The sequence below is a fragment of the Pseudoalteromonas sp. NSLLW218 genome (assembly GCF_015864775.1).
Lineage (GTDB): Bacteria > Pseudomonadota > Gammaproteobacteria > Enterobacterales > Alteromonadaceae > Pseudoalteromonas.
In genome coordinates, this window is sequence record NZ_JADYWO010000004.1 from 230,686 (window position 1) to 346,028 (window position 115,343).

The following is a 115,343-nucleotide window of genomic DNA, read 5'->3' on the forward strand; positions in this document are numbered from 1 at the left end:
TAATGTCGTTTTTGTACATGCAAAGTGCATCATGGGTGAGCCAATGGTTTGAACACCAAGGGTTAGAGTACTCACAAATAGGGCTATGTATCGCTATATTTATTGCTGTATTGGTATTTGCACTAAAGCAAATATCAGCGGCATTTTATATCGCAGTTATCAGTACAGTAGCATTGTATTTAAGCCACTATATTATTTACCTCACCAGTTTTTGGCAAAATAATGATGCAGGGCAAAGCTTATTTATTGGCACTTTATTAGGTGTTGGAATTTGTTTAAGTTTTAGCGTATTGCTGTACTTTTTAATAAATGCAATTAAGCACCGTTTTGGTATGTATCCGCTTTTTACTTTGCTTGCTTTTAACAGCGCGGCTAAGTTATTAGTTGCACTGGATTTGGCAAGTCAAATAGATTTAATTACAAACACCTCAACAGTGTGGGATTTACGTGATTTGCTAAACGAAAACTCTGAGCTAGGCCGCGTATTGCGTGCTCTTGTTGGTTACGAGGCCACTCCTGATTTAATGAGTGTACTTATATATAGTACAAGCAGCGTATTATTTTTATTACTTTGTTACGTAATTCCAGCTTCAATAACTAAGGAACGTGTATGAAAGCACTCAACCTATATTTAGCGCTTAGTTTTACCGCTCTTTGTTTGTTGGTATTCTCAATCCAAGCAAAGGCCGATGGTATTGTTGTTGATAAGGTATATCACCCCTATGTTTTGCCTTTTGAGCGTGAGTTTGAGTGGCGATTAGTGTCGCACCAAACAGATAGTGGCAACATACTAGCGCAGCGTTTGGGTGGTGGTGGAGCTATTAACGATACAATGGCACTGGAAGGCTATTTAGTTGGTGAGCGAGACGATAACGGCGACTTTGGTTTAGAAGCTTATGAGCTTGAGCTACGCTGGCAATTGATTGAGCAAGGTAAATTATGGGCCGATTGGGGGGCATTATTTGAGCTTGAAAAAAAACATAATGAAGATGTGTATGAAGCAACTTCGGGTTTTGTGATCGAAAAAGAATTTGGAAAAACGAGCCTTACACTAAACGCTTTTTTGGTTTATGAGTGGGGGCAAGACATTAAAAATGAATGGGAAAGTGAGTTTAGAGCACAATATCGCTATCGCTATCGTTCTGCTTTTCAGCCTTCTATAGAGGTGTACGTAGGAGAGGACTTTGTTGGTATAGGGCCTGGCTTTATAGGTTTACAGCGCTTTGATGGGCAAAAGCAATTAAAGTGGGAAGCAGGTTTCATCACTGAGATAAGCCAATCAGAAAAAAACCATAGTTTTAGGCTCGCATTAGAATTTGAATTTTAATAATAAATAAAAGCTGTTTTGGTTGTTATCATTCTGATTATAGATAGGTACTTGACATATTATTTAAACTCTATATAGTGGGCCGCAGCTAGAAAGAAAGCATGTAAGCTATAAATCTCCATTTCGATATAAGTAATACTTGTAGTTCCGTCCTGAAGTTTTTAAAGTACCATCTCATTTTTTGCTACACCCGCTCTTATGAGCATATTTTTATTTTTATTTCAGGATATTACAATGTCTAACATCGTATCAGGTACAGTTAAGTGGTTTAACGAGTCTAAAGGTTTTGGTTTCATCGAGCAAGAAAATGGCCCAGACGTTTTCGCACATTTCTCAGCAATCAAAAGCGAAGGTTTCAAAACTTTAGCTGAAGGCCAACGTGTAGAGTTTACTCTTTCACAAGGTCAAAAAGGTCCACAAGCTGATAACATCACAGCTGTATAATTTTACTTTTTAAGTAAAATGAAAAAAAGCGCTTAAGGCGCTTTTTTTGTGTCTGGAATTTGACTCAAACCAAACAACGCCCATTATCAATGTAAATTAGCTAAATGATATTGCTATTATTAAGCCCCACCTAATATTTGTTTTCTATTCTTCTGAGTCATTCTTCTAAGCCATTGCGCTAATGCAAGTGAGTTTAAGCTTGTAATTTATACCGAACATTTCTCCCTTATAATTTTAAAACGACAAAGATCAGCTTGTTGGTATTACTCTCGCTATTGTAAAAGATATTTGCACAGCTATTGCTATAACCAGCGTGTTTAAATTGCTTCTTTGGGAGCATGCTTATAATTTATACCAACCTGCATAAATCTTTGATCAATTTAACGAATTAAATTGCACTATAACGTCGTTAAAAATTTTTTATTGAGAACAACTAGATACAAAAATTTTTGCCTAGTTCTAGCGTAATTTCCTTAACGTTAAATAGACCCCATACATAAGCAGATTGGTATTAGTTCAAAAAGACCCTCACTTAGGTCTTGTTCTAATTGCTAAAAACACCGAACGTGAACCTCTATTTATTGGTATTAGTATAAATAATCCAAAATATGCAAAGCAGTTTTTTTTAAAATTGTAAGAGGTGATACATATGAGTTATTAGTAAATAAAATTGGCTTTAAAACGGATGAAAATTTACTGATTTTTGGAGACGAAAAACAATTTATGGATTTGTTTTCAAAAAGAAAGATAGATCTAATTTCAAGTTCAAAAGTTACAATAAAGTATAGCTAGAGCTCTTTGGATATAAAGCAACTGACGTAGTGAAGTGCAAAAATCACTCCATCCTGAGTTTGCTGGTAATTACATAGCATTTAATAATCGGTACCTAAACCTATTATAAAGCGATTTAACAATGAGTATAAAAAGTTAAAAACGAAAGGTGACTTTGCTGCTTATAAATACCCCACTATTATTAATTTACCTTTCGTAAGGTAGCCCTTTATCTTTTTTTACTTTTAAAAATGCAGCTTGTAGTGCTTCAACTAAACGCATATCTGTTTTTTTATTCGCAGCTAAATAAGCATCAATTGTTAGCTCATCTATTTTATAAATAAACCTTAAGTGTGCTGGTTTGAGCTTTAGATAGTCGCTCATCTGCTGCATATATAATGGATCGTCTACAATTAAATCTACTTTTTTAGCTAATAGTAAAGAGTATGATTTTTGAATGTCAGAGGTTAAAACAGCTTCAAATCCAAGTTTCGTGAGGGTTTGTGTTGAAAAGTCATTGCGTTGCATTGCAATTTTATACACTTTTGCTTGTTCAGTATTATTTATAATAAGATCATTTCGCTCTGATAGGCCGATAAAGCCCAGCTCAAACCGTCCAACTGGTCCAATCCAATAAAATTTATTTTCTCGCTCTACAGTGCGAGCAAGGCTGTATATAAAGGTATTTTTTAATTCATCTGCAATTTTATAAGCACGTGCCCAAGGATACATTTGAATGTTAGGTGTGAGATCAGCCTCAGCAAATATATCCCTAATAAATTGAGTACCTTCACCTGCAACTTCGCCATTAATTAATACTTGGTTTGGTGGCGCTAACTCAGTCACAACAAGCAGAGTTTCCTTTGCTTGAATATACACGGAACAAGTAAAAAGAAGGGAATAAAGAATATATTTCACAATAGCGAATCGTCATTCGGTTAGCTTAAGTAATATAAGTGTGGCTGAAAATATGAAAAATACAAAAATTATTTATGTGAACTTGTTACTAAGATATTGGTTTATTTGAGTTATGTACAACTATAAAGGAGGCTAGATAGGTAAACGGCTTGAGGTCTGAAGTAATTGAAGCTAAAAAACTATGCTCTAAAACGATAAAAGGGCCTTGCGGCCCTTGGTGAAGTATCGTTCAAGTCAGATAGAGCTTTAACCCCTTAAAGCGCTATCCTCTTGTTTTGCAACACCGGTGTTCATCTCAATAAGTTTCTAAGCTAGCGAGAGGAAAAACCCAGCAATTGCTGCGCTCATAAGGTTAGCCATAGATCCTGCTAACACTGCTCTGAGCCCTAAGCGTGCGATATCCTTCCGCCTGCTAGGCGCCATACCGCCTAACCCACCTAGTAAAATGGCTATCGATGATAAGTTAGCAAAGCCACATAAAGCAAAAGTAACAATTGCTTGTGTGTGCGCACTTAACGTATCGCGATAATTTATAAAGTCTAAGTAAGCAACAAACTCGTTTACTACTATCTTTTGACCAATAAAGCTGCCGGCTATAATCGCTTCGTCCCATGGCACACCTAGTAACCATGCAACTGGAGCAAATACATAACCTAATATTTCTTGAAGCGTTAATGTCGGGTAATCAAACCACCCGCCAATACCGCCTAATAAACCGTTTAATAGTGCAATTAGCGCTACAAAAGCAAGTAACATTGCACCTACATTAAGTGCTAAATGCATACCGTTTGCTGCACCTGATGCTGCTGCATCAATTACATTTACAGGTTTATCTTCGTCATCTAAATCTAAATCAGCTAAGTTATCTTTAGGAGTTTCAGTTTCTGGCACAATCATCTTGGCCATTAAAAAACCACCTGGTGCAGCCATAAAGCTCGCCGCAATAAGATACTTAAGATCTACGCCAATAATTACGTAACCAGCCATTACAGAGCCTGCTACAGTGGCTAAGCCACCTACCATCACTGCAAACAATTCTGATTTTGTCATCGTTGCTATAAATGGCTTAACTATTAACGGAGCTTCAGTTTGGCCTACAAAAATATTTGCCGTTGCTGAAAGCGATTCTGTGCGAGAGGTTTTCAATAATTTTTGTAAACCGCCGCCTAAAATCCTAATTATCCAATCCATAATGCCAAGGTGATATAACACAGCAACAAGTGCTGAGAAAAACACGATAACGGGCAAAACTTGAATTGCAAAAATAAAACCTAATGTGTCTTGTGAGGCAAGTGGACCAAATAAAAACCCAATACCATCATTAGCATAACCAATAACCGACGAAACGGCTGATGACATACTCGTTAACACATTTTTTCCTGCTTCGAAAAACAGAACAAAACCGCCAATAACAACTTGCATCGCAAACGCTATACCAACGGTTCTTAAATTAATTGCCTTGCGATTAGTTGACGCAGCAAAGGCAATGCTTAGTAGCACACACATGCCCACTAAGCTCATAAATGTTGTCATACAAATGTTTCCCGTTGTTATTCTTGTAGTAAATATTTAATTTTACTTTTTATTATATCAATCGCAACGCGGTTCATGCCGCCTCGAGTCACAACTAAATCAGCGTTATGCTTCGAAGGCTCAATAAATTGATAAAACATCGGTCTAACAGTTGCTTGATACTGCTCAACAACAGATTGTAATGTTCTGCCTCGTTGCTCCATATCACGTTGCATACGACGCATTAAACAAATATCTAAAGGTGTATCTATAAACACCTTAATATCAAATTCTTTATTAAGCGCTTTGTCACTCAATAGTAAAATACCTTCAACAATCAGTATTTTAGCAGCAGGAACTCGGCGTGTGGTTGCACTACGCGTATGCTGTGCATAATCATACGTTGGTACTTCTACTGAGTTACCACAACGAAGTTGTGTTAAATGCTCAAGCATCAACGCGTGTTCAAATGCATCTGGATGGTCGTAATTTGTTTGCGTACGATGAGCCATAGGCAAATGCGACTGATCCTTGTAATAAGCATCTTCTTCAATAATGGCGATAGCGCCTGGTTCAAGCTCATTAACCAATTCATTGTATATAGTTTGGCTAAAAAGAGATTTGCCCGACGCAGACGCGCCTGCAATAGCTATAATAGTAGTTCGTGTCACTAAAGTTCTCATCCACACAGAAAGATATATTGTTGGTAGATCACAATAGCAAAAAAGACACGATTAATCTCTTTTGCTTCGCTCAAGAGTGCAAATTTATAATGTTTAGGTTTTATGAAACAGGACTTTTGTCCTGTACGGAAAATTCGATCAGCGGATAAAGTAACCACCTAGAATCAAAGTGAGGTCAAAATGGCAAGAGCAATTATTTTAATGGCAGATAGCCTAGGAATCGGTGCAGCACCAGATGCAGATAAATTCGGCGATCTTGGGGCTAATACATTCGCTCACTTACTAAAAGCATATTACGACGAAACAGGCAGTGCACTGTCGCTTCCTAATTTATCTAAATTAGGATTAGTAGACGCATGTGAAGCTGCCGGTGGCGAACCGTGTTTAATTTCAAACCGCCAAGCACCAGAAGGTGCATGGGGTTACGCTAAAGAAATCTCTAGCGGAAAAGACACGCCATCTGGTCATTGGGAAATGGCAGGCGTACCAGTGTTATTTGATTGGGGATATTTCCCAAAAACACAGCCAAGTTTCCCACAAGAATTTATAGACGAGTTTATAGCTCGTACAGGTATTCCTGGCATTTTAGGCAATTGCCATGCATCAGGAACTACCATTTTAGAACAGCTAGGTGAAGAGCACGTAAAAACAGGTAAACCAATCTGTTACACCTCAGCTGATAGCGTGTTTCAAATAGCCGCGCATGAAGAGTCATTCGGCCTAGAGAAGCTTTATCAAGTTTGCGAAATCGCACGGGCGCTACTTGATGAAATGAATATAGGACGAGTGATTGCGCGGCCATTTTTGGGTTCAAATAGCCAAGACTTTGCCCGAACGGGTAATCGTCGTGACTATTCAGTACTTCCGCCAGCACCAACATTGCTAGATGTGCTAGCAAAAGACGGCGGCGAAGTAATTAGTATTGGTAAAATTTCAGATATTTACGCGCATCAGGGCATAACCCAAAAGCACAAAGCACCTGGGCTTATGAACTTGCTAGAAAAAACCAGCGAAGTAATGGAAAGCGCGCCAGATCGTAGCTTAATCTTTACTAACCTAGTTGATTTTGATGAAAAATTTGGTCATCGTCGTAATCCGGTAGGATACGCAAAAGCATTAAAAGAATTTGATGACTATTTACCAACTATACTAAATCAGTTAAAAGCAGATGACGTATTAATGATCACTGCAGATCATGGCTGTGACCCAACCTTTCCAGGTTCTGAGCACACTCGTGAATACGTACCTGTTATTGCATACCAAGCAGGTATGAGTAACACACCATTAGGTGAACGCAATAGCTTTGCAGATATAGGCCAAACACTGGCACAGTGGTTTAGCTTATCTGCGCTTGATTACGGCGACAGCTTTTTAAATGAGCTAAAAACGCCAAATAAAAAGGAAAACAATTAATGAGTACTCCGCATATCAGTGCAAACGTTGGTGATTTCGCCGAAACAGTATTAATGCCAGGCGATCCGCTACGTGCGCAATATATTGCTGAAAACTTTTTAGATGATGCAGTACAAGTTACCGGCGTTCGTAACATGTACGGTTTCACTGGCACTTACAAAGGTAAGCCAGTAAGTATCATGGGTTCAGGCATGGGCATTCCATCAATGTCTATTTATGCACGTGAGCTAATTGTAAGCTTTGGCGTTAAAAATATTATACGTATTGGTACGTGTGGCGGTATTGGCACAGATATCAAAATTCGTGACGTAATTTTTGCACAAGGTGCAAGCACAGATTCAAACGTAAACCGTGCACGCGTACGTGGCTACGATTTTGCTGCTATTGCTAACTTTGACCTACTTTTAAACGGCGTAAACGCTGCTAAAGAGCTAGGCATTAAAGCAAAAGTAGGTAACGTATTTACAACCGACACATTCTATCAAGCAGATGACTCGTTCTATAAAGACTTAGACAAGTTAGGCATGCTAGCAGTAGATATGGAAACAGCCGGTTTATATGGCGTTGCAGCTGAATACGGCGCAAACGCAATGGCATTATTTACAGTAAGTGACCACGTAATCACTGGCGAAGCAACACCTGCTGATGAGCGTCAAAGTACGTTTAATGAAATGGTTAAAATTGCATTAGAGTCTATCTAATCAATAAAACAGTTCCTTGGTAACGTATTCACTAAGTTTTGGAGACACGCCCAAAGTGAAGTGAGACTAAACCTCCAAAGCCGCATTTTATGCGGCTTTTTTTATGCCTGAAGAAAATGAGCAGCAGCTTCTAATTACTTAATCCAGCCATCTAAAACTATGTTTTTAAACGCCTGCAAGCAGCGCGTCTACAAGTGAATTTTAACCACCGCGTTAAGTTTTCCACGTAGGCGCAGAGCTTGCTCGCGCGAGAAGCGAAGCTTCTAATTGCTTAATCACCCATCCTAAAAACTATGTTTTTAAACGCCTGCAAGCAGCGCGTCTACAAGTAAATTCTAACTACAGTGTTAAGTTTTCCACGTAGGCGCAGAGCTTGCTCGCATGAGAAGCGCAGTTTCTAATTACTTAATCCCCATCCTAAAAACTACGTTTTTAAACGCCTGCAAGCAGCGCGTCTACAAGTAAATTCTAACCACAGTGTCAAACTTGGCAGATAGGCGCAGAGCTTGCTCGCGCGCGAAGCGAAGCTTCTAATTACTTAATCACCCATCCTAAAAACTACGTTTTTAAACGCCTGCAAGCAGCGCGTCTACAAGTAAATTTTAACCAGAGTGTCAAATTTTGCAGGTAGGCGCAGAGCTTGCTCGCGCGAGAAGCGCAGCTTCTAATTACTTAATTACACAACAAACTTAACCTTTAAAAACAAAAAAAGGGCCAAAGCCCTTTTTTATGGTGTTGCGCCTAATCATACAGGCCAAATACTGAGTGCTTAAACAATCTCACCAGCTACTATCGTATTAAAGCTGTCGTTGTCATGTAGGCTTGCAAATGCGCTCTCATGTAATAGCTCATTACGTAAGTTTGGAGAGTATTCAAGTGCCATTTTAATGTCGGCTAAGGCATCAGCATGCTTATGTGTTAGTGCATAAGCACATGCGCGTTGCCAATAGGCATAACCGTAATCGCTATCTATATCAATAGCTTGATTACACAGCTCAATGGCTTGTGCTGTTTCATTAATTTCTAGTAATGCATCGGCTTTATAAGCAATGGCTTCAACATCTTCTGGTTTGCGATTAAGTATTTCGTCAAAAATTTCAATCTTATTAGCAAAATCACTTTCTAGGTTGGCGCGCATCCACAGCGAATGAACTTCGTTAGTCACCGATATGCGCTCTTGGTTGCTGAGTATTTCTTCTGAGCGTACACGTAGTTTTTCTTCAAGAATTTTTAATCGGTCTTCATACTCGTCTGTAATTACACTCACACGTGTATTTACAATGTCTTCTACTTTGTTTTTAACATCGCGCAACGAGTTCCAACCCACTAAGACCAAAATAGAAGCCGTAGCGGTAATTATAAAAAATACATTATTAATAGTATCGGTAGTGTACGTTAATGCGCGGTCAGCAGTATCAAGCTGCGCATGGGTTACCTGTTTAGTTACATCTTCACGGAGTTTTTGTTGATCTTGCCTAACCGCTTTTAGCTCGTCGAGTATGTAGCGCTCCATTAGCGGTTTATACATAGGCTCTTTAAGTTGTTGAAGGGCTTGTTGCTCTTGTTGTGCTGTAGGTGAGGCAGGTTGTTTTTCAGCAGAATTTACTATGCCCGAAAAAAAAGTTAAACAAACAAAAAGTGTAGATAGGTAATAACGCATCGATACGCCTAATTAAATTAATTACTGTAATAACTTTAACATGCAGGGCTGAATGGCACTAGGGCGCGTTGACTTTTCAGGATTAAAATTAACCTAATTTAGATAGGAACAGTAGTTGTAAGAATTTTTTAGCCTAGTGAGCCTAGGAATAACAGGGTAAAGCTTGAGCATTTTGCTAATACTTAGGTGGTTTTAGGAAAAATAGGCAAAAAAAAGCCAGCTCAATATGAGCTGGCAAAAACTGCTTAAAACAACAATATGTCGTAGGGATTCACAGGAGAACAACTTCATACTAACTGAACCTTTCTGAACAAATACTTAATTCAATTCAATTAGTTAAAAATATAAGAATACTTTAAGTATTCGGTTTATAAAGTAAAGGTGCATTGGGCTTAAGTAATGCACCTTTATAATTATAACTATATAACTACAATTTCATGGTGAAGGGGGGTATTCCAATGTGCGCTTTAAATAAATTAAAGCCACTTTCAAACCCTTCACATACCATTACGCCGAAATTTTTCAATTCGATCACAGGTCTAGTAAAAAGATTAAGGTTAGTTTACTAATTTTGTATTTTACCCTGCAATACTTTACACGAGTGTCATCAGATTTATTTTTACTATTATTTAAAACGTAATTACAAAGCTATTGTTAAATACATCATTAGCAAAAGACCAATCAAAAATATAAATTGGAGCAATCGTTTTAAATAGTATGTTGAGGCTGGCGTAGCATAATTTATGCGCCTATATTAAGGATACGTAAGTGTTTAGGCAGGCACACTAAATAATAAGTAAGCCGATTAAATAAAAATAACCGTTACTTTTTAAAAAGTTATAAATACATAAGCAACAATACTGATTGATTAAGTATTTTACTTTTCCATTATAAGGATTCCAGAATGAGCAACCCTAAAGCAGGCCAATGTCCGGTCATGCACGGCAGTAATACTAAAACGTCTAATCCCAATACTGATTGGTGGCCAAATGCCCTAAACTTAGACATTCTTCATCAGCACGACACCAAATCAAACCCATACAATAGCGACTTTAATTATGCTGAAGCATTTAAGTCAATCGATCTTGACGCGCTAAAAACAGATGTAAAAAGCTTAATGACCGATAGCCAAGATTGGTGGCCAGCCGATTGGGGACATTATGGCGGTTTAATGATTCGCCTAGCATGGCATTCAGCGGGTTCTTACCGTTTAGCCGATGGCCGAGGAGGCGGTGGTACAGGTAATCAACGTTTTGCACCACTTAACTCATGGCCAGATAACGGTAACCTCGACAAAGCGCGCCGTTTACTGTGGCCAATAAAGAAAAAATACGGTAACAAGCTTTCATGGGCCGACTTAATTATTTTAGCGGGCAACATGGCATACGAATCAATGGGTTTAAAAACCTTTGGTTTTGCAGGCGGCCGAGAAGATATTTGGCACCCTGAAAAAGACGTTTACTGGGGAGCTGAAAAAGAATGGTTAGCGCCAAGTGACGGTCGTTACGAAAGTGTAGATAAACCAGACACGATGGAAAACCCATTAGCAGCAGTACAAATGGGCTTAATTTATGTAAACCCAGAAGGTGTTAACGGTATACCCGATCCGCTTAAAACAGCGGCTCAAGTTCGCGAAACCTTTGCCCGCATGGCAATGGATGACGAAGAGACCGCTGCATTAACTGTGGGCGGCCATACTGTAGGTAAAACACATGGTAACGGTAAAGCTGAAAACTTAGGCCCAGAACCAGAAGCTGCAGACGTACACGAGCAAGGTCTTGGCTGGAATAATACAACAACACGCGGAATTGGCCGCGATACTGTTACTTCAGGCCTTGAAGGTGCGTGGACTACACACCCAACGACATGGGATAACGGTTACTGTTACTTACTTCTAAACTACGAATGGGAACTGACTAAAAGCCCAGCAGGCGCTCATCAGTGGGAGCCTATTAATATTAAAGAAGAAGACAAACCTGTTGATGTAGAAGATCCATCAATTCGCTTAAAGCCAATGATGACTGATGCTGATATGGCCATGAAAGTGGACCCTGAATATCGCAAAATCATTGAACGTTTTAATAACGACTTTGAATACTTTTCAGATGTGTTTGCGCGAGCATGGTTTAAACTGACTCACCGCGACTTAGGCCCTAAATCATGTTACTTAGGCGCCGACGTACCAAGTGAAGACTTAATTTGGCAAGATCCAATTCCAGCCGTTGATTACACATTAACAGACGACGAAATTAGCGATCTTAAAACGACATTATTAAATTGTGGTGTTAGTGCCGCTGATTTAATAAATACAGCTTGGGATAGCGCACGTACTTATCGTGGTTCTGATAAGCGTGGCGGCGCAAATGGTGCACGCATTCGTTTAGCACCGCAAAAAGATTGGCAAGGTAATGAGCCAGAACGTTTAGTATCAGTACTTAGTGCGCTTGAAAAAGTGCAGGCTGGCTTGAATAAACCAGTTAGCATCGCCGACTTAATTGTTTTAGGTGGTACAGCAGCCGTAGAACAAGCTGCAAAACAAGCGGGTGTTGATGTAAACGTACCGTTTGCACCAGGTCGAGGAGATGCAACAGACGAAATGACTGATGCAGAATCGTTTGATGTATTAGAACCAATTCATGATGGTTTTAGAAATTGGTTGAAAAAAGATTACACAGTATCAGCTGAAGAGTTATTACTAGAACGTAGCCAGTTAATGGGATTAAGTGCACCAGAAATGTCGGTACTTATTGGTGGTATGCGAGTACTAGGTACTAACTATGCTGGCAGCGAACATGGCGTATTTACAAATAGCGTAGGCTCATTAACCAACGATTTCTTTGTAAACTTAACTGACATGTCAAACCGTTGGGAGCCGGTGCAAAAAGGCTTATACAATATAGTTGACCGTCAAAGTGGTACGACTAAATGGACGGCAACACGCGTTGATTTAGTATTTGGATCAAACTCTATATTGCGCGCACTTGCTGAGTTTTATGCACAAGACGACAACAAAGAGCGTTTTGTACATGACTTTGTAAATGCATGGGTAAAAGTAATGAACGCAGACAGGTTCGATCTTAAATAATCTGTACGCTAAATAAAAACGGGGGAGTAATAATTTACTCCCCCGTTTTTTAATATTTGCCATACCGTTACACAAAGCTGCCTTTTTATAAAAATTGACAACTTACGACCCATACCCCAGATTAAATAAGCGACGATAGAAAGCTATTTTTGCATTAAATTTTGCACACAGCACTACTTAGTATTGCTCACAAAAATATCGTAATCTATCTAAGTCATATAAAAGTTAGGCATTAAAAAAGGCGGCAAAAGCCACCTTTTTGTATAAAACAATAAAACTTATAGAAGTGCAAAAAGCTTTTGTAGTTGTGGCATGTATTCGCTCACAAGTTCAAGGTTGCTTTCGCTTACTAAAGAATCCGTAGACTCCGCAGCTGCGCTTGAAGATTTACCAAACGAACCCATTAACGAGCTAGCGCCACTATCTTTAGCACTTTTAAGGCTTTGCAGGCCGCCCATTACTTTAGTTGCCGTTTCTTGGTTATCAGCAGAAAGGCCCGATTTAAGATTTTCGATATAAGCCATTGATACTTCAGAACCTACAGTTACTAGCTGCTCTGGTGTAAAACCGTAACGGTTTGTAACACCCGCGAAGCTTTTGTACAGGTCTTGCTCTTTAATCATGCTTAGTGCGCTATTAGCTAAAGAGCTTTGTTCGCCAACGCTTTGCTCTGCAGAACCACCTAACATACTTGCTAAATCTAAGTCTTTTAACGACTCTTGGCTGCTTGCCCAGCTAGTTACAGCAGGTAATGCTTTCATGTAGCTTTGTAATTGGCCTTCGCTAATGTCTTCTGCAAGGCTTGAAAAACTCATTGCTAATAAGCTAAGTGATAAAAGTATTTTTTTCATTGGGCATTTCCTGTTGTTTAATTAACGCTATTTAAAACTAAATGTAAGCGCTTGCCAATACAAAACTAAAGTATTAGGGGGATTTAGGCTATAAAGTAGTATAAATACTTTAAAGTCCTATAACTTAAGCTGATTCAGCACAAATATAGTTACAAATGATATAATGCATTTTTGACAAATAGAGCTGAACACAATGTTAACAATTTCAAATACTGTCACTATCGATGAATGGGAACTAGAGCTCACGGCTATTCGTTCGCAAGGTGCCGGTGGTCAAAATGTTAACAAAGTGGCAAGTGCAATTCATTTACGCTTTGATATTAACCGCTCTAAATTACCTGACTTCTACAAAGAACGCTTGCTTGCCTTAAATGATTCAAGAATCACCAAAGAGGGCGTTTTAATAATTAAAGCGCAAAGCCACCGTACACAAGAGCTAAACCGAGAAGATGCCCTTAAACGTTTAAAAGATTTAATACTCAGTGCTACCGTTGTCAATAAGGCGCGTCGTGCCACCAAGCCTAGCCGTAATTCACAGCGCAAACGTATGGATAAAAAAACTAAACATGGGCAAAACAAAGCGCTACGCGGCAACATTAAGTTTTAGTTTTAAACGGTATAAATAAAATAGAGAGGGGACTTGATGCCTAAATGTAGGCGCTATTTTTACATCCTACAGCGTGCATAAAAGTATAAGTGAGGGGTCTCCTCACTTATACTTAATAGCTATTAATGTCTACTTAGCCATTTCTAAATCAGATTCTGCATCCGCCAGCATTGCAAATTCTTCGTCCGCGCTTTTAGCAACTAAGTGTTTTGAGCTATAGCCAAAGTAATAAGCTGCACCCACAATAAACAGCACCATAGTGTATAAAAATGCACGAGGGTCAAATGCATACACACCCGTTAATGCTATAAGCGAAAGCACTAAAGCAATACTTGAAGTAACTACACCACCAGGAGTTTTGTACGGGCGAGGTAAATCAGGTTGTTTAACGCGTAGCAAAATATGACTCAGCGCCATTAATGCATACGATACCGTTGCTCCCACTACAGCCATTGCGAGTATTAAGTCACCCTCGCCACTGAGTGATACTAAAAAACCAAATACTGCCGGTACAATTAACGCACGTGCTGGCACTTTGCGATTAGTAGTAATAGACAACGAACGCGGTAAATAACCGGCTCTAGATAAAGCAAACACTAAGCGACTATAACCATAAATTATAGAAAAGAATGAAGCGACTAACCCCGCAAGCCCTAATATATTTACAACGGTTGCTAAGCCCTCACTACCCGATGCGTTTAATGCATCAACCAAAGGCACTGCACTTGCGCCCATTGCAGCCGCACCGCCAGCACCTGGTACTAAAACTACCACTAAAAATGCAGTAAATAACAAAAAGATCATTGCACCAATTATGCCTTTAGGCACATCTTTAGCGGGATCTTTTGCTTCCTCTGCAGCAAGCGGTACACCTTCAACCGCTAAAAACAACCACATGGCAAACGGTAATGCAGCCCAAACCCCGTACCAACCTAAAGGTAAGAATTCACTGGCTCCCACTGCATCGGTTACGGGGACGTCAAATAAGCGTGATGCATCAAAATTTGTGATTAATACAAATGCGGTCGCAATAATAGCTAATACCGCTAAACCACTTATTACCATCATTACTTTAAGTGCTTCTCCTACGCCTGCTAAATGAATGCCCACAAATAGTAAGTAAAATAATGCATATACCCATGGGCCATTAAATCCGGTAAGGGCTTCAACTGCAGATCCTATAAAAATAACAATAGCAGCGGGCGCTAAGGCATATTCAATTAATACGGCAAGCCCGGTTAAATAGCCTCCCGCGGGCCCGATAGCTTGACGCGCAAAACTATAACCACCGCCTGCAGCAGGTATTGCAGCTGACATTTCAGCAAGCGATAATACTAGCGCTAAATACATAACTGCCATTAATACTGCTGCAATGGCAAAGCCACCCCAACCGGCTTCGGCAATACCAAAGTTCCAGCCTGCAAAGTCACCCGATATTACATACGACACCCCCAAACCTGCGAGTAATAACCATCCCGCAGTACCCCGTTTTAACTGTCTTTTAGCAAGGTACTCTGTATTATTAGTAGACATAACCCTTCTCCGTTGATGTTTAGTTTTTATTGTTTTATTTCACGTGTTTTTAATTAAAATTACTCAGCAATTAAAAAGTTAGTGGTTGGAACCTGATGCTCAATGACATCGTCTTGTGTGCGGTCTTTTAAATTAACCCCAGTTAGTTTTAGTTTTTTAGCTTCACGTAATAAGTACAGTGCACGCCTAGCCGCTTCAGCATAAGGCAGGCCTGCAGGGCGAATATTCGATATGCAATTACGACATGCATCGTTAAGTCCTGTTTTGGGCTCCCACGTTAAATACAAGCCAAGGCTATCTGGCGAACTAAGTCCTGGGCGCTCTCCTATTAACACCATAACCACCTGCGCATTTAGCAGCTCACCTATATCGTCGCCAATCGCTACTCGCCCTTGCTCAACCAAAGTAATGGGAGCAATTTTAAATTGCTTGTCTGTTGTGAGGTGCGTTAATAGCTCTGTTATAAATGGGTATGCATTTTTTTGTACCGCCAACGACGAGAGTCCATCAACCACGACAATCGCTAAATCGTATTTAGCCTGCGTAGTGTGTTTTTGTTTATTCATATAGCTGAGAAGTATTTGCCTACCATTGTCATTAAGCTTGCGGCCTAAATCGGGTCGCTGAAGGTAAGTAACCCTGTCAGTAGCTTGGCTGTGTAAATGAAGGGGAGGAGCAACCTCTTTTAGATCACTAATACTACCCAGTTGCTCAGTCATTTCGTTAATATCTAGCGGAAAGCTCACCGCATCGCGCGCTTGTGCATGAGATAGCTGAAAAGCCAGCATTTCTGAGGTTGGCAAACTTATACCGGCGCGGCCAAGACCAATACGCGCATCGGTAAAACGGCGTAAATCACTCCAAGGGTTGTGCACTACATTACCGTTATTTTTATGCTCGTTTACTGAGTTATCTAAAGGAGTGCTCTGTTTTGAACTTGATTTCATGAGCCACCTCCAGTAATTGCACCCAGAGGTTTGGCAAAAGCGGGAGGCAAAGTATCTGAAAGTGTGATATCGGAAGTGCTTTGCATAATTTTCATTTTGCTCAGCCATGCCTCAAACTCAGGGGCGGGTCTAGAGCCAAGAACACGACGAACATATAATGCATCATGAAACGACGTAGTTTGGTAATTAAGCATAATGTCGTCAGAGCCAGGTATTCCCATTACAAACGAGCAACCTGCAACGCCTAATAGCGTTAGCAAGTTATCCATATCGTTTTGATCGGCCTCTGCATGATTGGTGTAACACACGTCGCACCCCATCGGTATACCTAGTAACTTAGCGCAAAAATGATCCTCAAGTCCTGCCCGAGTAATTTCTTTACCATCAAACAAATATTCAGGGCCAATAAACCCCACCACGGTATTTACTAGTAACGGGTTAAACTTACGAGCAACGGCATAAGCGCGAGCTTCACACGTTTGCTGATCAAGCCCATGATGCGCATTTGCTGAAAGCGAACTGCCTTGCCCGGTTTCAAAATACATCACGTTATTGCCAACAGTACCGCGCTTTAAACTCAAGGCCGCATCTTGCGCTTCGGCTAAGGTATTTAAATTAAAGCCAAAACTTGAATTAGTAGCCTCTGTGCCGCCAATCGACTGAAACACTAAATCAACCGGTGCACCTGCTTCTATGCATTCAATCGTGTTAGTAACATGAGTGAGTACACAGCTTTGGGTTGGTATTTCATATTTTTGAATAACATCATCCATTAGCATCATTAATTTAATGGCTTGAGCAACATTATCGGTTGCAGGGTTGATACCTATTACTGCATCGCCATTACCGTATAGCAGACCATCGAGCATGCATGCAGCAATACCGTTAATATCATCAGTAGGGTGGTTTGGTTGTAAACGTGTAGATAAATGCCCAGGAAGGCCAATGGTATTTTTAAAAGCACTCGTAACATGGCACTTTTTAGCAATTAATATGAGATCTTGATTGCGCATTATTTTGCTAACAGCTGCAGCCATTTCGGGTGTAATACCCTGCCTTATACTTGCAAGCACAGCGGGTGTTGCAAAGTCGCTTAAAAGCCAATTACGAAAGTCACCTACGGTTAAATGTGCAATAGCCATAAAAGCATTCGCATCATGCTCGTCAATAATTAAACGTGTAATTTCGTCATCTTCATAGGGAATAAGTACCTCATTTAAAAATGTTTTAAGAGGTACATCGGCCAATGCCATTTGTGCTACAGCGCGCTCTTGCGCCGATTGTGCAATTATACCCGCTAAGCGATCACCCGAACGCTGCGGCGTTGCTTTAGCCATTAACTGGGCTAAGTTATCGAATTTATAAGTATGTGTACCTAAAGTGTAACTGTACGCTTGCCCCATGATTTACTCCACATAACTAACATGACAAACCTTGGTATAGGTTTTGCTTTATTTTAGCTATAAATCAATTTTGAATAGTTACAAGACAGCTTATTTTGTACCAAGTAACTATCGAATTTTGGCAAAAGATTATTTATTAATCCAATTCAATTGGTTGCATACGCAAAGCGGTGTTAACTTAAGCATAATAAAAGTGTAACGAAAAAGAGCATCCCCTATATGGCGCAGCAAAATAGGTACGGCGCACCACTTAAGAGCAAGGTGCAAACACATGACATAGACGAGCAAGCGCATAGCCTTACTCAATGGCAGCAAAAATACGATCAAATGAGCGACGGCAGCTTTTATGGTTTTATTGAAGAAACGGATTACGCCAATATTCACGTGTTTAAAGAATACACCGAGCGAGCGCTTCGTCAGCAATGTAACATAGCCCCTAATTCTGTTTGGCTTGGCATCCCTTATCAGTCGCAGCAAAGTAGAATTAATGGCCTAAATGTGGCAAGTAATCAATTTATGTGCCGTACAAGTGATAATGACTTTGAACTGATAACCCCTGAGCAATTTAATATTTATGGTTTGGTAATCGATTGGAACTCAATTGAATATATGGCGCAGCTACAAGGTGTAACATTGAAAAACCTGTCATCTGCGCAATCAGCTCGCTTATCGGTGAGCAACTCATCATTGCAAACGGCAAGGCAAATAATTAATAGCATGGTTGTAGGCAAGGGCTTTGGACTTAAAACCGAATCACAACAAGATATGCTAAACATGTTGGCACTACACTTATTACAAGCGGATAATCCACAGCAAAATATTGCGCCAAGTTATACACGTCGAAAAGCCGTGGTAGATAAAGTAAAAGAGTATGTGACCACAAATCCACAAAAAACAATAACCATAACCGAGCTGTGCGAGCTTGCCTTTGTAAGTAGGCGCACACTTCAATATAGCTTTGAGAGTATTTTAGGAATTAACCCTTTGCGGTTTTTACGTTTAACACGTTTAAATAATGTAAGGCGGGAACTGAAAAAATTAAACCAAGATAAACCAATTTCAGTAATAGCAGCTAATTGGGGATTTTGGCACGCGGGACAATTTGCTAAAGATTACACGCAACTTTTTGGTGAAAACCCATCACAAACAGTTAAAAGTAATAGTTTTAAAGGTTAGAAACTACACTTCTAACGTGAGCACGTTTCTTCTACAGACCATACTCTAACTTGAGTTAAACACCTGTGGACGCGCAGCTTGCTGGCGTTTAAAATCACCGCTTTTACATTTAGTCGGGTGCATTAGTAAGCAAGTAATTAAATCACCACCGAGAAGTGAAGGAGAAAACAAGGAGCAGTGACTAACCATTACTCGTGTTTTCTCTGTGTAGCGCACAGCGCCTCGGTGAGCTCGGTGGTGAAATATCATATAACTTAAACAAATGGACTTTGTCTTCTCATTTACTCCTCTTTTTCTTCTCTTTGTGCATTCATATTTTTAAGGGCAGTTATTCACAAAGAGGTTTAGAGGCGCTTCGCTTTTAGAGGACAGCTTGGAGTTAAAATAATAAAGAACTAAAAGTGAAAGCGAGGTATAAAACCTCACCTACAACAACACCGAACCCGTAGGTGCTAATTTATTTCGCGCTCATGTAACGTGGCTTTAATGCTTTAATGCTTTAATGCTTTAAAAGTAAAAGCGAGGTATAAAACCTCGCTTACTATATTCAAAAGCCCTATTTGATCGGTGCTATTTAAGCCGCGATTAAATAGGACTCTTGTCCTGAATGTTTGTTGCTGCGTTTAAACGAACCTTTGCCTTTTTTAGCTTTAACCACTTGTGGCTTAAATAATTTAGAGGTGACCATCGCCGCCAGCGCATTATGATTAATAACGCCTCGTCCTGTATCTACCGCGCTGTTGCTTGCGGTTTTTGCTTTAGATTTTTTAGTCATATATTTCCTATCAACTAATGGTTATTTTAAATTAAATTATAAAGAGGCTTTTATATTAGCCTATTTAATAGATGGCGATTGTAGGCTTAATTTTCAACCGCGCAAGTATTTTTAACATTCTTTTGGTTGTATTTTAATAATAAAAAAGCATAAAAAAAGCGCAGTTAATAACCGCGCTTAATGTGGTTTAATTTGCTTTAAAAATTAAAAGCTAAAGCTTACTTTTGCGTAATACGTTCTGCCGTCAAAGCCGTATGGCAATGCGCGTACAGGGTATTTAAATGCACCATTGGTGATAAAGTTAAGTACTTCGTCGTCACCTAGCTCGTCTGGCGTTTCGTCAAACACGTTATCGGCACCCACCGAAAGCGCAAACATGTCGTTAATTTGGTAACTAACATTTAAATCAACTAACACAGCAGATTCAACCGTACTTGTTGGTTTAAACGAACCAGTAGGCGAAAGCTCACCTGGTAATGAAATATGATCGTTACCAAAGTATTTTACGTCTGTTTCGCCAAAGTAGTTAAAGCGAATAGTTGATGTGTATGCATCGCGCTCGTAATCAAAGGTAAGCGTTGCACGCTCACTTGGTTGTCCGTCTGTAAAAAAGCTACGTTGTAGGTCGTCAAATGCAACTGCTTCAGGAATACCGTCTTCTGCATTCACGCCGTCAATTTTAGTATCGTTTAGGTTACCCGCAAAGGTTACACCAAAATTACCGCCTTCAACGTCTGTACGGTACGATGCAATAATATCAACGCCCTGCGTAGTAGAATCAACCGAGTTTGAAAAGTAGTTAGCTTGTACTGCACCCGTTGCTTGTAGCGCTGCAACTGCTTCACTGCTAAACGATACATCGTCAGCGCTAAGTAAGCTGCCAAGTGTAATACGGTCTTTAATTTCTACGCGATAAAAATCAACCGTTAACGAAAGCTCACTTGTTACATCGTAAACAAAACCAGCACTGTAGTTTGTTGATGTTTCAAGCTTTAGGCTATCTACACCTAACGCACTTGGAAAAGCTGTACCTGTGTTTGCCGTAAACGACTGCGTTAGTGTACCGTCTGAGCCTAAGTTAGTTGTAAAGGCTGTATAACCACTTTGTTGAAGCGATGGCGCTCTAAAACCAGTAGATACCGCACCACGTACTGCAAAGTCATCTGAAAATTCATAGCGTGTTGCTAATTTACCAATTAAATCGTCGCCAGCATCTGAGAAATCTTCATAACGTAGCGCACCACTTACGTTCCATGCGTCTGTGATCATAGTTTCTACATCTACATAAACTGCGTAGCTGTTACGATCGCTGTCGTTAGTTGCCTCTGGGCGCAGGCCGTTATAAGCCTGAAAACCACACTCAGCAAATTGATCCGGGTCGTTTACTGATGGGTAAGAGGTATCTGTATTTGCTAACCCACACGCGTATGACGCTTCATCGCCTGCAACTATTTCGTAGTTTTCTTTACGGTACTCGGCGCCCACAGTTACATATAAAGGCTCACTGCGGCCAATATCTACAATACCGTTTACATCAAGGTTAACGGTTGTTTGATCAAACCTAAAACCACCTGAGTAACCGCCACTAGGGCCTGAGTTTGCAGCAATGTCGGCATCACTTGCACTCGGGTTATTAAATAAATACTCAGCAGCATAAGAGGCGTTAATTGTATTACGTGATGTAAAATCGTATTGGTTTTCGCCATAAACAGCCGATACATCGTAATTCCAATCTGGGTTAATATCGCCTTTAAAACCAACCGCTACAGAAATATCTTGTGCTTCGTTATATATGCGCGGTAAAAAACCATCGCTGTATACTTGTGTTACGTTTTTAGAGGCTTCGTTAAAGTTACGGTAAAAACCATTACCTAGGGCCGTACGCTCTGAGTAGCCACCAAACGAGTAAAGCTCGCCGTCGCCCAATGGTAAGGCCATATTATAAAATAATGACGTAAACTCACTTTCTGAATTACCTTGGCTCCAGCGCACATCGTCACTTAGCGTGCCAGGCTCAACATCAAGCGAGCCACCCGTATCTCGCTCTGCGCGGTTTGTGCCATCAGCATCTCGGTATTCAAGTGATAAATTAATAAAGCCGCCTTCGTTACCTATATCAAAACCACGATTTAAACCTGCTGAAATTGTATCGCCGTCACCTTCGCTAGTGCCACCATATTGCACAAAGCCAGTAGTAATACCTGTTGAGTTATTAAGAGATAAGTTAATTACGCCTGCAATAGCGTCAGAGCCATACTGAGCCGCTGCGCCATCGCGTAATACTTCAACGCCTTTAAGTGCGGTTAGTGGAATAGCATTCATATCGGTACCCGCAGCACCCGCGCCTACCGTACCGTTAAGGCCAAAAATTGATTGGTTATGACGACGTTTACCATTTACTAATACAAGGGTTTGATCTGGCTGTAAGCCGCGAAGTGTTGCGGGTCTAAATAAGTCAGAACCGTCAGATACTTGTGTACGCGAAAAGTTAAATGAAGGCGCTGTCGCTTGCAGGCTTTGGCCTAATTCGGTAAAACCACCTTTAGTTAAATCATCAGCGTCAATTAAATCAATAGGAGAAGAAGACTCAGTAGAGGTACGGTTAGATACACGCGATCCTAATACAGAAATTTGCTCAATGTTTTTAGCAGCTTGCACGGGTGCTTCTTCTGCGTTAACAATGCTTGGTGCGCTAAACGCGAAAGCAACGGCTACAGCAAGTGTGTTTAAACGGTATGTTGGCATAGTGACGACCCTGTTTTTTTGTGTTCTTATAATATGTGTGTGGTTATGATACTCACAACCTGTTGCAAACATCCTAGCAACATATGCAAACAAAAAGAAATGAAAAAAACTAAATTTTTGGTCTAAGTATGCAAATAAATTTCAAGATGAGAAAAAACCACATCAAATAGATTAAAATACACGCTAAAAGAGCATTAAACTTCAAAAGCTAGTCGGTTAACTTTTTATTTACAATGTGGTTTTGCTCGTTTGTTTATACTTTTAGAGGTAATAGGCAGCGGATGGTCGTACCTGTCCCTAATGTGCTGTTAACTTCTATTTTTCCACCATGATCGTTCACCATAGCGTATACAAGTGTCATACCCATGCCGGTACCTTTTCCGACTTCTTTTGTCGTGTAAAAAGGGTCAAACATATGTGCTATTGTGTCTTCACTCATTCCACAGCCATTATCTTTTACCTCAATACATATATTTGTGCCTTGTTCAAAAATACTCACCTCAATAATGCAGCCTTTTTCTAAATCAAGCTCGCATGCTTGCCAAGCGTTCATTAATAAATTTACAAAAATCTGATTAATAGATGATAAATTGCACCAAATAAGTGGTAGTGGTTCAAAGCGTGTTTTTATTTCGCATAACTTAAGTTTGTTACTCAATAATCTTAAAGCGTTATTAGCGCCAGTCGTTATATCGGTGAGTTGTTTATCTTGCGAAGAGGTGGGGTGAGCAAAGTTTAATAAGTCATGCACAATTTGTTTTATTCGTTTGAGTCCTTCAACGCTGTCGTTAACTTGTCCCTGTAAGTTGTTATAAAGCCACGCATACGGATACTGTAAATTGAGTATGTCGATTTCGTGTTTAAAACGGCTCTCTTTAATTTCGTTATTTAAGTATTGCTCGTTAAGTTTTAGCAGCGTGATGAGCAAAGGGGTAGAGTTTTGTAAGCTTTCTATATTACTCATAGCATAGGCAAGCGGGGTATTTATTTCGTGGGCTACGCCTGCACAAAGCGTTCCTAAGGTCGCCATTTTTTCAGTTTGCACAAACAGCATTTGTTGATGTTCTAAATCGGCTACTTTTTTTTGTAATTCATTATTTATGGCAACTAAAACGGTGCTTTTATCTTTAAGTAATTGCTCTGCGGCCAAGCGCAGCTTTTGTTCGTTTAAAAAGGCACGTTCAAAATTACCATCTGATCCATTCATTCCTTTCATCCATATAGATAACTTTATACTTAATGTTTAGTTGGTTACACGCAAATTTGCAACTTTAGTGTTAGCAATTATCTACTTATGGGTAATAACTACATTACTTAGATTCAGCTATAAATAAAGGCAGGACAAACTCACCATAGAATATTTTTTTAAGCTATTATTTAGCCAGAAGTAATTTAAGGGCGGCGCAATGACTCAAGCAACACCAAACACACCGATGAATCAGGTTGATGTACTTTGCATTGATGATGATGAAATAGTACTACGCACGTTAACCCGTTTACTTGAAGTAAATGGCCTGTCGGTTATTGTTTGCGATAATCCGCAAAACGCATTAACACTTTTTAAAAATCATGAGTTTGGTTTAATTATTAGCGACATGCGTATGCCAGTAATGAACGGTGCCGAGTTTTTAGAAAAAGCGCGCGCGCTGGCACCCGACACCCAACGTATTTTGTTAACCGGTTACGCCGATATACAAACAACTCTAGCGGCTGTTAACCAAGGTCAAATAAATGGCTATATTCAAAAGCCTTGGCAAAACGACTTATTACTTCGAAGCATTAAAGATAGCCTTGAAAAATTTGCGCTAAAAAAACAAAACCAAAAGTTAGAAGCACAAGTTAAGGCGCAAAACCTAGAGCTGCTAGAGCTAAACAACACGTTAGAGCAGCGAGTAGATAAACGTACTTTACAAATAAAACAAGTTTTAAAAAAGCTTGAAGACGCCAACGAGCGTGAAAAACAAGAGCACAAATCAACTGTAGAATTACTATATAATTTTATTAACGCAAACCCCTACCTTGACGGCAATAAAGCACAAAACATTGCAAATACCTGCACACAAATAGCGCTTTATTTAAACCTGTCGCAAAAAAGCATTGATCTTGCTCCAATGGCTGGCTATTTAGCGCAAATAGGTTTGCTTGCTATGGACCCTGAGCTTTATAAAAAACCGCTAAACAGGTTAAATGAGCAACAACGTAAGACCTTTTATACTCACCCAAGTACTGCACAATTAATGCTAATGCCAGCAATACATTTACACGATTTATCAGATGCTATTTATTATCAGTTTGAACGTTTTAACGGTAATGGAATGCCCAAAGGTCTTGCCGGAAACGACATACCAATAGGAGCTATGGTATTGGGGTTAGCGCGCGATTACTGGGATGCATTTGAGCAGAGCAATGCAAGCGATGAAAAGCAGCGCCACGATGACGCACTTGAAGGTGTAAAGCTTTACAGTGGTTCGTTTTATCACCCCAAAATTGTACGTGCGCTTGAAGCAAGCCATGCAAAACTACACGAACAAAAAAGTTCAGCAGGATCAGTGCTAATTTGTAATGCCCATGAACTAAAAGATCAAATGACACTTGGCCATGCTCTGCACAGCCATGCAGGTATAATGTTGCTGCCAAAAGGCCACGTATTTAGCCGCAAATCGATAGAAAAACTCCAACAGTTAGAATCTAAAAAGCCAACCCCGTTTAGAATAATGGTTAAAACTGCTAAATGATTGATCTAAACGGCAGTTTTTTTCGTTACAATGTGCATAAAATACATAATTGAATTTGCTTGAAGGAGCTCTCTGTGTCGCGATTTTCTGCGGTTACTGACAATCCCCATGATGGGCGTTTTAACCAAAAAACGGGAATACTGCTTACTAACCTAGGTAGCCCCGATGCACCAACAGCGGCTGCGCTTCGTACATATTTACGTGAGTTTTTATCAGATCCACGCATTGTAGAAATACCACGCCTAGTATGGATGATAATATTACATGGCATTATTTTGCGTGTGCGCCCTAAGCGTTCGGCTAAATTATACGAAAGTATATGGACCGAAAATGGTTCACCGCTTACTCACATCACTCGCCAACAAAGCGTAAAGCTAAATGCCTTATTAAAAGAGCAAGGGTATACAAATACTGAAGTGGTAATGGCTATGCGTTATGGCAATCCTTCAATAGAGGCTGGCCTTGAAGAGCTACGAGATAAAGGCTTAACGCGTATTATTATACTGCCAATGTATCCGCAATATTCTAGCCCAACTACAGGCTCAACCTTTGATGCCGTATCGAGCGTACTGCGTAAATGGCGCTGGGTGCCAGAGCTGCATTTTGTTAATGGCTATCACAAAAACACCCGTTACATTGAATCCCTTGCTAATAGTATTAGTGAGGATTTAGAAGCGAATGGTATGCCACAAAAAATTGTTTTTTCGTATCACGGTATGCCTAAATTGTTTTTAGAGCGAGGCGACCCGTACCATTGCTTATGTTTACAAACCACACGCTTAGTTGTCGAAAAACTAGGCCTTGATAAAGACAAAGTAATAAGTACTTTTCAAAGTCGATTTGGTAAAGCCGAGTGGTTAAAGCCCTACACCGACGCAACTCTTGCAGCCTTACCTGATGAAGGTATTACCGATGTAGCTATTATCAGCCCTGCTTTTAGCGCCGACTGCCTAGAAACTCTTGAAGAGCTGGAAGGCGAAAACCGTGAAATATTCGAAAACGCAGGCGGCGATAAATACCGTTACATAGCGGCACTAAACGACAGAGACGACCATATAGAAGCCGTGTTTGATGTTATAAAACCTATGTTGTAACCAGGTTTACTAAAGCACATAGCTAAATATATTTCGCATTAAGCGGTGTTAAAATTAACACCGCTTTTTGTTTTTAGGGCTTTTAAAATATTTAGTTAATTAATTCACAAAGAGGTTAAGAGGCGCTGCGCTTTTAGAGTAGTGATAAAACATAAAAATACTGTTTTTTGTTTTCGGCTTTTCTCATTTACTCCTCATTTACTCCTCTTTTACTTCTCATTGTGCAAATAAAAGCTTTTAAAGGGCTAATTATCCACAAAGAGGTTAAGAGGCGCTGCGCTTTTAGAGTAAGTGATACATATTGGCCGATCTGGTTTTTCTCAGTTATTACTGATTACCTTATCTTTGTGAAAGAAATTACTTATACTTTTAATAATAATTAAAGTGTACTTTTGAGGGGAGACAATACCTAAGCAACAGCAATTCAATGCTATCGTTTAAAATATAAATCAATCGCTTTGGTGAGAAGCTCGTCGAGCTGTTCTTCAAATTCTTCAATATTAATATCAAAGTGTTTTAAATAAGCCCGAGCCTGAGCAAGTGATAAATTACGGCTGTTAACGCTATATTGTCTCTCGTCTATGGTTTTATCGTAACGAGGTAAAAATACAAATTGGCCATAAAATGGTGACTTAATATGCTTATTTGCAAAACGACAAAAATCTTCAACATGCTCAGCCCCCTTAGGGCCGAGGCAACCGGGCTCAATGCGATACATTAAGCGGATTTTTTTGTCGTCATTTATTTGCATTGAAAACCTTTATCTAAAAAACAGTACGCGTACTATTTTCCCATCTTTAATTTGGTAGCTCGAAATAAGTTCTGAGCGTTTATCAATCACGTTTTCGTCAGTTGAACAGGTTTCTGATAGTTCGTGATCAATCACTATATCACCGTGCACTATGCGCTTAATGGGTGATGAGTGAATACACTTTAACTTTTTAAACATTAGTCCATAACGTTCTATTAGTTTTTCTTTACCTTTAAATAATAGCTCATTAGGGAAAATATAAAACTCAACATCTTCGGCATATACACGAAGAAATTCTTCAATGTTACGTGCGTTATAGGCTTTAACTAACTGCTCTACTACCGCAAGTGATTCGCGCGATTGCTTAGCTTTAGTTTGCTGCTTAACTGTTAGCGCTTCTTTTGCTTGCGTAACTGCTTTTTCAGCTTCGGCTACTGCCACTGCTTTTTCTATTTTATTTTTAGGCTTTTCAGTGGGTTTAATCTGCTCGTTACCCAATACTTTTGAATCGTCTGGTTTAGTCGCATCAATTGTTGGCTTTTTAAGCTCAGGTGCTTTGTATTCAAGCGTATTTACTTTGTCGTCAGCTTTAGCCTGAGTTGTTGATTGCTCATCTTCAACCTTCGGTTTTTCAACGTTTGCTTGAGCTTCAACTTGCTGCTCTTTTTGCTCAGGCTCGCTTTGTTCTGCGGCGTAAGTAATAAGCGCAACGGTAGTAATTAACGAGGCAAAAATAATAGATAACGGTTTCATAACTTTCCTAAAATAAACACTAAATACGTGTAATACCAATTGCATTAAATAAGTAACCTATTATAGCGTTAAGAAAATAGCACTATAACAAGGCAAAAATTATGACATATAGTTGTTCTATATGAATAATTTTTAACGCAGTTAGTGAGTTATTTAATGCGATAGAATGATCATATTTTTGATGAAATTGGTATAAGGGTGCAACATAGCAAATTTTAACGTTATCGGGTAGTTAATACCACCACTGTAGCTTACCAGTACTGCTCTACTGTAATGTTACCGGGTGCTTTGCGGCGGTTACGCGTAAAGTTTTTATCGATAAGTAGCGCGGTTGTGTCTTTTACCATTTGTGGGTTTCCGCAAATCATAAATTGCGCGTTACTAGGCTCTGGGTTTAATTTTACATGTTCAAACAAGCGGTTGCTCTCAATAGCGCTAGTAATTCGCCCACTTAAGCCTTGTAATGGCTCTTCTCTACTTACAACAGGAATATAGTTAAGTTGTGCTGGGTACACTCGTAATAGCTCGTTAATAAGTGCCTGATAGCTCAAATCGTTATTAAAACGTACGCCATGTACTAAGTTTATGCTTTTGTATTTTTTCCACACATCAGGCTGTTGTAATATCGATAAAAAAGGCCCTATGGCAGTGCCAGTACCTAACATCCAAAGCTGATCGCTTTGTGGTATTTCATCAAGGGTAAAAAAGCCAGTTGCGCGTTGCTCTATAAGTACGGTTTCGCCTGGCTGTAATTTAGCTAAACAGGGCGATAATAAACCATCAATAACGTTAATAAGGTAAAACTCGAGGTCGGGGTTTTCAGGGGCATTCACATATGAGTAAGCCCGAGCAATGCGCTTGTCGCCATCCATTATAGAAAGCTTTGTAAATTGCCCTGCTTTAAACGGTTCTACATTAGCATTAACGGTTAAGCTAAAGAGCGTTTCGCTCCACCATGTTACGCTTTTTACTGTTGCTTCAACCCAATTAGACATAGTTACCTCTTGGTTTAGCCATTAAAGTTTTAAATAACTCACTCCATAAATATTAGCATTAAGTGACAAAGACTTACAGGAGAATATGACTAGATTTAAAGCAGTGATGTATGCAGTATTTACCAATAAAATAATGTGAATAATTAGCTCTGCGAAAAAAGCCATTAACTGCATAAGGAAAAGTGAAGTAGCAGTAATCCAGAAGAACCAAACCAAAAAACGAGTATTTTGTCACTCACTTTAAAAGCGCTGCGTCTCTCAACCTCTAGTGAATTATTTACTTAAAAAACTATTGCACTAGGAGAAGTGAAAGAGGAGTAAATGAGAAGAACCAAGCCAGTAAACGAGTATTTTGTCACTGACTCTAAAAGCGTAGCGTCTCTTAACCTCTTAGTGAGTTATTTATTTAAGCCATTATTAATTAATTTTATAGTTAAACTCAAATTTTACACATAAAAAAACGGCGCTAAATTTAGCACCGTTTTTATAAGCAATTAGAAAAAAGTTTACGCTTTTTTCTCTTCACAACTTGCTAGGTATTCGTCAAACGTACCTTGGAAGTCGATTACTTTTTTATCTTTAATATCAATGATACGCGTAGCTAATGACGATACAAACTCACGGTCATGGCTTACAAAAATAAGCGTACCTTCAAAGTCTTTAAGCGCATTGTTAAGCGCTTCAATAGCTTCCATATCCATGTGGTTAGTTGGTTCGTCCATTACAAGCACGTTAACGTCTTGCATCATTAATTTACCAAATAACAGGCGATTTTTTTCACCACCAGAACAGTTACGCGCTTTTTTGTTTGAATCGTCTGCTGTAAACAACAAACGGCCTAACATGCCACGAACCATTAAATCGTTATGCTTAGCTGTACGCCATTGCGACATCCAATCAAACAACGTTAAATCGTTATCAAAATCTTTTGTGCTGTCTTGCGGGCAGTAACCAAAGGTCGCATTTTCAGACCATTTAATTTCGCCTTCATTACTTTTAAGTTCGTCTACTAAACAGCGTAAAAATGTTGTTTTACCCACACCATTTTCGCCAATTACAGCAAGCTTAGCGCCAGCTTCTAGTAGTAAGTCGCCACCAGTAAATAATGTTTCGCCATCAAAACCATGGCCAAGCTTATTAACTTCAAGCGCTTGACGATACATTTTTTTACCTTCGTCAAAGCTAAGTGATGGGCTCATACGGCTTGAAGATTTAACTTCATCAAGCTTAATTTTATCCATTTTTTTAGCGCGCGAACTTGCTTGTTTAGCTTTAGAAGCGTTAGCACCAAAACGGTTAACAAAGTCTTGTAGCTCGTCAATTTCAGCGCTCTTTTTAGCGTTTTCAGCTAAAAGTTGCTCGCGTTGTAAGCCCGCAGCTTCTAAAAACTTCTCATAGTTACCAGGGTAAATACGTAATTCGCCGTAATCAATATCGGCCATATGCGTACATACCGAGTTTAAAAAGTGACGGTCATGCGAAATAATAATCATCGTACATTTACGTTTGTTAAGCTCGTTAGCAAGCCACGTAATTGTATGAATGTCCAAGTTATTGGTAGGCTCATCCAGTAGCAAAATATCAGGATTTGCAAATAACGCTTGTGCTAAAAGTACGCGTAGTTTCCAACCTGGAGCAACGTTTGCCATTAAGCCGTAATGAAATTCTTTATCGATACCCGCTTCAAGCAAAATTTCTTCAGCGCGGCTTTCTGCCGTGTAACCGTCCATTTCAGCAAATACGCTTTCAAGATCGGCTACTTTCATGCCGTCGTCTTCGCTCATTTCTGGTAATGAGTAAATACGTTCGCGCTCTTGCTTTACTTTCCAAAGCTCCACGTCGCCCATAATTACCGCGTCTACAACGCTGTATTGCTCAAAAGCAAACTGGTCTTGGCTTAGGTTACCTACTTTTAACCCTGGAGTAATAGATACATTACCCGCACTTGGAACAAGCGCACCGCTTAAAATTTTCATGAAAGTCGACTTGCCGCAGCCGTTAGCGCCAATTAAACCGTAACGGTTACCGTTACCAAATTTAGCTGAAATGTTTTCAAACAACGGCTCTGCGCCAAACTGCATCGTAATATTTGCGGTGGAGATCAAAAAGGGTAATCCTAGATTAGTACTGACAGGAGTACGCTGCAGCAAAACGCCACAAACAAGAACCAGACAATAGGGTAAATTAGCTGGCGAATTATACAGATCAGCCACAACGAATGAAAGCTAAAAGGTAGCTAATTTATAACCAAGCGAAAATAACGGCAATTCTCAATTTTAAGTCACTATTTTTAGCATAAGTGGCGTTAGATTTACCTATAACGGGAATATAAATAACCACTACCGCTAATAACATTAAATAAGTGTTGTAGCCAAATAACCACGTTATTGCCCATGCTTTAATGCACAGGCTGATAAATTAACTTTATAGCGGCCGCATTTTTGATAATTAGTTGATTAACCGTCGCTACGTCATCAAGAGTTAGCGACTCTTTACTTAGCATAAAATGTACGTTGTTAACGTTAATCGGTGTAATAGACTTTACCTGCGTAATTGAGGGGTGTTTTTTTACAAAGTACTGCGCAACAGCAGAGTCTTCAATAACATAGTCAATTCGTTTTTTATCTAACATACTAAATCGATTATTTGCTTGAGCAGTAAGCACCACCTGTGTTGGATACTTAGTTTTTAACTGTTCAAGCTCGTTACCAAAAAAGCTCCCCCGGTTAATACCAGCTGTAAACTTTTTACTAAAAAGCTCAGGTAAGCTTGTTACATCAGGCGAATCTTTATGTTTATAAAGCCGCATAACCTCGTCGCGGTAAGGCAAACTAAAATGCGCATATTGAGCGCGTTGTTCTGTATAACTTGCCGCGTAGGTTATATCTACTCGGCCATTTTTAAGCTCAGCTTGAACACGTGAAAAACTCGGGAAATAAGTCCATTTAATACAAAATTTTGAATCTTTAAAAATAGCGTCTGCAGCATCCACTTCTGCGCCTAAAAATGTATCACCTTGTTTAACAAGATAAGGCGGCCAATTGGTTTCGTTAGTGCCCATCACCAATGTTTTTGTACATGCTAAGGCATTAAATTGAGTAAATAACAGTGTAGTAAACGCTAAAAATAAAGTTTTCATTACACTCCTTAAATTAGTGTTCAAACAACACTTTAAGTGCTGTTTTATTTTTGTTTATATATTCATTAATTACCGCAAGCTCAGTAACCGACACCGTATTTTTGCTAAACATTAAGTAAATGTCGTCCTTGTTTACATACTCAATACTGGTTACTAATTTTATGTTAGTGCTTTTTTCACCAAAGTGAGCACCTACTAACTCGTCTTCAATAGCAAAATCAATACGTTGTTTATTAAGCATTTCAAAGCGCTTACTAGTTGCACTAGTGTATTCAATTTGTTTTTTATATTTAGTTTTATATTGCTCAAACTCTTCGCCGTAGTAGCTCCCAAAGTTAGCGCCCACGGTAAGGCCTTGTTTAAAAATATCTTCGAGGTTTTTAACGTTATGCTGATTGTTTGTATTTTCGTACAAACGCATAACTTCAGTTCGGTAGGTATCACTAAAGTGCACATATTTAGCGCGTTTATCGGTATAACTTGCAGCCCATCCTAAATCAATACGGCCGTATTTAAGTTCAATAAAAGCCCGCTTAGAATTTGGTAGTAACTTAACTTCAAAACAAAAAGGGGAGTCAGCAAATATAATGTTGAGCGCATCAACCTCCGAGCCTTGCAGTTTACCGTTAATTCCCATTACATAAGGTGGCCAAAAAGCATCGTGCGATGCCACGCTAAAGGTTCTCTCACAAGCAAATACATTAAACGGAGCCGTAAACAGCAAACATAAAAATACGGTAATTAATTTATTCATTGCGCCTCATAGTTATTATTTTTGCTTATTATTACAACAGTATAAACCAGCTTTTACATTTTAGCGGCGCGGGATTGTTTAAATATGTAAATAGTTGGTTAAAACTCATTTAAGGATAAAACAACCAAACTAGCGTTGTTGGTAACTTTATCTATGGGTACACTAACAATAAATTTATACATAGCAGAGCACATTATGTCGCCAACTAAAATTCGCAACAATGTTATAAAGCTCAGTGAATTAAGCACTAAACAACCAAACTACTATTTTATACAAGGTTATTTAATGGGGTTAGGTGCATTACCTCAACTGCTTCCCCCGAGTGAGTGGCAACCTGATTTATTTGGAGATATTAACCTTCAAAAAGAGAGCGAGCTAAAATACCTCGAAAGCTTAATGGCTCTGTATAACCAAAGCATGGATAAAGTAATTCAAAACGAATTAAAAATGCCAGCAAAATGCAGCCTATCCAAGCAAGACTATAGGGATTCACTAAAGCCGAACATGCCCCTACCAAGTTACTGTAAAGGGGTTTTACAGGCGCTTAAAAATATAGATAAACGTATGCTTGATGCAGGGCAAAAACAGTCTCTTAATAACCTAAGCAGCGTTTTAAAAGCATTTTCTAGTGAAAAAGCCGCCGCAAAAGAGTTTGGTGAATTTGCCCAATACAACGCCCAAGAATACAAACGTAATTATGTGTATTTTATGGCCGACGCTATTTTTGAACTTCGATTTAGTAACGATCTAACTTTAAGTGATGACGATGAAGCCGAATTTAACAGCACCTTTTTAGACGAAGAATCAAATGAATTAGATGAATTTGATGAACTACTTGAGCTAGTACTTGCCAATACAGAGCTAAAAGCACTTGAGCCAATACAAATGTTGCTAGACATAATGGAAAGTGGGCTCATAACAAAGCAATTTATTAAAGACAACACTGGGCACTTTTGGGGCTTGCACGAAACCCGACCTTATATGATGCTTCGCGCGCATCGAGCAAAAATACACGCACTGCATGGTTATACCCAAAAAGCACAGTCAGAACTAGAAGACTTATTAAAGCTAAACCCAAACGACAATCAAGCAAACCGCTTTTTATTAATGAACTGCCTAATCATTGAAAAACAATGGGACAAGTTAGATGCTCTATTGGCCGACTTTGATTTTCAAGAACTACACGCAACCGCTAGTCGGGCGCTCAGTGCTTTTGTAATGCATGGTGATTCAAAACCCGCTAACGAATACAAAAAAATGCTCCAGCAGCAAAATAAACACTTTACCAAAATTCTTACAGGCCAAGAAAAACTAAAAGAACAACAGCCACCATATTTCAGCCCAGGCAGTAAAGAAGAGGTAGGTGTTTACCTTGATTCGTTAGGTAAACAAGCGTGGATTTCGGTTCCCGCGAGTCTTTTTTGGCTAAGAAAAAAGTAACAAAAAACGTTTAGCGTGATTTATATCGCGCTAAACATAACGCAGATTCAATTTTGAAGTGCATAACCGCTTTTTGAGTTTTTTATTCAATAGTAGAAATCACGCTTGTTAAGCGTGCAGCATCAGTGTCGCTTGTGTTCGTAAAGCGCCATACTTGAAATAATAAATTTCAAACCCGTCAATAAACACATAACATTCAGAAGTCATCGTTAATAACCTGCGCTTTATTAGTTTTACGTTGCCGTGCATTGTAGCCACCTACATCGGCGGCTAATTCATTAATTTCATCAAGGAGAGATCCTTGTAATTGCAGCACGACTAAAGCTTCAAATAAAATATCACTTTTAACTGTCTCGCCTTGCTCAAGTTTTTGCACAGTAGAGCGCGACACTCCAATCATTTTTGCAAAGGTGCTTTGCGTGTAATGCAAAGTGCGGTGCTGGCGTATTAAATCCCCTAATCGCTGCGCCATTTTTAAAGCTTGTTTTGATCTCATTAATGAGTACCTACTCGGTCATTAAGGTGTTAATGATTACTTTAGCGGTATTTGGCTTGTTTGCAAATAAAAGTGATGATTTAAAAGTTATTGGTAATTTGTTTGTTGGTGTTTTAAATTTTATACCGCGTGTGTCACTCAGCATCAGTGCTTAATAACAACGGCGTATTAATTTAAAAATTTCTACTTATTAAGCCTATATTTAATGCGCTTGTTCCTGTAGATTAAACAAATAATGAATGCAGCATTAACAGTGTCTTAGCTGTTAAACGATTAGCCAAGGAGCGGTGAGTCTCGTGTCAAACACCACACTTACTTATTACAACCAAAATGCCAAAGCTTTTAGCGACTCAACACTTAACGTTGATATGTCGGCGCTTTATGCTGAGTTTTTACCGCACGTTGCACAACACGGTAGTATTTTAGATGCCGGTTGTGGCAGTGCGCGCGATGCCGCATTTTTTAAAGCGCAGGGTTTTACTGTAAGTGCGTTTGATGCAAGCCCTGAGCTGGCAGAGTTGGCAAGCAGTTACTTACAACAGCCTGTAGCGGTTAAAACATTCCAAGAGCTAAATAGTGTAAATAAATATGACGGTATTTGGTGCTGTGCTAGTTTATTGCACGTTCCAAAAGCTGAATTACCGCAGGTGTTTTTAAACCTACAAAATGCGCTTAAACCGAATGGTGTTTTGTATGTATCGTTTAAATATGGCGATACAGAGCGTGTGCATAATGGTCGTGAATTTACCGATTTAAACGAAAATGCTTTAACGCATTTACTTAGCCATACGCAGTTAAAAGCCATTAAACAATGGCAAAGTGTTGACAAGCGACCAGAGCGCGAAAGTGAAGTGTGGCTAAATGCGCTTATTAAAGTAGTGCACGTTTTATGATTGGAGCAATGCAGCAACAGCTCGACTTCATAGCATACATACAGCGCATGCTGGTTGAGGGCGAATTCACCGCAACTTATAAATATGCACTATTACATGCTATTGCTGATATTTGCGTAGAACAGCAAAATGAAGATCAGAGTGCTCCAATGGAAATAAAAATCAACACGTTAGTCGATAAATTTATTCAACTTTATTGGAACCACTCAATGCCTTACGCTGCGCACTCTACCGATATTATTACTAATACTGAAGATATGCTGTTAAAGCAAAATAGCCAAGGACAGGCAAAGTTCATCACCGAAATTTTTAAACTACAAAATGCAGGTGTGAAAAGTTACAACGCATTCAAAAACTACCAACAATATAGCCAAGTAATTAGTTCTCTTAGGCGAACATTTATCGATGGCCCTCTTTGGCGGTTACAGTTACTTTCGGGTAAAGAAGAATGTTTTTTATATCCCCATATACTTTTAGGTGAAGGCAGAGAGCCCAAGCGAATTATTTTAAATACTGGTATAGCTCAGTGTTTTAGGCGTTTTTACGATTTGGTTGTGCATCTTAGTGTTACTGAATGGATAGAAAAAGTACAAACTATAAAAGCGAATCAAACATTATTAGGATCGCAAAGCCAGCTACAAGAGTTCTTGTTTGGCAGTAATAGAGCTGCGTTAAAAGTGGTAACTCCACTATTGATAGATATTCAAAATGGGCTTTGCTTTTACTGCCAAAAGCCAATGAATCTAAAAAACGAAAAAGAAACTAAAAAAACGCCAGAGATCGATCACTTTATTCCTTTTAAGCGCTACCCAAACGACTTAGCACATAACTTTGTTGCTGCGCATGCTGATTGTAATAACAATAAGAGAGACCACCTCGCAGCTTTTGCTCACCGCGACCGCTGGCTAGAACAAAACCTCGATACGCATAAAGCCGAAATCGCCAATAAACTCCAACCTTACTTTTATTGTGATTCAGATAAGTCACTTGCAGTCAGTAATTGGGCATATCAGGTTGCGCAGGTTAACAGTGCAAAGTTGTGGGTAAAGAAAGGTTATTTTGAAGAGGCGGCTGGTTTTAAATATCAGCAACCAAGTACAGGGCTGGATTTAGTAGCGGAAGAAAAGCCAAGGTATGACGTGTAATTCAGAGTCTGTAGTTTGTGCTGTAGGCATGAGTTTATCTCGCGCTTTAACTTGTAGGCGCAGAGCTTGCTCGCGCGAAAAGCGAAGCTTTTAAATTTCGGTGTAATTAATGTGTAGGTGCGATTTTATATCGTGCTCATAAATTGGTGTTTTGATGTGGGTTTAGAGGATTCAAAACCTCTATTCGAGGTTATATCGCGTTGACGATGGCAACCAAAGGGCGGCTGCCGCCGACCGCCCTTTGGAATCCCACGGCGCACCCGAGGATCACACTTTACCTTCAACTTACGTGAATGATGTGAACGTAACCAGCGTAGATAGGCCATCCATGGCCAAGCTACGCTTTGTACAGCATCCATGCTGTAAATTACTCATCATTAACTCAGTTTCAGGTGTGATCACGGGGAATTGGCGTGTGTTGGTAGATTGGTGTTAATAAGTGCAGGCGGGAGTTTATCTCGCGCTTTTGGGTTGTAGGCGCAAAGCTTGCTCGCGCGAAAAGCGAAGCTTTTAAACTTCGGTGTAATTAATGTGTAGGTGCGATTTTACATCGCGCTCATAAGTTGCTGTTTTGTTGTGGGTTTAAAGGATTAAAAAACCTCTATTCGAGGTTATATCGCGTTGGCGATGGCAACCAAAGGGCGGCTGCCGCCGACCGTCCTTTGGAATCCCACGGTGTTCCTAAGACCACACTCATTCTTCAAACTAAAAATTAATGTTAATAGTCATACTTAATAAGGAGTTTGTGTATGCTAAATATAAAATATACCAGTGAAGATTCGAGTGTTGACTTACCATCATGGTGGTCATTTTTGAATGAAATTGGTCAATGGGGATATGAAAATAAAGGATGCTATGTTTGCGTTATAGCTCCTGACGAGATTTATTCTTCTTTAGCATTGTTATCATCTCTTATCCAACTGGAGAAAACGCCTGATATATCAATTTTAAAACACCTTGAAGTACAACCATTTTGTTACTTCAAGCAAGGGGATAAATGGTTTAAATCTAAATTTATCCATCAAGGCAATGATGGCTTTAATACATTTGAGATTCATTCAAATGGACGACAAATTATTAAAAGTACCGATTTGGCTTCAAGAGTACGTTGTGTGAAAAGAGAAATAATCGATATGCATTCGCAGCCATGGGTAACAAATATTCGCAGAGGGCACAAAGTTGAATATATGCAAACGGTATCAAGTAAGATTCTAATTTATGGGAATAAAGTTAAGTTATACGATGCAATTAATCAATGTCGATTTAGCGTTACGATTAAAGAAAAAGAGTACCCTTTCTCTATGGGGAACTTATTAGGTGTAGTTGGCAGTAAAAACGAGAGTGTAGGTAATGAAAATGTCTTTATTCATAGTCATATAAATCCAAAAAAAGAAGATTCTGACTTAGAAATATGGGCTGGTTTTATACCAAAAATATTACCAGAAGAAAGCCGTTCAGTAATTATAACATTGAGAGCAAACGACCCAGATCTAGAAGAGAAAATAGATGAATTCTTAAGTATAAGAAGACAGCTATTGGGACGGAAATGGAAAAGTTTAATCAAAAATGAAATCATCCAGTGTGACAAACTAAAAGGAATTATCATAAAAAAACCAAATAATATTGGAATTACTGCTTACAAGTATATAAAGGAATAAATATGTTAGTTCCATTTTCAATATGGGGGACAGATGAACTCGCAAAGATAGCTGTTTTCGGTGGTTCCTCCGGATTGCATAAAAATCTAGAATATTTGTATATTAAAATTAGAAATAATATTGAGGGTGAAAATAGTGAGGCTGTTAGTAACTTTCTAAGAAACGCGTATAGAGCGCTGACTTGTTCGTACACGATGCCTACTAATGATATCTCTAAATTTTATGATAGCTTTGTGTTAAATACAGCATGTTCAACACTAAAGGAAAATTTCCCTAGTATTAAAGTTGAATTAGAAAAATTTACTTATCTTATTAATAGTATGGAAAGTAAACCTAGCTTTGCATTAATGATGTTAGAAAAGCTAACTTTAGAAAATGATCAGTTCACAAATGAAAAAACGGCTTTACTAGTACCAAAGTCAAATATCGACCAAATAAATAATGAACTCAATGACGCAGGCTTTGCTGATTATTTTCAGCTATTAGAGAAAAAAAGTTATTTCGATACTGGCTTTAATGGGGAATTAATTTTTTTAGGTCCGGTTAATTGGTTTAAACAATATCTAAAATTACCTTGCTGTAAAAACATAAGTGTTATTCAGCCTATTTGGTATCAAAATAAATTACAGCTGCCTAATTTATTTGAAGAAAGCGAAAATCATATTGTAGGGATAGATCTTTCGATTTCGGAAGTCGAATTTACGACTGTTTTTTTAAATGAAGATTTACCGACTGACTTTTTTTACGAAGTTGATCAGAGGTTACTTACCCAAGAGCCAGAGTTAAATTCCCCCTATACAAATTTTAAAAGTCAAAAAGATAATAGACTGTTACATTATATTTTAGAGTTATCTACTGGTTTTTTTAATTTAGATAATACTAAAAATCAATATTTTATATCCAATTCAGAGGCTCATGAGTTAAACCTTAGTAGTATCGATAAAGTTAGAGATAATGATTATGTAATTCAACTAATAGCAACAGGGGAACTTGATAAATTTATCACTTCTGAAAAAATTAGTTGGGAAGAAGAAATGGAAGAGTGGAAAGCCCCACTTAGAGCCTATTCTCAATTTAATATATTGGAGAGGAAGCTTAAAAGTCTAGGGGCGGATTCTGAAGCTATTGAATGCAATATAAAAACATGGATGAAACCCGCGAAAAGCACACTTAATGCACCACGCTCTGATTCGAATTTAAAAGCTGTATTAACTCTAGCTGGTATAGATATTGTATTTCATGATTATTATATTGATCTAGTTTCAGAGATAAGAGTGTGTAATAGACTTCAAGGCCGTGTGAACAGCCGAACTAGAAAAAGTTATGTGCTAAATACAATTACAAAATGGTTTAATGAAAATACGATAACTAATGAAACAACTGAAATCGAAGCAGAGTTTGGCCTACTTAAAATTGATAAAGTAAAAGTAGTTCATATTGAACCCTATTAAATGGAATTAAAAATATGAAGAAAGACAGTATTAATCACTACAACCGCGATGAAATTATTCTTAAACAGCTTCAAGAAGAATTAGTTGGGCCTGCACCTTATGGAAAGCCTTTATCTGTCAAACCTGATCTAAAATTAGAAAATGATGAGCAATACCAAAACTGGGTTTGTAAAAAAAGTGGTGAAGAAATTTTAAAAATACCACCATTAACACGTTATGGTGCAGGTGTACTTTATTCAAAAGAGGTGAGTCCAGAGCTTATTGAGCCTGAAAATATAATTGTTGCTGAGAGTTCTCATGAAATTTCAACTGATGATACAGATAATCTTATGGGTGAGGAAAATACGGCTTCGCTAGTTGATTCCGAAGAGCTTGATATTAGTAGCACCAACTTAAGGCTTCCGGAATCATATGGCTTAAGTTTTTACTGTAATTTAGATGAAACAGAAGTTTTGAAAGTTACTATCAAAGGTGGTTTTTACAATCCCTTACAAGTAGGTACTAATAAAGATTTTTGGGTACGCGTTCCATTTGAGCAAACTGTAATTTTAGATCAGCGATTCTGGGCTGATAAACAATGTGTTTTAGATCTAGCAAGTATGAACACTCAATATAGTCGTGGCCTTATATTAAAGGGAATTAATAGAAAAAAAATAGGTAACAATCTAATTACATTAGCTGTTGTGAATGCTGCGGAAACAAATGATGGCACTTCATACAAAGATAAAAATGCACTCGCTTTATTTCAGTTTTCTATGGTTATAACAACAGAAGGTAAAAATGGTAAGAGTACTATATTGCCGTATCCAGGAAAGAAAAATTCTCTGGCGAATGACTGTAATGATAATGAAACATTAAGCAATGCACTACTTTATAAAAGTACACCTAATTACGCAATAGGACATGGTTGTGCAGCACAATGGGATTGTGTGAATAATGAGGTTGTTAATATATACACAGCTATTTTGCCAACTTATGAAGTGCCTAGTATTACGCCAGATATTAGTTTGTCTGATGGCACTGCACTGAAAGTGAGCATGCGAGATCTTTTATATTTAGATTTCGATGAAAAAGATAATATAGGCTCTAATAATTTAAATACAGTTATTAGTGCTTATAGTGATTGGATAGCTAAAAAAAATAAAGAAAGCCAGAATTTAGAAACCCACTACCAGAAGCAAGCTTTAATAAATTTAGGTGAATGTGAAAAAGCGTGTCGTAGAATGAAACAAGGATTAGATATTCTAAAAAGCAATCAAAATGCTTTAAGAGCCTTCCAATTAATGAATAAGGCTATGTGGTTACAACAGCAGCATGCACCAAGAGATAAATTACGGAACTACAGAATAGAAGATGGAGAAGTTGAAGTTGAAAAAGTAGATTTCACAGTCGATGCTAACGATAAAAAACGAGCATTAAATAAAATAGATAGCCAATGGCGTGCTTTTCAAATTGGCTTTGTGCTAATGAGTTTGGCATCAGTGGTTAATGAAAATGATGATTATAATCAGAATGTCGAACTGATATGGTTTCCAACAGGTGGTGGTAAAACAGAAGCTTATTTAGGATTAGCCGCTTTTAATATGCTCTACCAAAGGCTATCAGAGAAAAATGAAGTTGGTGTACAGGTTTTAATGCGTTATACATTACGTTTATTAACGGCGCAGCAGTTACAAAGAGCTGCAACACTTGTTTGTGCATTGGAATCATTCAGAGAAAGCGAAGAGATTCCGGGTGGTGAATTTTCTATCGGTCTCTGGGTCGGTAGTAGCACTTCGCCTAATAATAATTGTGATGCTGTTAAAGCTTTAAAAGAACTCAATAAAAATAATGACAAGCTAAAAAACAACCCTTTTCTGATAGATCGTTGCCCATGGTGTGCAGCTGAAATGGGGCCAAAAAAAATTAACAATAATTGTTATAGTGAAGGTTATGTAGAAATTAATAAAAGCGTTATTTTTAAATGTACAGATCATGAGTGTGATTATAATGACCACTTACCACTTTATATTATCGATCAAGAAATCTATAAAAAAAAGCCAAGCTTAGTGATCGGAACTGTTGATAAGTTTGCAATGTTGGCATGGAATGAAAACATAAGAAGCTTATTTGGTTTTAATGACAGAGGCGAGCGAGAACTCTCACCTCCTAAATTAATAATTCAAGATGAGTTACATTTAATATCAGGACCTTTGGGTTCAATGGTTGGATTATATGAACCAGTTGTCGAAGAACTATGCACAGATCGAAGGTTTGATAAAGTTAAACTACCAAAAATTGTTTGTGCAACAGCTACCACACGTAATTATAACCAACAGGTTAGTACGCTGTACGGCAGAGATACTGCAAGCTTATTTCCACCACCAGGGATCAGTGCTGACGATTCATTTTTTGCGGTCTACGAAAAGTTTAATGATGGTAAGTTAAAGCCTGGGCGAAAATATATTGGTATTAATGCGCCCGGTTTAGGATCATTAATGTCTGTTCAGGTGAGAGCATTCTCTGCTTTATTAGATGCTGTTACTCGAGTGTTTCCAAATGATCGAGACCCGTGGCAAACATTATTAACTTTTTATAACTCGATTAGAGAGTTAGGTGGAGGAATGACGTTATTTTCTAGTGATATACCAGAATATTTAAAGTCAGTCAGAAAAAGACAACCACATCACAAGGGACATAATAATTATTTACAGCCTACTGAATTGACTAGCCGTATTAAGTCGGATCAAGTTCCTAAAAAAATTGCAGTACTACAAAAAGAATTAGAGACTATAACTAACGAAGAACTTAATATAATAGTCACGTTTTTTGAAGGTTTAATAAATGATCCCGCTATCTTGAGCAAGCTGAATGAATTAAAAAATAAGTCATTTAAAGTTACAACCGCAGCTTTATTGAACCTGTTTAGTGAATTATCGTCGTTTAAAAAAGAGGTTGGCTTTACAGCACCAAAAGAGTTTGAATTAATCAAGAATAAGCTTTTTGCTAAAGGTATAGTCGATGTTTGTTTAGCGTCAAGTATTATCGAAGTTGGAGTTGATATTGATAGGCTTGCGCTAATGGCTATTGTTGGTCAGCCTAAAACTACGGCTCAATATATTCAAGTTTCTGGACGTGTTGGGCGAAAAAGTGATCGTAGGGGATTAGTAGTAACCTTGTACTCATCGGCAAAGCCGAGGGATAGATCGCATTATGAACAATTTATTTCTTATCACCAAAGTCTGTATGCTCAAGTTGAGCCTTCTAGTATCACCCCTTGGTCTTTGCCCGCTATTGAAAGAGCATTGGGTGCAAGCTGTGTTGCTTACATAAGGCAAACTTTACCTAAGGGAACAATGCCTAATGCAGATATCGCACAAAACCAACTAAGACACTATTGTAAGCTGCTTTTACAAAAAAGAGGAACATTTATGGGTGGTAATAATGCATTGGTATCAAAGTATTTGGAGAAGCTTGAAAATCAGTGGAGTAGTCGGCGAAGCCAATTCTCTGATTGGGGTGAAATGTTTAAGCTTTCAAAAAATCCTGTTTTATATGTACCTAGCGATAGCAATAGTAATTTAAAAAATAGCGCATGGATGGGGCCTACATCAATGAGAAATGTTGATGGTGAAACATTAGTAGGAATTAGTGAAAACCCTTATGCTAGGGAGTGTGAGTAATGAGTAAAATTAGAAAAACACAGCTAATCACGACTTTTGGGCCGGGCGCTATATATGTTGATGAGAAAGGTGTTTCACAAATAACAAGCGGTATTGACCACTGGTACGGCAGTGAATTATCTGTTCATGAATTCAAAATTGACGATAGTAGATTAGCAAATAAATTAGGCGTTGATCATTTTCGTATACCTCCCCCTTATCAAAACGAGCGAAAAGAATATAATAATAAAACAAAAAGAGAAATCACTAAAAAAGAGTATTTACATACATTTAGATTTCCTACTTGGCATGTTTGTAATCGATGTTCGACCTTAACAAAAACGGGACCATTAGCTAAACCAACAAGGGATGATAAGGGGGTGTTACGATGCTCATGTAATGGAGGCTTAACACAAGTTCGTTTCGTCTCCGCTTGTCAAAACGGGCACTTACATGAGTTCCCATGGCGTGAATGGGTTCACTCAGATCTTAGCACGCAATGTACAAAGCCTCTAAAACTTAATGGTCATGGAGGAGGCTTAAGTTCAGTTGTTGTTAGTTGCGATTGTGGAAAAAGTAGAAATTTAGAAGGAATAACGAGTAAAGAAATAGGTAAGACCTTATCTGATAAGTTAGGTAACTATGAATGCACTGGAGCAATGCCGTGGCTAGGCGATGACTATCGACAAGAGCCAAAATGCCAAGCTCCAGTTGTTGGTATGTTAAGGCAAGCAAGTAATTTATATTTTTCCAAAATACAAAGTTCTTTGAAAATACCTGATCAGAATGATCAAAAAGTTTCACCCATATATGAGTTAATACAAAGTAGTGCAAATATTAAAATACTAAAAAATATACCAGCTGAGTTGCAATTAGAATATTTATTTGACCAATGTAATGAACTAAATGCGTATAGCCCGCAAGACATTACAGATGTGGTACAGATCTTATTAAAAACAGTAGAAAACTTAAAATTAGATGGTTTTACGAATGAAATTGACTATCGATTTCAAGAACGTTCTTACTTAATAGCAGATTTTAGAAATTCCGATTTGGTGTGTAATGAAGTTAATTTTAGCAATACTAGTAATAAAGTGGCTGAATATATTTCTACTTTAACTAAAGTGACAAAGTTAACAGAAACGAGAGCATTAGAGGGGATACAAAGGATTGAAAGTAAATCTCAAAATCTGGATTTTCCTCTACAAGATACTTTAAGACGAAAAAGTTTAGATGTGTTAGGTGAAAAATGGTTGCCTGCAATTAGAAATTATGGAGAGGGTATTTATTTTGAGCTGAACTATAAAAAACTAACTCAATGGATAACTAGTAATAAAGATTGGTTAGAGTGCCGGATATCAAAAATGGTTGGAAAGAACCCACCTAAAAATATGGTGCTAACACCAACTTATGTTTTGGTGCATACGTTATCTCATATTCTAATAAATCAATTTATATTTCATTGTGGTTATGGAAGTGCGGCGCTGAGAGAGCGCATATATGTTTCAGATACTGAAGGCCAAGAAATGGCTGGAGTATTAATTTATACAGCTGCTGGAGATACTGAAGGTTCATTAGGAGGATTAGCAGCATTATCTGAATCAGAACAGTTTTTTGATGTTTTTTTTCAAGCATTAAATAATGCTGTTTGGTGTTCTGCTGATCCTATTTGTAGTGAAGCCGGAGAAAGAGGAGGACAAGGCCCAAATTCAAGTAATCTTGCTGCATGTCACAATTGCAGCTTATTACCTGAAACATCTTGTGAAACTATGAACAGCTTTTTAGATAGGCGTATGTTAATTTCAGAGTGCTTAGATGAAAATAGCCATGGTTTTTTTGATGAATTAATTTTATAAAAATTAAAATATTCTGAGAATTACCTCACCAATCTGCTGTGCCAAGTACGGAGGCACAGCATTTCCCACCTGCACATACTGGTTAGTTCTCGTCCCTTCAAAAATATAATTATCAGGAAACGTTTGTAAGCGAGCGGCTTCACGTACGCTTAAACTTCTGCACTGCTGTAGGTCATAATGAACAAAGTAATGCCCATCTTTTGAGATATGGCTTGTAACTGTCGTAGCATATTTACTGGCAACTTGTACCCTAAATCGATCTGAATGTGTTCCAGTATCCCAATTAGCGTGGGCCGGGGCTAGTTCTTGTGGGAAATGACGAGACTTAGGTGATAAACCTTGAATTTGTGCGTATGCAGCACAGTATGAGTAACGTAGTAAATCATCAACCATATGTCCTCTGGTTTCATGATTTAGAACGACTTTAAGGCTTGGATCGATATACCAAGATTTTAAAGGCTCTGGCATGATTGGATCTTTGTTACTTAAAGCTTTTTCTTTTCTTGTTAAGCCTATTTTTGGTAAAAGATTCAAGCTGTTTGCTGATTCTTCATTAAATTGCTTTGTCAGAATTACTTTTAATTTAGCTGCATTTTTAGTAACAGCTATTTCCCAATCTTTTGCGTTATCTTTTTGTTTTGAAAAGCCGCTGCGTAAATTTGGTAAGTCACTAATAGCTTGTTCTACGCTTACTTGGTGATCGCATAGTTTTAGCGTTTCTGGAATAGCAGCTATATCTTCTCGAATACCTAATAGAATAACTCGGTGTCTTGCTTGAGGTATCCCGTACTGTTCACAACGAATTAAAAAATCGGTAGGATTTTTGTATTGTGGATCTTCTGGGTTTTTTGCATCAGCTACTAATGAGTAGATTTTATATTTTGGAATCTTTTTATGCTTTGTTACTGAGCCAGGGCTGCGCAAATCTTCTAATATTTGTGGAAACATGACTTGGCCGTTAACTTTTGCTGTAAGTATTCCTCTTACATTTTCCATCACAAAAATATCAGGCTTCGCTAGGCAAATTACTTCTAAGTATTCTTTATATAAAAAGTGGCGAGTATCCTCTTCTGCAATGTAACTTTTATTCCCAGCATTTCGAGAACGTCCTGCAAGAGAATAAGCTTGGCATGGAGGCCCACCAATTAGTACTTTTGGCCCTTTATGCTCTTTTACAAGATCTTTAATACGCTTATGAATAAGCTTATTATCTTTGCCAAGTTCTTTAGCACCATTGAGAGTTTCTTGATTGGCTTCTGTTGCAATATCGGGGTGAAGTTCAAACAACTCATCACGTGTAATTTTTCCATGCAGATAATTATAGTAATTATCTAATGGCTGAGACTTTGTTTTGAGTGAGCGAAAGAAAGCACGAGTAGTAAGAGTTTTATGGGCATGAAAATCTTTCTCGACAGAAATACCTATTTGAAAAGGTGATTTACCATTTTCTGTTTTAGCTGCGGAAATCCCTTCGCCAAGTCCACCTGGGCCTGCAAATAAATCGATAACAAGAATTTCACCGTTTTCCATAACTAACTTAACTACTTCAAAATAAAAAGACGGTGAATCATACCAGGCCTCATATGGCCTATAAAGTTTTAAATAGCCAAAATTAAACAACCGGCCAAAATAACAGCTAATAATTGGAGATTAAAGACTGCTGCTAAGAAAACCTCCCCGTGATCACATCCAAAATTTAATTAATGATGAGTAATTAACAGCATGGATGCTGTTAAAAGCGTAGCTTGGCCATGGATGGCCTATCTACGCTAGTTACGTTCATATTATTAATTTAAATTGAGGAGGTAGTGTGATCCTCGGGGCGCCGTGGGGTTCCAAGGGGCGGTCGGCGGTATCCGCCCCTTGGTTGCCATCGCCAATGCGATATTTGTAAATTATTTTAAAAGCTACGCTTTTCGCGCGAGTAAGCTGGTCGCCTACAGGTGTTTAGGTGGGCTTTGTAGTGTGGGTTTGAATGATGCGACATGTACCTGTTTTTAAGGTATAAAGTAAACATTGTGATTATAGGAACTCATCATGGATGATTTATTAAACCAAGGTTTAAGCCTTTTATTTGTTATTGGTAGTGTTTATTCATTACTGGGTGTTTTGTTTGTCAAAATATGGCTTCATCAGAAAAATGCAAAACTACCTGTTGATCGCAAAAAGCTTAAACGTGTTGCAGCGCAGACACTTAATGAACAAGTTAATGATAAAGTTTTAGATGTAATAGGCTTAGTCTTTTTGTCTGCTTTGATAGTCACAATGCCTTTTGCTATTAAAGGAATTGCTGAAATGTTTGCCAGCGGCAAGCTTAATTACTTCTTCATTATTATGATTGCATTGGGACTAACGTATGTGGCACGAAAGCTTTGGGTTAAATCTAACGACTTAATAAAGCTAAAACTAGGACGTGATGCAGAGTTAGCAGTTGCTTCAGAGCTTATAGAATTACAGTCACACGGTTATCAGGTATTTCATGATATACAAGCAGATGGTTTTAATATTGACCATTTAGTTGTTGGGCCAAATGGAATATTTGCTATTGAAACCAAAGGCAGACATAAACGAATAAAAGACGATACAAATTACAAAGTTAAATTTGAGAATAACCATTTAGCATTTCCTTCTTGGTTTGAAAGTAAGCCGTTAGAGCAAGCTCAAAATCAAGCTAATTGGGTGAATAAATGGCTGCAAGAGGCAACGGGTTTTAATACTCCGGTTTTACCTGTTTTATGCTTCCCTGGTTGGTTTGTGGAACTAAAGCAGAGACCAATCTTTCCAATCGTTTCTCATAAACAAATAGTTAAAACGATCCTTTCAATGCGACAAGTTAGCTTAAATCAAGAGCAGCAGCGTGCTATTTGCTATCAAGTGGTGCAGCGAGCCTTAAACGATAGTAAGGCAATTTAAAGCTTCGCTTTTCGCGCGAGCAAGCTCAGCGCCTACAGGTGTTGAGCTTGGCTATTAAGCTCAAAATGTCATTAACTTCCCATAAGTAACTTAAGTTTTACTTATGGGGCTGGGTTTTATTTTACTGCCTATAAGTAAGTTACGGTTTACTTATAGGCAGTAAATATACGTTCAAACTTAAAAGTAAGTTATATTTGACTTTTGGGTAGGCTACCCTAAAATAAATTGTATAAGTAAACTATAGTTGACCTTTAATGAGTGAATTACCAGCAAAAAAAACACTTGGAAGAGTTGTTAAACGCACTGAAATGCCTGATCTATCAAAGCCGTTTTCGTCGGTGCGACTCGCTAAAGCGATTACTTCAAAGCGAACAGGCATGAAGCTTACATTGGTTGATGTATCGCAAGCACTTAATATTTCAAAGCCTACGCTGATAAAAATAGAAAAAGGTGATGTGAATGTGCAGTTTTTTAATGTACTCAAAGTGATGGAATACTTGGGGTTGTCGTTTAGCCTTGTCAGTGATGACGAGTCGCACCACAATAACAACGAAGAGGTGAGCGATGAGCAGTGGTATTAAAAAAAACAGCTTGGATGTATTTATTGGGCATACGCAGAAGATAGGTGCGATAGCCCTTGATATAGGCTCTGAAAATGATATTGCATTTACCTATGAGCCTGAGTGGATTAATAAGGGGTTTGCTATTTCACCACACTTACCGCTCAATGGTGATTTTGACTCACGTGATGTGCGTAATTATTTACAAAACTTATTACCCGAGGGCAAAGGTCTTGATGAGATTATAAGTAGTACTACTATCTCTAAAAATAATACGTTTGGTTTGATTAAAGTAATTGGCGAGGAAACGTCAGGCGCTTTGTCGTTTAGAGCAAGTAACAGTACTTTAAAGCAAACATCTTTTCGTGAAGTAACTAATGATGAGCTAAGCCAAAAACTTAAACGCTTTGTACAAGTTGGCGAGCCAATTACTCATTGGGATGGCCGAACTCGGCTCTCTGTTGCTGGCGTTCAAGACAAACTAAACCTACTCGAAATCGATAGTAAATTAGGATTTGGTGAAGGGGAGCTATGTTCTAATAAAATTTTTAAATTCGAAACAGGTACCGCTCCTTTCATTGCAGTAAATGAACTTTTTACCATGCTTTTGGCAAAAGAGTCGGGGCTCAATGTTCCCCATGTTGAGTTGCGTACTTACGCAGATGTAAGAGTATTTGTAATAGATCGCTTTGATAGGCGCGTTACACAAGATCAAAACCGTGTATTACGTCGTCATATTATTGATGGTTGCCAAGCCACTAATTTACCTCCTTCTTATAAATATGAGCGTCAGCATGGTGATGATGGGGATGGTATTTATATTCGAGATGGCGTTTCTTTTGCAAAACTCTTTAGTGTTAAAACAACGAATGTACAAGCGTATGAGGCTCAGCTTATTCGTTGGATGACATTTAATATTTTAGTACGTAATTACGATGCTCATGGCAAAAACATTAGTTTTTTTGTTGGTAAAAATGGTTTAGAGCTTACGCCGTTTTACGACTTGGTAAATATAGAGGCTATTATTGAGCAGGGAAGCATTGACCGTGATATGGGCTATTTACAGCCTAAAATATCAAGGTGTTATGCTATGTCAGTGGGGGAGCATAATTCGCAAAGTGCGGGCAATTTTACTAATGAGATTACAGCTTACATGTTAGCTGATTTTGCTGATGAATTTGCTATTTCACTACCACGGATGCAACTACTTATGAGTCAAACCGTTGATTCTGTATTAGCCGCAATTGATACGGCTAAAGTTTCTGCTGTTAAAAATAACTTATCTTCTGCTGAATTAGCACACATTGATTTGTGCATAAAAATAATTAATAAAGCTGCAAATAAGCTGAGTGAGCAAATAATACAACTACCAAATATGGATGCATTTATTTAAATATTAGAAAATAAATACACGCATTTTGAGTGATAAATTCATATATTGGTTGCCAGCATCAACGCGATATTTGTAAATTAAAATTAAAAGCGCGAGATAAAATCACACCTACGCTTTTGTTAAGAGTGATGTTTACATTAATGTAGGTGAGGTTTTATACCTCGCTTATAAATACATTTTTTACCACAGAAAAGTGAATTATTGTTCTATGTAGCGCTTAAAAGTAATGAGGCAATTAACTCTGCTATTCGCCTCATTAAGTGAGGCGAATAGGTGTTTAGGTGAGCTTTGTAGAGTTGATTGGGGTAATGATCTAGTTACTAGAGGGCAAAGCGCGATGTAAAATCGCGCCTACAATTTAAAAGCTTCGGGTACCTATTACTCCAACCGCGTTACTTTTAATTTTATTTTACCTGCATTAGCGCCATAAAAGCGGCTTAAGTCGTTTGCAAATGGGCAAAACTCGCCTGATTTATCCATTTTAATGTCGGCGCCATTGGCTATCTCAAAAAGGTGGTCGTCGTTTTTATTAATAGCACCAATGAGTGAAAACCATTGTGCGCGAGGAAATCGTCTAAATGGTTCAAGCACGGCCATGGGTATTTCTTTTACGCCAAGTTGAACGTTATCGCGGTTCCAGCCTAATGGCGTGCACTTTATGCCATCGTCAAACCAATATTGATTTGGGTATGGGGTAAAGCGGTACGTAGCGCCTTGCTCTAGCATGAGGCCGGTTGCGTTGTATTGCTCAGAGGCAAATACCATTACATCTTGGCTTTGGTTAATGCCCAGCACACTCATGTTTTGATTAGCGAGTTCTATATGTTGGCTTAAACCAATAAAGCTAAGTGTGGTGTTGTCGTTGTAGCTAATTTTGTAATGCAGTTTTTTAAGCGATTCTGGGCGGTAACTGGTTAGCTTATTAATACGTTCGGCTACGCTGTAGTGCACTAAAGGCTCAAGGTTGCTGGCTTCGTCATCAATTAATATATAGCACTGCCTATCTACTAATTTAAAAAACGGGTTAAACCAAAAGTAATTTTGTTGATGACTTAATGCGAGCGGGTCGGGCGTTACTGTTACGTCATCTTGTGCTACTAAGTTGCTATCGGGGAGTAGGGTTTCGTAATCTATGTCGTGGCTAGTGAGTAACGATATATTAAGCGGTTGTTCTATTAGCCATTCAAGTGCATAGCGCAAGCTAATATCGGCTAGGCCATCGCGGTAGTAACCGCCGCCAATGTCTGAATGCGCACCTGCAAACCATAGCTCGGTAATGTTGCTTTGATGGTTCATGAGTGTGGGTTCAAATGCGCGGCGTTTTTCGTCAAGGGCTACGCAGTGCAGCGCGTGAGTAATGTTGTTGGCAATGGTGTGGTTTTCAAAAATAACGTGCTCTGCGCCGCGTGTGGCTTTACTTACTTTTGACAAGCCAATTGAGGCGACGGTATCAAACACACATACGTAAACATTATCAGCAATTAAAGGCTCTAGGATTTTGGCAAAACGCCTAGCAAGTGCACCGCCTCTGCTAAAACCCGTTAGCAGTATGGTATCGCCTATTAGGTAGTGAGCTTTAAAGTCGCTTAACGCTTGATTTAAAATACTGGCTACGTCGTCACCACGAGGTGCAAGGGTTTGGTTTAAAATGCGTTTAAGGCGGCTGCCTTTGGTACCAATACCTTGATAATAAAAACTGAGTTGGTTAGCAAATGGAGTAATTGGGGAGTCTTCTAATTTACCGCCAAGTAGTAAATGCAGTTTTAGAATGTTGGTAATATTAGAGTCTTCTTTAAAATGATCAGAGCTAAATTGCTCTGCATCACGGGGTTCGTTTCCTGTGCCGTCAAAGTTAAAAATTAGCGTTTTACCCGTCATAACCCAATTTCCTTAGTTGTTTTAAATACTCTACACAGACAATGTTAAAAATTAAAGACAATATTCATCAAGTAATGGCTCGCCTGTTATGTAGATCAGTGATTATTAAAAATATAGTGATTTAGTTCTGTGCCCTCTGCGGGTTTTAGTGCAGGGTTAAGTTGTACTAACTGCTGATAAACTTCAGGATAAAATGTTTTTAATCGGGCAACGCGAGAAAAGTGGTTTGGTTCAAATTTTTCTACAAGCTGCAACGCTAAAGGGACCATTGGGCTTAACTCACCTTGGGTGTAGCTTTGTTCTAGCGCTAAGTCGAGTATATCTACTCCAAGTTTACTGGGAACAGTCGGTATTTTATTATCAATTAGAAATTGGACTACTTCGACAGAAGATGATGCAGCTTGTATATAAACGTCGCGTCCACGTATATCGGTAATCGAAAAATCAAAACCAAGTTGTGCAAGTTCTTGCCATTTTTTTAGTGGAAACCAGCTTAGTCTAACCAAATCCTTTGGAGGAACGGGTAGTGTTCGGCTATTCCAAATAGGAACTAAGTCATATGGATTTTCAAGTAACCTAATAAATAGCACGTTTGTTTCTGTTTGGTTTAGTGGAGTTGTTTGGCTGTATTCAAGTGCTTTTTTAAATTCTTTTTTAGCTAAATACTCACGAAATACATTATCGCTTCTATCTGAAGAAGTACGACCGGCAAGGGTGTTCCACCAATAATTAACTAAAACAGGGTCTATATCTTGTAATACGTCTTCAAAGTTGCTGCCATATTCTTTTTCAATTTCGCGAACTTTTGCGTAAGCGTCTCTATCTTGTATGAGCTTTTGGGCTGCAAATAGCTTCTTTGGTAGTTGACTACAATTGCTTGAGTATGAATTTAGTTCTTCTTTTTTAAGTTGTATTTCTTGTAAAAATTGAGATATTTCAGAATCATCGGGCTCACTCACTTGTGGCAATGTGGCGTTGTCTATTTTACCAATAGGGCTAAAGTAAGCATATTGCTCAGGGTTTTCCTGCCCATTAATATAGGCGCCTTGCTGGTAAATAAAATCACTTACAAAAGAAACGCCTTTGCCATTTAGGTCGTCATTAGCATTGCCGCTATGAGCTTTATAGCCCTGCTCTGTGAGGTAGTCCAACATTTGAGTATGCTTTGCATCTAAAGGGGCTGGCGTTAAGTTACCACTTCTAGGCAGGTTTACTATTGCAACATCTAAACCAGTAAATAAGCCAGGCCGATTGGTTGGTGTTACGCCTAGTTGTTGTAGTGCTTTTACAAGCGGTAAATTAAACTGGCTTACGGCAATATCAGCCATGTTATACAAAACAGAATTTTCTTCGTACAACGGCAGAGCATCCAGTGCCGGCACCTGCTTCATAAGTGCAAAAATATATTCATTAGGAATGTTGTTTTTAATTGCAGTAGCTAACTCATTAACTGTAAATTGGTTAGATGAAATTGCCTGCTCAAACTCTTTTGGCGTAAATTTATTTGCATTAAGCACAAACAATGTCGCCGGGGAAATAACTTCACTGCCCTCAAGTTTAATAAACGTTTTAGAGTAAGTGGTAAATGTATCAGTGTTGTTTAATAAAGCATAAAGGGTTTCTTTTTGTACATTTTCATCAAGGGGTACACTCAGAGTAAGTCCTGAAGGGCTATGTTTATTACCACCAAGCTGTTGAATCATTTCTTTTACTTTTTCATTGGTGAAGCCTTTAATTGCCTCAATGCCTTGCCAATTAGCTAATTCGTCTAAAGAGCTAGTAATATTAAGCTGCTGCTTTTGCTCAGCAACTATGGCATCTCTTAAAAAGGCAATATATTGACGCTTATAGATTCCTGATAGGGTTGCATACTTTAAAAGCGTGGGGACCGACGTCCCTTTTTTAAGCTCACTCACAAAAAATGAAACAAACGATTGGTTTAAATTATTTATTTTTATATGTTGTTGCTGTGATTGATCTCTACAAAGGCGAATATCTTTTTTTAGATCTGTGACTATTCTTAGCGGTGTGCCTTCTACGGGCTGCTTTTTATTAACTAAATTAGGCTCAGTGGCATTTGGTGCAGCCACGTTGGTCTGCTCTACAGCGGCTGTGTTAGGCTGGGTTTTAAATAGATATACTGCCAAAGCCGCTATAATTATAAGTCCGAGAAGTCGCTTTTTCATAACCGCCAATCCTTTGATGTTATTAAAATATTCTCACATCGTACTACTTTAGGTACGCAAAGTGCAAAAAGCCTTAAGAGATAATACTTATTAACTTTTAAAGCTTTTTAGTGGTTTGCTGAGCGTACTTAATTTATTAGTGCAATTTCATTTTTGGGCGCACTACACGCAGCACTTTTTCGCTTATCCATAATGCAAAGGTTTTTGCGCTGCCGTGTATGGCGCGTTGGTGCATACGGTATAAAGATATATACATAAAGCGGGCAATTTTACCTTCAATAAAAAAGGTATTGCTGGTTAGGTTACCCATTAAGTTACCCACGGTGCTATAGCTCGATAAGTTAACCAGCGAGCCATGGTCGCTGTATTTAAAGCCGCGTAGTGGTTGCTGCTTTAATGTTGCGATAAGATTTTTTTCGACGCACTGCGCCATTTGATGCGCCGATTGTGCGCGTGGCGGTACTTGCTTGCCATCCGCTTGGGTAAATGCGCAGCAATCGCCTAATACAAAAATGCTTTCGTCTACGGTGCTTTGTAAAAACTCGTTTACTTGAATTTGGTTGCTGCGAGTAAGCTCAAAAATACCTAAGTCTTTAATAAAATCAGGTGCTTTTACGCCTGCCGCCCACACCATAATATCGGCATCAATGTGTTCTTCATCTTTGGTGATAAAGCCTTGCGCGGTGCCTTCTTTTACTTGCGTTTGCTCGCGCACGTTTACGCCAAGCTTTAATAGCTCGCGTTTGGCACTTACGGCAATACGCTCTGGTAATGCAGGTAAAATACGTGGGCCGGCTTCTATTAAATGAATATGCAAACGCTTAGACGACATATTTGTTAAGCCATAAAGCTTTAATAGCTCAGATACATGGTAAAGCTCAGCTGAAAGCTCAACACCCGTAGCACCGCCGCCAACAATGGCAATATTAAGTGATTGCTGTTGGTTGTCGTCTTGGTGAAGGCGCGTAAAGCTATCTAGTAATGAGTGCTGAAAGCGCTCTGCTTGTTGGCTTGAATCTAAAAAGTAGCAATGCTCTTTTATACCAGGGGTATTAAAGTCGTTACTTACGCTGCCAATGGCAATAACAAGGTGATCGTAACGAACTGTACGGCCAGGTAAAATAGTGTGGCCTAACTCGTCGTTAAGTGGGGAGAGGGTAATTGTTTTATTGCTTTGGTCTATATTGCAAAAAGTACCAAGTTGAAAACGATAATGATGTTTTGCGGCATGGGCTGAATACACAACGCCATCTAAATCAGGGTCAATAGAGCCTGTCGCTACTTCGTGCAGTAACGGCTTCCATATGTGGGTACGGTTTTTGTCTATTAACAGTATATCTGCTTGTTTCTTTTTTCCTAGCTTATGCCCCAATTGGGTTGCAAGTTCTAATCCGCCAGCACCACCGCCAATAACGACGATTTTAGGTATTGTAATACTCATAACGTTGCCCTTAAAAATAATATACCCAAGTGATCTGTATTTTTTATTAGATTTTTAAGGTGACTTGGGTATCAATAAATTATTTTGGCAACAAGTAGTTACTACTCATTTTATGGTGCCTAGTTTGCGCCTAAATAAAACCGATGTCAGCAAAAAATGCTGAATAAAGGCATATAAGTTATACTCACTTTCTTATCGTTTAGCTGTGCAGTTAAATTGCTGTTAAAAACACCGAAAAGGACATTTATGACCACGCCATTAATTCAATCACTTGAGCAGCACTTTGGTTTTAGCCAGTTTAGAACAGGGCAACAACAAACTATAGAGCAGCTTTTAAATGGTCAATCGTCGTTGGCTATATTTCCGACCGGCTCGGGTAAATCGTTGTGCTATCAATTAACTGCGTTGCATTTACCAAATTTAACCTTAGTGGTTTCGCCTTTACTTGCATTGATGAAAGATCAAATTAGCTTTTTAAATAGCAAAGGTATTTATGCTGCCAGCCTTGATTCGAGCCAAGATCAAATGCAAAGCAGCACCGTAATGAATGATGTGCGAAATGGTAAAATTAAAGTACTAATGGTGTCGGTTGAGCGTTTTAAAAACGAGCGTTTTAGAGAGTTTATAAGCCAAGTGGCGCTTTCGATGTTAGTGGTCGACGAAGCGCACTGTATATCTGAATGGGGCCATAACTTTAGGCCCGATTACCTTAAACTGCCGCGTTACCGCGAAGAGCTTAATATTCCTTTAGTGTTGTTACTTACTGCAACGGCCACTAAAAAAGTAAAACGCGATATGGCAGAGCGCTTTGCTATTGCGCCTGAGTGTATTGTGCAAACGGGCTTTTACCGCGCTAATTTAGATTTAAGCGTGCTGAGCGTTAAAACCGCCGATAAAAACACCGAGCTTACCAATATTGTGCGCGCGCAAAATGGCCCTGGTATTGTGTATGTAACGCTACAGCAAAGCGCTGAGCAAGTCGCTAATGTGCTAAGTGCGCAAGGTGTGCATGCTGTTGCTTATCATGCGGGGCTTGAAGATACGCTACGCTGGCAAATTCAAGATGACTTTATGGCGGGTAAAATTAACGTAGTAGTGGCAACCATAGCCTTTGGTATGGGCGTTGATAAATCGGATATTCGCTTTGTTATACATTACGATTTACCAAAATCGATTGAAAACTACAGCCAAGAAATTGGCCGAGCAGGGCGCGATGGTAATCCATCAAACTGTTTCACGCTTGCTAACCTAGACGGCCTAAATACGGTTGAAAACTTTGTATATGGCGACACCCCTGAGCTTAGCGGTATTGAATACGTAATTAACGATATTCGTCAAAGCCACCAGCAATGGGAAATGCAAGAATATAGCTTATCGAGCGAAAGTAATATTAGGCAACTAGCACTTAAAACCTTACTCGTACAGCTTGAAATGCAAGGCGCTATAACGCCGCAATATGCCTACTACGCCGATTTTAAATATAAATTTTTGGTTGATAAAAACGAGCTACTAAGCCAGTTTGACGAGCAACGCCAAGCATTTTTAACACAAATATTTAGCCATACCGATTTTAAAAAAATATGGGGTACGCTAAATTTTGACTCCCTTACGCAAGCCGCGCAGGTTGATCGAAAACGCGTAGTGGCTGCTCTTGATTACCTAGCCGAAAAAAACCTAATAACGCTCGAAACCAAACGTATTACTCAAGTATACAAAGTGCATGCAGAGGTTATAAATAACCCTGAACTTGCCCAGCAACTTCATGATTACTTTACCGATAAAGAACAGGCCGAAATTAAACGTATTGCTGCATTGGTTCGCTTTTTTGAGCTACAAAGTTGCTTAAGCTATAACTTAGCGCGCTATTTTGACGATCAAAATGCGCCAGCGCAATGCGGGCATTGTAGTGTATGCAGAGGGCATGCGGTTAAGCTTGAGTACTCTATAGAGCCTGCATATATTGACGAGCAACTTATTTATCAAAAGGTAGATGAGTTTTTAGCGCATATGGCGGGCAAAGGTAATCATAATGTGGGTATTGAAACCCAATGCCGCTTTTTAGCGGGGATGAGTGTGCCGTTATTTGCGCGTAATAAAGTGCGCCAACTGAGTGGTTTTGCGCTGTGCGAGCAGATGCGTTACAGCGATATAAAAGCAAAACTACTAGCGCGTTAAATTAGTTACTGTATCCTAGTGGCTTATTCAAAAAAGTAAGCCACTATGCCTCATATTGTTATTCCCGTTGAAAATATTTCTACTACCCCAGAGCCAGTTACCTGTGCTAACTGCCAAGCCTGTTGTTGCCAATTAGAAGTGCGCATAGTAACCGACACCGGCGTGCCTTTTAACTATATAGAATACGATAAATGGGGCAGCGAAGTAATGAAACGCGCTGACGATGGTTGGTGCCAAGCACTCGACCGTAATACGCTTATGTGCTCTATTTACGAAAACCGCCCATTAGTATGTCGCGAGTTTGAAATGGCGTCGGGTGAGTGTATTACCGAGCGTGATTTAGCGGGTATATAGTCCGCTATTATTAAAGTACATAAACAATAAAGGGGCTTAAAGCCCCTTTTTAATTACTGTAAAACGCTAAACAATTAAACTTTAAAGTAGCTAATATACTTTTTAAGCGTGTTTGAAAGGTCAGCTAATGCAACGGCTTCCTGCGCGTTACTGTTAAGCGACATGCTGGTTTCTTTTGACATACTGGCAATTTCTTCTACGCCGGTACTAATTTGCGCCACGGTGGCTACTTGGTTTGATGTTGATTCAACAATTTCGAGCACGTTACTTAATGAGTCATTAGCTTGTTGCTGTATTTGATGCAGTAGCTCGTTTGCTTCGTGAGTAAGCGTTAAGCCATTTTCTACTTGCGGTACTGTGGTTTCCATAGCTGTTACCGACGCTTGCGTGTTTTCTTGTACTTGCAAAATCATCTTTTCGATATCGCCTGTTGCATCACCAGTACGCTGGGCAAGTTGCCTTACTTCGTCAGCAACAACAGCAAAACCTCGGCCTGTTTCGCCTGCTCTAGCGGCTTCTATTGCCGCATTTAGTGCAAGTAAGTTTGTTTGATCGGAAATACTGCGGATCACACTTAAAATATCGCCAATGTGTTTTACATGTTCTTGCAACACGTTTACTTGGGTAACTGTAGCTTTTACGGTCACTGAAATTTGTTCAATTTCGGCGGCAACTTTTTGTACTGCAACACTACCTTGCTGTGACAACTGCGCGGTTATTTTTGAGTTATCTTCTGTTTGCCTAACTGAATCGGCTACAGCATGAATACTGCGGCTCATTTCTTCTAGGCTGCTTACTGCTGAGTTTGTATAAGTAACTTGTGCGTCAGCGGCACTAAGTGCTTGCTGCGAGCCAGACGCTACGCTTGCAGAGTGGGTAGAAAGCTCTTCAGATGAGTTAATAATGCTATCTACAATGGTTTTTAATTTAGATTGCATCACCCCTACAGAAGCCATCATGCTATTTGGGCAACACGACTGTACATCGCCTCTTAAGTCGCCTTGGGCAATAAGGGCAATTACTTCGGCGGCTTCTTGTGGCTCGCCGCCTACAGACTTTCTGATTAGTTGGCTAATAACATACGCAACGCTTGCACCTATTAAAACTGCAAGCGCGGTAAGCGCAATCATCCATGTTTTAAATGAGCTGGCTACTTCGCGGGTATCGATAGTGGTGGCTTGATTTGCCTGTTCTTGCAGGTTTATAAATTGATTTATAACATTTAGCCACTCGGTAAACGCAGGGCGCGCATCGGTTAATAAAATACGCTCAGCTTCGTTTAGGTTTCCTGCGTTTTTAGCGTTTATTACACCTTGAATAAAAGGCTGAGTTCGCTGCTCTATTTGATTTATTTTATTAATTAAAGCGCGTTCTTCGCTATTCATATTACTTATTAGCTCGGCCATAGAGCGGCTTGAGGTTTGGTAAAATGCGTTTAGCTCTTTTATGCTATTTAACACGGTGCTTAAACTGCTTTGATCGGTAATTAGCACTACATCGCGCACGGCTATTGCTCTGTCGTGTACGCTGCCTCTAAAGTTAATTGCGTAACGTTGCTTTACCGAGTTTACGTCGGTCATGTGGGTAATATTATTATTAATGAGGCTAACGCGCGAAATTCCAATAATGGTTAAAATAAGCATCATTGATAAAATTACGCCAAAACCGGTCGTTAAACGCATGTTTATGGTCATGGTTGATCCCAAGTGTGAGTCAATACGCGCAAGAGCAGCTTGTATTATTAGTGATTATTCTAAAATAATAGCAGCATTATGCCTTATTAATTAAAGTTTTATTAGCAATAAGGGATTGTTTGTTAATTTAGTTTACAAGCGTAACTTTGGTGGAGTTATTTTGCAGGCATATTTACAGGCATAAAAAAGGGGCTAAATGCCCCTTAGTGTTATATAAAAATATTATATAAAAGTAGTTAGTCGTACTTTGCTTCTAGTTCATTAGCTGTATGAAACTTCTCATGGCTTTGTAATTGCTCGTCGTATTTAACGAGGTTTTTAAAGTGCGCTAATTGACCTGAGTTTTTAACAATTTCAACAATAAACGACATCATAAAGTCAGCACCCGTTAGGGTATCGCCCACTAAATAACGTTTACCTTCAAGGCGGTCGTTAAAGTAGCTAATTACTTTAGCTGTTTCGGCGTCGGCATAGCCTTCTAAAAACTGTGTTTTAGCGCCGTCTTTAAGTACAAACATTTTAAGTAAAAGCGGTAAAATTGCTGAGCTTTCTGCAAAGTGCAGCCATTGTTGGTAGTCAACGTATTCAGCGGTATCTACTTTTGGAGCAAATTTACCGTTACCGTATTTAGTAATAAGGTAATCGGTAATAGCGCCTGATTCAGCAATAATTAGGCCGCCGTCTTCAATTACTGGTGACTTACCAAGTTGATGAATATGCTTTAATTCGTCAGGGGCTAAGAAAGTGTCTTTATTGCGCTGGTAAGCGACGATTTCGTAGTCAACATTTAGCTCTTCTAAAAGCCAAATTACACGTTTAGAACGGGATTTATTTAAATGGTGTAGTTTGATCATGTCAGTCCTTTTGTGGCTTGTAAGGGCTTAGCCTTACAAGCCGTTTAAAATTAAAGTGGGTTATTAATTTTAACCACAGTTTTACCAAAGTTTTTACCGCATATCATATCGTTGAACGCGCCTACTGTATTTTCGATGCCTTCTACCATGTGCTCACGGTATTGAATTTTTCCGTCTTTTAGCCATTTTTGCATGTCTTGTGCAAACTCGTCGTAACGGTCGCCGTAATCATCAAAAATGATAAAGCCTTGCATTTTAATACGCTTAGTAAGCAATTGACCCATTAGCATACCTAAACGGTCAGGGCCTTCTGGTAAGCTAGTTGCGTTATATTGCGATACTAAACCACACAATGGTACGCGTGCTGCGGTATTTAATAGTGGTAGTACGGCGTCGAATACTTTTCCGCCCACATTTTCGTAGTAAACATCTATGCCTTTGTCGCAGGCTTTTTCTAATTGCTCTTCAAAGTCATCGGCTTTGTGATCAATACACGCATCAAACCCTAGTTTTTCAACGGCATGTGCACACTTTTCACTGCCACCAGCAACACCCACTACTTTACAGCCTTTAATTTTAGCTATTTGACCAACCGTTGCGCCTACTGGGCCTGTTGCAGCTGCAACAACTACGGTTTCGCCTTCTTTAGGCTGGCCAATATCAAGTAAACCCATGTAGGCTGTAAAGCCTGGCATACCCATAATACCTAACGCGTATGAAGGATTTTCAGGCTCTTTACCTAATTGCATTAAGCCTTCGCCATTACTAATGGCGTAACTTTGCCAACCGGTGTAGGCAAGTACCCATTCGCCTTCGCTGAATTTATCGTTTTTAGACTCTTCTACTTGGCATACGGTAGCGCCTACCATTACATCGCCCACATTAACCGGATCGGCGTACGACTTAGCATCGCTCATGCGGCCACGCATGTATGGGTCTAGTGATAAGTAAATAGTGCGTAGTAAAACTTCGCCGTCTTTTAATGCAGGAAGCTCTACCGTTTTTAATTTAAAGTTTTCATCTGTTGGAGCGCCATTAGGGCGTGATTCAAGAGTAAGTTGGCGACTAGTCGTAGACATATAAGATCTCCTATTAATATAAATAAACTACTTACCGAATGTTTACGCTTTTAAAATCGTGTTCAGCTAAACAATAATGCGCGGCTAAGCAGTATGAATATGTACAATGCGTACCTTAATAAAGGAGTTTTGGGCGGGTGGTTGATAATTCAACCTTTACAAAGTATTTATTCTAAACGATTTATTTAAGCTTGCTAAATATATGATTATTGTAAAAATCACCGTTTTTATAAATAGCCTGTTTAAGCACAGCTTCTTGTTCAAAGCCGTTTTGAGTAAGTGCTTTCATAGAGCCGGTATTACCAGCAAACACAGCACCAAAAACTCTGTTTAAGTGTGAGCTTGCAAACGCTTCATTGCATATAAGTTCAATAGCGCGAGTAATAATGCCTTGCCCCCAATAGGCTTTATTAAGCCAATAACCAATTTCGCCACTGTGGCTGTATTCAAATTCGCCGGGAGTTATACCAATACAGCCCGCAAATTGCCCATTTACAACAATGGCCTTAACCATTCCATTTTTAGAACCTTGGTTTATCCACCAATCAGCATCGGCTTGCGTATACGGAAACGGAATTTTTGACGATAAATAACGCGTAACCTGTTCATCATTTAAGGTGCTAATAATAAAAGGCGCGTCTTGGGCTTTAAACTCTCTGAGGGTGATCATATTTTTTCATAAATTTTTAGTATGCATACTAATTTAACAATCATTTAAACGTTAAACAATCAGAACCTAAATTAAACTCTTTACGGCTATTACTTTGTTTTAAAGTCCTCTAATATAAGCAAAATATGATACCTGTTTAAGATACCTTCATGCACCCACACATAGCCGCCCTTTATAATAGTGCCCAAAAGCCAAGCCGTTTAATTATTGGTTTAATGAGTGGTACCTCGTTAGATGGGCTCGATGTAGCGCTTTGCAAAGTAACGGGCGCGGGCTTAAATACACACATTGAGGTTTTAAATTTTACCACCGTTGACTACAACGACGATTACAAAACTAAAATAAAGCAGGTATTTGCTAAGCGGGAATGCGATTTAGAGCTTGTTACCTTGCTGCATCCGTGGGTAGGTAAACTCCATGGCGATATAGTTAATCAGTGCTTACATACTTGGCAGGTAAACCCGGCAAGTATTGATGTAATAGCGAGCCATGGGCAAACCATTTACCACTGCCCGCAGTCGCAGCATAACCACAAAAGCTTTACTAATGGCACCTTACAAATTGGCGACAGTGACCAGATAGCGGTTACTACGGGTATTACTACCATTGGTGATTTTAGGCAAAAACATATAGCGGCAGGGGGCGAAGGCGCACCACTGGCTGTGTATGGCGATTATTTGTATTTTTCGAGCGCTGCTGAGAGTCGGGTTTTGCTAAACATGGGCGGCATAGCAAACTTAACGTTTTTACCAAAAAATGGCGATGCAAACGGTGTGTTTAGTAGCGATATTGGCCCCGGTAATACCATTATGGATGCCTACGTACAGCAACATTTTACAGGGCTACATTATGACGATGGTGCTAAAATAGCAAAAGCAGGCAAGGTAAATACGCCATTATTAAATGCATTATGTAATAACGCATTTTTTGCACTCCCAATGCCTAAAACCACAGGGCCGGAAGTATTTAACTTAGCGTATTTAAACGCCGCGCAGCAGCTTACAAATACTCACTATTTAAGCCATGAAGATGTGATGGCCACCTTAAATACCTTTACTGCAACCGTTATAGCAAATGCATTAAACGAGTGTGCACAGCGCGCACAAAATTGTGTGGTGTATGCAAGTGGTGGCGGTATTCATAACCCGTTACTAATGGCGCAACTTACAGCGCTTTGCCCACGTATTGAGGCTTTTAAAAATACCGATGATTTAGGCATAAATCCCGATGCTAAAGAGGCCGTACTATTTGCCATTTTAGCCAACGAATGCCTAGCAGGTGAGCAGCAACACCTAAGTAATACTGAACAAGGTATTGCGGGAGTTACTATGGGTAAAGTGAGTTTTGCTGATTAAGGTTTTATAAGTTCGTATATCAACATATTAAAAAAACGAAAATAAACTTGAGCTCATATTACGAAAGTATTTTTTAACGCCATGTGGCTTAGTTTGGCTTTTAAGTGCTTGCTGATTTTTATAACCTGCTTCAAACGCATTTACTTGCATATCGAACTGTAAACTATTTTTTAAAGTGGCATTTAAGCCATGCAGCATTAATTGCATTACTAAGCAGTGGCTTTGAGTAATTTTACTTAATGTTAAATACACATAACCACGCTCTAAGTCGGCGTTAGTGAGTGCTTTTTCAGTAAAGTATTGCGCATCACGGGCACTGGGATACGTTGCGCTCAGCGAAATAATATCGTTTTCGTGGGCGTCATCCGGCAATACGCATTGCAGCGTTATTTCATGCATAGCACTGGCTTGCAAGGTTAACTGCTCGTATTCCATTGTGTGGCCCATAGCCGCAGAGAGAGGATCTTCAAACGATTGTAACGCAAATGTGAGTTGCGTCATTGGTGTGCTCATTTACTTCAACTTCTAGATTATAAAAAATACAGTTCGAGTTTAAATTATCATCTATTTTGATTGCAGTTTTATGACAAATTGCACTTAATCGGATAATCGCTGTATTTTGATCAAAAAAGATCGCTATATGTTCTTTCTCATTCGGTTTTGGAATGGTTTGTCACACATCTGGAATAAAGAGCCCTATGTGGCAAGGCTTGTAGTGATGGTATTGTTGTTCCTTATTTGGGTTTTTCATAGGGTTTTCTTCATAGGGAATAGAATTTGGTTTTTAGGCTTAAACTAATCAAAGCATTAAATAAAGATCCTAAATTAATATTCCATACTTTATTTTTTTGATTTAATACGGTATGCATTGCGGTTGAATGTTGTAGCACATATTAAAAGAGTGCCCTCACAAGCTAAGCTATCTTATGTTAAAAATGTAGTAAGGCGTTTATGAGCGATAACAGGTCATTGAGATTGGCTAAATATCGTCGTTAATTGATTGGTTAAACTGCGCTTTGCGCATATATTCATGAAAATGAGCGCTGCGCGCAAATTGGGTTATTTAACTTTACCTAAAAGCTTTAGAAAACTTAGTGATAGTAATACCTTAGGTAATTTGTTAAAACTATATAAAGTAGATAAATGAGCGCTAAGTCGGTAGAAATATGCGCGACGAGCGCACTATTAAATTGTTATATACCTAGATGAAATACGGCATAAATTTTCAAAACCAGATAGATATCAGTTCCATAAATGAGGGAATGTGTGTTCTTTCAATTATTCAATCTGAAGTGGTTGATGATACAAATATAGAGTTGCTTCAAGATAAGCTTAATCACTATTTGTGTTACATTCTTGATGGGCAATTAGAAAAGGAAGAGCCTCATAAATATGCTCTACCTAAGAGAATTGAGCTAATAATTGGTCATACTCAAACTGATACGCTTACTAACTTTCTAGAACAGTTGGTACCAATTTTATCATCTGAGAACATCAGCTTTGTTTTAAAAACAGAGTAATCGGTATATAACAAACCAATTAAGAAGGGACTGCTAACAGCTTGCTCGGTTCCGCTTCGCTACACATCTTAGCAAGCTATTTTCAGCCCCTTATTGGGGCGTTAAGTGCCAAGGAGTAATCTATACATGGATTCAAAAATTGACTTCTCACAGTATTCTCTCAATGACCTTTATTCTTCAGCAAAGTCGATTGACCGTGATATGTATCCAGAAAGAGCAAAAGAAATTGATGCTCTAATTCAAGAAAAAGAAATAGAAGATCATCAACAAGTAGATGAATCAAGAAATGTAGGTGAAAAAGCTGCACGTCTAGACCGTCTGTGGGCAGGACTAATTGATGCTGTTATTCACATGGTAGCTACAATCCCTTTATTTATGTATTTCGGTATGGAAGCTTTAAAAGATCCAACTTTGTTAGTCACAGTAGTTGCTTTAGTCTACGGGCTAGTAATGATTCTAATATTGCAAGGTTATTTGCTCTACCACTTTGGACAAACGATCGGTAAGAACATGATGTCTATACGAATAGAAAATTTAGATGGAAGTAAGGCTAACCTTCAAAAAATACTACTGTTGAGAATTCTACCTATGAGTTTATGTTCAGTCATACCTTTAGTAGGTCAATTTTTTGTTGGATTTGTAAACCCTGCTTTTATTTTTGGCAAAGAGAGACGTTGTTTACATGATTATATTGCTAAAACGCAGGTATCTTACACAGGCACTTAACAAGTTGCCTAAGTTCGCCGCAAAAAACGCGGCTGGGACAAATTCTCACTGGGCTTTGCCCAACAACGTTCGCATTTGCCCCTTGGCAAAGCGTTAGGTGACTGAGTGGCATTACCTGAAACAAACATGAAAGTACAAAAACCTTATCGAAAAAAGCTAAGAGAAGGGGATATATTTAGGCTCAAGTATTCTGATGATAGGTATGTCTTTGGTCAGATCGTTTCTTTGACTGCAAAAGCAGGTGGTTTTGGAAACTGCATAAAAGTCTACGTATTTGATGCAGTCTTAAACGAACCTGAGAAGGTAATCGATTTGTATTCTAATGAGTTGATGTTTGCTCCATTGTTTATCAATCGCTTGGGTTTCTCTCGTGGATATATGCCGATTGTTGATAACAAGCCTGTAGTGCAAATAACCACAAAATACTGTTACTTTGATGTGCCATTCAAAAAATATCTCGATGCTGAAGGAGATGAAATTTCCAATGCCAAGGGGGTAGTGGGGACATGGGGTTTAAGTAATTACCTGGTACTTGATGATTTGGTTAGTGAAATACTCGGTATTCCCGTGATTGAGGCTACATAAAACGTCACCTAACAAACTGTTTAAAGTGGACAAAATTACGTTGGCTTGGTTTCGCTCCGCTTCACATTTTAGCCAACATAATTTTGCCCATTAACAGGGCGTTGTATTCAAGGAGGTTTCAGCTGAGAGTCAAGGCTAGCAAAAAGTTAAAAGCTGAAATGTTCAAAAGAGTTTTGATCGCTTTAGTACTTTTTGTAATCGGAGTTTATATTCTAGGTTCACCTGATGGAGTTTGCTTTGAGATATTATCTCGCGATCTCTGTAATTCCGAAGAGAAGGCTGTAGTTTTTCATTGGATACTGTTTTTTGATTCTCTTTTGCTCGCATATGTTATGTTGCCGTTTTTTCATTTAGGCGCTATGAAATTCATTATTAAAGCAAAGAATACTAACAAGAAAATCAACAAGGACTAAAAACAGTGGGCTTTTGCTCCTACGTCGCCTATTTTAGCCAACAATTTTTGGGTCAAAGGAGTCAAATTTTGACTTCATACTTCGAGGTTTACCAGTGCCTGCTGATGTCGCACTAGCGAAGTTTGCCAGAGTACGCCTATCAAGTTAACTATATCCTTAAACCTTTACTGTACTTGAGAGGCTAGCAACGTACGGGTGATCCCTTCCAGCGTTAATTGAGAAATTAGCTTAATTCCAGCATTGAATGGGAAATATTCCAAATTCCTATTGGAAAATCACTTATTAAACCCTCGCCGTATATAGCTCCTAATTCCAAGCTTGAATGAGAAAGAACATAAGCAAAGCTGTTTTAGTAACTTATGGGAATAAAAAATTGCATCCGGCGGTTTTAATAGCGATTACTTTATATATAAAACAAAGGAGCTATTGAAACAGTTAAGCAGTATTTAGCTGCTCAGAAATAATATTTAAAAGCTCTTCAGCATCACTATATTCAATTTGAACTGCTCTGCTTATATCTAGTACTAAATTGTCTACTTTGGACTCAATATTGAACAATTTTTCATTAATGAATGAAAGAACTTCTATGTTAGCGATGCTGCAAGCATCAGTGGCTAGTTTCATTGTGCTCGCTTTATGTTCATCATAGTTTTGCGCGTCCATAAAGTCATCCTCATAAAGTGAGTCTGCGATATCAGGTATTTTTGAGTAGTGCCTAGGGCGTGTTGATCTTTGTGGATTGAAATTTGTTCAATCTAGGGACGATTAAATCGCGGCGCGAGGTTTGTAACCTAGTGGGCTAAGTAAAAACCGAGCAACAAAGAGTTGATCGTCCCTAGAAAGAACCCAAAGGGCAGCGCATGTTTGGTATTTATGCGGCGTTATCGCCTATTCGTGGGGAATAACCACACTACATAGGCTCTGCCTTGCCTAAAAACCAAACATACTGCTGCAAATTCACCCACGAAAGGTCAACACGCCCTAGTGAGATAAAAAATATCCATTGCGTCTTTACGCCTAACGCCATGCTCCCTTTCTAGCCATGAAATTAACTTCAACAATAGCATCCCAGCAGGCGATGCAACTTTAATATTAAGATTGGGGTTATTGGCAATTTTTACGTCTAGGGCATGTTTAAATGCTTCGTTAAAGCCTGTTACTGACATTCCAATATCATGCTGTGGCGGCCAAGTAATAGAGTTACCATCACCAGCAATATTTCCAAATGGAATAATATCAATCTCCCAGCTCTCACCGTTAGGAACGGTAGTTACTAGCTGGTGTACTTTTGTTTGATCAGGTGTAAAACCATTTTTTAGCAGATGCTCCTTTAACTGTTCAAACTGATCCCAGTTTTGGACTTGTATACCAAAATCAATATTTCTTGTACCTCGCTCAATTGCAGCACCGTAGCCATGATGGAGTATAATGTCTCTGGCGGTAGCACCTATGACTAGGTAAGGGATCCCTAATGCTTCAGTATGGGCGTTTATTTTTTGATAAAGGCCAACTAACCCTCGTGGTAATTTACCAACGACATTAAGCGATGTGCTTTTCATAAAACCTCGTTGCAGCATCTATGTTTCTTGCGTCTCTACTAGCTAATAAATTGGCATAAATTAAATACGGGTGTGCTAAATTGATCTTTGGCCCAACAAGTTTTTCTATAGCTAAAAATGGCTCCACTAAAACTACTTTTGTTACTGCATCGTTTATATCATCTTCTGCTTTTACTTTTCGTAATCGTGCAGTTTTTAAAATGACTTTTTTATGTTCAGGGCTTACGTAAATTAGATAATTTTTTGCATTTAAATAATCATCATATTGTTGAACAGCATATTCGCCTCCCCACACCGCATTTACATTATTTAGTTCAAGTTTTTGTAGTAGCTCCGTGTTATCAGTAGTGAAGATTTCTTGTTTTAATTTAGCTTCAACAGTTACAGGATAGGCGTCTAACCACTTCTCTAGTAAAGCTTTTGAATTGTTGATTGTTTTAGTGTGTTGGTCTTTTCGAACTATAAATTCTTGATATATTAAATCGTCAATTACTTGTTTAACCGTTCCCAGTGCAACCTCGGCCACCTTTGCAATTGTGCGCATGGGTTTATTTACCAGCTCCGGTTGCACTAAAAACATAAATACTACTTTCATACCCTTGGGTTGAAATGCCTTACCTAATTGTTTGGCTAAGGCTATTTCATTGTGGGCTTTTTCGGGCTTATTTCCCTGAATATCAATATAAATTGGGGGGCAATTAATATACGTGTTACCAACTCGGTCTATAAAGGATGTATTTTGCTCCTTTAATAGAGTTGCTTGATTAGGATTGATGTACTCAGTAATTAATAGGGCATTGGTTATCTGATTTTTTATTTTTAATTCAGCAATATACTTTTGTAAGGTGGTTGTATTTAGGTGCTTTTTGCATTTAATAATTAAATTGCTTTTAACATTAGGCAAAGCGAGTTTGCCCTCAGTACATTCTTTTTTAAAAGTTTTATACTCTGCGCCTAAACTCGTTTGCAAGTTTAGTTTCTCAATAGCTGCCTGTATTATCCCGTGGTCCATCATTTGTTCACTAATTTTGGCCATTCATTTTTATTGAACGGCTATCATTAATGAACGAGGAGTGTGGCAAGCTCACAAGCTTAAATTCCCTTACTGCAATTAGTATTTTGTAAGCTAGTGGGATAAGTACCAGCCTAATAAGTTACCTTTAGAGAGTTTATAACAGCTCAATTATAAAGCCCCTGTGTTAAACGTAACGTTTAACACAGGGGCTTTATAATTTTAGGCTAACCGACTAAACACGCAAAGCGCATTAAAACGAGTATTGCAGCCTTAATGAGATTGCGTTGCCCGATGTGATAGTGCCGCCCGCTTCAAAGTAATCGGCTTTAATGTAGTCGGCCATAAACTTTATGTTTTTGTTTACGGTGTAGTTAACGCCAAGAGCGTAGGTTTTTGCGTCTTGGTTTTCTTGCTTGAGTTTAAGTAGGCTATAGCGACCAGTGAGCTCCCAGCCTAGCTCTGAGCTTGCGCCTAGTTTTGCGTTTTTATACTTACGATACCCGCCCGATAGCTGATAACCAAATTGCAAATAGCCGCCTTCGTAATCGTTAGTTGTATCTTCAATACTAGTTACTTGTGCTTGTTGCCACTCGGCCATCATGGTCAATCTGTCTTTAAGCCATAACAGCTCTATACCTTGCTGCGAGAGGCTATCGGCATTAATTTTATCGCCTTCTATTAATGAGTCGGCGGTATAAACTTCAAGAGGTTCATTTACTCTAAATTCGTTGCCGTCGTACTGCCTCTCACTAAATGCAAGGCCTAGGTGTAATAGGTTGGTATCTTGCTGCCATGGCACCCAAGCTACGCGCCCTGTAATAGCAGACGTTGCTTCGTCTTCATCGGGCTTGTAATAACCTAGTTGCCAATTTACTGAGGCTATGTCTCCCGATAGGCTAATACCTAAACTACGCCCTGGCGAAAACGCTTCGCTTATCATGCTTCGTTCGAGCATTAATAAATTACGAGAGCTGGTTAGTTTTTCTAGGCCAAAGCCTTCTTTTTGTTGGCCTATGGTTAAATCGGCATATTTCCAGCCAGAGTATTCTAAGTAGGCGTCTTTTATTTCGGTTTCGCCATCGGCAAAGCCAAGTTGAAATTTACTTTTCCAATCTTTGCTGATGTCTGATTTAAAACTTAGGCGTGCGCGGCGTATTTCAGAGGTACTTTCTGAATCGTTGCTTTCGTATTGCCCCTCTAATAATGAGGTATCAAACTTGTTGTAGTCGAGCATAATATAGCCGCTTAGGTCTATATCGTCGTTAATTTTGGCAAAGCTTGCGTTACTTACAAAGCAAAGTGCTGAAAGTGCCGCATAAGTAATCGTTTGTTTAGAGGTCATGTTAGGCTGCCTTTGTTTGTTTTTCGGCTAAGTAACTTACTTTTAGTTGCGCTACGTCTCTTAAAAAGTCGATGTGCTCTATATCTACGGCAACTACGTTTAGCCCTGTGCGCTGTTTTAAATCATGGATAAGTGTGGCTTGGTTTTGTGGGGTTATGTTTTCTATGCGCTCGTAGCAAACGCTTTGTACTTCGTAGCGCTTTACAAATATGCTTGAGTCAATCAAAAAGGCAATTAAGCAAATAATGCCATTAAGAATACTTAGCTCAATTAAGCTCATTTGCCCTACAGAGGTGAGTAAAGCAATGGCAGTAACGAGAAATAAGTAAGTCATTTCTTTAATCGAAATAGACTCAGTGCGGTACCTTAGCATGGTAAATACGGCAAATAGGCCAAATGCAAACTCCATTGACATATCAACGCCGTGCAGCAAAAAGGTAATAATAAAAACGCCTACGCCAAATAAAATAAACGAGCCTGCCACCACTGCATTTTTACTTATGCGAAAGTAACAGCCATAGCAAAGTACAGCCAGCGATAGAATGTTAACTAAAAAGCGGGAAAGAAAAATAAGATCTAATTTGGTCATTTTAATTATTCTCTAAAGGTAATAGTGGGTTAGTGCGGTTAAGGTGTTTTAAGCGGGCTAAAACAGGTTTAAAGCGGTTTACTTTTAAGCGCTCGGGGTAGAGCAAAGCACAGCCAATGCAGTATTTACTAAACGAGGCAGGGAATACGTGGTGTTTGCTCATAAGCTTATAAAATGGCGAGTGTTTTGTTTTTTTACTTTGCTTAAGCTCGGCAATAAAAAAGCCCGGTAATGTTATTTTGTTATCGCCTTTTGGGGTGTTGTACCACAGGTTAAAATCAAGCGTTAAGCGCTCGGCTTTTTCTTCGTTGGCTAGGGCTATGCGGTTATAGCCGCTTTGCTGGGTTACGTTTAAATGTGCAAAGCTGTTTTTCATTTGCTCTTTCATAAACGCAGTACAATGGGCTTGCTCGTTGTTTTTTTCGAGCTTGATGCGTGTTTTAACAGTGCGGCTTTGGTTGTTTTTTAGTTTTACTTCTAGGTATTCGGTGGCGGTATCAACGTAGCGCCTTTGGCGCACTTTGTAGCGATTAAGCTTACCGTTATGGTGGGCTTTATATAAATCAAGCTCGGGCGTATCAAAGTACTGATTATAATAAGAAAACAAACGCTTACCTTGTATATCAAGTACGCGGTACTGCCCTTGTAAGTGAGTTAGTAACTCAGGTAAAAAAGACAGTGGCAGCATAAATTTGCTATCTACACGGTTCATTAAATTAGCGTTATTAAGATCGTTTAATCCGTAGCCTTCAAATGGGGTGAGTAACTCGTTAATTAATGTTGATAATGAGCCTTCAGCATTTGGCTTTTCAGGTTGGGCCTGCTTATTTTTAGTGTTTATTGCAGCCAATGCTACAGGTGCAATTGAAGTATCCTTTTCAAAAAGTTCATCCTTAAAACGTGCTTGAATTGTCATAATTTTCTCAGATTATTAAATTGCAAAGTAATAGAGTGCAGTGCCAGCGTGCTGACACCGCATGAAGGATGGGTTGTTTATCTAGCGCAAAAGCCGCTGCCATCGCCCGCTGAGGGTAATGTGCCATCAAGTTGCGCGGCCATATTTGCTACGCGATACTGCATAAACGACGTTAAGCCGTAAAACTGCCCTGTTGTAGAGGTAAGGTTTTGCTCAAAGTAGGTTGAGCCATAAAAGCTAGTTGGGTCGTTTTCTACGTGCTCACGAATTAGGTCGGCTATTTCATTTACGCGTGCGTTAAATGTTTCGCTTGAAAGTGAGCCATTAATAAGCTGTGTTAAATAGCTGTGGTACGTATCGAGGTTGCTTTGCTCGGCAAATACATTAGCGATTAATGGGCGCTCGCTTAATGCGCCGCTTACTGGCTCATCAATGTAGAGCTCTCTTACATCTACACCATTACAATCCATGTTAAAGGTGCCAAATGATTCGTTAAAGTCCCATGGCAAAATGCTAAATACGCCATCGTCATCGTAAATATAATAGTTATGTGCAAGCGGGCCGTGGTAGCTATCTAAATTGGACAGTGAAGTACTAACCGACATATAACGTAAAAGTGTGTCTACTTCTATGGCGCTGGTTTCGCCTTTATCGAGCGATTCTACAAAGTTAATAAAGGCGCCGTTATCTGTGGTGTCTTCGTTGGCTTGCAGGTTTATATCGGTGTAGCTTTGTATGTCGTCACCTAGCCATAATAAATCGCTGCCTGTGCCATCTGGCTTGTATAAATCGCCATTACTGTTGGTAAAGTGTTTTTCAACAAATTCGCCATCTACGGCTTCTACCATTAAATACAAACCAAATAGCTCGCCGTTTACATAAAAGTTAACGTAAGCATGCTCTGGCGTTGGCACGCCCATTTCATCCATTAGCTCGTAGGCGATTACTTCACGCATGTACGACGGGTCGTTAAACGAGTTTTGTAATGTGAACTTTTTTAGCCCAAAAAACTTTTGACCCGACACATATTCGTTAATATCAACCTTAAAGCTGTAACGGTCGCTGCTAGAGTTGGCAACACTGCTTAAACTTGAGCCACCTTTAGTGCGAATAGCCACGCTATCGAGTGTTACACCATTAAAGGTAATAGCGGTTTCGTGGTATTCCTCATCAAGAGGGTTATCTAGGATGTCTTGCCAGTTTTCGTCAGTAATTGTAATAGAAAGCGTATTAACAGCCGTGGGTGTAAATGCGGTTGCTGCTGTATTATCACTACTTGGGGTAGGTGTTAAAAATGCATGAGTAAAGTCGGTACTACTACTTAGGCCGTAACTAAAGCCTGTGGCTACATCGCTTTCATCCCAGTCAATGTAGTCAATTACTTCATCGTTGAGTATTAAGCTTAGCTCGTCTTCTTTGCCTAGTTTAAAGGGGACGTAGTAAGTACCTGGATCTTCTTCGGTGGCATAAATAGTAATGTAACTACCTGCGTATAAATCTATGTCGGGCAGGGTAACGGGGTCTATGTCGTCGCTTTCATCAATAACTTGGTAGTTAGCTAAGTTAATAGTATTTGCGCTGTTGTTGTATAGCTCAAACCAGTCGTTGCCATCGTCTGCGGCGCTTGCCACCACTTCGTTAATAACGAGTGGCCCGTGGGTTGCTTTGCTGTTTTGGCTAAGCTCTGTTGGAGTTAATACGGTTGTTGCATCGCTGCCATCAGGGTAGCGGCCATAGCTGTAACCACTCAGCGCTTGGCCTTTGTTCCACGATAGCTGCTCTATAATTACATTGTTACTGTAAAGGCTTACGGTATCGCTTGAGCCTAATTTAAACGCTACGCTTGGCAGATCGCCTAAATCATCGGTGCTTGCGTAAATACGGTAAAACTCACCCGGCGATAACGTAATATCGGGTAGAGCAAACTGTTCGTTATTGTCATCACTTAGGGTGTAGTCTGCTAAATAAACATCGCTACTGCTTGTTACATAAAGCTCTATCCAGTCCTCACCGCCGCTACTGTCTTTTGCTACTACTTCGTTTATACGAAGTGGGGCGTCTTCAGCAATTAAGGTTGTAACAAGTGAAGAGGTATCTGCTGTTTGATTAGCTGCGCCCTCTGTGGGTGTTAGTGTTTGCGCGGTGCCGGTGCCATCGGTGTATAAGCCGTAACTAAACCCTTCAGCGGCTTCGCCTTCCTCCCAATCAAGTACAGAGATAGCAGTGCCGTCCTCGTATAACGTAACCGCATCGTCGCTCCCTAGTTTAAAGGTGACGTAATAACCGTTATCGGGCGGTGTATCGGTTTCATCAATGGCTTGAATAACAATAAACTCACCTTGGGAAAGTGCTACTGCGGGTAAAGCTTGAGGCTCTCTGTCGGCGTTATCATCAACAAGTGAAAATACCGATAAGTCGGCTATATCTTCAGTGGCGTATAGCTCAATCCAATCGTAGGTTGTATCGCTTGGGCTTGCGACAATTTCGTTAATAACTAGGCCAGTTGACGTGATTGCTGTTGATGAATCAGTACTTTGCTCTGTGCTGGTGTCGGTAGTTTGCTCAGTACCGCCACAGCCATACAATAATGTAGTAGAGGCAATAACTGAATAAAATATAAAAGGTTTTATATTCATGTATGCACGCTTATTATTTTATTAAAGTGGATAAACTATAAGAATAAAAGGTGCAAACAATGTGTAAAAATTCAGTAAATTACATTTTTATGATGGTTTTGTGACGAGCTTTAAGGACGCGTTAACTGCAAGGCTCACAATAATAGCGTGCGTGTATTTAAACGTAAAAAAGCAGATACCTAATTAGCATCTGCTTTTTAATTTTTAACGAAGAATATTTAATTACGCTTGAGGTTTAATTAAGTACTTCTCGCCTGTAGCTTGTTTAGAATAAGCGGCAATTGATTGTAAATGTAATACCTCAGCTAATGAAACTTCGTGCGTGTAGTTGCTCGCAAAAGTAGTGGTGATTTCATTAGCAACGCGTTTGCGCATTTTCATTACTGTATCTGTGCCTAATTTACCTAAAGCATTAAATAACAAGAACCCGTTTACAGCCCAAGCAAAACCAAAGTTTCGGTTTAATGTAATAGGGCCGCGATCTAGTGCGCCATAAATGTACACTTGTTTAAATGTGTCAGAGCCATAAATCGTGTGCTCTTTCATATCGCGCGCAGCTGCAACTTCCATGCAGTTAAGTATGTCACTTGTTAGCTGGCCGCCACCAATAGGATCAAACGCGATAGTTGCACCGGTTTCGATTATTGCAGCTGTTAGGTCAGCAAGAAAAGAGTCCTTGCTTGAGTTAACAATATATTTTGCACCCATATCGCGCAGTAATTTTTCTTGTTCTGGTTTGCGAACTATATTAATTAAATCAATGCCATCGGCAATACAAATACGGTTTAGCATTTGGCCAAGGTTAGAAGCCGCTGCGGCGTGAATAATGGCTTTATGGCCTTCAGCGCGCATGGTTTCTACCATGGCGAGTGCGGTGAGTGGGTTAACAAAAGATGATGCACCTTCTTTTGCGGTAGTCCCTTCTTTTAACTCTAGGCAACTTTGTACATTGGCACATATAAATTGACGATACGTACCGCCACCAATAACAGCCACTGTTTTGCCCATTAATGCCTGTGCGGCTGGCGATGAGCCTGCTGCCACTACGGTGCCCGCGCCTTCATTACCTACGGGTGTTGCTTTACCTACACGGGTTTTAAGTGATGGCATAAATTGAGCTGGAACATCGGCAGTAATTACTGGGTCTTCATCAGTACCCGATTGCTTTGCAGTAGACATATCAGCTGCGCTGAATAAAACGCCTAAGTCTGATGGGTTTAATGGTGCAGCTTCAATGCGAATAACCACTTCATCGGCATTTGGCTTTGGCATCTCGATGTTTTTTAAGGCAAGTGTTAGTTTATTGTCTTCGCTGATAGTTGAAGTCAGTTGGATATTTTTATCTGTCATAAGTGTCTCCTGCAAAGAATTAAATTTGTTAAGCCAATCACATTATTGTATTGGCGATACGGTGTTAGTAATTAAAATTTAGAGTAGATTGCTTTTATAGCTACGCGTTATTTAGCGTTTGCTGCTTGAATTTGCGCTTTCACTTTTTGCATAAATTCAGCCATATTCGCTTGGCGATCGGCCTCTATGTTTTGGGCAATGGCTAATTGGCTCATTGATTCGTTCCACTTTTTCATGCCGGGAACTTGTGCTAATACATCCCAATCAAGCTGGCTTGAGCCAAAGGCGCTAACTATGGTGTTTACGTAATAAACATAAATGTCTGCCATTGTAAATTGCTCGCCTGCAATCCACGGCGAAAACTTACACACGCTACTTAAAGCGGTTACGCCACGCGTTAATACTTGGCGTACTTCGGCTTTAGTTGTTTCAGGTACTTCAGCGCCTGAAAATACATAAGGGATGAACCGTCTGCTTGGCAGTTCAAAATAAAGCTCTGCCATTTTCATAATTTGACGTACAACTGCGCGCTCACCTGCATCTTCAGGATATAGCGGGGTTTGTGGGTACGACTCTTCAATAAAGTCGCAAATAACACTCGACTCAGAAATATTAAGGCCGTTAGCTGTTGTGATTGCAGGCACTTTGCCTGCAGGGCTGATTGCTAATAACTCTTCACTACCGCCGTAAACAAGGTGTTCTTTAAATGGCAGTTGTTTGTGTAAAAGTACATGTTTAACTAGGTTGTAATAGTTGCTAGCAGCAAAACCGTGCAAAGTAATCATAAGTCAGCTTTCCATCATTAACGTGAAGATACTCATTGCCAAAAATGCAATTTAAGTCCCTGTCTTTAGGTTGAGTACATTATTACTTGTTTTAATTTGCTTATATATAGGGGAAAATGCGAATCACTTTTGTCTTTAAGACAATAAAGCATTTTATTTAATGGAGAGGCGACTTGGATCAACTAAAAGCCATACGGTATTTTATTAAAGTGGTTGAAACGGGCAGTTTTACCAAAGCCGCAAAAGCATTTGATGTGCCGCCTTCGTCGTTGTCGCGGCGGGTTGCTGATTTAGAAAAAAGCCTAGGGGCGACGCTTTTAAAGCGTTCGACCCGCATAGTTAAATTGACCGAAGTTGGGCAAATTTACTATAACGATGTTCAGCAAATATTAAATCAGCTAGAGCAAAGCCACGAAACTGTACGCAGTTATCAAACAACACCAATGGGGCGATTATGTATAAGCTCAATGGTGAGTTTTGGTGACAAAATATTACTGCCACTGCTAGATGAATTTAGCGCGCTATACCCTGAAATTATATTAGATGTTAGCTTAAGTGATGAGTTATCGACACTTGGGCGTGACGATGTTGATATTGCGATTCGTGGTGGTTACGCGCCAAATGAGCGCGTGCTAGCAATAAAACTAATGGATAATGGCTTTATTCCTGTCGCGTCACCCTGCTATTTACAAAAATACGGTGTGCCAAATAACGCTATGGAATTAAAGCACCATAATGGCCTTTATTTTAAAACGCCAGCGGGGCCAACGCCGTGGTTATGTAAAGTAGATGAGCAATGGCACGACGTTTCTGGGCCTGCGGTCGCTATTTCAAATAACGGTTCGTGGCTGGCTAAAAAAGCGTGTAATGGTGAGGGCATTTTAATGTCTACTCGGTGGGCGCTCGACTCATACCTTGAGTCTGGCCAGTTGCAAGAGCTTAAGTTTGAGCATGAATTAGCGATAAGCCAAAATGCGACTATGGCGGTTTATTTGTTGTATCAAAAGCAGCGCTATTTAGTACCAAAGGTAAAAGCGGCGGTCGACTTTTTAGTAAAAAGAATAAAAGAAACAGATGAAGATAGTAAGCGAATAAAATAGGCCTTAAGAGTTAGGCCTATTGTTTGTATAAATAATAGGTAAAAAATATCTCCTTAAGCTAAAGCTTTTAACTAAGCGCCCGATACATTACTTAATAGGGTTTAGAGATTAAGGATAATCATGGTTAATAATGCACTTGGCAGCCAGTCTAATTTAAGCACTTTACTTGCCCAATCAGTTAATAGCGCTAACCAAACCTCTGTGAGTCCTTCGCTGCTAACCGGTAGCGACCTTCAAGCTATTAATGATTTACAAACTAACGCCCCCAAAATATCCGATGAATTATTAAGCCAGCTAAATAACGAAGCTATTGACGAAGCACTAGTTAGCAATCAAAAAGTAGGGGATATTTTACAACAGCAACTTACCTCGCTATTTACTATTTCAAGTACGCCTAGCACGCTTAACTATAAACTCTCCGATGAAGAACTCGCCCTGCGCACCGTAATAAGCTCTCAGCATGAGGGGTTATTAAAAAACGAAAACAGTACCCAATTAATTGAGCGATTAAATACGTCGGTTAAAAATATTCAGGGTGCTTATGCAAATACCAGCGATATTTTATCGAGTTTAGGTCAGCTTGGGCATGAGCAAGAAACGTTTTTAGCCTCAAGTCAGCAACGTGTTGAGCGCTCACTTAATCCCTACATGGAAAGCCTCAATCGCGCAAAATACGAGGATGACGATAACTACCTGTTTGAGCTCTCGGTAAAAACTAAAGAAGGTGATGTTATAAACATTACCTTTAACTCATCGCAAGGGTACGATGAAAACACAGGCGAAGCCGTTGATGGCTTTAGTTTAAGTTACGAAGTAAATGGCGATTTATCTGAGGCTGAGCATAAAGCACTTACGCAGGTGCTCAGTGGTGTTGGCGAAATGGCCGATGAATTTTTTAAAGTGAGTGAAAACTCATTTAATCCTCTTATAGTGCCAAACCAAACAGACATGAGTTTAGATTTTTTAGCAGGGTTTAATAGAGAGCAGCTAACAGGCTTTGATGTGTCGTTTTCAACAACGCAAAATAAAGATCTTGATTCGAAAGAGAACACGCTTGATTTAAGTTACTCCATTGATGAAGCATCAAACCAGCAAGCACTTGTGTTTAAAGCCGCAGGTGGGCAAAACGATATTGATTTTGCACTCGATATGTCAACCATTGGCGCTAAAGACACGCAGCAAATGCAGCAGTATTTAGCGTCGCTCGATCAAAGCTTAGAAGATAGCCGAGTAAACAGTACCAAAGACGATAAAGAGTCGGCATTTGGGCGAAAAGGCGACGAAGCAATGCTGCAGGGCTTTGCATTATTTAAAGGCGCTTTTGCGAGTATGTCGTCGGCGGCTGAGCGTTATAGCAATTTGGAGTCGCTTGCAGATCAGCACTTTAATGACGGGCGCGCTATGGTAGCCGATTTAGTTGATAACATGGTCGCAAACGATAGCCGTTATCAAGGGCTAGGTAATAAAGCGCCGAATACATTAGGAGCGGGGATTTCTAAGCTCGCTGATTTTGATGCTACATTTTCTTATGCGCTGGATAACGGCGACTATCAGCCTAAAAGTACCATTGAGCTAAGCCAAGCGACTGATCAAACCCAATTAGGGGATCTTAGCGGTGTAACGCAAAGTAAAAATGTAAGTAGCCATTTTGATTATCAATACAGTCGCCCTGATTACTACAACAAAGAAGAGAGTTATAACGTAGGGTCTGCGGTTAAAAATAAAGAGCTTGTGGGGCTCGATCAGTCTCACGAGGTTGATGTTGATACAAAAATGTATGCGTTTAACCCGCAAACTAACCAATATGAGCTGCAAATGGCGATGCAAGAGCAAACAGTTAGTAAAAGCGACATTCGCTTAATTGACGATATTTGGCTTGAAGAAAACGAAAACAGCTACTCAATGCATAAAAAAGAGCGCGATGAGAGTGATGACAAGCAAGATGATTTTATAGAAACAAACCGTCACTCACACACCAAGCTTGTTACCTTAATTGGTGACTTAGATAAGTTAGCCGAGAATAAAGACGTAAGGAGAGAATATTTAACTAACTTATCGCAAGTTAACTTTTTTATGGATAAAAAGTAACGGTCTTGAGTTGTTCACTCCACACTCAATATTGGGTATAGTCGTTAAATGCTTTATTTAATACCTAATTTAATATCTAATTAAGAGCAACCTTATGTTTAAACAATTAATTTTATTGTGTGCTTTAAGCATGCCGTTATTAAGCTGTGCTGCTGAAGCACCATTTTCGGGCGGAATTACCACTGATGTACTGCTAAGCGACTACGACAAATTTAACGAGCAATACAAAGCGTTTACACCAACCGAGCAAGATATAGCCCTAATGCAAAAGCTAGAAGGCAAGGAGCTAATTGTATTATTTGGCACATGGTGCCACGACAGTGAGCGCGAAGTGCCGCGTTTAATTAAGTTACTAGATGAATCTAAAGTACAACTTGCAAGCATTGAATATGTGGCCGTAGGTTACAACAAGCAAGACGATGCAGGTATTGCACAGGCTAACGACTTGCAATACACCCCTACGTTTATAGTAAAAGATAATGGTAAAGAGTTAGTACGCGTAATTGAAAAACCAACGGGTACGTTAGCGCAAGATTTAACTCAGGACTTATAAATAGAGCTATTTATATTAGAGCTTGTCGGTTTAGCTAATCTGTTTATAAGTTAGATGGTGAGTTGCAATAAATAGTTTATTAATAAATTAATGTGTGGGTGGTGCACTTCCAATTAGAATCTAGGAGATTTTTTTCTGTTCAATTAGAGTGGCTGTCCTGTTTAAATAATTTGAGCCCGTATATAAGCTAGCATCTAAATTTATTTTAACTTTTTCTTTTTGACATTTACGGGGAGTCCTATAAGACCCTAGATAGAGGCTGAACAATATTAGGATGATCTCCAGTTAAACCTGCCTAGTGGCGGTCTAGTTTTGTTAGTTCAATAAGCGATTATGCAACATAAACTGCGTGGTGTGTAAATACTAAAGTGTTAACTGTCCAAGGAGGCTACATGATCGAAGCAACTTGCCATTGTGGAAATATAGCAATAACCACAAAAAAATTACCGAAATCAGTAACCAGTTGTAATTGTTCCATATGTTATCGTATTGCAGCTTTGTGGGTATATTACACAGCGAATCAAGTAGTAATAAAACAAGAATCAAATAATGCTATATATCTATGGGGTAATAAACTACGTTCGTATCACTCGTGCTCGTTTTGTGGTTGCACCACTCATTACACTCAAAAACGAGATAATGGTACAAATAGAGTTGCAATAAATGCCAGAATGGTAAACTCAGATATTATTAAAGCAGTAAATATCAGATATTTTGATGGTGCGAATACATTTAAATATATCGAGCAATAAAGCACTCAACAAGAGGCTAAGCTTACCAATAATCGCATATACGCGACTTACAAATCGCGTATACACTTATTAATATAAACATTATTCACTAAACAAGCTTTTTTCGAATGCTTGCGCAGCATGCGAAGACGGTCTGTCTTTATAATGCAGTTGGTATAGCGGCCGAGAGAGTTGCTCGTTATTTTTTTGGCTCAGGCGCGTTAATTTACCTAGCTGCACTAAATCTTCAGTGACTACATTTGGCAATAAAGCGACCCCCATACCTTGAGCAACAGCCCTTGCTATTGCCTCGTTGCTGCCCAATTGCATACTTTGCTCTGCTTGTACGCCATGCTCTGCTAATAACTTAACCGACATTTCTAAAGTGCCAGAGCCTGGCTCGCGCAGTAGCCAAAACTGTTTGTTTAACCATGCTTTTAAGTCTTTCGTGGGCTTAAAGTTACTGGGTATAACAACACTCATTAAATCGTTTTGCCAGTGCTTACTTATTATATGCGGCTCGGTAGGTGTGCCTTCAACCAGTGCTAAATCGATAGTGCATTCAAGTATGGCGTGCTCAATTTGCGCTGTATTAGCCACTTGTACTTCTACTTTTATATCAGGGTACTGCGCGCAAAATTTAGCTAAGTAGGGCGGTAGCCAATAGCTGGCAATGGTGGTGCTGGTACCTATAACGAGCGTGCCGCGTTTTAGCCCAGTGCGCGATTTAATATCTTCAATGGCGGCTTTTTCTATGGCAAAAATGCTACGTGCATGATCATATAAGGCTTGGCCACCCTCGCTTAAGGTGAGCTTTTTACCCTTAGATGCACGTTCAATAAGTTGAATGTTTAACTGATGCTCAAGTTCTTTTAGCGCCTTAGAAACAGCGGGCTGGCTTATAAAAAGCGCCTCAGCTGCTGCTGAAAAACTGCCTAATTTAGCCACTGTATAAAACACCCTAAGTGCATGTAAATTCATTGAACAACCTTAAATTGCATAACCTTAAGTTATCGAATCATGATTTTAATATATTGGAGTTATATTTTGCGCTCTCTTAAAATGAAGTCAACAGTTTAACGTTGTTCAATTGAAGGAATATTATGCTTAGCGCTATTAAAAATGGGTTTCAGCCTTTGGGTATTAATACTAAGCAATACGGCGATACGCGCTGGTGGATTGGCATGTTACTGGTTATTGTACTTGCGGGTATTGCTATTGCGTTGAGTAAATTACCAATAATGCAAACTGCGCAATTTAGCTCACTTACTATTGGTATTGTGGTTGGTATTATTGTGGGCAACAGTGTGTTTTCGCGTATAGCTACGCGTACCGATGTAGGTGTTGATTACGCTAAAAGTATTTTACTCAAAGCGGGTATTATTTTATTTGGTTTTAGAATTACCTTTGCACAGGTGGCTGGCGTTGGTTGGAGTGGGTTACTAACCGATATTGTTATGCTCAGCGGTACGTTTATATTAGCAATTCAACTTGGCAAACGTGTATTTAAGCTTGATGAGCAAACAGTAATATTAATTGGCGCAGGTAGCTCTATTTGTGGCGCAGCAGCTGTAATGGCAACCGAGCCTGTAATAAAAGCTCAGGCACATAAAGTATCGGTAGCGGTGGCAACGGTGGTGGTGTTTGGCACGCTAAGCATGTTTGCCTACCCAATTATGTTTGATTACATGGGGCTGAGTGAGCATGCGTACGGTATTTTTGTTGGCTCAACCATTCATGAAGTAGCACAAGTGGTTGCAGCGGGTACAGCTGTAAGCGCCAATGCAGCCGACACCGCCGTTATAGAAAAAATGCTACGCGTAATGATGCTTGCGCCATTTTTAGTGGGTTTATCGTTTTGGCAAAGTAAAAAGCATGCAAAAACAAACAATAACGTGCATGGCGGCGAGCAAAAAACGGGTATTACCATCCCTTGGTTTGCAGTGTTATTTATTGTGGCAAGTGGTGTGCATTCACTCTCTATTATTCCTCAAGTGGTTACAAGCGCTATTGTATGCTTTGATAATATATTACTCACTATTGCTATGGTGGCTTTGGGTTTACGCACACATGTTGGGGCAATTCGCCAAGCCGGTATTAAACCGCTGCTACTGGCGCTGTGTTTATTTTTGTTTTTAACATTGGGTGGTTACGCTATTAATATATGCATTGCTGAGCTGTTTTAAACGTTATTTGGTAAAAGTTGATTGGCGGCTTAAATTGGCCAATCAACTTCGTTTAAAGTATCCAGCTGTGTGCTGGTATTTTCATTGCCTTGCCATTTATTAGTGTAAACAGCGTGCGGATCAAACTGCGCGGTTTGTTTTTCAATATTAAAGTGCCTACCACCACGCGGGTCGACCCCTACACCCGCTATATATTGCCAATTACCCCAATTAGCGGCTACATCGTAATCAATCAATTGTTGTTCAAAATAAGCCGCGCCATAGCGCCAATCAAGGCCAAGCTCGTTAACTAAGCAGCTTGCGGCAATTTGCCTTGATCTATTTGATATATAACCGGTCGTATTAAGCTCATTCATAATGGCATTGACTAATGGATAGGGTGTTGAGCCATTACACCAAGCAGCAAAGCGGTTTGGTATAAACGTAGTAAGGGGTTTTGTTTGCTTTTGACCTTTAAAACTAAATAGGCTGTTGCCTGCTTTGAGTGCATGCCATTTAAAATACTCTCGCCATAGCAATTCAAATTTAATCCAGTAGGTAGACTCGTTTGTTATTTGGTTATGTTCGTACTGTTCAACAGCTTTATAAACTTGCCTCGCACTTACACAACCAAAGGCAAGCCAGGTACTAAATTTTGTGGTGTTATTAAAGCCATCAAGTTCGTTTCGAGTTGTTTTATAGGTACTTGGTAGCAAGCCTGAAAAGTATTGCGTTAAATGAGCTTGCGCACTTTTAAATCCGCCGGGCATTATCGCGTTGTTGTCATCAGTATATTCACTAAGCTCAATTGGTTTGGCCGCACATAATGTTATAGGTTGAGGGAGTAAACCTTTAGGCAGAGTTGAGGTTGTTATAGGTATGTTTACCGCCTCTACTTTTTTTCTAAATGGGGTAAAGCTTTTAGGCAGCTCGTTTAAATCAAAAGGGAGATCACTTTGTTGAAATAGAGTGTCTTGTTGAGTTGTTTTAAATATGACATGTGGGCAATGTGCTTTTAGTCGCGCAAGTTGGCGCTGCTCATAGGTTCCAACATGTTCACTGCACACTACTTCGTCAATATGTTGCTCAGCTATACGCTGCTTTAAAACACTAACAGGTTCACCCTCAAGTACGTGCAGTGTTTGCCCGCGTTCAATAAGCGCTTGTTGCAGCTCAAATAAGCTTTGCATTAAAAACTGTTGTTTGTGCACGCCATATGGCTTTTGTTGGTAGTTATTATTTTTAAACCAGTGTGGGTTTATTACAAATACAATATCGAGCGCACATTGCTCAGTAGCAAGTTCGCTTAAAATAGGGTTGTCGTCTATTCGTAAATCGTTTTGTAGCCAATATAAAATACGTTTGCTCATAGGTTTGCTCAGGTTTTTGTAATCATTAAGTTTACGAAGCAAAAGCGGGTAGGGATTAGTTAGCTGCAAGTTTTAGTAATGAAGCAGGTGAGCAAGTATTACTTACTCACCTGCTTAAGTTTTATTTAACGGTTTTGGTTTTGTTAGTTAGGTTAGTAGATACATAAGCAATTAAATACACAAATACGCTAAGCGGTAAACTACAAATAAACAAAGCGACTTTGTACTTTTTAGCAATAGATGGTTTAGGCAGTATTACCGCAAAAAGTATATTCATTGCTAGCCAAAAAATGGTAACTAACGGTGAAAGCGTTGTTTTAGCGCTTGATAAATCACATATGCCAAATGAAAAACTGGCAATAGATGCGTTACCTATTTCTATACATTGCGCGTTGCCAATTAGGCTGATGGTAACTAATGTTGTAATTAATAATAGTGTTAGCGGCAGTAAATGTTTCATATTTTTTCCTTAGTTATTTAATTTTATGGGTCGCTCTAAAGCGCCTAAACAAATTAAAACGTTTGGCAAAAAATAACGATAACAAAGCCGTTAACTAGGTATTATAAAGTTATAACCACGATATCACCTCGGTTATAACTTTAATAAATCAATATTATTCAATGGGTTGTGTTTTTACTTCAGCTATAAGCTGATAACCTCGCTTCATTACAGATTTTATATATGTGGGGTTTTTTGTGTCGTTATCGTTAAGGGCTACACGTAGTTTGCTAATAACTCGCCTTACTGCGGTGTCGGTTACAATTTGATTCTCCCATACATTATTGTGTAACTCTTCAAGGCTAACTATTCTTGGTTGTTGTTCTATTAAATAGCTAAGTACCTGCATGCATTTGGGCTCTAATGTGTAGAGGTTATCTTCTTTAATTAAAGACTGCTGCATGCTGTCAAAAGTGTACTCACCAATTATTAGTTGATTAATACTCGGTTTTTCAATAACAGCTTTTGCGTCATCAGGGTTAGGCTGAGCTGTTTTGGCTGAAGAAGTAGTTGCATATTTTTGATAAACCCGAAATACCACCATTCCAGTTAAATTCATTAATAGTACTAACGGGCTCAGTGGGAACGCACATAGGAAAAGTAAATATTTAAATCCCACGTGTATATTTGGCTTATTAAGCATTTGCCCAAATAACACATTTAAAAGCATCCATATAATAAAATAAGGCGTAAGGGAAATTGAATCAGTTTGCTCCCCACAAACGCCATATTTTACTCCCTCTATGTAGTTTGATGCATCTAAACAAAACGCATTAACTTGGCTGCTAAATAAAATGAGTGATATAAAAATAAGTAGGTGTTTCATTAAAAGTCCGTTTAGAAAAAGGCGGCAAATAATACCGCCCTCATTAATTTTAAATAGCCGATTTTTGTTTTGCTATCCAATCGTTTATAACGTCTTCAAGTACAGCCATAGGGAGCGAACCTTGGCCAATAACGGTGTCGTGAAAGCTGCGTATGTCAAATTGTGGGCCTAGCTCTTTTTCGGCTTTTGCACGCAGTTCGCGTATTTTTATTTCGCCCATTTTGTAAGAGAGCGCTTGGCCTGGCCATGAAATATAACGATCTATTTGATCCTCGACCGCGCTTTGTGGCAAAGCAGTGTGATCTGCCAAGTAGTCAATTGCCTTTTGGCGGCTCCAGCCAAATGCATGAATACCGGTATCAACAACGAGTCTCACGGCACGCCACATTTCGTAACCTAAACGACCAAAGTCGCTGTATGGGTCTTGATAAAAGCCGGCTTCTTTACCTAAACGTTCGGTGTAAAGTGCCCAGCCTTCGCCAAATGCTGAGTGGCTAAGTGTGCGTCTAAATTCGGGTACATCTAACTCCATTGCAATAGCGTTTTGTAAATGGTGCCCTGGTATTGCCTCGTGCAGGCTTAGCGCTTCTAAATTATACAAAGGTTGCAATTTAGGTGTTGAGGCTAAAAAGTAAGTGCCAGGGGAGCGGTTATCAGCAGGTGGCATATAAAACGCGCCGCGACTCGCTGAGCCTTTTATAGTAAAGGTATTACGTGGTAAATGATTAAAATAGGTTGGTAACTTGCCATACATTTTTTGCGTAATAAAGGCTGTTTTTTCAAGCAAGTCTTGCGCGTCTGTTGCGTAAAATTGCTCGTCGGTTGCTAAAAATTCTAAAAAATCGCTGTAAGAGCCATCAAAGCCTACTTTATCAATGATGTTTTGCATTTGTGTTTTTATACGTGCCACTTCTTTTAAGCCAAGCTCGTGTATTTGCTTTGGTGTGGCATTGGTTGTGGTGTAGTAATTAACTGCATATTTGTAATACTCAAGCCCGCCTTTAACGCTTGAAATACCCGGCTCTGCTCTACAGTTAGGCATGTAATCGTTTTCAAAAAAGTCGTAAAAGTGTTGATAAGCCGGAACTACTTTTGAGCTAATTAAGGCTTTTGCTTTGTTTTGGTATGTTGCCTTTTGCTCTGCTGTAAATGTATTTGGTATGCGTGTAAAGGGCTCGTACAAGGCGCTGTTTTCAGGTTGCTTAACAATATGAGCGTTAATACTCTGGCTGTAATTTTCAAATGTTTTGCAGTAGTGCGTGTAACCCTTTTCAATACCTTCTTTCATCAAGTTAATGTTTTCTTGATTAAAGCGAGGGTAGTCGGCAAGGCTTACTAAAAATGCGTTGTAATCATCAGGCGTTAAAAACGCCATATTAGCCGGTGCTTCGGCAAAGTAAGTATGCCAGCCACTTAAAAAGTTAACTTGAAAATACTTATCTTGAAAAAGGTAGCTTTGCTGCTCTGTTTCTCGCTCATATTTAAATAAACGATAGTTCATTAGCTGCTCGCTATTGAGCGTTTTAGGGTCAATACTAGCTAAGTTTTTTAACACACTGTTGTTGTAAGCTTGGCGCTTAGCAATGGCTTGCTCGGTCCAATGTGGCAATGTACCACTGGGTTTCCAGCCGTCTGGATCGGTACGAAAGAATATTTTTTCGGCTTTTGCATTTTGCCAATGGTTATCAATAATCGTTTTTAAATCAGTGTTACTGTCGGCTAGGCTTGGTAGTGGTGCAACAGCTAAACAAATAGCTAAAATACTTTTTTTAAACATAGTCATCCGTTATTGGCGAGTTAATTGTTATTTGTCGCGCTTTTTTGTTTTTAATTTGTACTTAATATAGTACCAAGTTAACTTTATTAATGCGCTTAATTTTATAATCTGTATCAATTGGTTTTACTTTTTGATTGAACAAATTTCACCGCTGAAGTGAGTGGGGCACTAGTTTATTGTTTTACCAGCGTTTAGAATGATTAAAACTAATTATAATAAAGGTCGTCATGTTTAATAAAGTAATAGCGCTGATTGATGAAGCGAATAACCAAGACCCAAATACTGAGCAGCACAATGGCGAAAATTTCCCAAAAGAAAGTTTATACGCCTTACGCATGAGCGAAATGCTAACTCGTTTTAAACCAGATGCCGATGAGCTAATGCAAATTGCAGTGCGTGCACAGCATATTCAGCGTTGGAAGTCGCCACGTAGCGATTTTGAAATGAATAAGCAGGGCTATCATCAGTGGCGCAGTGCTCTTTATATATTTCATGCAAGTAGTGTTGTTACGCTTATGCAGCAAGCTGGTTACGGTGAGGCTGAGCAAAACCGTGTTTACGATGCGGTTGCTAAAAAAGATATTAAACGTAACCCAGACAGCCAATTAGTAGAAGATGTAGCAAGCCTTGTATTTATTGAGCATTACATGCTTGGGTTTGCAAATGCAAAGCCAGATTATAATGAAGAAAAGTGGATTGGTATTATTCGCCGTACATGGCAAAAAATGTCTGATGAAGCACATGAGTTTGTACTTACAGGTAATATTACTCTACCGGCGCCGCTTGTTGGGCTTATTCACAAAGCACTTGAATAAATAATAAAAATATAAAATAAAAAGGAATTTTAAATGTATTGTCCTCGTAGCGATACGCCACTTGAACCTTTACTTGTTGGCGGGATCACTGTTTACACCTCAGCGCAAGGTGGCGTGTTTTTTGATAACAGCCAAATATTTAAATTTAGCTCTCCAGAGCTAAAGCATAGCCAAGTATTGCTAAAACATTTGAGTAATTATAGTGAGACTGAATACGATGTATCGCTACGAGTTAATTGCCCAAAGTGCAAAAACATTGTGATGATGCGCAGGTATTTTTCGCCAGTAGAGGCCGTCGAAATAGACGAATGCCCAGGTTGTGCAGGAATATGGCTTGATAGTGGCGAGCTGGCAAAAATACACGAAAACCATTTAACACCCCGAGAGCGTAAGCTGTTAGCCCACGAAATGGCAACCAATCATGGTTTTATAACTATTAAGCCGCCAAAATCAAAGTATTATCCTAAAGCGCCTACAAATTTTCAAGGCACCACAGTTGAACGGCTAGTGCAATTGGCATTACTTAATTTTGAGTAATAAAAAACGGCGTACTAATAAGTACGCCGTTTTTTGTAATAAACTAATTTTTTAAAATTTATTTATTACGGTTTTCTTTAGCAAATGCACGTATTTTACGCTTTTGCGACAGTGTTACTTTATTAACACGACCAGCAAATGGGTTTTCACCTTCTCTAAATTCAATTTTGATTGGGGTGCCCATAATTTTAAGCGCTTTACGGTAGTAGTTCATCAGGTAGCGTTTATAACTATCTGGTAAATCATGAACTTGGTTACCGTGAATTACAATACGTGGTGGGTTATAACCACCGGCATGCGCATATTTAAGCTTAACACGGCGACCACGAACAAGTGGCGGTTGGTGATCGGCTTGAGCCATGTCCATAATTCGGCGCAGCATTGCTGTACTTATACGTTTAGTTGCCGACTCGTAAGCTTCGTCAACAGATTCGAATAAATGACCAACACCTGTACCGTGTAATGCAGATATAAAGTGTAGGCGTGCAAAGTCTATAAAACCTAAACGGCGATCGAGTTCTGTTTTAATACGGTCTTTAACGTAGTCGTCTAGGCCATCCCATTTGTTCACGGCGATAACCAATGAACGACCAGAGTTAAGCGCAAAACCAAGTAAGCTTAAATCTTGATCAGAAATACCATCACGCGCATCAACAACAAGTAAAACCACGTTACAATCTTCGATTGCTTGTAGTGTTTTAATTACTGAGAACTTTTCAACTACGTCACTGACTTTTTTACGTTTACGAACACCTGCGGTGTCAATTAACACATACTCTTTGTCGTTACGCGTCATTGGAATGTAAATAGAATCGCGTGTTGTACCTGGCATATCATATACAATTACACGATCTTCACCCAATATGCGGTTTGTAAGTGTTGACTTACCAACGTTAGGGCGACCAATAATAGCAAGCTTTACAGGTTTATCTGCAAATGCTTGATGATCGGTATCATCTCCTTCGCCTTCTTCGTAAAGGTCGATTAGTTCTTCGTCATCACCTGTTACTTCTTCATCTTGCGCGGCTAGTTCAGCAATAAGCGGCTGAAGTGTTTGCTCAAGTAATAATGTAATACCACGGCCATGTGCAGCTGCAATGTGATGTATTTCACCTAATGATAATTGGTAAAATTCAGCACAATTTGAATCTGCGTCAATACCATCGGTTTTGTTGGCAACAACAAAACACTTTTTCTCTTGTTTGCGCAAGTGATTAGCAATGGCTTGGTCAGCTACGGTCATACCTACACGAGCATCTACTAAAAACAGAACAATGTCGGCTTCTTCAATGGCTAGCAGAGATTGATCTGCCATTTCGATTTCGATGCCTTCTTCTGAGCCATCAATACCGCCCGTGTCTACCACGATAAATTCATAGCCATCGTAACTAGCTTGGCCATATTTTCTATCTCGTGTTAAACCTGGAAAATCGGCTACGAGTGCATCACGAGTACGTGTTAAACGGTTAAATAATGTGGACTTGCCCACATTGGGTCGCCCAACTAGAGCGATCACGGGAAGCATAAACTACCTCTTTAAAAAACAACAAAAGGCTTCGCAGTGCGAAGCCTTACAAAAAACCTTTAAGTGTTAGCTAGTTAGTTAGGTATTTTTACCATACTAACTTCACCATCACGGGTGTATAAAATTAGCTTATCGTCGGCAACAACTGGCTCAACAAAAAAGCCCGAGCTGTCAAAGTCTTCACGAGATACTAGCTCGCCAGTTTCTTTATTTAGCCAATGTAGGTTACCTTCTTGGTCTCCTAAAGCTAAGTGGCTACCTGCAACTGCAGGGCCTGTTAGGTACCAACCACGTAGAGCGGGTTGGCTCCAACGTTCAATACCTGAATTTTTATCTAATGCGTAAATAACACCATCGCTATCTACTAAATAAATTGTTTGTGCATCCATCGCAATTTCGCGGTAGCTGCTGTACTCACGTTTCCATACAACATTGCCAGAGCGAATATCTACAGCAGCTAAGTTGCCGTTGTAAGCTATAGCGTAAGCGTATGGACCGCTGATAAGTGGTTGAGTGTCTACGTCAACTAGGCGTTCAAATTCTGATGCGCCTTTAGCAACCGCAATTTCTGCACTCCATGCTGAGTAACCACTGTCTGAAATTAATACACTTAGCTTGCCTGTTTCAAGGCCTACTAATACACCACCGTTAGCAACGGTTGGCGAGCTTTGTCCGCGTAATGTTAGTGGTGGAACTTCTTGTTCAAAGCTCCAACGCTCTTCGCCTGTATCTGGGTGAAGGGCTAACAATTTACCAGAGCCTAAATTTACAAATACTAAGCCATCGCCTGCTGTTGGTTTAGACAGTGATTCGCCTGGTACGTTTTTACGCCAAACTTCTTCACCCGTTTCGCGATCTAGGGCAATAATAAAGCCGTGTTCAGAACCAATATAAATTTTACCATAGGCTTGCAAAATACCACCTGATAATTTTGCATTACCGTTATCAGCCCAAGGCCAAAACGATAAATCTTGGCGTACATCGGTTTCCCATTTTGTATCGCCATTATCAAGCGAAAGCGCTTCTACTTGGCCTTCGCGGCTAGCAACATACACAGTATCTTTGTAAACTGCTGGTGTTAAACGAGAAAAATAATGCTCTACGCCATCACCTACAGATTCTTGCCAAACAACGTCAGTTTCAAATTGGTTTACAATTTCAGGAAGTACGAGTTCATCTTCATCATCACTTGATGAACAACCCATTAATGTTGCCATACATAGGGCAAGGGCTGCTGTTGTAAATTTTTTCATGCCTAAAACCTTATGCCGCTGGGCTAGTTACTGCTAGGTCATCTAACTTAATTTGTAATAGTGGGTTACTTGTTAATCCACCCGCATCTATTGCTGCTTGGTATGCAGTACGTGCTTGATCTTTATTACCTTGCTCAGTGTAAATGTCGCCTTTAAGCTCGGCAACGTTTGCATTGAACGCTTCAGGTAATGGTGCATTTAATGTCGTTAATGCATCGTCATATTTAGTTTGCGCAATTTGAACACGTGCTAAACGTGTAATCGCAATTGCTTTTAATTCTGTATTTGGCGTATTAGACACAACCCAGCTTAGCTTTTCGCTTGCTACGTCTAATTTTTTCGCTTCTACTGCGTCTTTTGCAGCAACGAATGCTGCAAGTGTTGCATAGTTTGTGTCTTTATTTTCGCTAATAAACGCATCAGCTGAAGATAATACATCGTCACTTTCAACAAGCGCTGTATATGAATCTGATGCTTTTTCAGCGGTAGTAATTTGGTTTTGGTTATATGCTTTCCAGCCATATAAGCCACCTAGGCCAACAAGTATACCTAGCGCAAGTGAAATGCCGTTTTCACGGAAAAAGCGTTTAATGGCTTCTGCTTGTTGTTCTTCTGTTGAATAAATATCCATTCTTACCTCTAATGTTCGCTTAGCCGTTAATAAGCTCAGCTAATAGCGCTTTAGCTTGTTCTAATTCTAATGTGACTTGTTCTTTACGCTCGCGTAAATACTTGATGGTCACAACGCCTTTTTCTAATTCATCTTCACCAATAATCACTGCAACAAGTGCATCGCTTTTATCAGCACGTTTTAATTGTTTTTTAAAGTTGCCGCCGCCCGCATGTACCATAACGCGTAAACCCGGTACGTCTTTACGTAGTTGCGCTGCAATTGCAGGAGCTTGAATGCTTGCTTTGTCGCCCATAGCTGCTAAATATACATCAGCATTACGACGAATGTCACCTACACACTCAAGTGCTTGTAGCAATAACACTAAGCGTTCTAGACCCATTGCAAAACCAACTGCTGGCGTTGCTTTACCACCAAGTTGTTCAACTAAGCCGTCGTAACGTCCGCCAGCACATACCGTGCCTTGTGCGCCTAAGCTGTCGGTTACCCATTCAAATACAGTGCGGTTGTAGTAGTCTAAACCACGTACTAACTTTTCATTAACCGTATATGAGACGCCAGCAGCGTCTAAACGTTCACATAAATTTTCAAAATGTTCTTTTGATTCAGCATCTAAGTTTTCAGACAATTTAGGTGCATCAGTTAAAATTGCTTGTACGTCTGGGTTTTTGCTATCAAGTACGCGTAATGGGTTTGAATACATACGACGTTTTGAGTCTTCATCAAGCACATCAATGTGTTGCTCAAGGTAGGCTACTAACGCATCACGGTAATCTGCACGCGCTTCGTTAGATCCTAAAGAATTTAGCTCCAAACGAACGTGTTCAGTAATACCAAAAGCTTCCCATAGTTGCGCTGTTAATAAAATAACTTCTGCGTCTATATCTGCTGTAGCAATACCAAATGTTTCTAAACCAAATTGGTGAAACTGACGGTAACGACCTTTTTGTGGACGCTCGTGACGAAACATTGGACCCATGTACCAAAGCCGTTGTTCTTGATTATATAGTAAGCCATTTTGGTTGCCAGCACGTACGCATACTGCGGTGCCTTCAGGGCGAAGTGTTAATAAGTCGCCATTGCGATCGGCAAAGGTGTACATTTCTTTTTCTACTATATCGGTAACTTCACCAATAGAGCGTTTAAATAAGTCGGTTGATTCTACAATAGGAAAACGAATTTCTTGATAACCGAACGATGCTACTGTCTCGCGTAAAATGTTTTCTACTTTCTGCCAAACTTGTGTATCGCCCGGCAGACAATCGTTCATACCGCGAACTGCCTGAATTTGTTTTGCCACTGATAAATCCTAAATGCTGTTTTTTTTTGTGTAATGAAAAATGCTTACACAACAAGAATGCTAAAAATTGACCCGCTATTATAGCGTTCTGATTATAAAGGTAAACGCCAAACACCGCTGTTTGGCGCTTTATGCGGTATTTATTCGACTATTTTTATGTCAATCGGTGTTTGGCTCTGCTTTTTCTCTATAAAGTCGCGTACATAACCCTCGAGTTGTTCAACAATATTGTTGTTATCGATACGCGCTTTTTGGCGTTCGCCATTAATATATAAGCCAGAACGACGATTTGCACCGGCAAGTCCTATATCACTAACCAGTGCTTCACCTGGGCCATTAACAACACAGCCAATTACCGAAACCGATACCGGTTCAATAATATCCTCTAAACGCTCTTCAAGTTGGTTCATGGTGCTTACTACATCAAACTCTTGACGTGAGCAGCTAGGGCAAGCAATAAAGTTAATACCGCGAGCCCGAATGCGTAGCGATTTTAAAATATCAAAGCCGACTTTAATTTCTTGAACAGGATCGGCAGCAAGCGACACTCGCAGTGTATCGCCAATACCTTCGGCAAGTAGCATACCTAAACCTACTGCTGATTTAACAGAACCTGAGCGCATGCCGCCCGCTTCGGTAATACCTAAGTGCAGTGGTTGGTCTATTTCTTTAGCTAGTAAGCGATACGCACCTACCGCTAAAAATACGTCTGATGCTTTTACCGATATTTTAAATTGGTCAAAATCAAGGCGGCGCAATATATCTACATGGCGCATAGCTGATTCTAATAAGGCTTCTGGTGTTGGTTCGCCGTATTTTTCTTGCAAGTCGCGCTCTAGGGAACCGCCATTTACACCAATACGAATAGGAATGTTATGCTCGCGTGCAGAATCGACCACGGCTCTTATACGCTCTTCGCTACCTATATTACCTGGGTTTATACGCAGGCAATCAACGCCGTATTTTGCCACTTTTAAGGCTATACGGTAATCAAAGTGAATATCGGCTACTAGCGGAATAGTCACTTGTTCTTTAATACTTTTAAACGCTTCTGCAGCGTCCATAGTCGGTACTGATACACGGACAATGTCGGCACCGGCATCTTGTATTGCCTGTATTTGTGCAACAGTTGCATCAACATCCATGGTGTCGGTGTTGGTCATTGATTGCACAGCAATAGGGGCGCCGTCACCAATAGGGACGTTACCTACATTGATTCGGGTGGATTTTCTGCGTTTAATTGGAGATTCTGAAAACATAGCGACTACTCTGCTAGTGGTAATGTAAATTTGGCTAAACGGTTTTTAGGAAATGCAGAAACATCTACAGGTTCGCCGTTTAAAGTAATGTCTACAGCGTCATGCTTACCAAGCACAACTGAAAAAGGAGGCGTTCCGCTTACGGTCATAATGTAGCCTGCTTTTTTAACGCCGAATGCTATTTTTTCGCCTTCGCCGTCGTAAATTTCAACCCAGCTTTCGCCGTTAAAGTTCATAACAATTGTACTGCTAGCATCTTCTTGGCTTGCGTTGTTAGAGGCAATAGGGGCCGTTTCTGTAACTGCTTCTGGGCTTGTTGATGTTTCACTAGAGGTACTTTGTGATTCTAATAATGATTCATCGTCAATTTCGGCTTGTTGCTGTTGCTCTGAAATACTGGGTTGAGCGGCTTGGCGCTCGCTCATTTTTGAGTTGGCAACGTTTATGTTACTCGTTTGCTCTTCAATGGGGGTGGCGTTTTGCCAAAACCATAAAGCAGATGAGCCAATAACAATCGCTAAAATTAAATAGCTGAAAAACATTAAACGGCTGTCATTAGCTTCTTTTTCTGTTCGACGCGAAAAGCTCTGCATATTAGCGGGCTTTGTTGGCTCCGGTGGTGCTGGCATCATCGCTAATATAGGTGTGCTATCTACTTTTAATTCTCGGCAGTAGTTTTTTATATAGCCTTTAACAAAAGTTATTGGGCCTAGTAATGTAAATTCATCATTCTCAAGGCGTTTAATTTGCAGCTCAGACAACTTTAACGGTGCAGCGATAGTCGCTATGCTAACGTTTGCTTGTTCTCTGTGATTTTTTAATATTTGGCCTACAGTTGGCTGTTCGCTCTGTGTTTGCGTATTTTCTTCATTCATAATGTGTATGAGTCTGGATCCACTAGTAAAAGTTTGTGTCCTGGTTTTAGTGCTATATCAGGACTTAATTTATTCCATCGCATTAATTCATCAATTAATACATGCCGCTGGGTAGCTATATCGTAAAGGGAATCACCAGCTTTAATTTCGTAATAAATATTTGGATCGTTTAGGTATATTTTACTTCCATTCATTACCCGATCCGACTCTTTTAGACCATTCCATTGGAGGAGTTTTTGTAGTTTAACATTGTATCGCACCGAAATGCTAAATAGGTTTTCGCCAACAGCAATTACGTGAAATGGCACGCGTAAAGGCGATACTTTAGGGTTAAGCATTGGAAGCTCTGTTTTTTGTACTGCCTCGTAACTTTTAAATTCAATATCGGCATCATTTTGATAGCTGCTATTTTCAAATACAGTTGTATTTTTAGTCGCTTCGTAGAATACCACGTCACTACTATTTTTTTGTGCAGTAACTGCGGGGGCTGAATTACGATAGTTACTAGTTTGCTGCGAATTAAACTGGCCTGTTTTAGGTGCACCAAACGAAATTATTGTAACTTCGTCGTCAGCTTTAGTTGGTTGCTTTGCTGATATAGCTTCTTTTTGAGGTTCGTAAGCAGGCTTTGGCTTTTCAGAAACTGCTCCTATTGAATCAGCAGAGTCGTGTTCAGTAGTAAGTGCAAGCATAACAGCCGATGTATCGGTAGGTTTACTTGGCACAACGGCTTTAGAAGTCACTACTTTAGGAACTTCCACTTTTTGAGCTGTTGCTTGTTTTGCTATTACGGCTGTTTTGTCGACTTGCTTAGTGGCCGCATTTTGGGCTGCCTCAACTTGCTCTTCTCTTGCTATAACCGGGTTTACATCTTGGTTATTTACTGTTGCGAGTTTTTTATCTGTTTTTTGCTCATTGTTTGTTACTAAGCTTGTTGAACCGTCTTGTGATGAACGTTTTTTTCTAATTACTTTTATTTTTGGCTTCGAACTAACGTGTGCGCCGCTTTCATCATTTTTTAGTTCTTTTAACTGCGCTTTACGGTATTTTTCTCGCAGTATTTCAAACTCATTAAAACGTGTTCTTTTTTCTTTTAGTGCATAGGCTTCGTCACTTGTAGAATAAGTTTGTAAAATAGTGCTGGAGATTTTTTCAGCCTCTTCTATTCTGCCCATTCTGTTTTTTACAAGGTAGCTAAGCATTAATGCACGAGAAGATACTCGTCCCGTACTGTCGTAGCGTTTTAAAAGTTCACTGGCTTTGTATAAGTCACTTTTTGCGTAATACAGTGCAGCTAAGCTAATTAACGTAGATGTACGTTGAGAACTGTGATTAAGTGCTTGTTGAAAATAGCTTTCTGCATTTTCAAAATCATCAAATTCAATGGCACATAAGGCTAAATTTTCGTAGCTTTCGGCAACGCGAATATAGCTTGGTACTTCAATGGCTTTTAAAAATTGATCCGTAGCACGATCGTATTCATCGATACCACATAAAAACACACCGTAGTTATTAAGGGTATTAGGATCGTCAGGCTTTATTTCAAGTGCTTTTTGGTAGGCTTTATCAGCTAGCGGGTTTTCGCCTACTTGTTGATAGTAATAAGCAAGAGAGTAATGTACTTCAGGTAGGTCAGGAGCAAATGCTGCTGCACGTTCTAAATTGTATTTGGCTTGTGAGTTGTTACCCGTTTTTAAATACTGTAGGGCTAAAGCAATTCGTGTTCGTGCTGCGCCAGTATTGTTAATTTTATTTTCGACGACGGGTTTATTACTGCCGTTATAACTACTTTCGCTAACACAGCCACTTAAGGCAAGTGTGGATAGTGTTATAGCAAGTATAGATCGCATTACCTTATCTCTTTATTTTTAGTCCATGGCGCCTATCTTACCTAAAACCTTTAGTCTTGCATCATTTATTTAAAAATAAACAACTTAACCACCCTACGTGACTAATTCCTGTAGGGTGGCTACAGATTATGCTTGGTGGATATTAACGCTAATCGCGTTATCGTCACGCATTTTCTTTTTAGCTAAACGTTTAGTACGGTCAACTACGTCACCTACTAACTGTCCGCAGGCTGCGTCAATGTCGTCCCCGCGAGTACGACGAACAATACAGGTAACGCCCGCTGCTTGTAATACTTTTGAAAAGCGGTCAATGCGACTATTACTTGAACGCGTATATTCATTCCCCGGAAACGGGTTAAACGGAATAAGGTTGACCTTACAAGGTGTGCCTTTTAACGTTTGCACTAGTGCATGAGCCTGATCGGTGCTGTCGTTAATGCCATTAAGCATAACGTATTCAACTGTGACGTCTTTATTGGCTTTCGAACCATCGATGTAACGACGACACGAGGCTAAAAACTCTTCAATAGGGTACTTTTTATTAACCGGTACTAAAATGTCACGCAGTGCGTTGTCTGGTGCGTGAAGTGAAATAGCAAGTGCTACGTCAATTTTCTCTTTTAATAAATCAAGAGCAGGCACAACCCCTGAAGTACTTAATGTTACGCGGCGCTTAGATAAACCAAAGCCCCAGTCGTCCATCATTAGTTCCATTGCTGGCACTACGTTTTTAAGATTAAGTAAAGGCTCGCCCATACCCATCATTACAACGTTAGTTACAGGGCGCTTTTCGCTATGACCATCAAGGCCTATATCTTTAGCTACACGCCAAACTTGACCAATAATTTCAGATACTTTTAAGTTACGGTTAAAGCCTTGTTGAGCAGTAGAACAAAAAGTACACTCAAGAGCACAACCCACTTGTGATGATACACATAAAGTAGCGCGCTCTTTTTCAGGGATCCATACAGCTTCTACTTCTTGGCCGCCTTCCAAAATAAGTGCGTACTTAATAGTACCGTCGCTTGCTTGTTGGCGAACTGTAATTTCTGGCGCTACAATTTCGCACTCGGCTTTAAGCTTTTCTTTAAGTTTTTTGTTTACGTTACTCATTTCGTCGAAGTTATCTACGCCAAAATGATAAATCCATTTCATCACCTGGTCACTACGAAACGGCTTTTCACCGAACGATGCAAATAACTCGCGCATTGCGTCTCGGTTTAAATCTAATAAGTTAATCTTTTTTTGCTCGGTCATGAAACAACCTCAATCGGTGACGGTGGAGATAAAAATTTACGAGGACGAATTGTACACAATTCACTCACTTTAATCATTAAGTAAAACATCATGAGTTTACTAATTAATACTTTACGTAATGACTAAAAAAGGGCCCGAAAGCCCTTTTCATTTTGTTAACGAATTCGAATTAACGAGTACGTGAACAAAGCTCTTCATCAGCGAAGAAGTACGCGATTTCGCGAGCAGCAGATTCAACAGCGTCAGAACCGTGAACAGCATTTTCGTCGATGCTATCAGCGTAGTCTGCACGTAAAGTACCAGCTAGTGCTTCAGCAGGGTTAGTAGCACCCATGATTTCACGGTTTTTAAGAACAGCGTTTTCGCCTTCAAGAACTGTAACCATTACTGGACCAGATGTCATGAAAGATACTAAAGCACCGAAGAAAGGACGTTCGCTATGTTCTGCGTAGAAACCTTCAGCTTTCTCTTGTGAAAGGTGAACCATTTTAGCTGCAACGATTTTAAGGCCAGCAGACTCGAAACGGTTGTAGATAGCGCCAATGTGGTTTTTAGCTACTGCATCAGGTTTTACGATTGAAAAAGTACGTTCTAAAGCCATCTTTATGCTCCAATAATTTTAAGTAAAAGTGTGAATATTAACGGGCGCGAATTATACGCGTTTTAAGTGAAAAATCCTAATTTTATTAAAAACCAGTTTGATTGCAGTTTTGTGATCTCGATCAAAAGCAAATTGCTAATCGAACTTATACTGCCGCGCTTATAAATTAATTAATCATACAACTGGCTTAAACCCAGTTCGATGTATGGAGCGCACATGTTACCAACTACCTCTTCAACGCCTTTTATTCCTGAATTACTATGCCCCGCAGGCAGTTTAAAAAACATGCGCTACGCTTTTGCTTATGGCGCAGATGCGGTTTATGCAGGGCAGCCTCGCTATAGTTTGCGTGTGCGCAATAACGAGTTTGACCTAGATACTCTGCAAGTAGGAATTAGTGAAGCGCATGCGCAAAATAAAAAGTTTTATGTGGTGTCTAATATTGCACCGCACAACGCTAAAGTTAAATCGTATTTACGTGATATAGAACCGGTTATTGCGATGAAACCCGATGCGCTAATTATGTCAGATCCTGGTTTAATTATGCTTGTTCGTGAAAAATGGCCAACGATGCCTATTCACTTGTCGGTACAGGCAAATGCGGTAAATTACGCGAGTGTGCAATTTTGGGCAAAGCAGGGAATTGAGCGCGTTATTTTGTCACGGGAGCTGTCGCTCGAAGAAATAACTGAAATTCGTGCTTTGTGCCCTAATACTGAGCTTGAAGTATTTGTACATGGTGCGCTTTGTATGGCGTATTCGGGGCGTTGTTTACTCTCTGGTTATATAAATAAGCGCGACCCAAACCAAGGTACATGCACTAATGCATGTCGTTGGGATTACGATGTAAAACCTGGTGTTGAGAACGAAACCGGCGAAATGGTACATAAAATTGATCCCAAACAGGTTATTCCTACACTGGGCGAAGGTGCGCCGAGTAACGATGTATTTATGTTAGAGGAACAAGGTCGCCCTGGAGAGTATATGCCTGCATTCGAGGATGAGCACGGCACGTATATTATGAACTCAAAAGATTTACGCGCTGTGCAATACGTAGAGCAGTTAACAAAAATGGGTGTACATAGTTTAAAAATAGAAGGGCGTACTAAGTCATTTTATTATGTAGCGCGCACAGCACAAGTTTATCGTAAAGCAATAGACGACGCGGCTTCGGGTAAACCATTTAATACTAACTTATTTAAAACACTCGAAAATCTAGCACATCGGGGCTATACCGAAGGCTTTTTAAAACGCCATGCCCATCAAGATTATCAAAACTATGAGTACGGTCATTCTGTATCAACTAAACAGCAATTTGTGGGAGAAGTACTTGGGCGCGACGAAAATGGCTTAGTTGAAATTGACGTTAAAAATAAATTTTGTACAGGCCACTCCTTAGAGCTTATGACACCACAAGGTAACATTACTTTTAAGCTTGAATATATGGAAAACAAAAAGGGTGAAATTATTAGCGATGCTAAAGGTTCTGGTCACATTGTAAAAATCGCACTAGATGAGGGGATTAACTTAGATCACGCCATTTTAATGCGTAACCTTGATGAGCACCAAGATACGCGTAATCCATTTAAACAACCTAGGGCGTGTTGATCTTTGTGGATTGAAATTTGTTCAATCTAGGGACGATTTAATCGCGGCACGAGGTTTGTAACCTAGTGGGCTAAGTAAAAACCGAGCAACAAAGAGTTAATCGTCCCTAGAAAGAACCCAAAGGGCAGCGCATGTTTGGTATTTATGCTGCGTTATCGCCTATTCATGGGGAATAACCACACTACATAGGCTCTGCCTTGCCTAAAAACCAAACATACTGCTGCAAATTCACCCACGAAAGGTCAACACGCCCTAGTTAGCCTCTTCAGTAACTGCTCAAAGCTATTTTATTACCTTATATAATTTATAGAGTGGAGCTGAGCAGTTATGCCTATGACGCGCTTTACGAAAATTGCCTACCTGCATTTATGTAAATGCCATTCATGAAACCTATATTGCCAGTAATGCTTATTTATAAAATTTAAAAAGTAAATATACTAACCTGACAAATTTAACACGTGTTGTTAAAGCGCTCAGCACAGTTACTCTATTGTTGTTTTTAAAGGAATCATTTTAGTATGTGGATAATTTTTGCATTACTCGCAACTGTTTTTTTTGGTGCTCGAGGGATAATGTACCAATGGACGTCGCAAAAAAAGATTAACCGTAATCTATTATTATTCGGTGTTTTTTTTGTAGGGTTCATAATCAGCGCGTTAGGTACTGTAATATTTGAACATACATGGTACGGCTGGGCAGATATTACGGTTGGGCTTGCTTTAGGCTTTGGATCTTTTGCGGCTAATGGATTTTTGCATAAAGGATTTTCAGTCGGAAAGGCGTCTTTAATTAGTATTCTATCGGGGCTAACGCCTTTATTTGTCCTTTTGTTTGCCTTTTTATTATGGCAAGAAACCTTAACCGTTATTCAATTAATCGGCTTTTTTATCATTTTTGGCGGTCTTTATATTATTCGCTACTCCAGCGATATCTCATTGAGTAATCTACAAGGTGCGCAATGGGGATTATTGGCTGCTCTGTCCTTTGCATTTAATGATTTAATGGGTAAGCAATCAACACTCCTTGAGGCAGATACATTCGCCACTTTAACGTCGATGTTCGGGTTTGGTAGCTTTCTCTTTGCTATTAGTTGGTTAGTAAAGCGCAAAAAAATGTTAGCAGAGCAAGGCGTTTCTCAAGGGCACTGGTCTGCTGGTAAAACGTTCTCGTGCGGGTTGCTTATTGGTTTAACGAATGTAGCAGGCATGGTTGCAATAATATCGGCCTTTGCAATTGGTAACACGGGGCTAGTGTCGGCAATTTCGGGGATGAATATTTTAATTATTTTATTGTACTCACGCATCATCCTAAAAGAGTCTTTTACACGCCAAGAAGTGATAGGATTAACAACGGCATTTTTAGGTGTAATTGTACTAAGGCTTAGTTTTTAAAAGACGAATGAGCTTAATCACTTTGCTGTAAAAAGCATACACTGCTACATATTAGTAAAGTGTTGCAGTGTATGCTCTATCAGTAAACGCACTCGATAAGGGATTTGTTTTCTGTCGCGATAAAGCATAGAAAATGGCTGCCCTTTGCTTTGCCAATCAGGAAGAATGCGTTTAAGCTTTCCGGCTTTAATAAGTGGTAATGCTATATAATCAGGGATGTAGCTAATACCCACACCAGACTCAACTGCTTGTTTCATCATTTGAATTTCATCAACTTCCAATCGAACATGTGTGTTTGGGTTGAAGCTATATTCCTCGTTCGTGTGCTGATTTTTTAATTGCCACGGTACCAACCCAACGCACGTAACTTTTGGGTGATCTTCTAATTGCTTAGGATGAGTGATGGATTGATAATCATGATTTAAGTGAGTACATAATATATTGTGAGTAAGCTTAAGCTCCCTAATAACCCAATTATCAATAGCAGGATTTCTTACTCTAAACGCTATATCAATCCCTTCTTTTTCAATATCAATAAGGTTATTTGAAAAGCGTAAATCTAGTTGAATATCGGGATATTGCAGTAAAAAATCACAAAAAATAGCACTTAAAAAGTGTTTACCCATGTAAATGGGTGCAGAGATCCTAATTTTCCCTTTAGGTTGCTCTTTCTCATCACAAAGTGCTTGCTCTATACACTCTACTTCATCGAACAGTTTACGATAGCGATCGTAATATAACTCGCCAGTATGCGTAAGTGTAACTCGATGGGCATCTCGATTTAGTAGTGTTAATTGCAGAGCTTGCTCTAATAAACGTATTCTACGGCTCAAAGTTGATAGTGACATATCAAGGCTTATTGATGCTTTTTTAAAGCTACCTAGTTTTACTATGGTGCAAAAGTAACGTAAATCATCGAGAGAATAACTAGCTGCCATCAGAACTACTTTATTGTTTAGGATGTAGATAATATTAACAGCGACGCTTTAAAATTTCATTAGAGAAGCCAGAAGTTTTTATTGATAAAGATCAACAAAGAAAAAGTCAATAAAATGCATAATTTAACGCTGTTAATCATATAATTTAAAATAAAGCTGTAAATGCTCTATTTTTCTTCAGTTCTTGTTTTATATGAATTTTAATTAACGAGGCTAAAAAATGGCTCTACTCATAAATAACAAATGCATTAACTGCGATAGTTATAAGGTTTTCAATTAAAGTCTTTAAAAACAGTCTGTTACTTTGTTGTGCTATGGCTTGTGCTACGACTTTACGTAACTCGTTAACACTAAGCTAGTATCTTAAAAACAGTCTTAAAAGGCAAATTGTATTAACTGAATAGTTGAAAACTTTAGACTTATAGAGTCTTTGAATCTTATATTTATGTTTTGTAGGTTAAAGAATTAATTTGGAAAAGAGAATTGAGAGTTAATAAAAGCAAAACTTAGATTTTTCTTTTTTATGACACAACTATAAAGTGCCTTTTAGGGAACATTAAGCCGTATTTTAGGCCTTAAAGTGACTTATAGGTCACTTTAACTACCGTCGGTTATACCCAAAAGTTAAGTATTGTTTTTACTTAATCTACTTTTTTAGCTTGTTTAACAAGCCTAATTAAAATTATGCTCAGCACAGTAGCCGGTAATAACCATATAAAATCGCTCATTTCTAACCCTCAATATTTGGAATAATACTCCAACCTTAATGTTTTTGGTGTGTTTTGCAAATTTACGTCGTTTATTTTATAGCTTTCAATTTTTTCCCTCACTTATGCCTAGTTAATTTTAGGACAATTAACTAGGAAAAACCATGAAAGACCAAAAATCACCGTTTATTCGCCAATATGTACGCGCTAGCAAATCACCGTGGGATGACAGTTCAACAATTTTGCTACTAACTGATGTTGTTGATAAGCAAGAACTTGAACTGAGCTTCACCAATTACATTTATTTACACAGAGATAGCGTGGGGAGTGTGCTGGGTATTAGTATTTCTCAACAGTTACTAGCTGCTAATCCTGAGTTCTCAGAGCGGTATTTGGAGGGTATTGAAATGTATGCCTTTTTACTCGTACATACTGAAGACATAACAAACTTCTGCAGTTTATTTACTGCAGAATTTGAGCAACTATTTATGCTAAGACCCAATGAGTATTTTGCAGCTGCAGAGTGCCATTGGTTAGGTATATTAGAAAATACCTAAAAACCTTTAGCGAACCACGTGGTTCGCTTTTTTATTTCCCTGCAACGCTACTAGTTATATGTATAGAGCCAAAAATAAGTTACACACTGCATGTTCATTACTCCAAAAAATTGCACCGAGCCTGGCGCTAAACAGGCTTACCTACCTGAAGAGCCTCTGTGGTGATTCACTGCATTTAAATGAATATTCATACTCTGTATGACGTATAGGGTTATGTAGGGAGAAAACAATATAGCGATTGTTTTGGCGGCAGGGCCCGAATGCGTGGTCTTAGTTACCTAATGTAGACAGGTTAAAAATAAAAAGGAGTGAATAATATTCACTCCTTTTTTACATTCAAATTTTATCGTTTTGATATTCTATGCGAAATATCAACAATGCCTCTTAGTTGTGCATACCTAATTAAAATAGGTCATATACATAAGAGATATTATGAAAAATAAACCAATAAAATGGCAGTTCGGGGTGATAGTTCGAACACTCTCAGATGTGTGCTCCATAAGCGGCTACACATTTGCGTTATCGGGTTGGCTTCATTACAAAAAGGTCTGTGATATACCATTAATTACAGATATGGCAGCTAACTCGTATGTACTATTGATTTTAGCGTGTTACGCAAGCCATTTGACATTGGATATTATTGCGCAGTGGTCTAATCGCCATTAACTTCTAGAGCATCATTTTGATGCTCTTTTTTATGAATAAAATAACGCTGTAATTTCATCGCAAAATTTTGTGCGATACACAATCGCAGATTGTAATAACGCAGCATCTTTGTGAGTCATGAATGGTTGTTGGGTTCTCTTATTTATGCGCTCTGGGAGCTCTGTCAGTAACTGGGTGTGTAATCTTTTTATATCTTCAAATATTTGCGTAGATTGTGAAAATATAAATACCTGTTGGTAGTGGCCTGCTTTAAGTGAGGCGAGGTATTTGAGCAGTATAGTCTGACGTGTCGATTTACTTTTAAATGAGTTTTAATTTCGATAGCAACGACGGTTCTATCTGGTAATACGGCCACACCGTCTACAATTCGCGCACTGCTTTGATTATAAAGTCGTTTAAATTCTGGCTCAGATAAAAATCCTGTCCATAGCGGCCTGTAAACGCCGTCTGAGGTATGGTTATGTAATCCGCGAAGGGCAACAAATGTATTCATCAGGTCGTGCATTATGTGGTTGTGGTTAACCTGCAGTGCGGGGTTTGATTTTGAGCGAAAGTAAGTATCAATACTGGTTTGTTCTTGTGCGTATTTAGCTCCTGAGTAAGTTGGAATATAAACCCGCCCATCGGGACTTCTATGTGTAGGGGCCATCGTTAACAGCTTTTCATCAACCAACTTATTTAAGTGGTTCAGCGCTTGAGGTTGACTAATATTGCAGAGCCAGCGAATAATCACGGGCGCAGTAACTGAAAACCTGACCGCAATAAGGACTGTTAGAGCAGTACGCTTCATACCTTTTTGATAGTTGTTAGCACCTGGGTTATAACGCATGTTAATGTCAAAATAGCGGGCGTATTGGTGAGTATAGTCGTTATCGTTTTGCATTCGTGTTCACTAAATCAGGAGTCATAATTTATATAACTCCCGAGTATGCGAAATTGACTGCTTATTTAGCGCGAATCATCAAAAATCGTCCCTCGTTATATACATCACCAAACGCGATACTCATAAGCTTTTCACTACTGGCGCCGTTACGTGATTTAGACTGCGCTATATCAACCACAGTCACTGCATTAGTACTCAGTTTTAAATCTTTTGCTGCAATGAGCACGTTATCAACAGCACGCGCAATTTCAGTATGGCCACGGTAGTTTTTGCCTGTTTTATCTGTGTGGTGCAGTATCAAAATCGCCTTACCTTCGTTTCGCAATGCGTCAATGCATTTGTTGTAGTAGTTCCAGTCGTTTTGATTGAGCTCCTCTGCGGATGTATACAGTGCGGATAGGTTATCGAAAATCACTACATCGGCCCATTCAATATCACTGGCGAGTGCATCAAAACCGTCAGGCGTTGCAAGGTTGGGTATTCCCCCTTTAAAGCTTTTTTTATGGATTACTCTAAAAAATTGGTCACCAGGTCCAGCACCTATCGCGTTAAAAATATTGCCAAAACGTGCTTGTATCTGATGCAAGCCTAATTCAGCATCAATATACAAAACTTTTTTAGCTTCGCACGGCTCATTACCAAAGCTAGTAATGCCAGCAGCGACACACGCAGCGATATACTGAGAAATATAGGTTTTTCCAGAGCCAGCTCCGGCAGCAAGCAGCGTAGCCTCTCCGGCTGTTAATATCGAAGGCACAATAATGCATGGTTGAGGAATATCGGCCTGAACAATACTAAGCACGCTATCGGCTTTTCTTAATTGATGTAATGGATTAGGTGTGTTTGTTGATTCACTGTTTTGTGAAAATTGTTGGGTATGTTTTTGGTCACTCATATTTATAAATTCCTATAGGATTGCGATATTTCGGAATTTCTAAATAGGATGTCGAAGAACGAGCTAATTGCGTTTTATGTAAAATTATCCAATTTATTTTTTATTTTTAATAAGCGTGTTTTTTAAACGTAGAAAATTTGTGTGAATTAAACCTATAAAGTAAGGCCTCCTCTTTAAGAGGAGGTCTTACTTTATAGGTTATTCTTTATTTCAATTAGGCAAAAATATTACGGTATTCATTGCAAGACGTTGTACGTTTGCTCTTTTAATGAAACGAGGGATGAAACCATTGAGAAAAACCGCCTTCAGCGGATGGCTTCTCAACTTCGTTGTTCAACCTTAGGGTCTAAAACGCCCGCCAGCTCTGGTGTTGCTCCGCAACGAGCCGCCTCAACGCGCTATCGCGCTAGCGTTTTAGACCCCGCGCGAATGCACCTCGCTACGCTCTGTACTAACCGCCATACTGCCGCGCCTGACAATGCAATGGGTGCCCCATAATTTGCATTTTTCATCTGCTGTAATTTTCTACGAAAATAGATGGTTCGATATCAATTTTTGCAAAATTTTAATCGAATTTCGCTGATGCGAAACACTATCGCGGTTAGTACAGACCAGCTGTACATTCGCGCTGTCTCCATGTGTCCTAAGCTTCGCTTATGCCACATTACGCGCTTGTTGGCCTCATTCTGAGACGCCTTTTTTTTTGCAGTTTTTCGTGCCGAAAAATGCGTTTTTAATAACGTCTTTCAGACAAAACCGCCTTCAAATTAAACTTATTAATGAATTTTTTAGATAAATAGGAAAGGTTTTTTGCTTAAAAAAAATTAAGTAAAAATAGAAGAGGAGTGAATGCCTTATTCAAACTGTTTGTTGCTGAGCTGCGCAGTCAAACAGTTTGTTTTTTATCACGAAATCATTAAATTGTGAAGTGTAATTAATAATTAAGAAGGTTTAAAAAATGAAAAATAATGACGTTACTGATATTGCTATTAATCCCTCTACAGGATTGCCTATTACAAATGCGAGCGCTAATATTGTAGATGTTGGCGGCAATGTGGTGGGTATAAACACCAGTAATCAAACTATAATTGAAATTGATGAATCATTTGGCAGTAATAGTTTTGATTCATTCAGCGCATTTGATGATAGCTTCTAATGTTAAAGCGGCCAAACGTTTTTAAGCAGTACCGTATTGAAGTAGTTTACACCGCAATTAGCTTTATCGGGAGTGCGGTACTTCATATATTGTTTCAAACAACAGGTAAAATAACGTGGTTATTTGTACTCAGCCTGTTTTGTACCAAAATGATAACCGGTATTTATAACTACGAATACTATCGAATAAGTAACACACCAAGCATGAAAGTCATGCTTAAGCATCTCCTCATTAAACTTGTATAAACCTGTTTATTTGTCCTAAACACAAAGCGCTCCGAGCTAATCAGGGCGCTTTTTTAGTTTTATGATTTAAATAATGCAGCAATCTAGTTCATGTTATCTTTAAGTGATTCTATTACCAGCGCGGCTGATAGTGATTATTACCTTAACTTCTAAGTGGTTAATTCGACTCACCACCTCAGTATTTTAAATAATGAAAAGCGAGTGCTTTTAGAAAAACGTGGTATTTTTGATTTAGTAAAATTAGGCAATAAAATCGCACTTTTAAAACATGCTACTGACCCAAAATATTTCAATATTTTCACTCACGCAACGGAAATTAAATACCTTAGCTATAAAAAGCTCAGGGTGATTATAGCTGATAAGCTTTTAATCTAATTTCAACCTCAAAATAGAAGTATTAACATCAGCTCCTCCTAAATAAAGAATATCGTCCTCATAGGAAATAAGCTTTGTATATCGGGCTCGCTCTCTCGTTCTTTCTATTACTTTACCGGTTTTAATATCTACAATGTGTGTTTGTTCTTTGACATTGTATCTGTGTGCAAGTTTTCCTTTATGCTCAATTAATAGTCTTTTCTTTGTTTGCTTACTTATTATTTCACGTTTTTCATTAACAATATTCCCAGTTAGAGTATCAACAAATAAACACCCTTGCTCACTTTGAAATGCTCTTTCACCCTGCTCTACTATTTTCATGAAGGTATGTTTTTTTTGTTCAAATAAATGAATACCGTCACCCTCTGCGATCATACACTTACCGTTAGACACGAGCTCGATAGTTTTTCTATTGCTAATCTGAATCAGCTTATTTTCGTCTAACTTATAAACACCATCAGCACCAGCCAAGAATATTTCGTTTTTAAAAAAAGCTATATGTCTGAGGCTGAGGTTTGAATCGAAGTAAAAAGTATTAAATACAAGTCCATCTTTGAGTTGTTCTATTGCGTAACCACTATTGGTTAATGCTAAAACTGTAAGCACCTTATCAGTATAGGTGAAGTCTCTAACACCATTTTCTAAGCTATAAGTAAAATCCCCAGATGAACTATATATAACTTCCTTGGAAACGTTACCTAAAGAGAAATAGAGTTGTTCTTCAAGAACTAAAGGGTCATCAATCTTGGTAGCTTGTGATGCCATCAATAGCGATAAATTTATATCTTGAGATAATATGTCATCTGATAAGGGCAACATAAATAGTTCATTATTATTACCTACAAAGAATAGGTTTTGTTGTGCAACTGCAACGGAATAAGGTTTAGCTCTAAATTTATAAAGTGTTCTCCTATTATTACCTTCAAAGTAAGTCAAAGACATTTTATCTAAATGATTTTCTCTTAATGAAAATACGCCATCATTGTGTCCTTTAATGTATGCATCAATAAAATTTTTATTATTTTCTGACTCAAAATTGGTACTAAAAACCTCTTCTAATCGTTTAGTTTTCAGGTCATATATAAAAGGTTTAATTGATGAACTCGGATCAACGTTAAAAGTAATGTAAAACCTATTTTCATCAATCCAATCAAAAGAGGGAAATGCATTTTGCCTGTTACAGGGAATCTCATCTATTTGGTCTTCAACAGGCTTTTGGAAGATTTTAATTTTGCATTTTGAATCTTCAACTACATGCATTATTGTGCGGCCACTTTTATGAATTTCTAAGCCGCGATAAGCACCAGAATAACTCTCCGACATTAACACTGTGTTTTGACGATTTAAAACTTTGTATAATTTTGATGTGTTTTTGTCTCGCGCAGTAACAAATAGCGAATTGTTATGAGTTGCATAGTCCAAAATATAATCTTTAGATTCAAAAACGGTTTGGGTAGAAACCTTCGGTAACGCTTCAATCTTCCCCTTATAGCTATAAGATAAAATTGCCACAATACATATCAAAATAATAAATAGTAAAGTGAACAAGTACTTATAATTATTTACTTTTTTTTGAGCAACCTTTGGGGGTTCAATCGATTCAAATTTGAGTTTGTAGCCTCTACCTCTTATGTTTTTAAATGACTCACTATCACCAAATTTTAAACGTAGATCACTTATTAGCTTGCGAAGAGAGTTTTTGGTTACAATGCGCTCCCCCCAAATTTCTGATTCAAGAGTTTGCGTATCAACAAAACCATCATCGGATGAAAAAAACAGCTTAAGTGCAATTATTTCTTGAGAGGTCAGTTCAAATTTTTCGTTGTTTTTTGATGCTGAATTGATATTTGGTGAGATTAAAAAGTCATTGATTTTATAGTTCACAGGACGAGCTTTATTATTTTTTCGGGGAGTTTAACCATTTGTTTTGATTATTTCAACAATATCCATGATATTTATAACTATTTAATAATTATGATATTTCACACTAAATCACACTGTTTTATATTTATTCACTACCTCCCTTTTAAAAAATCATAGATATTCCTTTCGTGAAAAAACATGCTTCAAAACCATTGTATATAAGTTTACAAAATCGCATTTAATTAAACTTTAAATAAGAAGGAATTATTAATAATGAACTTAAAAAGACTTGCTGTAATCGCTGTTATTTTATCTTTTGTTTCGGGTTGTAAGTCAACTCCCGATATCAGGGATATCCCGTTGAGTCTAACGGCTAAAAATAAAACACTTGAATATAAAAAACTACCAGGCGTTGCAAGTAATGTTGTCACTTTAGGGACTGTGAAAAATGCTTTAAGGGAGCATGTTTCAGCTCATACTGGATATACGCAATGCGATATCGAATGTGGAAAGTGGCAAACGGCAGACATAAAATCAATATGGGGTAAAAAAGTTTCTCTAACTGATTCTGAAGTGAAGATTACCTACTTTCGCGGGGATAAATTTCGCTCAGGCAGTACTTACCTTTCAAAAGTTCACACTGCATTTCCTTACCAAATTGAAGAAACAACTGAATCTTTTAAAGTTAACCTTTTACCTGCAATGACTGCGACTGCAGAAGATGCTTCTGACGCATTGTTTATTCCAATATCTTCCCCAATAAGCGACAAAACACTTCAAGAGTTACTCGATAATGTGATGGATAAACCGGGTAAAGATATTGATAGATATGTTTATTCAAGTGGCTCATTTGATGTTGATTTTGACCCTGCATCTGTTCAAACAAGTTTTGAGAGGAAGTTAAAGCAGCGACCTAATGAAAACAAGTCAAATAAGCGAGTTTACAAGAATAGTTTTGCATTTAATTCAGGTGGTACGGTTGCGAATGTAGATTTGGAAATCTTTTTGTATCGCGGTAAGTCAAAAGTTGAATATCGTTTAAGTCATCCTGTTTCTGTAAGCCCTGACGGGACATCACAATACGATGAAAAGTTAATGGGAATTTTACTAGAACATCTTAAAAGTGTAGCCAACAGCTGAGTTGTTGTAAGTCGTTTAAAGAGAGCTCTAAGTGGAGCGCGCTTACAAACAAAAAATAGGCTAAAAATCAAAGTTTAATCTTCAGGCACCTCAGTTGCTTACCTACCTTAAAAATATTGGAATATAAAAATGAAAAAATTAATTACCTTATCTCTTTGTAGTCTACTTGCGGCTTGTGGTGGTGGTTCTGGTTCTGGCTCTGAAACGCAGGTACCGGACTCGACTGGTGACACATCAACTGGTGTTGTTACCAATGTTGATTTTGTTATTGGTACTGTAGGACCACTAAGCGATGCTCGCGTTTGTGCAGACGTAAACCAAAACTTAGTGTGTGAAGAATCTGAGTTTTTAGGCCTAACATCAGCATCAGGTACATTTACAGTGTCAGGTGACTACACAGATACAGCAATTATTGTTGATGCAGTGTCAGAGAAAACAGCGAACGTAAATGAGGGCAACATTGTGGGCCACTCATACACTATGTATGCAGAAGCTGGCTCAGCGAATGTAAGCCCTGTAACAACAATGGCTGTAGACTCTGGTTACTCTGTTGAAGCAATCGCAGATTTATGGTCGGTTGATGTGAGTGTGTTTGAAGGTGACTACACGGCGCTAGATGATAGCAATGCACAGGCTGTTTTGGTTGGCTTGGCATCTGACTATGCAATTAAATTATTACAAGAAGGTGTGGCCTTAACGGATGTGCCGTATGACGTCTCTCTTGCTACTGATACTGTTTATGCAGCGCTTGAGTCGGGTGTTGTTGCCAGTGAGATTTCATTTGAGCTTGATGAAAATGGTTTGCTTTATTTAAAGGTACCTAGCGTAGAGGTTGACGTTGTAGAGGGTGATTTCATCCAAGATACCACGCTATCTTCGTTTGTGGGTGATTGGAATGTATACCACTTTGACCGCCTTGATGGTGATCAGTATGGCCAAGCAACTATTAAAGCTGAGAATTCTTGGGAGCAGTTTTGTATAAAAAATGTGTATGTTGATTCAGGGCAACCTTTAAACGCAGATGTGGATGCTGAGTGTTATAACTTTACCGTTGCGCGTGATGGTTTGATGGCTATATCAAACCAAGATCATTACAGTTTAACTTACAACTTAGTTTATGGTCATAAATCAGATGCGGGTACCGCGCTATTGTTTCAAGTAGAAAAGATAGTAAACGGAAGAAGATATGGTGGTGGCTTCATGTGGATGGATAACTATTCTGCAGCTGTGAATGTAGGTATGGGTCTTCGAGATCGTGATTGGTACCATGCTGTTTATACGGGCTTAGCGGATGATAGTGCAGGTGAATTTGATGGCGTTGCTTTTGAAGTTGATTTTGAAGAGCGTGTTTCTGTTGAATATGACAGTGGCGAAGCAGTTAATGCGCGTTTTTCATATGTTCAAGATATACCGTTCAGACCAGCATTTGAAATGAACCAGACTTCATTAGTGTACTCAGATGGTGTTAGTTATAATCGTACGGGGATGCTTCGCGTAGATGATTATATTTCACTAGGTCTGTTTAAGCGTGATGAAAAGTTTACACTAGGCCTATTGTCTCCGAATGCAGAAATTATAGAGTCTGTTGAAAATTGGAAAAAGTATAACGGTGTTGCTGCAGATTTGAAAAACTTAGTAAAATAAATTTTGTTTGTATGAGAGCAAAGGGGCTTCTATTAGAAGCCCCTTTTGATTGAATGAAGTTTTAATAAATAAAAATAGCCATTTTATAAGTTGGCTAGGCTAGTAAAAGCGGTAGAGTGGCACTAGCGCGCTTAAGTGAAATCATAATTTAGTAATTAAGAACCCATTCATATTTTTAAAATTAAGTTTTATAAAGTCTCAATCTTTGCGGTATCATCAGGTTATGCATGTTAAATCCACCTTAGGAAGTGATTTTAATGGATTAAAGTGCCTAACTGTCACTCTGCTTAAAAGTATAAAAAATATAAGAGCTTTAGTTTTAACAGTAGAAAAACTTCATTTTAGTTATTTGTATAAGGATATTAATAGAAGTATGGAAAGTAATAATGAGCCTTCGAACACTAGTAAAAATACTGAAACAGTAGAAGCAGAAACTCAAGATAACCCTCTCTCCCAGAATCAATTAATACAGCAATGGCGAGTAAACCTTGCATCCCTAAAAAAAGACACAGGATTTGAAGTACCCAAAGGATTAGATAAAAGTGATGAAAAGGTTACCACCGCGCTAGATTCAATAGTGTATTTAGATAAAAAAAATACCTTATTAGACGAAAATGAAGATTTTCAATTATCAGACAATGGCTTTGCAACATATAAAGCTAAACAAATGATTGCTTTTGAATATTTATCTCAGCTAAAAAAGCCTGATTTAATTAGAAACTCAGCAAAGTTTTACTTTTTTTCAAGAGCTAACCAAATAGAGCAGTTATCAAAACCTAGCAGTTGGGCTCATTCTTTATTTCACTTCTTAATCACGCTAATAGTTATTTTAGTGCTTGGGGTTATTAGCCTCTTAGTATTGGTTAAAACTCAGGATAATTTGTTTGTTAAGTTACTAGTAGGCTGGTTTTGGATTATAAATA

The 115,343-nt window shown here is 39.1% G+C and carries 98 protein-coding genes (2 of these 98 only partly in view); 44 read left to right on the forward strand and 54 right to left on the reverse strand.

Annotated elements, in window-relative coordinates:
• The 3 genes from I6E80_RS07885 to I6E80_RS07895 form a co-directional block, all read left to right on the forward strand.
• Nucleotides 1–614, forward strand: partial view of an iron transporter gene (locus tag I6E80_RS07885; protein ID WP_197185276.1) — the 3' portion only. Its footprint begins 127 nt before the window's first position; 614 of the gene's 741 nt are visible here — the last part of the coding sequence; the start codon falls outside the window, past its left edge; the stop codon is at nt 612–614.
• A complete protein-coding gene (locus I6E80_RS07890; protein WP_197185277.1) occupies nt 611–1,327 on the forward strand; it encodes a hypothetical protein in 717 nt (238 codons plus the stop codon). Before I6E80_RS07885 ends, I6E80_RS07890 begins: the two co-directional genes overlap by 4 nt.
• 234 nt (nt 1,328–1,561) lie before the next feature.
• Nucleotides 1,562–1,771, forward strand: a complete 210-nt coding sequence (locus tag I6E80_RS07895) for a cold-shock protein (RefSeq protein WP_002959120.1) — start codon at nt 1,562–1,564, stop codon at nt 1,769–1,771.
• A gap of 978 nt (nt 1,772–2,749) precedes the next feature.
• Here the strand turns inward: I6E80_RS07895 and I6E80_RS07900 are convergent.
• From I6E80_RS07900 to udk, 3 genes are all read right to left on the reverse strand, one after another.
• On the reverse strand, nt 2,750–3,460 hold the full coding sequence (locus I6E80_RS07900) for an ABC transporter substrate-binding protein (protein ID WP_024599427.1): 711 nt from the start codon (nt 3,458–3,460) through the stop codon (nt 2,750–2,752).
• A 306-nt stretch (nt 3,461–3,766) separates the two neighbouring features.
• Entirely contained in the window at nt 3,767–4,993 is a 1,227-nt protein-coding gene (locus I6E80_RS07905) for a NupC/NupG family nucleoside CNT transporter (RefSeq protein WP_024599426.1), read from the reverse strand.
• Between the two features lie 17 nt (nt 4,994–5,010).
• Nucleotides 5,011–5,643: a uridine kinase gene (gene udk, locus I6E80_RS07910; RefSeq protein ID WP_007583533.1), complete on the reverse strand. Its 633-nt coding sequence runs from the start codon at nt 5,641–5,643 to the stop codon at nt 5,011–5,013.
• 192 nt (nt 5,644–5,835) lie between these two features.
• Between udk and I6E80_RS07915 the strand changes: the two genes are divergently transcribed.
• Complete coding sequence (locus I6E80_RS07915) at nt 5,836–7,068, forward strand: phosphopentomutase (protein WP_024599425.1); 1,233 nt, start codon at nt 5,836–5,838, stop codon at nt 7,066–7,068.
• The gene (deoD, locus tag I6E80_RS07920; protein WP_024599424.1) at nt 7,068–7,769 is read left to right on the forward strand and encodes a purine-nucleoside phosphorylase; all 702 of its coding nucleotides are present in this window, start codon (nt 7,068–7,070) and stop codon (nt 7,767–7,769) included. Before I6E80_RS07915 ends, deoD begins: the two co-directional genes overlap by 1 nt.
• 769 nt (nt 7,770–8,538) lie before the next feature.
• Here the strand turns inward: deoD and I6E80_RS07925 are convergent.
• Nucleotides 8,539–9,429 (reverse strand): tetratricopeptide repeat protein, encoded by an 891-nt coding sequence (locus I6E80_RS07925; protein ID WP_197185278.1) that lies wholly within the window; start codon nt 9,427–9,429, stop codon nt 8,539–8,541.
• A gap of 904 nt (nt 9,430–10,333) precedes the next feature.
• Between I6E80_RS07925 and katG the strand changes: the two genes are divergently transcribed.
• Nucleotides 10,334–12,514, forward strand: a complete 2,181-nt coding sequence (gene katG, locus I6E80_RS07930) for a catalase/peroxidase HPI (RefSeq protein WP_197185279.1) — start codon at nt 10,334–10,336, stop codon at nt 12,512–12,514.
• A gap of 278 nt (nt 12,515–12,792) precedes the next feature.
• On the opposite strand, the gene I6E80_RS07935 is transcribed toward katG, so the two are convergent.
• Nucleotides 12,793–13,365 carry a hypothetical protein gene (locus tag I6E80_RS07935; RefSeq protein WP_024599422.1) on the reverse strand — a complete coding sequence of 191 codons (573 nt, stop codon included), beginning with the start codon at nt 13,363–13,365 and terminating at the stop codon, nt 12,793–12,795.
• Nucleotides 13,366–13,558: 193 nt separating this feature from the next.
• On the opposite strand from I6E80_RS07935, the gene arfB reads away from it, so the two are divergent.
• The gene (gene arfB / locus I6E80_RS07940; protein WP_024599421.1) at nt 13,559–13,972 is read left to right on the forward strand and encodes an alternative ribosome rescue aminoacyl-tRNA hydrolase ArfB; all 414 of its coding nucleotides are present in this window, start codon (nt 13,559–13,561) and stop codon (nt 13,970–13,972) included.
• A gap of 129 nt (nt 13,973–14,101) precedes the next feature.
• On the opposite strand, the gene eat is transcribed toward arfB, so the two are convergent.
• Genes eat through I6E80_RS07955 form a run of 3 tightly spaced genes read right to left on the reverse strand, consistent with a single transcriptional unit; the run spans nt 14,102 to nt 17,855 of the window.
• Nucleotides 14,102–15,505 (reverse strand): ethanolamine permease, encoded by a 1,404-nt coding sequence (gene eat, locus I6E80_RS07945; protein WP_170071551.1) that lies wholly within the window; start codon nt 15,503–15,505, stop codon nt 14,102–14,104.
• A 59-nt stretch (nt 15,506–15,564) separates the two neighbouring features.
• Nucleotides 15,565–16,452 (reverse strand): ethanolamine ammonia-lyase subunit EutC, encoded by an 888-nt coding sequence (gene eutC, locus I6E80_RS07950; RefSeq protein ID WP_197185280.1) that lies wholly within the window; start codon nt 16,450–16,452, stop codon nt 15,565–15,567.
• Nucleotides 16,449–17,855, reverse strand: a complete 1,407-nt coding sequence (locus tag I6E80_RS07955) for an ethanolamine ammonia-lyase subunit EutB (protein ID WP_197185281.1) — start codon at nt 17,853–17,855, stop codon at nt 16,449–16,451. The genes eutC and I6E80_RS07955 overlap by 4 nt, the downstream gene beginning before the upstream one ends.
• 219 nt (nt 17,856–18,074) lie before the next feature.
• On the opposite strand from I6E80_RS07955, the gene I6E80_RS07960 reads away from it, so the two are divergent.
• Nucleotides 18,075–19,031, forward strand: a complete 957-nt coding sequence (locus I6E80_RS07960; protein ID WP_197185282.1) for a helix-turn-helix domain-containing protein — start codon at nt 18,075–18,077, stop codon at nt 19,029–19,031.
• Between the two features lie 574 nt (nt 19,032–19,605).
• Here I6E80_RS07960 and arfA read toward each other — a convergent pair.
• The 3 genes from arfA to I6E80_RS07975 form a co-directional block, all read right to left on the reverse strand.
• The gene (arfA, locus tag I6E80_RS07965; protein WP_165722939.1) at nt 19,606–19,806 is read right to left on the reverse strand and encodes a ribosome alternative rescue factor ArfA; all 201 of its coding nucleotides are present in this window, start codon (nt 19,804–19,806) and stop codon (nt 19,606–19,608) included.
• A gap of 204 nt (nt 19,807–20,010) precedes the next feature.
• Entirely contained in the window at nt 20,011–22,551 is a 2,541-nt protein-coding gene (locus I6E80_RS07970) for a TonB-dependent siderophore receptor (RefSeq protein WP_197185283.1), read from the reverse strand.
• 253 nt (nt 22,552–22,804) lie between these two features.
• Complete coding sequence (locus tag I6E80_RS07975) at nt 22,805–23,758, reverse strand: sensor histidine kinase (RefSeq protein ID WP_024599415.1); 954 nt, start codon at nt 23,756–23,758, stop codon at nt 22,805–22,807.
• A gap of 199 nt (nt 23,759–23,957) precedes the next feature.
• On the opposite strand from I6E80_RS07975, the gene I6E80_RS07980 reads away from it, so the two are divergent.
• Both I6E80_RS07980 and hemH read left to right on the forward strand, forming a co-directional pair.
• Nucleotides 23,958–25,286 carry an HD domain-containing phosphohydrolase gene (locus tag I6E80_RS07980; RefSeq protein ID WP_197185284.1) on the forward strand — a complete coding sequence of 443 codons (1,329 nt, stop codon included), beginning with the start codon at nt 23,958–23,960 and terminating at the stop codon, nt 25,284–25,286.
• Nucleotides 25,287–25,360: 74 nt separating this feature from the next.
• Entirely contained in the window at nt 25,361–26,380 is a 1,020-nt protein-coding gene (hemH, locus tag I6E80_RS07985) for a ferrochelatase (protein ID WP_197185285.1), read from the forward strand.
• Between the two features lie 430 nt (nt 26,381–26,810).
• On the opposite strand, the gene I6E80_RS07990 is transcribed toward hemH, so the two are convergent.
• The 6 genes from I6E80_RS07990 to I6E80_RS08015 all read right to left on the reverse strand — a co-directional run bounded on the left by I6E80_RS07990 (nt 26,811) and on the right by I6E80_RS08015 (nt 32,772).
• Complete coding sequence (locus I6E80_RS07990) at nt 26,811–27,131, reverse strand: hypothetical protein (protein ID WP_076924937.1); 321 nt, start codon at nt 27,129–27,131, stop codon at nt 26,811–26,813.
• A 9-nt stretch (nt 27,132–27,140) separates the two neighbouring features.
• Nucleotides 27,141–27,884 (reverse strand): nuclear transport factor 2 family protein, encoded by a 744-nt coding sequence (locus I6E80_RS07995; protein ID WP_197185286.1) that lies wholly within the window; start codon nt 27,882–27,884, stop codon nt 27,141–27,143.
• 251 nt (nt 27,885–28,135) lie between these two features.
• Entirely contained in the window at nt 28,136–28,879 is a 744-nt protein-coding gene (locus I6E80_RS08000) for a ferredoxin--NADP reductase (protein WP_024599410.1), read from the reverse strand.
• 506 nt (nt 28,880–29,385) lie between these two features.
• Nucleotides 29,386–30,984 (reverse strand): ABC-F family ATPase, encoded by a 1,599-nt coding sequence (locus tag I6E80_RS08005; RefSeq protein WP_076915768.1) that lies wholly within the window; start codon nt 30,982–30,984, stop codon nt 29,386–29,388.
• 293 nt (nt 30,985–31,277) lie between these two features.
• Complete coding sequence (locus I6E80_RS08010) at nt 31,278–32,018, reverse strand: ABC transporter substrate-binding protein (protein ID WP_197111779.1); 741 nt, start codon at nt 32,016–32,018, stop codon at nt 31,278–31,280.
• Nucleotides 32,019–32,031: 13 nt separating this feature from the next.
• Nucleotides 32,032–32,772, reverse strand: coding sequence for an ABC transporter substrate-binding protein (locus I6E80_RS08015; RefSeq protein ID WP_076924942.1), 741 nt, complete (start codon nt 32,770–32,772; stop codon nt 32,032–32,034).
• Between the two features lie 153 nt (nt 32,773–32,925).
• On the opposite strand from I6E80_RS08015, the gene I6E80_RS08020 reads away from it, so the two are divergent.
• A complete protein-coding gene (locus I6E80_RS08020) occupies nt 32,926–34,212 on the forward strand; it encodes a UPF0149 family protein (protein WP_231616747.1) in 1,287 nt (428 codons plus the stop codon).
• Nucleotides 34,213–34,408: 196 nt separating this feature from the next.
• On the opposite strand, the gene I6E80_RS08025 is transcribed toward I6E80_RS08020, so the two are convergent.
• Entirely contained in the window at nt 34,409–34,708 is a 300-nt protein-coding gene (locus I6E80_RS08025; RefSeq protein ID WP_197185287.1) for a helix-turn-helix transcriptional regulator, read from the reverse strand.
• A gap of 32 nt (nt 34,709–34,740) precedes the next feature.
• Here I6E80_RS08025 and I6E80_RS20550 point away from each other — a divergent pair, with 32 nt between their 5' ends.
• From I6E80_RS20550 to drmB, 7 genes are all read left to right on the forward strand, one after another.
• Nucleotides 34,741–34,863, forward strand: coding sequence for a hypothetical protein (locus tag I6E80_RS20550; protein WP_269435579.1), 123 nt, complete (start codon nt 34,741–34,743; stop codon nt 34,861–34,863).
• A 141-nt stretch (nt 34,864–35,004) separates the two neighbouring features.
• Entirely contained in the window at nt 35,005–35,601 is a 597-nt protein-coding gene (locus I6E80_RS08030) for a bifunctional 2-polyprenyl-6-hydroxyphenol methylase/3-demethylubiquinol 3-O-methyltransferase UbiG (RefSeq protein WP_197185288.1), read from the forward strand.
• Nucleotides 35,598–36,746 (forward strand): HNH endonuclease, encoded by a 1,149-nt coding sequence (locus I6E80_RS08035; RefSeq protein ID WP_197185289.1) that lies wholly within the window; start codon nt 35,598–35,600, stop codon nt 36,744–36,746. The genes I6E80_RS08030 and I6E80_RS08035 overlap by 4 nt, the downstream gene beginning before the upstream one ends.
• 749 nt (nt 36,747–37,495) lie before the next feature.
• Nucleotides 37,496–38,404, forward strand: a complete 909-nt coding sequence (locus I6E80_RS08040; protein WP_197185290.1) for a hypothetical protein — start codon at nt 37,496–37,498, stop codon at nt 38,402–38,404.
• A gap of 2 nt (nt 38,405–38,406) precedes the next feature.
• Nucleotides 38,407–39,855, forward strand: coding sequence for a hypothetical protein (locus tag I6E80_RS08045; protein ID WP_197185291.1), 1,449 nt, complete (start codon nt 38,407–38,409; stop codon nt 39,853–39,855).
• A 14-nt stretch (nt 39,856–39,869) separates the two neighbouring features.
• Entirely contained in the window at nt 39,870–43,517 is a 3,648-nt protein-coding gene (locus I6E80_RS08050) for a helicase-related protein (protein ID WP_231616748.1), read from the forward strand.
• Entirely contained in the window at nt 43,517–45,352 is a 1,836-nt protein-coding gene (gene drmB / locus I6E80_RS08055; RefSeq protein ID WP_197185292.1) for a DUF1998 domain-containing protein, read from the forward strand. Before I6E80_RS08050 ends, drmB begins: the two co-directional genes overlap by 1 nt.
• Nucleotides 45,353–45,355: 3 nt before the next feature.
• On the opposite strand, the gene I6E80_RS08060 is transcribed toward drmB, so the two are convergent.
• Nucleotides 45,356–46,882 (reverse strand): DNA cytosine methyltransferase, encoded by a 1,527-nt coding sequence (locus I6E80_RS08060; protein ID WP_197185293.1) that lies wholly within the window; start codon nt 46,880–46,882, stop codon nt 45,356–45,358.
• A 507-nt stretch (nt 46,883–47,389) separates the two neighbouring features.
• On the opposite strand from I6E80_RS08060, the gene I6E80_RS08065 reads away from it, so the two are divergent.
• From I6E80_RS08065 to I6E80_RS08075, 3 genes are all read left to right on the forward strand, one after another.
• Nucleotides 47,390–48,265: a nuclease-related domain-containing protein gene (locus tag I6E80_RS08065; RefSeq protein WP_197185294.1), complete on the forward strand. Its 876-nt coding sequence runs from the start codon at nt 47,390–47,392 to the stop codon at nt 48,263–48,265.
• Between the two features lie 254 nt (nt 48,266–48,519).
• On the forward strand, nt 48,520–48,846 hold the full coding sequence (locus I6E80_RS08070; protein WP_029750805.1) for a helix-turn-helix domain-containing protein: 327 nt from the start codon (nt 48,520–48,522) through the stop codon (nt 48,844–48,846).
• The gene (locus I6E80_RS08075; RefSeq protein ID WP_197185295.1) at nt 48,830–50,218 is read left to right on the forward strand and encodes a HipA domain-containing protein; all 1,389 of its coding nucleotides are present in this window, start codon (nt 48,830–48,832) and stop codon (nt 50,216–50,218) included. The genes I6E80_RS08070 and I6E80_RS08075 overlap by 17 nt, the downstream gene beginning before the upstream one ends.
• 378 nt (nt 50,219–50,596) lie before the next feature.
• Here I6E80_RS08075 and I6E80_RS08080 read toward each other — a convergent pair whose 3' ends face one another.
• The 3 genes from I6E80_RS08080 to I6E80_RS08090 all read right to left on the reverse strand — a co-directional run bounded on the left by I6E80_RS08080 (nt 50,597) and on the right by I6E80_RS08090 (nt 55,723).
• Nucleotides 50,597–52,096, reverse strand: a complete 1,500-nt coding sequence (locus I6E80_RS08080) for a DUF2235 domain-containing protein (RefSeq protein ID WP_197185296.1) — start codon at nt 52,094–52,096, stop codon at nt 50,597–50,599.
• Nucleotides 52,097–52,191: 95 nt separating this feature from the next.
• On the reverse strand, nt 52,192–54,282 hold the full coding sequence (locus tag I6E80_RS08085) for a cupric reductase (protein ID WP_197185297.1): 2,091 nt from the start codon (nt 54,280–54,282) through the stop codon (nt 52,192–52,194).
• 136 nt (nt 54,283–54,418) lie between these two features.
• Nucleotides 54,419–55,723 (reverse strand): NAD(P)/FAD-dependent oxidoreductase, encoded by a 1,305-nt coding sequence (locus I6E80_RS08090; protein WP_076924960.1) that lies wholly within the window; start codon nt 55,721–55,723, stop codon nt 54,419–54,421.
• 246 nt (nt 55,724–55,969) lie between these two features.
• Between I6E80_RS08090 and I6E80_RS08095 the strand changes: the two genes are divergently transcribed.
• Nucleotides 55,970–57,898, forward strand: a complete 1,929-nt coding sequence (locus tag I6E80_RS08095) for an ATP-dependent DNA helicase RecQ (protein ID WP_197185298.1) — start codon at nt 55,970–55,972, stop codon at nt 57,896–57,898.
• Nucleotides 57,899–57,943: 45 nt separating this feature from the next.
• Nucleotides 57,944–58,252 (forward strand): YkgJ family cysteine cluster protein, encoded by a 309-nt coding sequence (locus tag I6E80_RS08100; RefSeq protein WP_010554993.1) that lies wholly within the window; start codon nt 57,944–57,946, stop codon nt 58,250–58,252.
• A 74-nt stretch (nt 58,253–58,326) separates the two neighbouring features.
• Here the strand turns inward: I6E80_RS08100 and I6E80_RS08105 are convergent, their stop codons facing one another.
• From I6E80_RS08105 to I6E80_RS08120, 4 genes are all read right to left on the reverse strand, one after another.
• Nucleotides 58,327–59,946: a methyl-accepting chemotaxis protein gene (locus I6E80_RS08105; RefSeq protein ID WP_197185299.1), complete on the reverse strand. Its 1,620-nt coding sequence runs from the start codon at nt 59,944–59,946 to the stop codon at nt 58,327–58,329.
• A gap of 236 nt (nt 59,947–60,182) precedes the next feature.
• Nucleotides 60,183–60,800: a glutathione S-transferase family protein gene (locus I6E80_RS08110; protein WP_010554991.1), complete on the reverse strand. Its 618-nt coding sequence runs from the start codon at nt 60,798–60,800 to the stop codon at nt 60,183–60,185.
• Nucleotides 60,801–60,850: 50 nt separating this feature from the next.
• Nucleotides 60,851–61,879 carry an NADP-dependent oxidoreductase gene (locus I6E80_RS08115; protein ID WP_197185300.1) on the reverse strand — a complete coding sequence of 343 codons (1,029 nt, stop codon included), beginning with the start codon at nt 61,877–61,879 and terminating at the stop codon, nt 60,851–60,853.
• 181 nt (nt 61,880–62,060) lie between these two features.
• Nucleotides 62,061–62,549 (reverse strand): GNAT family N-acetyltransferase, encoded by a 489-nt coding sequence (locus I6E80_RS08120; protein WP_197185301.1) that lies wholly within the window; start codon nt 62,547–62,549, stop codon nt 62,061–62,063.
• A gap of 149 nt (nt 62,550–62,698) precedes the next feature.
• Between I6E80_RS08120 and I6E80_RS08125 the strand changes: the two genes are divergently transcribed.
• Nucleotides 62,699–63,904, forward strand: a complete 1,206-nt coding sequence (locus I6E80_RS08125; protein ID WP_197185302.1) for an anhydro-N-acetylmuramic acid kinase — start codon at nt 62,699–62,701, stop codon at nt 63,902–63,904.
• A gap of 27 nt (nt 63,905–63,931) precedes the next feature.
• Here the strand turns inward: I6E80_RS08125 and I6E80_RS08130 are convergent, their stop codons facing one another.
• A complete protein-coding gene (locus I6E80_RS08130) occupies nt 63,932–64,417 on the reverse strand; it encodes a hypothetical protein (RefSeq protein ID WP_076924966.1) in 486 nt (161 codons plus the stop codon).
• 692 nt (nt 64,418–65,109) lie between these two features.
• Here I6E80_RS08130 and I6E80_RS08135 point away from each other — a divergent pair.
• The 3 genes from I6E80_RS08135 to I6E80_RS08145 all read left to right on the forward strand — a co-directional run bounded on the left by I6E80_RS08135 (nt 65,110) and on the right by I6E80_RS08145 (nt 66,735).
• A complete protein-coding gene (locus I6E80_RS08135) occupies nt 65,110–65,424 on the forward strand; it encodes a DUF6572 domain-containing protein (RefSeq protein ID WP_331459331.1) in 315 nt (104 codons plus the stop codon).
• Nucleotides 65,425–65,550: 126 nt separating this feature from the next.
• Nucleotides 65,551–66,150: an RDD family protein gene (locus tag I6E80_RS08140; RefSeq protein ID WP_170071576.1), complete on the forward strand. Its 600-nt coding sequence runs from the start codon at nt 65,551–65,553 to the stop codon at nt 66,148–66,150.
• A gap of 105 nt (nt 66,151–66,255) precedes the next feature.
• The gene (locus tag I6E80_RS08145; RefSeq protein WP_197185303.1) at nt 66,256–66,735 is read left to right on the forward strand and encodes an Imm26 family immunity protein; all 480 of its coding nucleotides are present in this window, start codon (nt 66,256–66,258) and stop codon (nt 66,733–66,735) included.
• An 848-nt stretch (nt 66,736–67,583) separates the two neighbouring features.
• Here I6E80_RS08145 and I6E80_RS08150 read toward each other — a convergent pair.
• From I6E80_RS08150 to I6E80_RS08190, 9 genes are all read right to left on the reverse strand, one after another.
• A complete protein-coding gene (locus I6E80_RS08150; RefSeq protein ID WP_197185304.1) occupies nt 67,584–67,811 on the reverse strand; it encodes a hypothetical protein in 228 nt (75 codons plus the stop codon).
• A 308-nt stretch (nt 67,812–68,119) separates the two neighbouring features.
• Nucleotides 68,120–68,707 (reverse strand): nucleotidyl transferase AbiEii/AbiGii toxin family protein, encoded by a 588-nt coding sequence (locus tag I6E80_RS08155; protein WP_197185305.1) that lies wholly within the window; start codon nt 68,705–68,707, stop codon nt 68,120–68,122.
• Complete coding sequence (locus I6E80_RS08160) at nt 68,688–69,743, reverse strand: type IV toxin-antitoxin system AbiEi family antitoxin (RefSeq protein WP_197185306.1); 1,056 nt, start codon at nt 69,741–69,743, stop codon at nt 68,688–68,690. The genes I6E80_RS08155 and I6E80_RS08160 overlap by 20 nt, the downstream gene beginning before the upstream one ends.
• A 229-nt stretch (nt 69,744–69,972) precedes the next feature.
• Nucleotides 69,973–71,064, reverse strand: a complete 1,092-nt coding sequence (locus I6E80_RS08165) for an OprO/OprP family phosphate-selective porin (protein ID WP_197185307.1) — start codon at nt 71,062–71,064, stop codon at nt 69,973–69,975.
• Between the two features lies 1 nt (nt 71,065).
• On the reverse strand, nt 71,066–71,653 hold the full coding sequence (locus I6E80_RS08170) for a DUF4956 domain-containing protein (protein WP_076924972.1): 588 nt from the start codon (nt 71,651–71,653) through the stop codon (nt 71,066–71,068).
• Nucleotide 71,654: 1 nt separating this feature from the next.
• Nucleotides 71,655–72,569 (reverse strand): polyphosphate polymerase domain-containing protein, encoded by a 915-nt coding sequence (locus I6E80_RS08175; protein ID WP_076924973.1) that lies wholly within the window; start codon nt 72,567–72,569, stop codon nt 71,655–71,657.
• Between the two features lie 77 nt (nt 72,570–72,646).
• Nucleotides 72,647–75,205: a CotH kinase family protein gene (locus I6E80_RS08180; protein WP_197185308.1), complete on the reverse strand. Its 2,559-nt coding sequence runs from the start codon at nt 75,203–75,205 to the stop codon at nt 72,647–72,649.
• Nucleotides 75,206–75,427: 222 nt separating this feature from the next.
• A complete protein-coding gene (locus I6E80_RS08185; RefSeq protein ID WP_197184046.1) occupies nt 75,428–76,555 on the reverse strand; it encodes a zinc-binding dehydrogenase in 1,128 nt (375 codons plus the stop codon).
• A gap of 107 nt (nt 76,556–76,662) precedes the next feature.
• Nucleotides 76,663–77,340, reverse strand: a complete 678-nt coding sequence (locus tag I6E80_RS08190; protein WP_197185309.1) for a glutathione S-transferase family protein — start codon at nt 77,338–77,340, stop codon at nt 76,663–76,665.
• Between the two features lie 173 nt (nt 77,341–77,513).
• Between I6E80_RS08190 and I6E80_RS08195 the strand changes: the two genes are divergently transcribed.
• The 4 genes from I6E80_RS08195 (at nt 77,514) to I6E80_RS08210 (ending at nt 81,833) form a co-directional block, all read left to right on the forward strand.
• Entirely contained in the window at nt 77,514–78,440 is a 927-nt protein-coding gene (locus I6E80_RS08195; RefSeq protein WP_170071584.1) for a LysR family transcriptional regulator, read from the forward strand.
• Between the two features lie 120 nt (nt 78,441–78,560).
• Nucleotides 78,561–80,528: a hypothetical protein gene (locus tag I6E80_RS08200; protein ID WP_197185310.1), complete on the forward strand. Its 1,968-nt coding sequence runs from the start codon at nt 78,561–78,563 to the stop codon at nt 80,526–80,528.
• Nucleotides 80,529–80,622: 94 nt separating this feature from the next.
• Nucleotides 80,623–81,081, forward strand: coding sequence for a thioredoxin family protein (locus I6E80_RS08205; RefSeq protein WP_197185311.1), 459 nt, complete (start codon nt 80,623–80,625; stop codon nt 81,079–81,081).
• A 392-nt stretch (nt 81,082–81,473) separates the two neighbouring features.
• Nucleotides 81,474–81,833, forward strand: coding sequence for a GFA family protein (locus tag I6E80_RS08210; RefSeq protein WP_170071587.1), 360 nt, complete (start codon nt 81,474–81,476; stop codon nt 81,831–81,833).
• Between the two features lie 81 nt (nt 81,834–81,914).
• On the opposite strand, the gene I6E80_RS08215 is transcribed toward I6E80_RS08210, so the two are convergent.
• Entirely contained in the window at nt 81,915–82,793 is an 879-nt protein-coding gene (locus I6E80_RS08215; protein ID WP_197185312.1) for a LysR family transcriptional regulator, read from the reverse strand.
• A 122-nt stretch (nt 82,794–82,915) separates the two neighbouring features.
• Between I6E80_RS08215 and I6E80_RS08220 the strand changes: the two genes are divergently transcribed.
• Nucleotides 82,916–83,998, forward strand: a complete 1,083-nt coding sequence (locus tag I6E80_RS08220; RefSeq protein WP_197185313.1) for a YeiH family protein — start codon at nt 82,916–82,918, stop codon at nt 83,996–83,998.
• A gap of 29 nt (nt 83,999–84,027) precedes the next feature.
• On the opposite strand, the gene I6E80_RS08225 is transcribed toward I6E80_RS08220, so the two are convergent.
• From I6E80_RS08225 to I6E80_RS08240, 4 genes are all read right to left on the reverse strand, one after another.
• Nucleotides 84,028–85,347: a DASH family cryptochrome gene (locus I6E80_RS08225; RefSeq protein ID WP_197185314.1), complete on the reverse strand. Its 1,320-nt coding sequence runs from the start codon at nt 85,345–85,347 to the stop codon at nt 84,028–84,030.
• 121 nt (nt 85,348–85,468) lie between these two features.
• Nucleotides 85,469–85,807 (reverse strand): transcriptional regulator, encoded by a 339-nt coding sequence (locus tag I6E80_RS08230; protein WP_197185315.1) that lies wholly within the window; start codon nt 85,805–85,807, stop codon nt 85,469–85,471.
• 154 nt (nt 85,808–85,961) lie between these two features.
• A complete protein-coding gene (locus I6E80_RS08235; RefSeq protein ID WP_197185316.1) occupies nt 85,962–86,672 on the reverse strand; it encodes a winged helix-turn-helix domain-containing protein in 711 nt (236 codons plus the stop codon).
• Between the two features lie 49 nt (nt 86,673–86,721).
• A complete protein-coding gene (locus I6E80_RS08240) occupies nt 86,722–88,449 on the reverse strand; it encodes a DUF885 family protein (RefSeq protein ID WP_197185317.1) in 1,728 nt (575 codons plus the stop codon).
• 227 nt (nt 88,450–88,676) lie between these two features.
• On the opposite strand from I6E80_RS08240, the gene I6E80_RS08245 reads away from it, so the two are divergent.
• Nucleotides 88,677–89,264, forward strand: coding sequence for a DUF4202 domain-containing protein (locus I6E80_RS08245; protein WP_197185318.1), 588 nt, complete (start codon nt 88,677–88,679; stop codon nt 89,262–89,264).
• 33 nt (nt 89,265–89,297) lie between these two features.
• Entirely contained in the window at nt 89,298–89,801 is a 504-nt protein-coding gene (locus I6E80_RS08250) for a zf-TFIIB domain-containing protein (protein WP_182780627.1), read from the forward strand.
• Nucleotides 89,802–89,859: 58 nt separating this feature from the next.
• Here I6E80_RS08250 and der read toward each other — a convergent pair whose 3' ends face one another.
• The 9 genes from der to ndk form a co-directional block, all read right to left on the reverse strand.
• Nucleotides 89,860–91,326, reverse strand: a complete 1,467-nt coding sequence (gene der, locus I6E80_RS08255) for a ribosome biogenesis GTPase Der (RefSeq protein ID WP_076924987.1) — start codon at nt 91,324–91,326, stop codon at nt 89,860–89,862.
• 74 nt (nt 91,327–91,400) lie between these two features.
• Complete coding sequence (gene bamB, locus I6E80_RS08260) at nt 91,401–92,579, reverse strand: outer membrane protein assembly factor BamB (protein ID WP_170071596.1); 1,179 nt, start codon at nt 92,577–92,579, stop codon at nt 91,401–91,403.
• Nucleotides 92,580–92,589: 10 nt separating this feature from the next.
• Nucleotides 92,590–93,210, reverse strand: a complete 621-nt coding sequence (locus I6E80_RS08265) for a tetratricopeptide repeat protein (RefSeq protein WP_007583431.1) — start codon at nt 93,208–93,210, stop codon at nt 92,590–92,592.
• A gap of 19 nt (nt 93,211–93,229) precedes the next feature.
• Entirely contained in the window at nt 93,230–94,510 is a 1,281-nt protein-coding gene (gene hisS / locus I6E80_RS08270; protein WP_170071597.1) for a histidine--tRNA ligase, read from the reverse strand.
• A 140-nt stretch (nt 94,511–94,650) separates the two neighbouring features.
• Entirely contained in the window at nt 94,651–95,769 is a 1,119-nt protein-coding gene (gene ispG, locus I6E80_RS08275) for a flavodoxin-dependent (E)-4-hydroxy-3-methylbut-2-enyl-diphosphate synthase (protein WP_024604283.1), read from the reverse strand.
• Nucleotides 95,770–95,774: 5 nt separating this feature from the next.
• Entirely contained in the window at nt 95,775–96,644 is an 870-nt protein-coding gene (locus tag I6E80_RS08280) for a RodZ domain-containing protein (RefSeq protein ID WP_076924990.1), read from the reverse strand.
• Nucleotides 96,641–98,494 (reverse strand): type IV pilus biogenesis/stability protein PilW, encoded by a 1,854-nt coding sequence (gene pilW, locus I6E80_RS08285; RefSeq protein WP_197185319.1) that lies wholly within the window; start codon nt 98,492–98,494, stop codon nt 96,641–96,643. The genes I6E80_RS08280 and pilW overlap by 4 nt, the downstream gene beginning before the upstream one ends.
• 126 nt (nt 98,495–98,620) lie before the next feature.
• On the reverse strand, nt 98,621–99,751 hold the full coding sequence (locus I6E80_RS08290; RefSeq protein ID WP_024597874.1) for a bifunctional tRNA (adenosine(37)-C2)-methyltransferase TrmG/ribosomal RNA large subunit methyltransferase RlmN: 1,131 nt from the start codon (nt 99,749–99,751) through the stop codon (nt 98,621–98,623).
• Nucleotides 99,752–99,920: 169 nt separating this feature from the next.
• A complete protein-coding gene (ndk, locus tag I6E80_RS08295; RefSeq protein ID WP_007377442.1) occupies nt 99,921–100,352 on the reverse strand; it encodes a nucleoside-diphosphate kinase in 432 nt (143 codons plus the stop codon).
• 216 nt (nt 100,353–100,568) lie between these two features.
• Here ndk and yegQ point away from each other — a divergent pair, with 216 nt between their 5' ends.
• Entirely contained in the window at nt 100,569–101,960 is a 1,392-nt protein-coding gene (yegQ, locus tag I6E80_RS08300) for a tRNA 5-hydroxyuridine modification protein YegQ (protein WP_197185320.1), read from the forward strand.
• Nucleotides 101,961–102,478: 518 nt separating this feature from the next.
• Nucleotides 102,479–103,351 (forward strand): DMT family transporter, encoded by an 873-nt coding sequence (locus tag I6E80_RS08305; protein ID WP_170071601.1) that lies wholly within the window; start codon nt 102,479–102,481, stop codon nt 103,349–103,351.
• Nucleotides 103,352–103,395: 44 nt separating this feature from the next.
• Here I6E80_RS08305 and I6E80_RS08310 read toward each other — a convergent pair whose 3' ends face one another.
• On the reverse strand, nt 103,396–104,289 hold the full coding sequence (locus I6E80_RS08310; protein ID WP_197185321.1) for a LysR family transcriptional regulator: 894 nt from the start codon (nt 104,287–104,289) through the stop codon (nt 103,396–103,398).
• An 871-nt stretch (nt 104,290–105,160) separates the two neighbouring features.
• Here I6E80_RS08310 and I6E80_RS08315 point away from each other — a divergent pair.
• Complete coding sequence (locus I6E80_RS08315) at nt 105,161–105,553, forward strand: hypothetical protein (RefSeq protein ID WP_197185322.1); 393 nt, start codon at nt 105,161–105,163, stop codon at nt 105,551–105,553.
• A 432-nt stretch (nt 105,554–105,985) separates the two neighbouring features.
• On the forward strand, nt 105,986–106,219 hold the full coding sequence (locus tag I6E80_RS08320; RefSeq protein WP_138529418.1) for a hypothetical protein: 234 nt from the start codon (nt 105,986–105,988) through the stop codon (nt 106,217–106,219).
• A 187-nt stretch (nt 106,220–106,406) separates the two neighbouring features.
• Here I6E80_RS08320 and I6E80_RS08325 read toward each other — a convergent pair whose 3' ends face one another.
• Entirely contained in the window at nt 106,407–107,102 is a 696-nt protein-coding gene (locus I6E80_RS08325) for a hypothetical protein (protein ID WP_231616749.1), read from the reverse strand.
• Nucleotides 107,103–107,163: 61 nt separating this feature from the next.
• Nucleotides 107,164–107,997, reverse strand: a complete 834-nt coding sequence (locus I6E80_RS08330) for an AAA family ATPase (RefSeq protein ID WP_197185323.1) — start codon at nt 107,995–107,997, stop codon at nt 107,164–107,166.
• Between the two features lie 958 nt (nt 107,998–108,955).
• On the opposite strand from I6E80_RS08330, the gene I6E80_RS08335 reads away from it, so the two are divergent.
• From I6E80_RS08335 to I6E80_RS08345, 3 genes are all read left to right on the forward strand, one after another.
• On the forward strand, nt 108,956–109,153 hold the full coding sequence (locus I6E80_RS08335; RefSeq protein ID WP_024597935.1) for a hypothetical protein: 198 nt from the start codon (nt 108,956–108,958) through the stop codon (nt 109,151–109,153).
• Complete coding sequence (locus I6E80_RS08340; protein WP_024597936.1) at nt 109,153–109,398, forward strand: hypothetical protein; 246 nt, start codon at nt 109,153–109,155, stop codon at nt 109,396–109,398. Before I6E80_RS08335 ends, I6E80_RS08340 begins: the two co-directional genes overlap by 1 nt.
• Before the next feature lie 201 nt (nt 109,399–109,599).
• Nucleotides 109,600–109,773, forward strand: coding sequence for a hypothetical protein (locus tag I6E80_RS08345; protein WP_197185324.1), 174 nt, complete (start codon nt 109,600–109,602; stop codon nt 109,771–109,773).
• Here the strand turns inward: I6E80_RS08345 and I6E80_RS08350 are convergent.
• Nucleotides 109,765–111,657 carry a transcriptional regulator gene (locus I6E80_RS08350; protein ID WP_197185325.1) on the reverse strand — a complete coding sequence of 631 codons (1,893 nt, stop codon included), beginning with the start codon at nt 111,655–111,657 and terminating at the stop codon, nt 109,765–109,767. The genes I6E80_RS08345 and I6E80_RS08350 overlap by 9 nt on opposite strands.
• Before the next feature lie 252 nt (nt 111,658–111,909).
• Between I6E80_RS08350 and I6E80_RS08355 the strand changes: the two genes are divergently transcribed.
• The 3 genes from I6E80_RS08355 to I6E80_RS08365 all read left to right on the forward strand — a co-directional run.
• A complete protein-coding gene (locus tag I6E80_RS08355) occupies nt 111,910–112,776 on the forward strand; it encodes a hypothetical protein (protein ID WP_024597939.1) in 867 nt (288 codons plus the stop codon).
• Between the two features lie 129 nt (nt 112,777–112,905).
• Complete coding sequence (locus I6E80_RS08360; protein WP_024597940.1) at nt 112,906–114,420, forward strand: hypothetical protein; 1,515 nt, start codon at nt 112,906–112,908, stop codon at nt 114,418–114,420.
• Between the two features lie 223 nt (nt 114,421–114,643).
• A protein-coding gene (locus I6E80_RS08365; RefSeq protein WP_139016060.1) for a hypothetical protein crosses the window boundary here: on the forward strand, nt 114,644–115,343 show its 5' portion. It continues 287 nt past the right edge of the window; 700 of the gene's 987 nt are visible here — the first part of the coding sequence; the start codon lies at nt 114,644–114,646; its stop codon lies off the right edge, out of view.

Coding starts and splice junctions, on each gene's coding strand:
- I6E80_RS07890 (WP_197185277.1), top strand. CDS start 611: ATGAAAGCACTCAACCTATATTTAGCGCTTAGTTTTACCGCTCTTTGT.
- I6E80_RS07895 (WP_002959120.1), top strand. CDS start 1,562: ATGTCTAACATCGTATCAGGTACAGTTAAGTGGTTTAACGAGTCTAAA.
- I6E80_RS07905 (WP_024599426.1), bottom strand. CDS start 4,993: ATGACAACATTTATGAGCTTAGTGGGCATGTGTGTGCTACTAAGCATT.
- I6E80_RS07915 (WP_024599425.1), top strand. CDS start 5,836: ATGGCAAGAGCAATTATTTTAATGGCAGATAGCCTAGGAATCGGTGCA.
- deoD (WP_024599424.1), top strand. CDS start 7,068: ATGAGTACTCCGCATATCAGTGCAAACGTTGGTGATTTCGCCGAAACA.
- I6E80_RS07925 (WP_197185278.1), bottom strand. CDS start 9,429: ATGCGTTATTACCTATCTACACTTTTTGTTTGTTTAACTTTTTTTTCG.
- katG (WP_197185279.1), top strand. CDS start 10,334: ATGAGCAACCCTAAAGCAGGCCAATGTCCGGTCATGCACGGCAGTAAT.
- I6E80_RS07935 (WP_024599422.1), bottom strand. CDS start 13,365: ATGAAAAAAATACTTTTATCACTTAGCTTATTAGCAATGAGTTTTTCA.
- arfB (WP_024599421.1), top strand. CDS start 13,559: ATGTTAACAATTTCAAATACTGTCACTATCGATGAATGGGAACTAGAG.
- eat (WP_170071551.1), bottom strand. CDS start 15,505: ATGTCTACTAATAATACAGAGTACCTTGCTAAAAGACAGTTAAAACGG.
- eutC (WP_197185280.1), bottom strand. CDS start 16,452: ATGAAATCAAGTTCAAAACAGAGCACTCCTTTAGATAACTCAGTAAAC.
- I6E80_RS07955 (WP_197185281.1), bottom strand. CDS start 17,855: ATGGGGCAAGCGTACAGTTACACTTTAGGTACACATACTTATAAATTC.
- I6E80_RS07960 (WP_197185282.1), top strand. CDS start 18,075: ATGGCGCAGCAAAATAGGTACGGCGCACCACTTAAGAGCAAGGTGCAA.
- arfA (WP_165722939.1), bottom strand. CDS start 19,806: ATGACTAAAAAATCTAAAGCAAAAACCGCAAGCAACAGCGCGGTAGAT.
- I6E80_RS07970 (WP_197185283.1), bottom strand. CDS start 22,551: ATGCCAACATACCGTTTAAACACACTTGCTGTAGCCGTTGCTTTCGCG.
- I6E80_RS07975 (WP_024599415.1), bottom strand. CDS start 23,758: ATGAATGGATCAGATGGTAATTTTGAACGTGCCTTTTTAAACGAACAA.
- I6E80_RS07980 (WP_197185284.1), top strand. CDS start 23,958: ATGACTCAAGCAACACCAAACACACCGATGAATCAGGTTGATGTACTT.
- I6E80_RS07990 (WP_076924937.1), bottom strand. CDS start 27,131: ATGCAAATAAATGACGACAAAAAAATCCGCTTAATGTATCGCATTGAG.
- I6E80_RS07995 (WP_197185286.1), bottom strand. CDS start 27,884: ATGAAACCGTTATCTATTATTTTTGCCTCGTTAATTACTACCGTTGCG.
- I6E80_RS08000 (WP_024599410.1), bottom strand. CDS start 28,879: ATGTCTAATTGGGTTGAAGCAACAGTAAAAAGCGTAACATGGTGGAGC.
- I6E80_RS08010 (WP_197111779.1), bottom strand. CDS start 32,018: ATGAAAACTTTATTTTTAGCGTTTACTACACTGTTATTTACTCAATTT.
- I6E80_RS08015 (WP_076924942.1), bottom strand. CDS start 32,772: ATGAATAAATTAATTACCGTATTTTTATGTTTGCTGTTTACGGCTCCG.
- I6E80_RS08020 (WP_231616747.1), top strand. CDS start 32,926: ATGGGTACACTAACAATAAATTTATACATAGCAGAGCACATTATGTCG.
- I6E80_RS08025 (WP_197185287.1), bottom strand. CDS start 34,708: ATGAGATCAAAACAAGCTTTAAAAATGGCGCAGCGATTAGGGGATTTA.
- I6E80_RS20550 (WP_269435579.1), top strand. CDS start 34,741: ATGATTACTTTAGCGGTATTTGGCTTGTTTGCAAATAAAAGTGATGAT.
- I6E80_RS08035 (WP_197185289.1), top strand. CDS start 35,598: ATGATTGGAGCAATGCAGCAACAGCTCGACTTCATAGCATACATACAG.
- I6E80_RS08040 (WP_197185290.1), top strand. CDS start 37,496: ATGCTAAATATAAAATATACCAGTGAAGATTCGAGTGTTGACTTACCA.
- I6E80_RS08045 (WP_197185291.1), top strand. CDS start 38,407: ATGTTAGTTCCATTTTCAATATGGGGGACAGATGAACTCGCAAAGATA.
- I6E80_RS08050 (WP_231616748.1), top strand. CDS start 39,870: ATGAAGAAAGACAGTATTAATCACTACAACCGCGATGAAATTATTCTT.
- drmB (WP_197185292.1), top strand. CDS start 43,517: ATGAGTAAAATTAGAAAAACACAGCTAATCACGACTTTTGGGCCGGGC.
- I6E80_RS08060 (WP_197185293.1), bottom strand. CDS start 46,882: ATGGAAAACGGTGAAATTCTTGTTATCGATTTATTTGCAGGCCCAGGT.
- I6E80_RS08065 (WP_197185294.1), top strand. CDS start 47,390: ATGGATGATTTATTAAACCAAGGTTTAAGCCTTTTATTTGTTATTGGT.
- I6E80_RS08070 (WP_029750805.1), top strand. CDS start 48,520: ATGAGTGAATTACCAGCAAAAAAAACACTTGGAAGAGTTGTTAAACGC.
- I6E80_RS08075 (WP_197185295.1), top strand. CDS start 48,830: ATGAGCAGTGGTATTAAAAAAAACAGCTTGGATGTATTTATTGGGCAT.
- I6E80_RS08080 (WP_197185296.1), bottom strand. CDS start 52,096: ATGACGGGTAAAACGCTAATTTTTAACTTTGACGGCACAGGAAACGAA.
- I6E80_RS08085 (WP_197185297.1), bottom strand. CDS start 54,282: ATGAAAAAGCGACTTCTCGGACTTATAATTATAGCGGCTTTGGCAGTA.
- I6E80_RS08090 (WP_076924960.1), bottom strand. CDS start 55,723: ATGAGTATTACAATACCTAAAATCGTCGTTATTGGCGGTGGTGCTGGC.
- I6E80_RS08095 (WP_197185298.1), top strand. CDS start 55,970: ATGACCACGCCATTAATTCAATCACTTGAGCAGCACTTTGGTTTTAGC.
- I6E80_RS08100 (WP_010554993.1), top strand. CDS start 57,944: ATGCCTCATATTGTTATTCCCGTTGAAAATATTTCTACTACCCCAGAG.
- I6E80_RS08105 (WP_197185299.1), bottom strand. CDS start 59,946: ATGACCATAAACATGCGTTTAACGACCGGTTTTGGCGTAATTTTATCA.
- I6E80_RS08110 (WP_010554991.1), bottom strand. CDS start 60,800: ATGATCAAACTACACCATTTAAATAAATCCCGTTCTAAACGTGTAATT.
- I6E80_RS08115 (WP_197185300.1), bottom strand. CDS start 61,879: ATGTCTACGACTAGTCGCCAACTTACTCTTGAATCACGCCCTAATGGC.
- I6E80_RS08120 (WP_197185301.1), bottom strand. CDS start 62,549: ATGATCACCCTCAGAGAGTTTAAAGCCCAAGACGCGCCTTTTATTATT.
- I6E80_RS08125 (WP_197185302.1), top strand. CDS start 62,699: ATGCACCCACACATAGCCGCCCTTTATAATAGTGCCCAAAAGCCAAGC.
- I6E80_RS08130 (WP_076924966.1), bottom strand. CDS start 64,417: ATGAGCACACCAATGACGCAACTCACATTTGCGTTACAATCGTTTGAA.
- I6E80_RS08135 (WP_331459331.1), top strand. CDS start 65,110: ATGAAATACGGCATAAATTTTCAAAACCAGATAGATATCAGTTCCATA.
- I6E80_RS08140 (WP_170071576.1), top strand. CDS start 65,551: ATGGATTCAAAAATTGACTTCTCACAGTATTCTCTCAATGACCTTTAT.
- I6E80_RS08150 (WP_197185304.1), bottom strand. CDS start 67,811: ATGGACGCGCAAAACTATGATGAACATAAAGCGAGCACAATGAAACTA.
- I6E80_RS08155 (WP_197185305.1), bottom strand. CDS start 68,707: ATGAAAAGCACATCGCTTAATGTCGTTGGTAAATTACCACGAGGGTTA.
- I6E80_RS08160 (WP_197185306.1), bottom strand. CDS start 69,743: ATGGCCAAAATTAGTGAACAAATGATGGACCACGGGATAATACAGGCA.
- I6E80_RS08165 (WP_197185307.1), bottom strand. CDS start 71,064: ATGACCTCTAAACAAACGATTACTTATGCGGCACTTTCAGCACTTTGC.
- I6E80_RS08170 (WP_076924972.1), bottom strand. CDS start 71,653: ATGACCAAATTAGATCTTATTTTTCTTTCCCGCTTTTTAGTTAACATT.
- I6E80_RS08175 (WP_076924973.1), bottom strand. CDS start 72,569: ATGACAATTCAAGCACGTTTTAAGGATGAACTTTTTGAAAAGGATACT.
- I6E80_RS08180 (WP_197185308.1), bottom strand. CDS start 75,205: ATGAATATAAAACCTTTTATATTTTATTCAGTTATTGCCTCTACTACA.
- I6E80_RS08185 (WP_197184046.1), bottom strand. CDS start 76,555: ATGACAGATAAAAATATCCAACTGACTTCAACTATCAGCGAAGACAAT.
- I6E80_RS08190 (WP_197185309.1), bottom strand. CDS start 77,340: ATGATTACTTTGCACGGTTTTGCTGCTAGCAACTATTACAACCTAGTT.
- I6E80_RS08200 (WP_197185310.1), top strand. CDS start 78,561: ATGGTTAATAATGCACTTGGCAGCCAGTCTAATTTAAGCACTTTACTT.
- I6E80_RS08205 (WP_197185311.1), top strand. CDS start 80,623: ATGTTTAAACAATTAATTTTATTGTGTGCTTTAAGCATGCCGTTATTA.
- I6E80_RS08210 (WP_170071587.1), top strand. CDS start 81,474: ATGATCGAAGCAACTTGCCATTGTGGAAATATAGCAATAACCACAAAA.
- I6E80_RS08215 (WP_197185312.1), bottom strand. CDS start 82,793: ATGAATTTACATGCACTTAGGGTGTTTTATACAGTGGCTAAATTAGGC.
- I6E80_RS08220 (WP_197185313.1), top strand. CDS start 82,916: ATGCTTAGCGCTATTAAAAATGGGTTTCAGCCTTTGGGTATTAATACT.
- I6E80_RS08225 (WP_197185314.1), bottom strand. CDS start 85,347: ATGAGCAAACGTATTTTATATTGGCTACAAAACGATTTACGAATAGAC.
- I6E80_RS08230 (WP_197185315.1), bottom strand. CDS start 85,807: ATGAAACATTTACTGCCGCTAACACTATTATTAATTACAACATTAGTT.
- I6E80_RS08235 (WP_197185316.1), bottom strand. CDS start 86,672: ATGAAACACCTACTTATTTTTATATCACTCATTTTATTTAGCAGCCAA.
- I6E80_RS08240 (WP_197185317.1), bottom strand. CDS start 88,449: ATGTTTAAAAAAAGTATTTTAGCTATTTGTTTAGCTGTTGCACCACTA.
- I6E80_RS08245 (WP_197185318.1), top strand. CDS start 88,677: ATGTTTAATAAAGTAATAGCGCTGATTGATGAAGCGAATAACCAAGAC.
- I6E80_RS08250 (WP_182780627.1), top strand. CDS start 89,298: ATGTATTGTCCTCGTAGCGATACGCCACTTGAACCTTTACTTGTTGGC.
- der (WP_076924987.1), bottom strand. CDS start 91,326: ATGCTTCCCGTGATCGCTCTAGTTGGGCGACCCAATGTGGGCAAGTCC.
- bamB (WP_170071596.1), bottom strand. CDS start 92,579: ATGAAAAAATTTACAACAGCAGCCCTTGCCCTATGTATGGCAACATTA.
- I6E80_RS08265 (WP_007583431.1), bottom strand. CDS start 93,210: ATGGATATTTATTCAACAGAAGAACAACAAGCAGAAGCCATTAAACGC.
- ispG (WP_024604283.1), bottom strand. CDS start 95,769: ATGTTTTCAGAATCTCCAATTAAACGCAGAAAATCCACCCGAATCAAT.
- I6E80_RS08280 (WP_076924990.1), bottom strand. CDS start 96,644: ATGAATGAAGAAAATACGCAAACACAGAGCGAACAGCCAACTGTAGGC.
- pilW (WP_197185319.1), bottom strand. CDS start 98,494: ATGCGATCTATACTTGCTATAACACTATCCACACTTGCCTTAAGTGGC.
- I6E80_RS08290 (WP_024597874.1), bottom strand. CDS start 99,751: ATGACCGAGCAAAAAAAGATTAACTTATTAGATTTAAACCGAGACGCA.
- ndk (WP_007377442.1), bottom strand. CDS start 100,352: ATGGCTTTAGAACGTACTTTTTCAATCGTAAAACCTGATGCAGTAGCT.
- yegQ (WP_197185320.1), top strand. CDS start 100,569: ATGTTACCAACTACCTCTTCAACGCCTTTTATTCCTGAATTACTATGC.
- I6E80_RS08305 (WP_170071601.1), top strand. CDS start 102,479: ATGTGGATAATTTTTGCATTACTCGCAACTGTTTTTTTTGGTGCTCGA.
- I6E80_RS08310 (WP_197185321.1), bottom strand. CDS start 104,289: ATGGCAGCTAGTTATTCTCTCGATGATTTACGTTACTTTTGCACCATA.
- I6E80_RS08315 (WP_197185322.1), top strand. CDS start 105,161: ATGAAAGACCAAAAATCACCGTTTATTCGCCAATATGTACGCGCTAGC.
- I6E80_RS08320 (WP_138529418.1), top strand. CDS start 105,986: ATGAAAAATAAACCAATAAAATGGCAGTTCGGGGTGATAGTTCGAACA.
- I6E80_RS08325 (WP_231616749.1), bottom strand. CDS start 107,102: ATGCAAAACGATAACGACTATACTCACCAATACGCCCGCTATTTTGAC.
- I6E80_RS08330 (WP_197185323.1), bottom strand. CDS start 107,997: ATGAGTGACCAAAAACATACCCAACAATTTTCACAAAACAGTGAATCA.
- I6E80_RS08335 (WP_024597935.1), top strand. CDS start 108,956: ATGAAAAATAATGACGTTACTGATATTGCTATTAATCCCTCTACAGGA.
- I6E80_RS08340 (WP_024597936.1), top strand. CDS start 109,153: ATGTTAAAGCGGCCAAACGTTTTTAAGCAGTACCGTATTGAAGTAGTT.
- I6E80_RS08355 (WP_024597939.1), top strand. CDS start 111,910: ATGAACTTAAAAAGACTTGCTGTAATCGCTGTTATTTTATCTTTTGTT.
- I6E80_RS08360 (WP_024597940.1), top strand. CDS start 112,906: ATGAAAAAATTAATTACCTTATCTCTTTGTAGTCTACTTGCGGCTTGT.